This window comes from Chryseobacterium sp. AC405b (assembly GCF_979258685.1).
Genome location: NZ_OZ409877.1, coordinates 1 through 115343 on the forward strand (window position 1 = coordinate 1; position 115343 = coordinate 115343).

The 115343-nt window shown below is 34.6% G+C and carries 108 protein-coding genes, 7 pseudogenes and 1 riboswitch (1 of these 116 running past the window's edge); of the genes and pseudogenes, 41 read left to right on the forward strand and 74 right to left on the reverse strand.

Annotation, left to right across the window (positions count from 1 at the left end; genetic code table 11):
* Window positions 1-172: 172 nt before the first annotated feature.
* The 5 genes from ACZZZA_RS00005 to namA all read right to left on the reverse strand — a co-directional run bounded on the left by ACZZZA_RS00005 (window position 173) and on the right by namA (window position 4754).
* Window positions 173-2098, reverse strand: a complete 1926-nt coding sequence (locus ACZZZA_RS00005; protein WP_463429229.1) for a type VI secretion system Vgr family protein — start codon at window positions 2096-2098, stop codon at window positions 173-175.
* Window positions 2099-2391: 293 nt separating this feature from the next.
* The gene (gene tssD / locus ACZZZA_RS00010) at window positions 2392-2796 is read right to left on the reverse strand and encodes a type VI secretion system tube protein TssD (RefSeq protein ID WP_463429230.1); all 405 of its coding nucleotides are present in this window, start codon (window positions 2794-2796) and stop codon (window positions 2392-2394) included.
* A gap of 230 nt (window positions 2797-3026) precedes the next feature.
* A complete protein-coding gene (locus ACZZZA_RS00015) occupies window positions 3027-3359 on the reverse strand; it encodes a CCC motif membrane protein (protein ID WP_463429231.1) in 333 nt (110 codons plus the stop codon).
* A 31-nt stretch (window positions 3360-3390) separates the two neighbouring features.
* Complete coding sequence (locus ACZZZA_RS00020; protein ID WP_463429232.1) at window positions 3391-3669, reverse strand: DUF2752 domain-containing protein; 279 nt, start codon at window positions 3667-3669, stop codon at window positions 3391-3393.
* 32 nt (window positions 3670-3701) lie between these two features.
* Entirely contained in the window at window positions 3702-4754 is a 1053-nt protein-coding gene (gene namA, locus ACZZZA_RS00025) for an NADPH dehydrogenase NamA (RefSeq protein WP_463429233.1), read from the reverse strand.
* A gap of 107 nt (window positions 4755-4861) precedes the next feature.
* Here namA and cdd point away from each other — a divergent pair, with 107 nt between their 5' ends.
* The 4 genes from cdd to ACZZZA_RS00045 all read left to right on the forward strand — a co-directional run bounded on the left by cdd (window position 4862) and on the right by ACZZZA_RS00045 (window position 8526).
* On the forward strand, window positions 4862-5344 hold the full coding sequence (gene cdd / locus ACZZZA_RS00030) for a cytidine deaminase (RefSeq protein WP_463429234.1): 483 nt from the start codon (window positions 4862-4864) through the stop codon (window positions 5342-5344).
* A 79-nt stretch (window positions 5345-5423) separates the two neighbouring features.
* Window positions 5424-5600: riboswitch (cobalamin riboswitch) on the forward strand.
* 32 nt (window positions 5601-5632) lie between these two features.
* Window positions 5633-7468: a TonB-dependent receptor plug domain-containing protein gene (locus tag ACZZZA_RS00035; protein ID WP_463429235.1), complete on the forward strand. Its 1836-nt coding sequence runs from the start codon at window positions 5633-5635 to the stop codon at window positions 7466-7468.
* A 13-nt stretch (window positions 7469-7481) separates the two neighbouring features.
* Window positions 7482-7928, forward strand: coding sequence for a DUF5074 domain-containing protein (locus ACZZZA_RS00040; RefSeq protein WP_463429236.1), 447 nt, complete (start codon window positions 7482-7484; stop codon window positions 7926-7928).
* A complete protein-coding gene (locus ACZZZA_RS00045; protein WP_463429237.1) occupies window positions 7888-8526 on the forward strand; it encodes a hypothetical protein in 639 nt (212 codons plus the stop codon). The genes ACZZZA_RS00040 and ACZZZA_RS00045 overlap by 41 nt, the downstream gene beginning before the upstream one ends.
* An 81-nt stretch (window positions 8527-8607) precedes the next feature.
* On the opposite strand, the gene ACZZZA_RS00050 is transcribed toward ACZZZA_RS00045, so the two are convergent.
* The 8 genes from ACZZZA_RS00050 to gldB form a co-directional block, all read right to left on the reverse strand.
* Entirely contained in the window at window positions 8608-10026 is a 1419-nt protein-coding gene (locus ACZZZA_RS00050; protein ID WP_463429238.1) for a CCA tRNA nucleotidyltransferase, read from the reverse strand.
* Between the two features lie 162 nt (window positions 10027-10188).
* Complete coding sequence (locus ACZZZA_RS00055; RefSeq protein WP_463429239.1) at window positions 10189-10737, reverse strand: L-threonylcarbamoyladenylate synthase; 549 nt, start codon at window positions 10735-10737, stop codon at window positions 10189-10191.
* Window positions 10738-10926: 189 nt separating this feature from the next.
* Window positions 10927-11085, reverse strand: a complete 159-nt coding sequence (locus tag ACZZZA_RS00060; protein WP_463429240.1) for a GIY-YIG nuclease family protein — start codon at window positions 11083-11085, stop codon at window positions 10927-10929.
* Between the two features lie 69 nt (window positions 11086-11154).
* Complete coding sequence (locus ACZZZA_RS00065) at window positions 11155-11658, reverse strand: DinB family protein (RefSeq protein WP_463429241.1); 504 nt, start codon at window positions 11656-11658, stop codon at window positions 11155-11157.
* A gap of 94 nt (window positions 11659-11752) precedes the next feature.
* Complete coding sequence (locus tag ACZZZA_RS00070) at window positions 11753-12199, reverse strand: GNAT family N-acetyltransferase (protein WP_463429242.1); 447 nt, start codon at window positions 12197-12199, stop codon at window positions 11753-11755.
* Between the two features lie 56 nt (window positions 12200-12255).
* The gene (locus ACZZZA_RS00075) at window positions 12256-13395 is read right to left on the reverse strand and encodes a cystathionine gamma-synthase (protein ID WP_463429243.1); all 1140 of its coding nucleotides are present in this window, start codon (window positions 13393-13395) and stop codon (window positions 12256-12258) included.
* Between the two features lie 131 nt (window positions 13396-13526).
* Window positions 13527-13853, reverse strand: a complete 327-nt coding sequence (gene gldC, locus ACZZZA_RS00080) for a gliding motility protein GldC (RefSeq protein WP_463429244.1) — start codon at window positions 13851-13853, stop codon at window positions 13527-13529.
* 21 nt (window positions 13854-13874) lie between these two features.
* Window positions 13875-14861, reverse strand: coding sequence for a gliding motility lipoprotein GldB (gene gldB / locus ACZZZA_RS00085; RefSeq protein ID WP_463429245.1), 987 nt, complete (start codon window positions 14859-14861; stop codon window positions 13875-13877).
* A 140-nt stretch (window positions 14862-15001) separates the two neighbouring features.
* On the opposite strand from gldB, the gene nadE reads away from it, so the two are divergent.
* From nadE to ACZZZA_RS00105, 4 genes are all read left to right on the forward strand, one after another.
* Entirely contained in the window at window positions 15002-15793 is a 792-nt protein-coding gene (gene nadE / locus ACZZZA_RS00090) for an NAD(+) synthase (RefSeq protein ID WP_463429246.1), read from the forward strand.
* Window positions 15794-15904: 111 nt separating this feature from the next.
* On the forward strand, window positions 15905-16393 hold the full coding sequence (locus ACZZZA_RS00095) for a ribonuclease domain-containing protein (RefSeq protein WP_463429247.1): 489 nt from the start codon (window positions 15905-15907) through the stop codon (window positions 16391-16393).
* A gap of 64 nt (window positions 16394-16457) precedes the next feature.
* Complete coding sequence (locus ACZZZA_RS00100; RefSeq protein ID WP_463429248.1) at window positions 16458-16766, forward strand: GIY-YIG nuclease family protein; 309 nt, start codon at window positions 16458-16460, stop codon at window positions 16764-16766.
* Window positions 16767-16863: 97 nt separating this feature from the next.
* Window positions 16864-17169, forward strand: a complete 306-nt coding sequence (locus ACZZZA_RS00105; RefSeq protein WP_463429249.1) for a barstar family protein — start codon at window positions 16864-16866, stop codon at window positions 17167-17169.
* 108 nt (window positions 17170-17277) lie between these two features.
* Here ACZZZA_RS00105 and pafA read toward each other — a convergent pair whose 3' ends face one another.
* Window positions 17278-18921 (reverse strand): alkaline phosphatase PafA, encoded by a 1644-nt coding sequence (gene pafA, locus ACZZZA_RS00110; RefSeq protein WP_463429250.1) that lies wholly within the window; start codon window positions 18919-18921, stop codon window positions 17278-17280.
* 151 nt (window positions 18922-19072) lie between these two features.
* Between pafA and ACZZZA_RS00115 the strand changes: the two genes are divergently transcribed.
* Window positions 19073-20785 carry a S41 family peptidase gene (locus tag ACZZZA_RS00115; RefSeq protein WP_463429251.1) on the forward strand — a complete coding sequence of 571 codons (1713 nt, stop codon included), beginning with the start codon at window positions 19073-19075 and terminating at the stop codon, window positions 20783-20785.
* A 20-nt stretch (window positions 20786-20805) separates the two neighbouring features.
* On the opposite strand, the gene ACZZZA_RS00120 is transcribed toward ACZZZA_RS00115, so the two are convergent.
* Window positions 20806-21180: a Fur family transcriptional regulator gene (locus ACZZZA_RS00120; RefSeq protein ID WP_463429252.1), complete on the reverse strand. Its 375-nt coding sequence runs from the start codon at window positions 21178-21180 to the stop codon at window positions 20806-20808.
* A 119-nt stretch (window positions 21181-21299) separates the two neighbouring features.
* Between ACZZZA_RS00120 and ACZZZA_RS00125 the strand changes: the two genes are divergently transcribed.
* The 5 genes from ACZZZA_RS00125 (at window position 21300) to ACZZZA_RS00145 (ending at window position 24603) form a co-directional block, all read left to right on the forward strand.
* Complete coding sequence (locus ACZZZA_RS00125) at window positions 21300-22208, forward strand: NAD(P)/FAD-dependent oxidoreductase (RefSeq protein WP_463429253.1); 909 nt, start codon at window positions 21300-21302, stop codon at window positions 22206-22208.
* 55 nt (window positions 22209-22263) lie between these two features.
* Window positions 22264-23112 carry a GLPGLI family protein gene (locus ACZZZA_RS00130; RefSeq protein ID WP_463429254.1) on the forward strand — a complete coding sequence of 283 codons (849 nt, stop codon included), beginning with the start codon at window positions 22264-22266 and terminating at the stop codon, window positions 23110-23112.
* 30 nt (window positions 23113-23142) lie between these two features.
* A complete protein-coding gene (locus ACZZZA_RS00135; protein WP_463429255.1) occupies window positions 23143-23712 on the forward strand; it encodes a Crp/Fnr family transcriptional regulator in 570 nt (189 codons plus the stop codon).
* Window positions 23713-23790: 78 nt separating this feature from the next.
* Window positions 23791-24180, forward strand: coding sequence for a RidA family protein (locus ACZZZA_RS00140; RefSeq protein WP_463429256.1), 390 nt, complete (start codon window positions 23791-23793; stop codon window positions 24178-24180).
* Window positions 24181-24288: 108 nt separating this feature from the next.
* The gene (locus ACZZZA_RS00145) at window positions 24289-24603 is read left to right on the forward strand and encodes a hypothetical protein (protein ID WP_463429257.1); all 315 of its coding nucleotides are present in this window, start codon (window positions 24289-24291) and stop codon (window positions 24601-24603) included.
* A gap of 71 nt (window positions 24604-24674) precedes the next feature.
* Here the strand turns inward: ACZZZA_RS00145 and ACZZZA_RS00150 are convergent, their stop codons facing one another.
* From ACZZZA_RS00150 to ACZZZA_RS00165, 4 genes are all read right to left on the reverse strand, one after another.
* A complete protein-coding gene (locus ACZZZA_RS00150; protein ID WP_463429258.1) occupies window positions 24675-25601 on the reverse strand; it encodes a malate dehydrogenase in 927 nt (308 codons plus the stop codon).
* A 203-nt stretch (window positions 25602-25804) separates the two neighbouring features.
* Window positions 25805-26356, reverse strand: coding sequence for a biliverdin-producing heme oxygenase (locus ACZZZA_RS00155; protein ID WP_463429259.1), 552 nt, complete (start codon window positions 26354-26356; stop codon window positions 25805-25807).
* 9 nt (window positions 26357-26365) lie between these two features.
* On the reverse strand, window positions 26366-28573 hold the full coding sequence (locus tag ACZZZA_RS00160; protein ID WP_463429260.1) for an ATP-binding protein: 2208 nt from the start codon (window positions 28571-28573) through the stop codon (window positions 26366-26368).
* A 244-nt stretch (window positions 28574-28817) separates the two neighbouring features.
* Window positions 28818-29831, reverse strand: a complete 1014-nt coding sequence (locus ACZZZA_RS00165; protein WP_463429261.1) for a nucleoid-associated protein — start codon at window positions 29829-29831, stop codon at window positions 28818-28820.
* A 312-nt stretch (window positions 29832-30143) separates the two neighbouring features.
* On the opposite strand from ACZZZA_RS00165, the gene ACZZZA_RS00170 reads away from it, so the two are divergent.
* The gene (locus ACZZZA_RS00170) at window positions 30144-30542 is read left to right on the forward strand and encodes a DUF7674 family protein (RefSeq protein WP_463429262.1); all 399 of its coding nucleotides are present in this window, start codon (window positions 30144-30146) and stop codon (window positions 30540-30542) included.
* A 114-nt stretch (window positions 30543-30656) separates the two neighbouring features.
* On the opposite strand, the gene ACZZZA_RS00175 is transcribed toward ACZZZA_RS00170, so the two are convergent.
* The gene (locus ACZZZA_RS00175; RefSeq protein WP_463429263.1) at window positions 30657-31211 is read right to left on the reverse strand and encodes an HD domain-containing protein; all 555 of its coding nucleotides are present in this window, start codon (window positions 31209-31211) and stop codon (window positions 30657-30659) included.
* A gap of 303 nt (window positions 31212-31514) precedes the next feature.
* Between ACZZZA_RS00175 and ACZZZA_RS00180 the strand changes: the two genes are divergently transcribed.
* From ACZZZA_RS00180 to ACZZZA_RS00195, 4 genes and pseudogenes are all read left to right on the forward strand, one after another.
* Window positions 31515-31880: an SPW repeat protein gene (locus ACZZZA_RS00180; RefSeq protein WP_463429264.1), complete on the forward strand. Its 366-nt coding sequence runs from the start codon at window positions 31515-31517 to the stop codon at window positions 31878-31880.
* A 258-nt stretch (window positions 31881-32138) separates the two neighbouring features.
* Window positions 32139-32510 (forward strand): annotated as a pseudogene (locus tag ACZZZA_RS00185) (alcohol dehydrogenase catalytic domain-containing protein); the annotation flags it as partial.
* Window positions 32511-32573: 63 nt separating this feature from the next.
* A complete protein-coding gene (locus ACZZZA_RS00190; protein WP_463433706.1) occupies window positions 32574-33239 on the forward strand; it encodes a zinc-binding dehydrogenase in 666 nt (221 codons plus the stop codon).
* 26 nt (window positions 33240-33265) lie between these two features.
* Window positions 33266-33793: a hypothetical protein gene (locus tag ACZZZA_RS00195; protein WP_463429265.1), complete on the forward strand. Its 528-nt coding sequence runs from the start codon at window positions 33266-33268 to the stop codon at window positions 33791-33793.
* A gap of 274 nt (window positions 33794-34067) precedes the next feature.
* On the opposite strand, the gene ACZZZA_RS00200 is transcribed toward ACZZZA_RS00195, so the two are convergent.
* The 6 genes from ACZZZA_RS00200 to ACZZZA_RS00225 form a co-directional block, all read right to left on the reverse strand.
* Entirely contained in the window at window positions 34068-35030 is a 963-nt protein-coding gene (locus ACZZZA_RS00200) for a manganese catalase family protein (RefSeq protein WP_463429266.1), read from the reverse strand.
* A gap of 223 nt (window positions 35031-35253) precedes the next feature.
* Entirely contained in the window at window positions 35254-35634 is a 381-nt protein-coding gene (locus ACZZZA_RS00205; protein ID WP_463429267.1) for a hypothetical protein, read from the reverse strand.
* Window positions 35635-35778: 144 nt separating this feature from the next.
* Window positions 35779-36192, reverse strand: coding sequence for a Crp/Fnr family transcriptional regulator (locus ACZZZA_RS00210; protein ID WP_463429268.1), 414 nt, complete (start codon window positions 36190-36192; stop codon window positions 35779-35781).
* Window positions 36193-36708: 516 nt separating this feature from the next.
* Window positions 36709-37554 (reverse strand): cyanophycinase, encoded by an 846-nt coding sequence (locus ACZZZA_RS00215; RefSeq protein WP_463429269.1) that lies wholly within the window; start codon window positions 37552-37554, stop codon window positions 36709-36711.
* A 207-nt stretch (window positions 37555-37761) separates the two neighbouring features.
* On the reverse strand, window positions 37762-40320 hold the full coding sequence (gene cphA / locus ACZZZA_RS00220) for a cyanophycin synthetase (RefSeq protein WP_463429270.1): 2559 nt from the start codon (window positions 40318-40320) through the stop codon (window positions 37762-37764).
* Window positions 40321-40376: 56 nt separating this feature from the next.
* Entirely contained in the window at window positions 40377-40802 is a 426-nt protein-coding gene (locus ACZZZA_RS00225; RefSeq protein WP_463429271.1) for a hypothetical protein, read from the reverse strand.
* Between the two features lie 528 nt (window positions 40803-41330).
* Here ACZZZA_RS00225 and ACZZZA_RS00230 point away from each other — a divergent pair.
* Window positions 41331-41564: a glutathione synthase gene (locus ACZZZA_RS00230; RefSeq protein WP_463429272.1), complete on the forward strand. Its 234-nt coding sequence runs from the start codon at window positions 41331-41333 to the stop codon at window positions 41562-41564.
* Between the two features lie 277 nt (window positions 41565-41841).
* Window positions 41842-42699 carry a cyanophycinase gene (locus tag ACZZZA_RS00235; protein ID WP_463429273.1) on the forward strand — a complete coding sequence of 286 codons (858 nt, stop codon included), beginning with the start codon at window positions 41842-41844 and terminating at the stop codon, window positions 42697-42699.
* 245 nt (window positions 42700-42944) lie between these two features.
* Here ACZZZA_RS00235 and ACZZZA_RS00240 read toward each other — a convergent pair whose 3' ends face one another.
* Window positions 42945-43757, reverse strand: coding sequence for a glycosyltransferase family 32 protein (locus tag ACZZZA_RS00240; protein ID WP_463429274.1), 813 nt, complete (start codon window positions 43755-43757; stop codon window positions 42945-42947).
* Window positions 43758-43909: 152 nt separating this feature from the next.
* Between ACZZZA_RS00240 and ACZZZA_RS00245 the strand changes: the two genes are divergently transcribed.
* A complete protein-coding gene (locus ACZZZA_RS00245; RefSeq protein WP_463429275.1) occupies window positions 43910-45241 on the forward strand; it encodes an alpha-amylase family glycosyl hydrolase in 1332 nt (443 codons plus the stop codon).
* 226 nt (window positions 45242-45467) lie between these two features.
* Here the strand turns inward: ACZZZA_RS00245 and dnaK are convergent, their stop codons facing one another.
* The gene (gene dnaK, locus ACZZZA_RS00250) at window positions 45468-47363 is read right to left on the reverse strand and encodes a molecular chaperone DnaK (protein WP_463429276.1); all 1896 of its coding nucleotides are present in this window, start codon (window positions 47361-47363) and stop codon (window positions 45468-45470) included.
* A 233-nt stretch (window positions 47364-47596) separates the two neighbouring features.
* Here dnaK and ppk1 point away from each other — a divergent pair, with 233 nt between their 5' ends.
* From ppk1 to ACZZZA_RS00270, 4 genes are all read left to right on the forward strand, one after another.
* A complete protein-coding gene (gene ppk1, locus ACZZZA_RS00255; protein ID WP_463429277.1) occupies window positions 47597-49669 on the forward strand; it encodes a polyphosphate kinase 1 in 2073 nt (690 codons plus the stop codon).
* Window positions 49670-49792: 123 nt separating this feature from the next.
* Complete coding sequence (locus ACZZZA_RS00260; RefSeq protein ID WP_463429278.1) at window positions 49793-50674, forward strand: Ppx/GppA phosphatase family protein; 882 nt, start codon at window positions 49793-49795, stop codon at window positions 50672-50674.
* A 409-nt stretch (window positions 50675-51083) separates the two neighbouring features.
* Window positions 51084-51698: an NAD-dependent epimerase/dehydratase family protein gene (locus ACZZZA_RS00265; protein ID WP_463429279.1), complete on the forward strand. Its 615-nt coding sequence runs from the start codon at window positions 51084-51086 to the stop codon at window positions 51696-51698.
* Between the two features lie 130 nt (window positions 51699-51828).
* Window positions 51829-54894: a choice-of-anchor I family protein gene (locus ACZZZA_RS00270; RefSeq protein WP_463429280.1), complete on the forward strand. Its 3066-nt coding sequence runs from the start codon at window positions 51829-51831 to the stop codon at window positions 54892-54894.
* 160 nt (window positions 54895-55054) lie between these two features.
* Here ACZZZA_RS00270 and ACZZZA_RS00275 read toward each other — a convergent pair whose 3' ends face one another.
* Both ACZZZA_RS00275 and ACZZZA_RS00280 read right to left on the reverse strand, forming a co-directional pair.
* On the reverse strand, window positions 55055-55303 hold the full coding sequence (locus tag ACZZZA_RS00275; RefSeq protein ID WP_463429281.1) for a NifU family protein: 249 nt from the start codon (window positions 55301-55303) through the stop codon (window positions 55055-55057).
* A gap of 41 nt (window positions 55304-55344) precedes the next feature.
* Window positions 55345-56449, reverse strand: a pseudogene (locus ACZZZA_RS00280) (Mrp/NBP35 family ATP-binding protein).
* A 127-nt stretch (window positions 56450-56576) separates the two neighbouring features.
* Between ACZZZA_RS00280 and ACZZZA_RS00285 the strand changes: the two are divergent.
* Window positions 56577-59390, forward strand: a complete 2814-nt coding sequence (locus ACZZZA_RS00285; protein WP_463429282.1) for a GH92 family glycosyl hydrolase — start codon at window positions 56577-56579, stop codon at window positions 59388-59390.
* A gap of 149 nt (window positions 59391-59539) precedes the next feature.
* Here the strand turns inward: ACZZZA_RS00285 and ACZZZA_RS00290 are convergent, their stop codons facing one another.
* Both ACZZZA_RS00290 and ACZZZA_RS00295 read right to left on the reverse strand, forming a co-directional pair.
* A complete protein-coding gene (locus ACZZZA_RS00290; RefSeq protein WP_463429283.1) occupies window positions 59540-60253 on the reverse strand; it encodes a phytanoyl-CoA dioxygenase family protein in 714 nt (237 codons plus the stop codon).
* Between the two features lie 174 nt (window positions 60254-60427).
* Complete coding sequence (locus ACZZZA_RS00295; protein WP_463429284.1) at window positions 60428-61678, reverse strand: dicarboxylate/amino acid:cation symporter; 1251 nt, start codon at window positions 61676-61678, stop codon at window positions 60428-60430.
* Window positions 61679-61889: 211 nt separating this feature from the next.
* Here ACZZZA_RS00295 and ACZZZA_RS00300 point away from each other — a divergent pair, with 211 nt between their 5' ends.
* The 3 genes and pseudogenes from ACZZZA_RS00300 to ACZZZA_RS00310 all read left to right on the forward strand — a co-directional run bounded on the left by ACZZZA_RS00300 (window position 61890) and on the right by ACZZZA_RS00310 (window position 64781).
* Window positions 61890-62381 (forward strand): BON domain-containing protein, encoded by a 492-nt coding sequence (locus ACZZZA_RS00300; RefSeq protein WP_463429285.1) that lies wholly within the window; start codon window positions 61890-61892, stop codon window positions 62379-62381.
* Window positions 62382-62387: 6 nt separating this feature from the next.
* Window positions 62388-62807: an SH3 domain-containing protein gene (locus ACZZZA_RS00305; RefSeq protein WP_463429286.1), complete on the forward strand. Its 420-nt coding sequence runs from the start codon at window positions 62388-62390 to the stop codon at window positions 62805-62807.
* A 113-nt stretch (window positions 62808-62920) separates the two neighbouring features.
* Window positions 62921-64781: pseudogene (locus ACZZZA_RS00310) on the forward strand (CocE/NonD family hydrolase).
* 71 nt (window positions 64782-64852) lie between these two features.
* On the opposite strand, the gene ACZZZA_RS00315 reads toward ACZZZA_RS00310, so the two are convergent.
* The 3 genes from ACZZZA_RS00315 to speB all read right to left on the reverse strand — a co-directional run bounded on the left by ACZZZA_RS00315 (window position 64853) and on the right by speB (window position 67364).
* Entirely contained in the window at window positions 64853-65464 is a 612-nt protein-coding gene (locus tag ACZZZA_RS00315; RefSeq protein WP_463429287.1) for an alpha-ketoglutarate-dependent dioxygenase AlkB family protein, read from the reverse strand.
* Window positions 65465-65590: 126 nt separating this feature from the next.
* On the reverse strand, window positions 65591-66445 hold the full coding sequence (locus tag ACZZZA_RS00320) for a bifunctional helix-turn-helix domain-containing protein/methylated-DNA--[protein]-cysteine S-methyltransferase (protein ID WP_463429288.1): 855 nt from the start codon (window positions 66443-66445) through the stop codon (window positions 65591-65593).
* A 67-nt stretch (window positions 66446-66512) separates the two neighbouring features.
* A complete protein-coding gene (gene speB, locus ACZZZA_RS00325) occupies window positions 66513-67364 on the reverse strand; it encodes an agmatinase (RefSeq protein ID WP_463429289.1) in 852 nt (283 codons plus the stop codon).
* A gap of 290 nt (window positions 67365-67654) precedes the next feature.
* Here speB and ACZZZA_RS00330 point away from each other — a divergent pair, with 290 nt between their 5' ends.
* The 3 genes from ACZZZA_RS00330 (at window position 67655) to ACZZZA_RS00340 (ending at window position 70138) form a co-directional block, all read left to right on the forward strand.
* Window positions 67655-68548 (forward strand): nucleotidyltransferase domain-containing protein, encoded by an 894-nt coding sequence (locus ACZZZA_RS00330; RefSeq protein WP_463429290.1) that lies wholly within the window; start codon window positions 67655-67657, stop codon window positions 68546-68548.
* An 11-nt stretch (window positions 68549-68559) separates the two neighbouring features.
* Window positions 68560-69201: a Cap15 family cyclic dinucleotide receptor domain-containing protein gene (locus tag ACZZZA_RS00335; protein ID WP_463429291.1), complete on the forward strand. Its 642-nt coding sequence runs from the start codon at window positions 68560-68562 to the stop codon at window positions 69199-69201.
* Window positions 69202-69478: 277 nt separating this feature from the next.
* A complete protein-coding gene (locus tag ACZZZA_RS00340; RefSeq protein ID WP_463429292.1) occupies window positions 69479-70138 on the forward strand; it encodes an HAD family hydrolase in 660 nt (219 codons plus the stop codon).
* 106 nt (window positions 70139-70244) lie between these two features.
* Here the strand turns inward: ACZZZA_RS00340 and ACZZZA_RS00345 are convergent, their stop codons facing one another.
* From ACZZZA_RS00345 to ACZZZA_RS00360, 4 genes are all read right to left on the reverse strand, one after another.
* The gene (locus tag ACZZZA_RS00345) at window positions 70245-71636 is read right to left on the reverse strand and encodes a type III PLP-dependent enzyme domain-containing protein (protein WP_463429293.1); all 1392 of its coding nucleotides are present in this window, start codon (window positions 71634-71636) and stop codon (window positions 70245-70247) included.
* Between the two features lie 119 nt (window positions 71637-71755).
* Entirely contained in the window at window positions 71756-72382 is a 627-nt protein-coding gene (locus ACZZZA_RS00350) for a thiamine diphosphokinase (RefSeq protein WP_463429294.1), read from the reverse strand.
* A 165-nt stretch (window positions 72383-72547) separates the two neighbouring features.
* Window positions 72548-73048: a hypothetical protein gene (locus ACZZZA_RS00355; protein WP_463429295.1), complete on the reverse strand. Its 501-nt coding sequence runs from the start codon at window positions 73046-73048 to the stop codon at window positions 72548-72550.
* A 115-nt stretch (window positions 73049-73163) separates the two neighbouring features.
* Window positions 73164-73733, reverse strand: coding sequence for a cob(I)yrinic acid a,c-diamide adenosyltransferase (locus ACZZZA_RS00360; protein WP_463429296.1), 570 nt, complete (start codon window positions 73731-73733; stop codon window positions 73164-73166).
* A 300-nt stretch (window positions 73734-74033) separates the two neighbouring features.
* Here ACZZZA_RS00360 and ACZZZA_RS00365 point away from each other — a divergent pair.
* Window positions 74034-74526: pseudogene (locus tag ACZZZA_RS00365) on the forward strand (DinB family protein).
* A gap of 141 nt (window positions 74527-74667) precedes the next feature.
* Here the strand turns inward: ACZZZA_RS00365 and ACZZZA_RS00370 are convergent.
* The 3 genes and pseudogenes from ACZZZA_RS00370 to lptB form a co-directional block, all read right to left on the reverse strand.
* A complete protein-coding gene (locus tag ACZZZA_RS00370) occupies window positions 74668-75624 on the reverse strand; it encodes a helix-turn-helix transcriptional regulator (RefSeq protein ID WP_463429297.1) in 957 nt (318 codons plus the stop codon).
* A gap of 37 nt (window positions 75625-75661) precedes the next feature.
* Entirely contained in the window at window positions 75662-77389 is a 1728-nt protein-coding gene (locus tag ACZZZA_RS00375; RefSeq protein WP_463433708.1) for an ABC transporter ATP-binding protein, read from the reverse strand.
* A 505-nt stretch (window positions 77390-77894) separates the two neighbouring features.
* Window positions 77895-78620, reverse strand: a pseudogene (gene lptB / locus ACZZZA_RS00380) (LPS export ABC transporter ATP-binding protein); the annotation flags it as partial.
* 107 nt (window positions 78621-78727) lie between these two features.
* On the opposite strand from lptB, the gene ACZZZA_RS00385 reads away from it, so the two are divergent.
* Both ACZZZA_RS00385 and ACZZZA_RS00390 read left to right on the forward strand, forming a co-directional pair.
* Complete coding sequence (locus ACZZZA_RS00385; protein ID WP_463429298.1) at window positions 78728-79018, forward strand: TM2 domain-containing protein; 291 nt, start codon at window positions 78728-78730, stop codon at window positions 79016-79018.
* Window positions 79019-79091: 73 nt separating this feature from the next.
* Entirely contained in the window at window positions 79092-79820 is a 729-nt protein-coding gene (locus ACZZZA_RS00390) for a hypothetical protein (protein WP_463429299.1), read from the forward strand.
* Between the two features lie 99 nt (window positions 79821-79919).
* On the opposite strand, the gene hemB is transcribed toward ACZZZA_RS00390, so the two are convergent.
* Entirely contained in the window at window positions 79920-80909 is a 990-nt protein-coding gene (gene hemB / locus ACZZZA_RS00395) for a porphobilinogen synthase (RefSeq protein WP_463429300.1), read from the reverse strand.
* Between the two features lie 119 nt (window positions 80910-81028).
* Between hemB and ACZZZA_RS00400 the strand changes: the two genes are divergently transcribed.
* The 3 genes from ACZZZA_RS00400 to ACZZZA_RS00410 all read left to right on the forward strand — a co-directional run bounded on the left by ACZZZA_RS00400 (window position 81029) and on the right by ACZZZA_RS00410 (window position 83710).
* Window positions 81029-81379, forward strand: a complete 351-nt coding sequence (locus ACZZZA_RS00400; RefSeq protein ID WP_463429301.1) for a T9SS type A sorting domain-containing protein — start codon at window positions 81029-81031, stop codon at window positions 81377-81379.
* 104 nt (window positions 81380-81483) lie between these two features.
* Window positions 81484-82395, forward strand: a complete 912-nt coding sequence (locus ACZZZA_RS00405; protein WP_463429302.1) for an ABC transporter ATP-binding protein — start codon at window positions 81484-81486, stop codon at window positions 82393-82395.
* Between the two features lie 4 nt (window positions 82396-82399).
* Entirely contained in the window at window positions 82400-83710 is a 1311-nt protein-coding gene (locus ACZZZA_RS00410) for an ABC transporter permease (RefSeq protein ID WP_463429303.1), read from the forward strand.
* A 72-nt stretch (window positions 83711-83782) separates the two neighbouring features.
* On the opposite strand, the gene ACZZZA_RS00415 is transcribed toward ACZZZA_RS00410, so the two are convergent.
* From ACZZZA_RS00415 to ACZZZA_RS00450, 8 genes are all read right to left on the reverse strand, one after another.
* Entirely contained in the window at window positions 83783-84427 is a 645-nt protein-coding gene (locus ACZZZA_RS00415; RefSeq protein WP_463429304.1) for a porin family protein, read from the reverse strand.
* A 101-nt stretch (window positions 84428-84528) separates the two neighbouring features.
* Window positions 84529-85401: a succinate--CoA ligase subunit alpha gene (gene sucD, locus ACZZZA_RS00420; protein WP_463429305.1), complete on the reverse strand. Its 873-nt coding sequence runs from the start codon at window positions 85399-85401 to the stop codon at window positions 84529-84531.
* Between the two features lie 84 nt (window positions 85402-85485).
* Window positions 85486-86388 (reverse strand): LpxD N-terminal domain-containing protein, encoded by a 903-nt coding sequence (locus tag ACZZZA_RS00425; RefSeq protein WP_463429306.1) that lies wholly within the window; start codon window positions 86386-86388, stop codon window positions 85486-85488.
* A gap of 238 nt (window positions 86389-86626) precedes the next feature.
* A complete protein-coding gene (gene efp, locus ACZZZA_RS00430; protein ID WP_463433710.1) occupies window positions 86627-87190 on the reverse strand; it encodes an elongation factor P in 564 nt (187 codons plus the stop codon).
* Window positions 87191-87285: 95 nt separating this feature from the next.
* On the reverse strand, window positions 87286-88074 hold the full coding sequence (gene lpxA, locus ACZZZA_RS00435; RefSeq protein ID WP_463429307.1) for an acyl-ACP--UDP-N-acetylglucosamine O-acyltransferase: 789 nt from the start codon (window positions 88072-88074) through the stop codon (window positions 87286-87288).
* Entirely contained in the window at window positions 88075-89472 is a 1398-nt protein-coding gene (locus ACZZZA_RS00440) for a bifunctional UDP-3-O-[3-hydroxymyristoyl] N-acetylglucosamine deacetylase/3-hydroxyacyl-ACP dehydratase (protein ID WP_463429308.1), read from the reverse strand.
* A complete protein-coding gene (lpxD, locus tag ACZZZA_RS00445) occupies window positions 89465-90496 on the reverse strand; it encodes a UDP-3-O-(3-hydroxymyristoyl)glucosamine N-acyltransferase (protein WP_463429309.1) in 1032 nt (343 codons plus the stop codon). Before lpxD ends, ACZZZA_RS00440 begins: the two co-directional genes overlap by 8 nt.
* 89 nt (window positions 90497-90585) lie before the next feature.
* Window positions 90586-91791 (reverse strand): HD domain-containing protein, encoded by a 1206-nt coding sequence (locus tag ACZZZA_RS00450; RefSeq protein WP_463429310.1) that lies wholly within the window; start codon window positions 91789-91791, stop codon window positions 90586-90588.
* A 254-nt stretch (window positions 91792-92045) separates the two neighbouring features.
* Between ACZZZA_RS00450 and porX the strand changes: the two genes are divergently transcribed.
* Together porX and ACZZZA_RS00460 are read left to right on the forward strand one after the other, a co-directional pair.
* Window positions 92046-93590: a T9SS response regulator signal transducer PorX gene (porX, locus tag ACZZZA_RS00455; protein WP_463429311.1), complete on the forward strand. Its 1545-nt coding sequence runs from the start codon at window positions 92046-92048 to the stop codon at window positions 93588-93590.
* A gap of 79 nt (window positions 93591-93669) precedes the next feature.
* Complete coding sequence (locus ACZZZA_RS00460; RefSeq protein WP_463429312.1) at window positions 93670-94434, forward strand: exodeoxyribonuclease III; 765 nt, start codon at window positions 93670-93672, stop codon at window positions 94432-94434.
* Between the two features lie 57 nt (window positions 94435-94491).
* Here ACZZZA_RS00460 and ACZZZA_RS00465 read toward each other — a convergent pair whose 3' ends face one another.
* From ACZZZA_RS00465 to ACZZZA_RS00575, 23 genes and pseudogenes are all read right to left on the reverse strand, one after another.
* Window positions 94492-94863, reverse strand: coding sequence for a septal ring lytic transglycosylase RlpA family protein (locus tag ACZZZA_RS00465; RefSeq protein ID WP_463429313.1), 372 nt, complete (start codon window positions 94861-94863; stop codon window positions 94492-94494).
* 510 nt (window positions 94864-95373) lie between these two features.
* Complete coding sequence (gene rimO / locus ACZZZA_RS00470) at window positions 95374-96675, reverse strand: 30S ribosomal protein S12 methylthiotransferase RimO (RefSeq protein ID WP_463429314.1); 1302 nt, start codon at window positions 96673-96675, stop codon at window positions 95374-95376.
* 91 nt (window positions 96676-96766) lie between these two features.
* Window positions 96767-97312, reverse strand: a complete 546-nt coding sequence (gene rfbC, locus ACZZZA_RS00475) for a dTDP-4-dehydrorhamnose 3,5-epimerase (RefSeq protein ID WP_463429315.1) — start codon at window positions 97310-97312, stop codon at window positions 96767-96769.
* Window positions 97313-97328: 16 nt separating this feature from the next.
* Entirely contained in the window at window positions 97329-98510 is a 1182-nt protein-coding gene (locus ACZZZA_RS00480) for a hypothetical protein (RefSeq protein WP_463429316.1), read from the reverse strand.
* Window positions 98510-99499 carry a sugar transferase gene (locus ACZZZA_RS00485; RefSeq protein WP_463429317.1) on the reverse strand — a complete coding sequence of 330 codons (990 nt, stop codon included), beginning with the start codon at window positions 99497-99499 and terminating at the stop codon, window positions 98510-98512. Before ACZZZA_RS00485 ends, ACZZZA_RS00480 begins: the two co-directional genes overlap by 1 nt.
* A gap of 240 nt (window positions 99500-99739) precedes the next feature.
* Window positions 99740-100774: a glycosyltransferase gene (locus tag ACZZZA_RS00490; protein WP_463429318.1), complete on the reverse strand. Its 1035-nt coding sequence runs from the start codon at window positions 100772-100774 to the stop codon at window positions 99740-99742.
* A gap of 55 nt (window positions 100775-100829) precedes the next feature.
* Window positions 100830-101846, reverse strand: coding sequence for a glycosyltransferase (locus tag ACZZZA_RS00495; RefSeq protein WP_463429319.1), 1017 nt, complete (start codon window positions 101844-101846; stop codon window positions 100830-100832).
* Window positions 101843-102718: a glycosyltransferase gene (locus ACZZZA_RS00500; protein WP_463429320.1), complete on the reverse strand. Its 876-nt coding sequence runs from the start codon at window positions 102716-102718 to the stop codon at window positions 101843-101845. Before ACZZZA_RS00500 ends, ACZZZA_RS00495 begins: the two co-directional genes overlap by 4 nt.
* Window positions 102718-103818: an EpsG family protein gene (locus ACZZZA_RS00505; protein WP_463429321.1), complete on the reverse strand. Its 1101-nt coding sequence runs from the start codon at window positions 103816-103818 to the stop codon at window positions 102718-102720. The genes ACZZZA_RS00500 and ACZZZA_RS00505 overlap by 1 nt, the downstream gene beginning before the upstream one ends.
* 11 nt (window positions 103819-103829) lie before the next feature.
* On the reverse strand, window positions 103830-104468 hold the full coding sequence (locus ACZZZA_RS00510; RefSeq protein ID WP_463429322.1) for a CatB-related O-acetyltransferase: 639 nt from the start codon (window positions 104466-104468) through the stop codon (window positions 103830-103832).
* A pseudogene (locus tag ACZZZA_RS00515) lies at window positions 104465-105885 on the reverse strand (lipopolysaccharide biosynthesis protein). The gene ACZZZA_RS00510 and the pseudogene ACZZZA_RS00515 overlap by 4 nt, the downstream one beginning before the upstream one ends.
* On the reverse strand, window positions 105882-108227 hold the full coding sequence (locus tag ACZZZA_RS00520; protein WP_463429323.1) for a GumC family protein: 2346 nt from the start codon (window positions 108225-108227) through the stop codon (window positions 105882-105884). Before ACZZZA_RS00520 ends, ACZZZA_RS00515 begins: the two are co-directional and overlap by 4 nt.
* A gap of 103 nt (window positions 108228-108330) precedes the next feature.
* Window positions 108331-108966, reverse strand: coding sequence for a DUF3575 domain-containing protein (locus tag ACZZZA_RS00525; RefSeq protein ID WP_463429324.1), 636 nt, complete (start codon window positions 108964-108966; stop codon window positions 108331-108333).
* Window positions 108967-108985: 19 nt separating this feature from the next.
* A complete protein-coding gene (locus ACZZZA_RS00530) occupies window positions 108986-109555 on the reverse strand; it encodes a sugar transferase (protein WP_463429325.1) in 570 nt (189 codons plus the stop codon).
* Between the two features lie 339 nt (window positions 109556-109894).
* Window positions 109895-111035, reverse strand: a pseudogene (locus ACZZZA_RS00535) (aminotransferase class I/II-fold pyridoxal phosphate-dependent enzyme).
* Between the two features lie 87 nt (window positions 111036-111122).
* Complete coding sequence (locus ACZZZA_RS00540; RefSeq protein ID WP_463429326.1) at window positions 111123-111551, reverse strand: DapH/DapD/GlmU-related protein; 429 nt, start codon at window positions 111549-111551, stop codon at window positions 111123-111125.
* The gene (locus tag ACZZZA_RS00545; RefSeq protein WP_463429327.1) at window positions 111532-111774 is read right to left on the reverse strand and encodes a hypothetical protein; all 243 of its coding nucleotides are present in this window, start codon (window positions 111772-111774) and stop codon (window positions 111532-111534) included. Before ACZZZA_RS00545 ends, ACZZZA_RS00540 begins: the two co-directional genes overlap by 20 nt.
* Complete coding sequence (locus ACZZZA_RS00550) at window positions 111752-112495, reverse strand: SDR family NAD(P)-dependent oxidoreductase (protein WP_463429328.1); 744 nt, start codon at window positions 112493-112495, stop codon at window positions 111752-111754. Before ACZZZA_RS00550 ends, ACZZZA_RS00545 begins: the two co-directional genes overlap by 23 nt.
* A gap of 1 nt (window position 112496) precedes the next feature.
* On the reverse strand, window positions 112497-113549 hold the full coding sequence (locus tag ACZZZA_RS00555; protein ID WP_463429329.1) for a 3-oxoacyl-ACP synthase III family protein: 1053 nt from the start codon (window positions 113547-113549) through the stop codon (window positions 112497-112499).
* A 3-nt stretch (window positions 113550-113552) separates the two neighbouring features.
* Window positions 113553-113783 (reverse strand): acyl carrier protein, encoded by a 231-nt coding sequence (locus ACZZZA_RS00560; RefSeq protein WP_463429330.1) that lies wholly within the window; start codon window positions 113781-113783, stop codon window positions 113553-113555.
* 13 nt (window positions 113784-113796) lie between these two features.
* Entirely contained in the window at window positions 113797-114060 is a 264-nt protein-coding gene (locus ACZZZA_RS00565; protein ID WP_463429331.1) for a 3-oxoacyl-[acyl-carrier-protein] synthase III C-terminal domain-containing protein, read from the reverse strand.
* A 61-nt stretch (window positions 114061-114121) separates the two neighbouring features.
* On the reverse strand, window positions 114122-114808 hold the full coding sequence (locus ACZZZA_RS00570; protein WP_463429332.1) for a 3-oxoacyl-ACP synthase III family protein: 687 nt from the start codon (window positions 114806-114808) through the stop codon (window positions 114122-114124).
* A 9-nt stretch (window positions 114809-114817) separates the two neighbouring features.
* On the reverse strand, window positions 114818-115343 hold the 3' portion of the coding sequence (locus tag ACZZZA_RS00575; protein WP_463429333.1) for a sugar transferase. 80 nt of this gene lie beyond the right edge of the window; only the last 526 of its 606 coding nucleotides appear in the window; its start codon lies off the right edge, out of view; it ends in the stop codon at window positions 114818-114820.

Below are 115343 nucleotides of genomic sequence, written 5' to 3' on the forward strand. Positions count from 1 at the left end.
TTCACATCATGATTTACCCCTCCACCGGAACCATTCTGCATCTGTCGTCCTCCTGCAACATTCTTTGTAAATCTGCTTTCCTCTAGAATTCCTCCGTTGGCGTTACCTCTGATGTTTTTTGCAAAAATTTGTATCCTGCCTTTCGTTTTCTGATCTTCCATCGCCTTTCGATTTATGCATTATGACCCTTCTCTCCTGACAGATTATGAATCGTCTGCTCGCTGTTTTGTACATAATCTTTTGCAGCCGCTACTTCAATACCCTCTGAAGCATTTTTGTGGATGTCTGTAGCATCATAAGTGAAATTTTCTGACGCCATATTCATGATATTGGTCGCATTCAGATTATAATTTAAACTCGCATTCTGCCAGATATTGGCTCCCGCTGTTTCCGTTATATTCAGTCCGACAGAATTGCTTTTATTCATTCCTACATTCGTATTCATGTTCTCCAGAACATCAATATTAAAATTCCTGCATTTAATATTGATCGTTTCAGGCGCTGTAATATTGATATTGCTTCCCGTGGTATCCAGATGAATCTTATTGCCGGATTTATCGGTAATGATAATGCTTTCATCTTCTGTGAAAACCACTCGGTGACCGCTCCGCGTCTGGATCGATTTTACACGGTTATCCATCCCGCCACCCAATCCGATGCCTCCGTGGAACATTCCGCCCATGACAAAAGGACGGTCCGGATGATTATGTACGAAGTTGACCATCACCTGATCGCCTACTTCGGGAATCGCAACATAGCCCCTGTTTTGGGTGATCTGGTCTGTACCTCCCGCATCAGGACTCATCATTCTGATAAAATGCGTCGTATCGTTCGTCTGCCAGTCGAACCTCACCTGAACCCTGCCCTGTCCTTCCGGATCGGTGTTCGAGATCACCGTGGCGATCTGTGGTTCGGCTTTCGGGGTTGAAAAGTCAGGCTTCGGGAGAAAGCCCGTGTCTGAAGCAATCCCGTGGAAGCTTCCCGTGTAGTGACCGATTGCATCAATCTCATGCGTGGTTTCCGTCACCATGATTCTCGTGAAGTAAGAGGTTTCATTCGTATCCGGTTTCCGCATTTCGATGTCGACTGCGCATCCCGGATGTAAAAAAGGAACCGTTGTAGAACCTGAAAGATTAAAAACATTCACGCCCTCACTTCCCGATGTGCTTTTCTGCGAATATTCTACATCCAAATGGGTCGTAGCTTTAATGGGGGCAACACGCAGTGAAGGAGTTTTATAAATACTATCGTTGTGCTGATACGCTGTTTTGGCCAGATCTCCGACATGGCGGATCGGGGTCTCTCCTGAAGTCAGCTTCTCGTTCTTGCTGCTGTTGTAACCGTAGAACTGAGGTTTGGTGTGTACCGCTTTCAGCTCTACTTTGATGTCGTTGGCGCTGCTTCCGTACGTGAGTCTGATCGGTGTGTTCTGAGCAGGAAGTTTCCCGAAGTGAAGCACTTCCCCGTCGTAGTAGAACTGTTCGCCATACGCTTCTGCCATTCTCGCCAGGTAATTGTAATGCGTCTCATCGTACTGGCTGCTGTAGACAATCTGTGAATAATCGTGGGTATCGATCCGGATATCGAAGCGGCTTTTATCTAAACCCTGTTTGATGACTTCTTCGGCGATGATTCCCATATTCACAGGCTGGCTGCCTCCGAAGCTTTGGATGTGCGGTGCTCCGTCGAGTAAAATGGTCGGACTGTAACCGGATAAAACAATATTCCCCAGACTCATTTTTTCCTGACTGAAACCTACCCCCGTAATAACGCCCACAAAGGTACGTTCCGGACTCCTGTCGATGTCTTTGTAGGAAATAACGGCGGTCAAGCGTTTGCCTAAAAACTTGTTGGCTTCTTCTAAAGTATGGGTCTGACGGTCTCCCAAAGTGTCGTGAGCCAGGGTAAGGGTAAACTCATGATGGCGGCGTGCGCTCTGGGTGAGCTTAAAATGTTTGTAATATCTGATCACCTTACCTTCTATCACCAAAGATAATTTTACCAGACGGTTGATCCCCGTATGATGGCTCTCTGAGATTCCTTCTGCATTCTGAGAAGGGCGGAAGGATGAACCTCGGCTTTGTTCTGCGGTATTCATATTGTTGTGATTGTGTGGTGGTTTAAAGTTATTAAATTTTATCTGTTCTTACCGTTTTTAAAGATTAAATTTTGGATTTTTAACTTTTAAATTCGTCAATACTTATGAAAAATAATCCTTTCGCTGACAGGTATTTCTAAAACCTGCTTCCAGAAGACCGGAGGGAAATCCTTCAACTTCACTCAGGATAAACTACAGACGGAAATTGATGCAAAAAACATTTCAGGCAAAAAAGACCGTCCTGCAGGACGATCTTTGCTTTGTATACAATAATACTGAAAAGTGAAAAATTTTTAGCTTGAAGGCCAAAGACCTTCATAAGCTGCGTTTCCGTAATTGATCTTCTCGGCACTCACTACAAAGCTGATGAGCATTGAGTTTTCGTCTACCGCATCGAAGTCTACCTCATGCTGGATCACGTAGCCGTTTTCCCAGTTCAGGGTGATCAGTGTGCCCTCTTCATGAGATTTGTTGAACGTGATCTCGCCCGAAGTCGGCTTGTATTTTCCGTTCAGTAAAGACTCCAGAATGTCTGACTTTTCTGTAGCCTCGATCGTTAATTTGATGATTGCATTCGACGGATCTGAAGCCACTCTCCCAGAAACATCCGTGGAGCGCGATACGCTGTAATTAAGCTTTAATAACTTCTGACCCTCGCTCCCGTTGAATTTTAAGATTCCTCTTGAATTTGATGCCATGTGCCGTAAATTTTAATCGTTAATATATGTTGATTTGTATTTTGTTTACCAAAGATAATTCCTATCAAACTCACTCTGAAAATTTTAAAGCACTATTTCAAAATTTGTAGTAATTCTACGATTTTAATACAGTAAATTACAATCTAAGGAAGTGGAAATCGATTGATTTCCAAAGAATTATTCCATAAAAAAAACCGCATTGCTGCGGTTAGTTATTATATAAATAATGTTTACTGATTCTGCAGATCTTTGATTCTCTCCTGCATTAATTCCTGGTCTGTCAAAGCATCCCAACCGAAAGCGAAACCAAATATCAAAATCGTAATGATATAAAGTAAGCTTATCACAAGCCCAATTATAGAAAGAATTCTACCTGTATTTAAATTGCTGTAATTTGAATATTGTTCAGGATTTTGAAGATATAACGCTTTATCTTTACCGTACAGATAAAGACCGATGGCACCGGCAATGATTCCGGGTACACCATAACAACAACATCCTACTATAGACACAATACCAAGAACAAGTACCGCTGTAGCGTTGGGCAAATTTTGTTGATTCATAATTTGATTTTTTAAAGTTTATTTATGTGATTTAAAAATGTTTATAAAAATAAGAAAATACCATGATTAGCGAGTTAAGAATTGCTAAAAATATTAACACCTGTCCGTAATTTCTTTTTTTATCAATAAAATTGACTGCTACAAAACCAAAAAATAAGAGTAAAGTGTATACTGCAGGGAACATGTGAAAGGCTTCAGCGAATTTCCCTTGAAATACCAGAACAATTGCCCTTTGAGTACCGCAACCGAAACACTCTATTCCTAAGAATTTTTTGCTCGGACACGACAGCATAAAATCTTCAATCTTCATATTTTAATTTTGTGATTTTGATGAGGCTAAAATTAAGAAGAAATTTTCGCTCTTAAGTATTGGTGCGGAAAAAAATTATCTTCCTTCATCTCAAAAGATCCCTGAACAGCAATGTAAGGGTTTCTTAAAATTTCTCTTGCTACAAAAATTAGATCTGCCTCGCCTTTCTGTAAAATTTCTTCAGCCTGAGAAATAGATGTAATTAAACCAACCGCTCCTGTTTTTACCTCTGATTTATTTTTAACTTCTGATGACAGGGGAACTTGGTATCCTGAAAAAACCGAGATTTTTGCACCGTGAATATTACCGCCACTTGAGACGTCAACCAAATCTACAGAATGCTTTTTGAGAATCTCAGATAATTTTATACTATCATTAACATCCCAACCATTTTCAGCATATTCTGTTCCTGAAATTCTTACAAAAAGAGCAACATTTTGGTTGAGTTCTGAGTTGACAGCATCAACAATTTCCAATAGAAAACGAATTCTGTTTTCGAAACTTCCACCATATTCATCAGTTCGAACGTTTGAAAGTGGTGACAGAAACTGATGAATCAAATATCCGTGTGCGCCGTGAATTTCAATAACATCAAAACCTGCATCTACTGCTCTTTTGGCAGCATCTTTAAAATTTTGAACCAACTCTTTTATTTCGTCAACTGACAACACATGGGGAACTCTTTCGGTCGGATGATAAGGAATCGGGCTTGGAGCAATGGTTTCCCATCCTTCTTCTACAGAAATCTGCTTATTTTCCCAAGTAGAACCTTTTCTACCTGCGTGGCCGATTTGAATTCCAATTTTTGAATCAGAATTTTCATGCACAAATTTCACAATTTTCTGAAGTTCAGCGGCTTGCTCATCATTCCAGATTCCCATGCAGTGATTGGTTATTCTGCCACGAGGTTCTACACCGGTTGCTTCAACGATGATTAAACCCGTTCCTCCTTGAGCCCGGCTTCCGTAATGCACATAATGAAAATCATTGGCTAATCCTTCTTGACAAGAATACATACACATTGGCGACATTACCCAACGGTTTTTCAGTTCTACATTTCTAAATTGAATGGGAGTATATAACATTGAATTCTTTTTTTTAAAAGTTTAAAATTACAAATTTAGTATCGTAACAAAGATATTGCCAGCTTGCCTAAAAAGAGGTACATTTATCGCCCTTTTTACGGAACAAAATGAAAAAAAACATACAAATAGGTTACGATCATTTCAAAAGCTCTGGCGAACTGAATGAAACAGAAAAAAAACTATTCGAAAAAGCAAAACAAGCTCGTGAAAACGCTTATGCTCCCTACTCCAACTTTTTAGTAGGATGCTCTGTTTTATTAGAAAACGGGGAAATATATACAGGAAACAATCAGGAAAATGCAGCGTTCCCGTCCGGACTTTGTGCAGAAAGAACAGCTATCTTCTGGATTGGTGCCAATTTCCCAAATGAAAAGATCAAAAAAATATTTATCATTGGCGGACCTAAAGAATTTTCAGCAAAAACACCACCAATTCCACCTTGTGGAGCCTGCAGACAAAGCTTAATGGAATATGAAACAAAGCAGGATGAAAATATAGATGTCTATTTTTCAAATCCAGGCGGGGAAGTTTTCAAGGTAAATTCTATCAAAGATTTGCTTCCATTTTATTTTGATGCGACGTTTATGTAATTTTTTAAAATGTCTTTGCTTCAACTATCTAAGCACACTGAATTTTATTAATTTAAACTTATATTTCTTTTTAAAAGTATATATTTGCAAAAATTTTGGTTTCCAAGGTATTGGAATTAATAGGGAATTGGGTGGAAATCCCAAGCTGTCCCCGCAACTGTAAATCGCGTTAAAATTTTCTACAAAAAGCCACTGCCAAAGCGGGAAGGTGTAGAAAAGCGAAAGTCAGGAGACCTGCCAAACTTTTAACATAAAAATTGATTGCTTTCGGAGGAAAAGCAAAATGATATGAGTATAAAAAGTTCTTTAGTCTTCGTTTTCGCCGTATGCAATTTTTCTCTTTACCTTGGTCAGGAGAAAAACATCGACACCGTGTATATTTTTGACAATCAAATGAATAAGGTTAAACTTTTTCATAAAGTTACCACTTTGACTCCGGCTGATATTCAAAAAAACTCTTCTAATCTTTCTGAAGTTTTACGCTTTCAATCTTCTGTTTACATTAAAGAAAATGGTCGTGGTGCGGTTTCTTCACCTTCTTTTAGGGGAACTACAGCACAACAAACCGCTTTTGTATGGAACGGAATCAACATCAATTCTCAGTTTTTGGGACAGGGAGACGTCAACAATATTGCGCTTTTCGGATATGACCAAATGGAGGTGAAATCTGGTGGCGGAAGTGTGATATACGGAAGCGGAGCGATTGGCGGAAGCATTCATTTGAATAATGATTTAAGTTTCAATCAAGGTTTTAAGGGATTGTTCAATTCTGAAGTTGCATCATTTGGAACGTTTAATAATTTTCTAAAAGCTTCTTTCAGCAATGAAAAATTCAGCTTTAAAGTTTCAGGAAATTATGTAATCAGTGAAAATGATTATGAAGTTGCGGAATCCCAAAATTATATCAACAGAAACGGAAAATTCTACAATACGACATACAATGTTGGAGTTTCCTATAAAATAGCTGACAAACAGACCATTTCATGGCAAAGTCAGTTTTATGATGCGACACAAAACTATCCGATATTCACGGAAAACGGAAATAAAAGTAAATACGAAGCGCAAACTGTAAGAAGTCTGCTTGCGTGGGATATTAATAAGAGTACATTTTCAAACAGTTTAAAAGCTGCATATACGGAAGATAATTTTCAGTATTTCGGGGTTTACGATGCTCCGAGCACCAGTGGCGGAATCAATAAAAACTATATCGTCAAAAACGACTTCAATTATTTTATAAGCCCGAAATGGAATGTGAATGTGATTGGAGAATTTCAACAAAACAAAGGTGAAGGAACAGGAACTTCAGGAATTCGAAAAGTAAGAAGAAATGTTGGTTCAGTCGCAGGTTTACTGAGATATTTTGCTACAGCAAATCTACGTTTTGAAGCGGGTGTAAAGAAAGATTTTGTGCAAGATTTCAGTTCTCCGGTTCTGTATTCATTTTCAGGAAAATGGAAAGCTGCAGATTGGTATCAATTTAATTTAAATCTATCAAAAAACTTCAGGTTTCCGTCTTTCAACGATTTGTACTGGTCGCCGGGTGGAAATTTGAATCTTAAACCTGAAACTTCCAATCAGGCCGATATGAATCATGAATTTAAGGTAAAAGATTTTAAATTGAGCATCACGCCTTACTATATGCGAATTACCGATATGATACGCTGGCTGGATACCGGTTTGGGATATTGGTCGCCATTTAACACCAATAAGGTTGAATCTTATGGTTTAGAATCTCAATTAACCTACGAAAAACTATTTGGCGAACATTTTATTAAACTCAATGCAGGGTATGTTTTCACGAAATCTATCAATTTAGAAACACAAAAACAACTGACTTATGTTCCGTTGCATAAAGTTTTTATGAATGGTGATTATCAGTATAAATTTCTTAAAGTTTACGCCCAGGGAATGTTTAACGGTTTAACCTACACCACTACAGACGAGAGCAGGCCACAAGCTTTGCAGCCCTATTTTGTAATGAATGCAGGAGTTTCAGGAACATTATTGAAAAAATACACTTTAGGATTTAAGGTCAACAATATCACAGATACAATCTATGAAACGGTTGCCTATTATCCTTTACCCAAAAGAAATTACAGTTTAACAGCAACAATAAATTTTTAAAATTTAATATATTATGAAAATAACTAGATTTTTACAACTTATCTTCGGACTGGTTTTATTATTCAACATCTCATGTTCGTCTGAGTATGAGGAAACTTTAACACAAATAAGCTACCAAAACGGATATTTAATTACCAATGAAGGTAATTACGGAGTACCAAATGCTGATGTAAGTTTCATCACAAAAGATCTGAACGTAATGCAAAATGACATCTATAAAGCGAACAACAATAATGAAAACTTAGGAGATGTACTTCAGACAATCGCTTACAACGGAGATCAGGCTTATCTTTTACTGAATAATTCAAATAAAATTCAGGTGGTAAACCGTTATACATTTAAAAAAACAGGTGAGATTACGAGCGAACTCAACAATCCACGTTATATGGCTGTAGCCAATAATATGCTTTATGTTTCTAATGATAAGTACAACGGAACCAAAATCTGTGAATATTTATAAAACTTCAGATTTATCTTTAGTGAAAAAAATTAATTTTACAGATACTGTTGAAACAGTTGTGGTTGCAGGTGGAAATATTTTCGTTCAAAATGCTACTTACGGTTTTGGAAATACTATCACAAAGATCAATACAACTACCAACCAAATTGAAGGATCACCAATTCCACTTCCAAACGGAAACATCAATAAAACAATTGCCTTCAACAATAATGTGTACGCAATTGCAGAAGGAACAAACGATTCTTACATTTACCAGATTTCTCCGGCAGGAACTATCACAAGCACAAAAACGCTTACGGGTATTGCAAAAGCAACAAACCTTCAGATTGATAACGGAAGATATTTTTTCAGCTCTGCGAATAAGATCTATTCTATGGATATGACTGCTACAGCTACACCTACAGCGCCTATTATTACGGCAGTTGATGGCGGACAATACTATACTTTATATGGATTTACTGTAATTGACGGCAGAATTTTCACTTCTGATGTTAAAAACTTTACCCAGGCAAGCGAAATGAGTGTATACACTACTTCCGGAAATCTGATTAAAAAATTCACAACAGGAATGGGAGCAACAAACGTTTATCCAAACTAATTGATTTAGATTAAATTATTGATATAAAAATTCGGGCGGTTTCTACGAAACCGCCCGAATTTTTTGTTTTATTGAGAAAATTTATAATGACAACCCAAGCTTTTCAGCTTCTGTAATAACAAATTTTTTAGCTTCTTCTTTTTCGTTAGGAATTTCTCCTTCAAGAATTGCTTCCTTTACTTTTTCTTTTAAGATTCCTATTTCTCTGCCGGGTTTTAAACTAAACATTTCCATAATTTCTTCCCCTGAAATTGGTGGCTGAAAATTTCTTACCTGATCTTTCTCTTCAACTTCTTTTATTTTATTGGCTACATATTGAAAATTCTTTTTGAACTTCTCCTGTTTTTTAGAATTTTTAGTGGTGATATCTGCCTTGCAAAGCGTAAACAGATCTTCCATATCTTCTCCTGCATCAAACAAAAGTCTTCTTAATGCAGAATCTGAAGCATCATCGGTAATTAAAGCAATCGGACGTGAAGAAAGCTTTACCATCTTCTGAACATATTTCATATCAGTATTGAGCGGTAACTTCAGCTTCTGAAACAATGTTTTCACCATTTTTGAACCCAAAAATTCATGACCATGAAATGTCCAGCCTGTTCCTTCAACAAATTTTTTTGTGGGTGCTTTTCCGATGTCATGGAGTAAAGCTGCCCAACGAAGCCATACATTATCTGTATTTTCAGAAATATTATCAACGACTTCTAAAGTGTGGTAAAAATTATCTTTATGAGTTTGTCCTTCTACTTCTTCAACACCTTTTAAATCAATTAATTCAGGAATGATTAATTTCATCAGGCCTGTTTCTTCCATTAATTTCAACCCAATTGAGGGCTTCTTTGAAAGCATGATTTTATTAAACTCAACCATGATTCTTTCCATCGAAACAATTTTAATTCTTTCAACTTCTTGCCTGATTGCATTTAATGATTTTTCTTCAATCGTAAAATTTAAAGTCGAAGCAAAACGAATCGCTCTCATCATTCTCAACGGGTCATCAGAATATGTTTGTGCAGGTTCTAAAGGTGTTCTTAAAATTCCTTTTTGTAAATCTCCAATTCCGTCAAAAGGATCAATCAGTTCTCCGAAATTATCTTTATTTAAAGAAATAGCCATCGCATTGATGGTAAAATCTCGTCTTTTTTGATCATCTTCAATTGTTCCGCCTTCCACTTCGGGTTTTCGGCTGTTTTCGGTATAACTTTCTTTTCTTGCACCTACAAATTCCAACTCAAGATCTTTGTATCTAATCATCGCCGTTCCGTACGTTTTAAAAACCGAAACTTTCATTTTAGGATCAATCTCTTTACCTACATTTTGCGCAAGCTCGATTCCGCTTTGCTCAGTCACAAAATCAATATCTGTAGAGGCTTTTCTTTTCATTAAAAGATCACGCACAAAACCACCAACGATGTATACCGACTGGTTATTTGCCGCTGCAACTTCGGAAATAATTTTGAAAAGTTTTAAATTTTGATTTTGACTGAGGTTGATGAACATTTTATTTAATAGATGTTAGATATTAGATGTTAGACTCAAGCTACTGATTTAACTGTAACTTATATCTAACTTAAAACCACTAAGAAATCAAATTTTAGCTTTGAGCTAATTTTCAAAATTCTTAATGGTTGTACATTTTGCAAAGATAATAATTCTAGACTTTTATTCTCTAAGAACTTTTATTCTGTTGTCGCTCCAGATTTTTATTACCGAAGAACCTGAATACTGCGAAACTTTTTCCCGGTCTTCTTCCACCGCAAAATCGACCAGATCAATAATTTCTTTTGAAATATCAGAAAATTTTAACGGACTTTTGTCACCACTGAAATTGGCGGAAGTTGAAACCAAAGGTTTATTTAATTTAGTAATCAGCTTCTTGCAAAAATCATTTTTCACCATCCGAATTCCGATGCTTCCGTCTTCTGCAAGCAATTCTTCTGGCAGACCTTTGGGATTCTGATAAACCAATGTGACCGGTTTTTCGCTCAGATCCATAATTTCCCAAGCCATTTCCGGAACATCTACCAAATCCTGCAATCTTTTTTCATTTTCCACCAAAATGATCATCGATTTGTTTTTATCGCGTTTTTTGATCTCGAAAATTTTGTTGATGGCGTCGATATTTGTTGCGTCACAACCAATTCCCCAAATGGTATCGGTTGGGTATAATATTGTGCCGCCGGATTTTAATATTTGTATGATGTTTTCCATTGTATTTGTCATTGCGAGAAGCGAAGCGACGAAGCAATCTCAAAAAGGATTCATAATATCCTTAATGTCTTCAGTCAAATCTCTCCATTCGGGATTAATTGAGTTTATTAAATCTATTTTTTTCTGTCTTGAACCTGCCTTAATTTGTTTTTCTCTAAAAATCGCATCGCCGATTTCTTGAAAAGATTCTCAATAGATAAGTTTACATACATTATATTTTGATGTAAAGCTTAATTCAAAAAACTTTTCTTTATGCTGCTGAATTCTTTTTGGAAGATTAGAGGTCACACCAGTATAAAGAACAGTATTGTTTTTATTGGTCATGATGTAGATAAATCCGACTTTCATATGTGTATTTTAAAATTATGAGATTGCTTCGTCGCTGCGCTCCTCGCAATGACAATAAAATTAAAAAAATTACAACTTCGGTAAATATCTTTCCTCGACTACATTCAAATGATGAATATTATGCCCCACAATCAATTTCCCAATTGTTTCTACTGAGATCTCGTTTCCGTTGGCTTTACCAACAATATTTAAAACTGACGGATTCAATGTTTTCAATAAAATCTGAGAAGATTTTCTGACGAGTTGATATTCTTCCAACAAAGATTCTAAAGTTCTTTCATTGGCAAAAGAATTGGCTGCATAATTCTCTTCATCAAAACCCGGCAATTCAGATTTTTCGCCTCTTGCAAAAGCTAAAATTCTATACTGAAAAATTCTTTCGGTATCTGTTAAGTGAAGAAGCACTTCTTTTAAAGTCCATTTTCCTTCTGCATAAGCGAACTTTGATTGTTCTTCAGTTAAATAAGAATACAAAGAAGTGGTTTTTTCACCAACCCGTCTTAATTCTTCCAGCCAGTTTTCTGATGGAATCAAATCTAAATATCGCTGAATATATTTTTGAAAATCTGACATATTAATATGAGTAATATTTTAATGTAACAATGGATCAGTTTAGCAATGTAACAATTATAAAATTGGTAAACTATTACATTGGTAAATTGTTAAATTATCTATTCGTCCATTCGTAGAAATTAACCTCATCGTACAATTCAAATCCACAACTTGGATACAGTTTGTTTCCGATGTCATTTGATTTTCCGGTTTCGAGAAGAATTCCGCAAGCGTCGCTAGATTTTGCCAATTCTTTTGCTTCTTCAATTAATTCTTTTGAAAAACCTTTACCGCGATAATTTTCGTTGACAAACAAATCATTCAGCAACCAATACTTTTTCATTCTTGTGGATGAAAACAAAGGATATAACTGAACAAAACCAACCAATTTCCTCCCATTTTCTGCTACATAAATTTCAGAATCTTTTTTTCCAATTCTTTCTTTTAAAAAACTTTCAGCCGAGCAAATATCAGAATCCTTATGATAAAAAACTCTGTATTGATCAAACAATTCAGCCAATTGATTCAAATCTTTAATCGTTGCTTTTCTTGTATTTTTCATTTTAAAAACTACAAAATAAGCATCCACTATAAAAATGGATGCTCATGATTTATTATTTAAGAAAATGCTTTTTCCAAATCTGCAATCAGATCTTCCGCATCCTCAATCCCGACACTTAGACGAACTAAATCATCTGTAATTCCCAATTCTGCACGTTTTTCCGCAGGAATTGAAGCATGCGTCATCAAAGCAGGATGGTTGGCTAAAGATTCTACTCCGCCCAAAGATTCTGCCAAAGTGAACACTCTGACTTTCTCTAAAAACTTAATCGCATCTTCTTTCTTTCCAGATTTGAAAGTGAAAGAAACCATTCCTCCGAAATCTTTCATTTGAGATTTTGCCAATTCGTATTGCGGATGAGATTCTAATCCCGGATAAATCACTTGCTCAACGGCAGGATGAGATTCCAGATATTTTGCTACAGCCATTCCGTTTTCAGAATGTCTCTGCACTCTTAATGCTAAAGTTTTAATCCCTCTCAACACCAAATAAGAATCGTGAGGTCCTAAAATTCCGCCACTTGCAAATTGAATAAAATGAAGTTTTTCTCCCAACTCGGCATCCTTTGCAATCAAAGCTCCGGCGATAACATCAGAGTGACCTCCTAAATATTTTGTTGCAGAGTGCATCACAATATCGGCTCCCAGATCGATTGGTCTTTGTAGATAAGGTGTTGCAAACGTATTGTCTACTGCAACCAGAATATCTTTTCCTTTTGCAATCTCTACAACCGCTTTGATATCAACCAATTTCATGAGCGGATTCGTTGGTGTTTCAATCCAGATCAGTTTTGTTTTGTCAGTAATTACGTCGTTTATTTTTGAAGCATCATCAAAATTTACGAAAATAAATTTCAACTGATATTTTTCAAAAAGTCTGGTAAACATTCTGTACGTTCCGCCGTATAAATCATCTACAGCAACGACCTCATCTCCAGGATTTAATAATTTTAAAACACAGTCTATCGCAGCCAAACCAGAACCGAAAGCTAAACCTCTCGCTCCGTTCTCAATGCTTGCCAAAGAATCTTCCAAAGCCTGTCTTGTAGGATTTGCCGCTCTCGAATATTCGTAACCGGAATGTACTCCCGGACTTTTCTGTGCGAAAGTTGATGTTAAAAAAACAGGCACATTCACAGAACCTGTTGCAGACTCGTGATGCTGTCCTCCGTGTATTACTTTTGTATTGAAATTCATATGTTTTTTGCTTTTAGCTTATTGCTTTTGGCATTTAGCTTTACCACTAACTGCTACAAATCTATTTATATTTTACCTTGATCTCTCAACAACAAGCCAACTTGCTAATTGCCAAAAGCTAAGGGCTTTTTTTACATCTTAATTGCCGATTTCACTGCAAATTCTTCTGCAATCTGCTCAATCCACGCTGCAACATCTTCTTCACCTGTTGCTCTCTGATACGTACTTCCCAAGGATACTAAAATCTGGTGGATAAACATTTTCATCTGATCAACAGGCATTTCTTTAGTCCAAAGATCAATTCTCAGCGCTTCCATTGTTTTGTCATCCCACACTGAAATCATTGTTGCTTTGGTTTCTTCTTTTTCCACTCCGCCATCTTCTGCATTCCAGGTGATCAGTTCGGGGATGTGGTTTTCATCCAATTCTACATCTATCGTTATTTGAGTCTTTCTCATTTTATATTTTTTCTAACTTTATTATTCTTCTAATTTCGGTTTATAACCCGCCTGATTAAAAATTTCTGTTGCATCCATTTTCAGAAAATCCATCAATTTTGTTTCAGGTTTCTTTTTAAAATATTCTCTGCAAATCTGCCATCCTGTGAAGATTCCTACCATCGGCGACGAATTGTTATCAATTTCTGTATAAAACTTTGAAAACGGTCCCGGAGCGATGAAACGTTCTGCCAATCGGTGGTCATCCCCAAAAATCAGATTGTTTTCTACAAAATAATTATAAATATTGGCCTCGTTTGCTTTTGCCCAATCGTACTGCTCTTTCGTATAATCCATTTTCAGGTAATCCGGAGTTTCCGGTAAAAATGCATCCTGCAAAGTCATTATTTTTCCGTTGTACACCATCAAATCAATAAATTTCTGACTGTTACCTGTATACGGAACAATGTTTTCGGCAAACATTCTTGATACTTTAGGAATAATATTACTCGGATTCATTGATTTTTGGAAATACAATTCTAAACCTTTGTAATTAGCATTTTTATCTCCCATAAATCCTGAAATATCAATGAAAAGGAAATTCGTTTTATCATCATATAAAAGTGGATCCTGAATCATCTGCAAAGCCGAGGAAAAAAGGAAAACTTTCGGACTTTTAAACTGCGGAAAGTAAAATTTGATGTGCGAAAACAAATCCTGAAGTTCGTTCTGCAATTTGTTCTGATCAATTTTACTAATCGCTTCTTTATAGATTTTTATTTCCTGTGTATCAGCTCTTCTTTTTTTGAAATCTTCATCCGGAACGGTTCCCTGAAACCAAGGGAATTTTGCAGTAAATTGCTCTAACGGAACATTCTGATCATAAAATTCTTTTGATATATCGGTCATCTCTACCTTTTCGGCAGGATTTTTTATTTCGACTTTCCATTCAGTTTCCTGTTCTTTTTTACAAGAATTTAAACTTAAAACTAAAAGGCATGAAAGTGCTGCAGTTCTAAAAATCTTCATTATTTTTACATGAAATTTAAGAGACAAAAATAAGGAAAATTAATGGCAAAAATATTCATCAAGACGGAAAGACTTGTTTTTTGAAAATATTTGTGCTTTTAAAAACATAGAAAAACTTCCGCCCAATAAATAAAAATAATATGCAGACCCAAAAAGTAATTGATCATATCGTACAATGGCTAAAAGATTATGCCGAAAAATCAGGAGTTAAAGGTTACGTACTCGGAGTTTCCGGGGGTGTAGATTCGGGAGTGGTTTCTACTTTAGCTGCGATGACAGGTTTAAAAACACTGTTGATCGAAATGCCTATACGTCAGAAAGAAGATCAGGTAAACCGTGCATGGGAACACATGAACGATCTGAAATCAAAATTTCCTAATGTTGAAGCAATGTCTGTTAATCTGACACCAGCTTTTGAAGAACTATACAAAACTTTTGATGTTCATGATGATGAATTTCCAAACGAAAAACTGGCTTTTGCCAATACAAGATCCCGTTTGAGAATGCTTACTTTATATTATTACGGACAAATCAACGGACTTTTGGTTTGCGGAACAGGAAATAAAGTAGAAGATTTCGGGATTGGATTCTACACAAAATATGGTGATGGCGGCGTAGACCTCTCTCCTATTGCAGATTTATACAAAACTGAAGTATATCAATTGGCGAGAGCTTTAAATTTAGTTAAAAATATTCAGGAAGCTATCCCTACTGACGGACTTTGGGATGCTGAAAGAACCGACGAAATGCAGATTGGTGCAACATATCCCGAGCTGGAAAAAATACAAAAAGAATGGGGAAATAAAACTGAAGCAGACTATAGTGGAAGAGATTTGGAAGTTTTTAAAATTTTCAGTAGAATGAACAGAGCTGCACAACATAAAATCAATCCGATTCCGGTGTGTGATATTCCTGAGGAGTGGAGAGAATAAAGTAAATTTTGCATTGTAAGTGAGTTGTCAATCATGAATTTTTGCAATTCTATTTATAATTTTAAATCGACAATTCGCTAACGAAGTTACATTAACGATTGACCTAAAAACATGAATCCTAAAATCCGCTCACTACTTTTCGCCTGCATGGGACTTCTTTTCGGAATGTCGGTGATGTATGTCTACAATCATTTTATTGTGGATAAAGGCGAAACTGTCACTACTTACGGTAGATTAGATTTAAAAAACGCCTTCGAGCGATCTGGCAGACAATCAATTGATGAACTTACCAAAGAGAATACTGTAATTAATTACATAAAGCAAAACCATAAACTTCCTGATTACTACGTCACAAAAAATGAAGCCAAAAAGCAAGGCTGGAATCCATCGCAGGGAAATCTTTGTGATGTTCTACCCGGAAAAGCAATTGGTGGAGACTCTTTTGGAAATCGTGAAGGAAAGCTGCCTAAAAGTGAAAAATATTTTGAAGCTGATGTGAATTACAATTGCGGAAACAGAAATAGCGACCGAATTGTTTTCACGAAAAACGGAGACGTATATTTAACTAAAAATCATTATAAGAGTTTTGAGAGGCAGTAACCTGTCATTGCGAGGAGCGAAAGCGACGAAGCAATCTTTATAAATAATATTAAAAACAACACAAATGAAATCCGGTTTCATCTACATGATTACCAATAAAAACAATACCGTTTTATATACAGGCGTTACTTCAAATCTTCCGAAAAGAGTTCAGGAACATAAAGAAAAGTTTCACGAGCAGAGTTTCAGTGCAAAATACAATGTTAATAAGCTGGTATATTGGGAAGCATTTCAGGAAATTGGAGATGCAATCTTTCGGGAAAAACAGATAAAAGCTGGTTCAAGACAGAAGAAATTAGAATTAATAAATTCGATGAATCCAGAATGGAAAGATTTGACGGATGATATTCAAAATATTATGAATCGTTTCTGAGATTAAAAAATGTCTCAAGATTCGCTACGAGATTGCTTCGTTCCTCGCAATGACAATAAAACGCTTACATTTGAACAGTAAAAATTTAAATAAAACTATGAACACAACATACATCGATTTCGCAGACCTGGGAGATTACGAAGATTTTTATACACAACTGAAAGAAAAAATCAAACTCCCGGAATATTTTGGAGATAATCTGGATGCACTTTCTGACGTAATTTCCGGAGAATTGGAAATGCCTCTTCATTTAGAATTTGTTAATATGAGCGTAGATCAGCTTGAAATTTTTGAAGATCTTCTCACCACATTGGAAGATACAGAAGATGAAGTGGAAGATTTTTCTTTCGCATATTATCTGGAACAATATGACGATGAGGAAGAAGAAGAAACGCCTGAGTAAAACTTTTTAAATTTTAAAGGTTTAAAATTTATCAAGTAAAATGATCATACAAATAGTTTCGGGGCGCAGCAAAGCTGCGCCCCGAAACTATTACCAAGTTCAAAGATGTTATTTCCCTAAAACTTCCATCAAAGGTTGTCCTATATTTCCACTTGGATTTTCTATTCTCAAAAACTGGGCGATCGTAGGTGCAATATCAGTCATAAAATGGGAAGCATTGCTTTCCCCATGAGGAACTTTCCAACCCATAAATATTAAAGGAATGTGCGCATCATAGGAATTCCAAACGCTGTGTGTGGTTCCTTTTTTGGCATAGTTCGGAAGCATCCCATCATGAGAAACAATCTGAATATCTCCGCTTCGTTGCCAGTTATAACCATTAATCACACGAGTTTTAATGGGTTCCGGAATTGGTGCGTTCCCAACTTCTTTAAGATCTATTGCATACAATACACGCGGATCTTTATTTAAGTTTTCAATAATACTTTTTTTGATTGCTGCTTCATCAAGCTTTTTCTCTTTGATCAATTGATGATCAAGATAAATTTGGTAATTATCGATCCCTAAAATCAATTTACTGGCTGCATATTTTGTTTCAAGTTCGGTACCTAGGTTTTTTTCTAGACCGTCATCAAAAAATCCTGTCAGCATTTTGTTCTCTTTCATATACCCTTCAGCATGCGCTCCGCCATGATCTGCAGAAAGAAAAACAAGATAATTTCCTTCACCTACTTTTTTATCAAGAATTTTAAAGAAATTGGCTAATTCAATATCCAATCTCAGATATGTATCTTCCACTTCTATCGCATTGGGACCATAAGAATGCCCTACATAATCTGTAGAAGCAATATTTATGGCAAGAAAATCCGTAACCTGATCTTCTCCGAGTTGGTAACCGTCAATAGCAGCTTCAGCAAATTTTAAAGTATACGTGTTTCCAAAAGGTGTTGTTCTTAAAACTCCTTTATTTACAGCGTAATCTGCCGCAAGATTGCTGTAAGGAAAAGTAGGATTCTTAGCTGTTCCCACAGGTTTCTCCCAAGGCACATCATCTCTTGTGCTTTCGGTATACTGATTGATTGGCAATAAAGTATTCCAACCGTTGGCAACCAGTTTTTCGGCTAATTTCTGATCATTAAATTGATTCACCCAATTCGGCAGACTGTTCATATAATAAGAACTCGTCACAAAATTTCCTGTATTTTCATCAAACCAGAAAGCGCCATTCGGATTGTGACCTGCAGGTAAAATAGAAGCCCTGTCTTTTAATGAAACTCCAACCACTTTAGATTGAAAGTTGCTTGCAATTCTCAACTGATCAGTGATCGTGGTACTCCAAAGATTTTTTGGCGAGTGACCACCAATTTTATCATTGGTACCGACACCTTTTACTTCGCTATCTTCGGTGCAGTATACATTTTTACCGGTTGCTTTATCAGTCCAGTCATTTCCTGCGATCCCGTGAATCGAGGGTACCGAACCGGTGTAAATTGTAGTATGACCAATTGCAGTAACCGTAGGAACATAAGGAATCATCACATTATTGAATGAAAAACCTTGATTCAGCATTCTTTTAAAACCATCCTGACTGTATTTGTCATAAAATCTGTAAAGATAATCCCATCTCATCTGATCTATTACCAGACCTACGACCAATTTTGGTTTTTCTAATTGTGATTTTTTATTTTTCTGAGCATTAACAGTCATTAAAGAGACAAAAGTGACTGCTGCAATCGTAATTTTCCTTAACATTGAATAACTTTTTTGTAGTGGTAAATTTACAGGTTTTAAAAGTTTTGGTGTGTGAAATTTTCTTTAAATTTGGGAGTTAGTCTTTAGCAAAATCTCAAAATTTCTTTCTGATAATAATTTCTACATTTCTTAGCCAAATCTAAACTTCACCATGAAAAAAATCACATTATTTTTTATACTTATCTTTTGTCAGCAAAACCTTTCTGCACAGAAAGAACAACAATATATGTTTTTCAAAACATGGAATTTTATTAAATATTACCATCCCGATGTTGCAAGCGGAAAAGTAAATGCCAACAGTTTATTTTTAACTACTCTAAAAAATATCAGCTCAAAAGATGATTTTAATTCGGTAATTGGAAAATTATCACAAAATTTAAATAAAAACCTTACAATACCTGCTCCGATTGAAACATCAAAAGACATTCTTACAAAGAACCAGGATTCCAGCTGGTATCAGAAAAACAATAAAATAAGCATAGGAAATAAAGATTTGCTCAATGGGATTTACACACACCGATATAATTTTGAGAATCTTCCGAAAGAAAGATTGGTTAGCGATGAAAAAGAATATATATTTCCTAAAACTGAAAACCTTCCGCTAGAATATCGTTTGCTTACTTTGGCAAAAATACAGGGAATTGTAGATTATCTTTTCCCCCACAAATATATTATGGATCGAGGTTTTGATGATTTTCTTGAAAACTGTTTGGATGAAAACTCAAAGGTCAATTCAAGAAAGGATTTTGAAATCATATTGGCAAAACTGGTTTCAAAATTTAAAGACAGTCATGCATTCAGCTTTTATAAACAGTTGAATTACAGAAAAGATATTTTTCATGGAAATTATCTTGCACCTTTTGATTTTCAGATTGTTGAAGATCATATTCTGGTGACCCATCTTATTTTTCCGGAAATTTGCTCTACTGCACAAATCAATGTTGGAGACAGAATAATATCCATCGGCGGAACAAGTATTCCTAAAATCATCAAAGAAAAAGAAGAATTATTATCTACTTCAAATCGTGAGAAACTGGTTTATCTTCTTTCAAAATATGAAAATAACCTGATTTGGAATGATGATCTTCAACAAAAGTCTTTTGAAGTAGAATCTGCTAAAAGCAAAAAAAAATTTACTACAAAGGTTGACATGATCAGCCCCTCAGATAAAGAAAAATATGATGTCATCGTTAATTATCTTCAAGATAAAATTAAGAAAATAGAAAGTCGTGAGATGGTGCATAATGATGTTGCTTACTTTAAAGCTAATGAGACATTAAAGTTTATCAATAATGTTGCTGATGACAAAATAGATGCTAAAATAGATAGTATTCTGAGCAATGCATCACAGAAAAAAGCGATTGTTTTTGATATGAGAGCTTATCCTGATTGGGGTGGCTTTTTCTATCATTATGTTTACAAATACTTCTCACCTGCCGAAAATTATTTCGGAAAATATTACAAACTCAATGTAAAAAACATCGGAACTTTTGCTTATAAAGATGATGATTATTTTCCATCAATCGCCGGCAAAACAACTCACCATTACAAAGGCAAGGTTTTCATTCTCGTTAATCCTGATACCCGAAGTGCGAGCGAATGGTATTCGATGAGTTTGCAGAAAATATTTCCGCAATCTTTGACGATTGGTCACCAAACGTCTGGTGCAGACGGAGATCTTGTGAAAGTAAATCTACCGGGAGGATACCTTTTAGAGTTTACAGGAAACGGAATTTTTTATCCTGACAATTCTCAAACCCAACAAAAAGGCATCAGAATCAATGAACTCATTCAATACAGAGATCAGGATATTTTAGATAAAAAAGATCTGGAGTTTGAAAGAATTCTCGAGTTAATCAAATAAACATTAACTGCTTTCAAAATTTACACACAATCTTTACAAACCCCTGTCAAAATACAATTCACACTTTCCACATGATACCCTTTTGGTAAGGAAAACTGAACAGGAACCGGCAGACACTCGATAGTCTGACAATGGGTACATCTGAAATGAAAATGATGATCTGCCAATTTCTTTTCTTCACATTTGATACAGACTGCAAAATACTGTTTACCATCTTCGGCAACAATTCTGTGGAGAATTCCGTCTTCGCAGAAGCGATTCAGGACACGATAAATCGTTGCCCGATCCATATTTAATTCAATATTTTTTTCGATAGCATCCTGGCTCATTGCTTTTCCGGTACTGGAGAGCAGTGATAATACGGCTTCTTTTGCGGGGGTACTTCTTCTCTTCATTATTATTAATGCGATTATGTTGCAATAATAGAAATTTGTATTAACTTTGGCAAATAATTTAAAACAATTCTTCTTTAAATCGATTTTAATCTACCTGTTAAATAACAAAACTTAAAATTATGAATGAAAATAAGCTGTTCGATGTCATTATTATTGGCGGAAGTTATGCCGGATTATCTGCGGCAATGGCGTTGGGAAGATCTTTACGAAAAACTTTGGTGATAGACCATGGAAAGCCATGCAATATTCAAACGCCGCATTCTCACAATTTTCTGACTCAGGATGGAAGTTCTCCTGCCGAGATTTCAAATTTAGCTAAAAATCAGGTTGAAGAATATGAAACGATAGAATTCTATAGTGGTAAAGCAACCTCAGCTCAAAAAACTGATAACAGATTTGAAATAACTGTTGAAAACGGAGAAATATTTAGTGCAAAAAAACTGATTATTGCCACAGGAATTGCAGATGAAATTCCTGATATAAAAGGTTTTAAAGAATCTTGGGGAATATCACTGATCCATTGTCCGTACTGTCATGGTTACGAATATCGAGATAAAAAGACTGCAATTATCGCCATTGGTGACAGAGCAGTGCATATTGCATCGCTTGTTAAAAATTTAACTCAAGATGTCACCATTCTGACGAGAGGAAAAGCAGAATTTACAGATGAACAGTTTGAAAAGCTTAAAAATAATCAGATTGAAATTATTGAAAATGAAATTTCAGAACTAAAGCATGAAAATGGTTATGTAAAAAGTCTGGTGTTTAATGACGGAAAAGAAATCAATTTTGAAGCTGTTTACGGAGCTTTTCCTTTTCAGCAACATTCTGATATTCCGAAAGACTTGGGCTGTGAATTTACAGAATTTGGTCATATCAAAACCGACCAGTTTCAAAAAACCAATATTCCCGGTCTTTTTGTTTGCGGTGATAATGCTTCGATGATGCGCTCGGTTTCTAATGCAGTGATGACCGGAAATGTAGCCGGAGCGATGGTGAATATGGAATTGGTGACGGATTGTTTTTAAAAAAAGACAGGGTATTCAATCAATTTTGTAGATTTGATTAATATATCAAATCTGCATGAATAAAATTTTCACGATGCTACTTCTCGTTATTCTTTTAAAATTGAATGCGCAGAATCATAGATTTATCTATGAATACAAATATGTTCCTGATTCTACAAAAGTTGACAGCGTTTTAGCCGAAAATATGCGTCTCACAATTTTTAAAGATCATTCTGAATTTCTGAGTGAAATGAAAGCTAAAAGAGATTCTGCAGTTGTAAAATCTTCGCAGAAAAACAATGGAAAAGTGGGTACAGACCTTTCACCCGGAAATATCAAAATGTTCGTGTGGAAAAATAAAAATAATATCAAAAATTATTCTACCGAATTCATTGAAATGGAATCTTACAAAGTAACCGATGAAACAGATTTAAACTGGAAACTCATCAATGAAACTCAAAAAATACAAAATTACAATTGTCAGAAAGCAGTATTACAGTTTGGAAAACGAGAATGGACAGCTTGGTTTACAACAGAATTACCATTTCAGGACGGTCCGCATTTATTCCGGAAACTTCCGGGTTTAATCGTGGCTATTGAAGATTCCAGAAAGCATCACTCATTTAAACTCATTGCCAATTATAAAACTACTGATGACACTTCCGTTATCAAACCCATTCATCTACTGAAAAATTATGAGGTAAACAGGAAGCAGTTTAATAAAAAATGGAATGACTTCAGGAAAAATCCGATTAGCACAAACGAACAGTTTTTATTGATGAATCCACAGATTACTCAATTTAAATCCTACGACGAAAACGGGAATGAAATAGATGCAAATAAATTCAGAAAATCAGGAACAGAAAAGGCAAAGAAAAATTTAATTAAAAACAATAACTTTCTTGATCTTGAATTGTACCGATAATGAGTACAAATGATTATTAAAACAAACCAAATGAATGTCCTCAAAGACCATATTAACAGAACAATTTCATTAACAGATGAAGAATTTTCGGTTGTTGAATCATTTTTCACGGAAGAACGTTTTAAAAAACGTGAAATGATTATTAATGAAAATGATCAGGTTGAGCATGTGTATTTTATTGTTTCCGGACTTTTAAAACTTTTTTACACAGACCGGGAGGCCAAAGAGCATATCATTTCATTTTCTATGGAAGATTGGTGGGAAAGCGATTATGCAGCATTTTACACGCAAAGTAAAGCTACCCAATCCTTACAATGTCTGGAAAATACTGTTGTTTTAAAACTTTCATTTGACGGATATCAAAAACTACTGAATGAAGTTCCAAAAATGACCGATTTCTTTCTTAAAAAAGCAGTTGGCGGACATATCTCGAGCCAAAGAAGAATATTATCATTAATGACAATGAATGCAAAAGAACGGTATGAACAATTCATTAAGTTCTATCCCGTTTTGTTACAACGCATTCCTAAAACTGTATTAGCATTATATCTTGGCGTTTCCCGAGAAACTCTGAGCCGCCTTTTTCTTGACTCAAAGTAAATCTGTGACACACATCACACAATACAATCATCTCATCTGCCGAACTTTGCTCCATTAATTAAATTAAAATATTTCAACATGGAAAAAAGAATCATCAATCCTTGGAAATGGCAGGACGATAGAAATTACGCACAGGCTGTGCAAGTTACCAATGTTCAGAGTACGCTTTATGTTTCCGGGCAAACTGCTATTGACGATGACGGAGTTACAAGTGATGCCGATATGAGAACGCAGATGATAAAGACATTTGAAAATCTGGAGAAAGTGATTACTCAGGCAGATTTTGAGCTTAAAAATATTGTGAGACTCAATGTTTATACAACAGATCATCCCGCATTTTTCGAAAATTTCGACATCTGGCAAAACTGGATGTCCAAAAACGGTATTCAACAGGCAAGCAATGTAATTGAAGTCAAAACATTGTTTGAAACGTTGAAAGTGGAAATGGAAGCGACGGTTGTGAAGTAATTTTTCATGTGAATCGTCTAAAGCAAGACAATGTAAAATTTAGTTCGACAGATAATGATAAAGTTTATTAAAATTTTCTCCTTAATATCGTATTCGTTAATTATGTTAATGGGATCAATGATACCTATTCCATTTATTTTTTGGTTAGGTTTTACTGTTTTTGACTTTGGAAATGTCGATCAGCTATTTGCATTTTTAGGAATTACTGGTATTGTTCTTAATATAATGAAATTCAAATATGATGTAGCAATTTCGATATTGAGTATTATTTTGATGATTGCTGCAGTAGCAAGTCGATTGATGTATGTTTCAGTTGAAACTTTAAATTATCCTGCATTTACAATTCCTTTTTACACTTTTATTACAACTCAGACTTTATCAATATTCTTAAAACTAAGAATTAAAGCCAATCATATCTCATAAAAAAAGGTTTAAACATAAAAAACCGTCTCGAAATTTCGGGACGGTTTTCATTTATATAAAGTTTAATAAAATTAAAACTTCAAATCACCATTTACGTCTCTTACTGCTTTTGCAGCTTCAGCAAATTTAGCTTTCTCTTCTTCAGTTAAAGAAATGTTGACGATGCTTTCAACACCATTTTTGCCAATGATTGCAGGAACGCCTAAACAGATATCGCTTTCGCCATATTCTCCGTCCAGCATCAATGAACAAGGGATCATTTTTTTCTGGTCACAAGCAATTGCCTGAACCATTACAGAAACTGCTGCACCCGGTGCATACCAAGCTGAAGTACCCAATAATTTAGTTAGAGTAGCACCACCAACTTTAGTTTCTTCGATGACATAGCTTTGCTTAGCCTCATCAAGAAATTCAGTTACAGGAACTCCGTTTCTTGTAGCTTTGCTCAACAATGGTAGCATTCCTGTATCACTGTGAGCAGCGATTACCATTCCGTCTACGTCTGAGATTGGAGCTTCTAGAGCTTCAGCCAATCTGTATTTGAATCTTGCAGAATCTAAAGCACCACCCATACCGATGATTTTATGCTTAGGAAGACCAGAAGTTTTGTGTACCAAATAGGTCATTGTATCCATTGGATTAGCAACAACGATGATGATTACTTCAGGAGAATTTTTTACTAAGTTTTCAGTAACTTCTTTTACGATTCCTGCGTTGATACCTATTAATTCTTCTCTTGTCATCCCCGGTTTTCTTGGGATACCTGAAGTAATTACTGCTACATGAGAACCTGCTGTTTTGCTGTAATCTCCTGTTGTTCCTGTAATTTTTGTATCAAATCCGTTCAAAGATGCAGTCTGCATCAAATCCATTGCTTTTCCTTCAGCAAAACCTTCTTTGATATCTACTAAAACTACTTCTGAACAGAAATCTTTCATTGCGATGTATTCTGCACAACTTGCTCCTACAGCACCTGCACCAACTACGGTTACTTTCATAATATATTTATTTATTGTTTATTATTTGTATTATGGAACTTTACAGATTCATAATATATTTATTTATTGTTTTTAATGGTATTATGGAACTTTATAGTTTCATAATGTTACTTTTTAAATTATAATTTTTTTTTGCCTCCCAAATGTACAAATTCCCGAAAAATTGCGCAATCTTTCGGGAATTTAATTATTATTTAAGAAAATTAATTGACGTTCAATAAAAACGTATACAATTTTTTGGCTCCCGATAACACTTCATCATAGTTTTTCTCTTTAACTTCATTATCTAAAAACTGTTTAAAGTTTTTCCACATTGATCCTGTATTTTCCTGATAACACCCAAAGAAATTGAAAGTCACATCTTCAAAACCTTCTGTTTTTGAAAGCTGTTTTGCAATTACATTTCCTCCCAAAGTAGAACCTTCAATAACGTACATAGCTCCCAAAGCTTCGTATGTATTATCAAATTCTAGTGGATGGGAAACTGTTTGATTTTTCAGTTTCAGACTTGCCAAATCTTTTTCGATTAACGGAAGTTTTACTCTTTGGTCTAAATGAAGTTTTCCTGAAAAACTCTCTGAAAGTCTGTTGAATATTTTGTCTTCGCTGTGAAGAAGCATCAAATAGTTGGTATTGATGATTTTTTTGTAATCTGCAAGAGTAAATGTTTTGTTGAAAATTTTATCAGAACTAAATAGTTTTTCTGCTGCATCATGAAACTCAGCCGTATTTTGTTTTAGATACTCAGATACCATTATTTATATTTAAATTTTCACAAATTTAGGGTTTTGAAACGTTAAAATAAAACAAGTTCCTTCATTATTGCTTTCATACGCTACATTTCCTCCAATTCTGATCATGATTCGGTGAACGATTGAAAGACCGATTCCGTTTCCTTTGAATTGTCTGGCGTTATCCATCCTGCTGAAAATTTTAAACATTCTGTGTTTTTCAGATTCAGGAATTCCGATACCATTGTCTGTGATTCTGTATATCACTTTGTCTTCTTTTTCGATTCCTTCAATAATTACTTTAGGCTCTTCATGCTTTGAAGAATATTTCACCGCATTGTTGATAATGTTTAGAAATACCTGATGCAGCAAGGTTTTATCAGCCAAAACACTCGGACAATCTTTGATTATAACATTACTGTCCGGGCTGTTGAAAGTCATTTTGGAATTTTCAGTAATTTTCTCAATGGTTTGGCGGGTTTCTATACTTTCAAGTTCAATTTCGATGTGCTTGGCACGGCTCAGCTGAAGTACGTCCTGCATCATCTCAGCCATACCGTCAATTTCATCAATGATAGAGCTCAATTTATGTTTATTTTTATCTGAAGTATCAGAAAGACTTCTCAGCAACATCTGAGCATTCAGTTTCATTACCGTGAGCGGAGTTCCCAAATCATGAGAAATGGTGTAAGAAAAGCTATCTAGCTCTTCATTCACTTTTTTTAGCTGCTCATTCAGACTTTTTATAGTGATATATTGCTTGTGAGAGGTTTCTAAAATTACGTCACGAATTGTCTGCACCGCAATTTCATTTCTGGAATTCCATCTTGTAGAATTTCCTTTTATATTTTCTTTAAAAACTTCAAATGAAGTTCTTGGAGAAACCATGTTTTTTTCTTCACCATTCTGAGAAAAAACTTCGATTTTCTTTTCGGGGTTTCCTGCCCAGTTGATATGTTCATTAAATTCTTTTCTGAACCAAATCAGCAACTCTCTTTTACTTCTTTCAACAAAATAAATAATCACTCCGCCGGCTGTTTCGTCAAGACCCAGCTCATCACCAAAATCTTTAAGGAAACTACGGCTGATGAAAACTGCTTCTTCCGTGTTCTGATATGCCCAATCTACAATTTTTTGTACAACATGGCGCTGCGGTGTAACTCCTTCTGTTACCACATAATTTTCAGATATCACAGCTATACCATCTGCTTCAGGAAGATTTCTGATTTCAGATTTATTTTCTACCAGTGATTCAAATAAAGTATTGTGTTTTAAAAATTCGGTCTTAAGATGCGAAGCTTTTATATTTAAGTCTAAACGATATTCTAATTCTTTTTTCGACTTAAAAGATGAATACGCATTGGATGCCAATACGGTAAAAATACCTGCCTGTACACGGTCTTCCAGGTCAATATGTTTCGGCACAGAATTCTGACAAGCTACCAAGCCCCACAATTTATCATCAATAATAATAGATACACTGAAGCTTGAAGCAGCACCGGAGTTTTTGATGTATTGCCCATGAATAGGCGACATTGCTCTCGATGACAAATAGGTAAGATCAATAGTATCCAGTGTTTTACTGAGTATTTTTACAGGCTCCGAATACACATTGCTGAAAATTCTTTTTCTTTTCTTTTTGTAAAGTTCGCGCGCCTGTACAGGAATATCAGATTCCGGGTAATGCAAACCCAGATAACTTTCTAAATTATTGTTTGTTTTTTCTGAAATCACCTTACCGGAACCGTCTTCCATGAATTTATAAACAATGACACGGTCGTAATTGATGATACTGAAAAGGCTATTCAGAAGCAGATCCCAAATTTCCTGCTCGTTATCGATGATGTAGAAATTATCGTATTTATTGGTAATTCTTTTGTGAGGATTTTCTAAAAGTTCTTCAAACTCAAGAAAAATATGATTCTGACTGCGATAAACAGAAAAGTGATATTCTTTATCTTCAATTAAGATTTTATCAAAATACGTTTCATTTTCCCTTCTGGTTAAGGTATCTACAGACTGAAAAATATCTGAACTTAATACTCCCTGAAATAATTCTGGGAAATCTGTGATTTTTTTTCCGAAAAAAAGATCCGGATTTTCAGTTTTAAAAAGATCGGTAATATTTTCACCGAAAAAAGTAATGTTACGAGTTTCTGCGTCTATGCCAATCAGATATCCGAAACTTTGTATGTAGCCCGGTATATGAATGGGCTCTTCATGACATTCAACAAAATTCATAAATAACACTTAAAGAATCAAAGTTAATCAAATTTTATATCCGAATAATACTTTGTGGTATCAGTTGTGGAATTTCTATTAATAATTAATAAAAATTACAATTATTTAATATTAAATTAACTTTTTAAACAGGAGATTATGAAATAATTGCTAAATTTTGATGATAATGTTTACGATTTCGACAAGTATTTTATGCAAATCTAAATCAGCTATAATTCATCTAAGATTTTTTGTTTAAAGAAAATTACACTTCTTTATCAAAATACAGCATATAGAATTTGCCTTTTTCATCCTGACCCTGCTCAAGCATTTTTCGGTCACCGTGAATATAGATATGAAAATTTTTATCTAATTTAATGATGCTTTTAAAATGTCTCTGCGTTTTTTTTACTGCAGCTTCACTGATCGGAAATTCTTCTGAAATATTGATCTGCATTTCCTGCTCATAATCTGTTTTAAAATTATTAAAACTTTCAATCACATGTTCGTCTTTCAAAACCTCAGCCGCAAACTCATCCAGCTTAAATTCTTCTTTTTCTTTGAAAAAATTGATAGACTGATTCAGAAAATCTGCTTGATCTGCCTTCGAAACTTCAAATTCCTGTGGTAATTGTTTCGTAATGTAATCTTTATAGACCATTAAAGCTTCCTGAGTGTGGAAATATTCGTCATCTCGCTGTTTCACTTTCAAGAAATCTTCAAACCAATAGTACATATCGCCGTTTTTATTGTTATCAACGACCGAAAGTACGTACCCGCTTTCTTTACTGCTATTGTAGATCAGTGCTGCTTTATCGATTTTTGAAAGACTGATTCCCTGATCTTTATCGATCTCAAATGATTCATTTTTAGGGAAAATCTTCAGGAAAGATTCTCTTTTTTCGGTTTTAAAAATTCCGATTTTATCCACTTTTTCATCACCTTCTCTATCGTCCTCAAAATATACAATGAACAATTCGCCACCCTGCACTCTCGGATTTTCGGCAGCTTCAAAAAGATGCCTGGCGAGATTTTCAGATTCAAAGAAAAATTTAGCTTTGTCTTCAAAAATTTCAGATACAGAACTGTACACCGGATTATTCACCAAGTAAGAGTCGCTGTAAAACTGGTAGGTTTCTTCGGTTTTAAATGATCCTAGAAAATAATTCTCCAGCAATTCAACAGTTCCTTCATCCAACTCAAGCTCTTCCTGAGAAAGTAAAAGAGATTCTCCGTTGATTTTATTTCCGACTCTGTGTACTACAATTTTTGAAAACATCTTTGATTTTTTGTGGACTGCAAATATATTTAATCTCCGCATTAAAAAAGTAAAAATAAATTTTTCTTTTAAACACAAAAAATAAATTGACTTGAGAATAATTAATTTATCACCAATAAATGATTTAAAATAACTAATCAAAATAAAACAATTCTATAATAAAGCCTTAAAACTCCCATTAATAAAGAATTATTCCGCTATCAACAATTTCATTTTTAAATTATTTACTTTAAGTATTATTTAACATTCTCTCTTTTGTTTTGGTACACTTTTGGTTATCATTTTCTGGATTTAAGAAAAATATTTAAAATAATGAAAAATTTTGAAGCGCAAACGATTAATGAAGTACAGGCAATCGAACATTTAAAAATATTTTATCCATCTATTCAGAACGAAATAGCGCAGTTATCTGCTCAGAATAATTTCCCGGGAATCATACAGTCAACGGTTGATTATTTAAAAGTTCTTTTGCAGGAATCTAAAATCAATATTGTCAATCGTAATATCAAAATGATGGAATGGCTTTATAAAAACGGAACTTTCAATGTAAAACATATCATCGAAAATCTTTTTATCAGATCATTTGGAAGCCTTAAAAAGCATACTGACATCCAACAATGGAATCTTTTGTATCAGTATATGCCCATTGAATTTCAACAAATTTATCTCAACCAAACCAAGCTTGATGAGATGATGTTTAAGAAGAATTAATTTTTATATTTGTATAAACGATCGATGCCCGAACATTCAGTTCGGGCATCGTTTATTATTGGCCATTGATTTTAAACTTAATATAGTTGAATTTTACAAGCACGTAGATGTATCTTAATTATACTTTTTCGTTGCAGTAACTACTTTCAGGGCGATCGTTCGAAGCTCTTGATTTCCTTTTGTTAATGAAGATACTATATCATAGCACTCCTGCAAATACCTTTCGGCAAAATCCGGGTCACTTTGCGAAATCTCAGTTGCATTATCAATGATATCAGCATATTTTATAGTTTGAGCTTCCGGACTAATCCCTTTAAGGCGATCGAGCTCCTTTTTCTTTCTTTGGAAACGGTTTAAAGCAGGAAAACTTTTTTTGATATATACATCGGTAAGTTCTTTTACCAGCTGCACGGTAAAATACTGCTCTTCCTCACTCATATAGTTTTTCAAAAATACTGACAGGTCATTTTGTGTATAAGGAGTGTCTTCCAGCACATCGTGAAGTACGGCCGCCGCCAGAACAGGAAGGCTGTCGGTATACTGACTGCATGTTCTCATCACCCTTACAGGATGAACGATGTACCGGTCTGGAGTGTACTTTCTCATCTGATCACCGTGTGCATGATCTGCAAATTCAATAATTTTATCTAATTTCTCTAAATCGGTCATATTAATTTATTGTATTAAATCATTTGCTGTATGGGAATTCCAGTTTATTCTTTTTCCAGCTTAGAAAGTACTCTTCATACTGCACAATGGATTCCTGATTACGTATTTATTAAGCCTCTCAAATAAAAGCATTACTTTTTTAATGGTATAGGATTTAGATCATAAAAAGCGACATTCCTAATCTTTTTTTTCTATCAAAACACAATTACAAAACATTAAAAATCAATTACTTGTATCTTATTTTTTCTCCCAGTGGTACAAAAATTGGATTTAATATTGTATACAAAATTAAAAATATTAGTTATGATTTCATCAAAAATTCACGCTGCTTTAGATTATATTGTAGGGATCCTACTCATTGCAGCACCTTGGCTTTTGGGATTTGCTGACAAAACTGCAGCAACGTTAATTCCAGTTATTTTAGGGGCTTCAACAATAATATACAGCCTCTTTACCAACTACGAATACAGTTTAGTCCGCCTTATTCCCTACAAAATTCATCTTACAATCGATTTCATTGCAGGGTTGCTTTTATTAGTATCACCTTGGCTTTTTGGCTTCAGCGACAGAGTTTATCTGCCACACGCCATTTTAGGAGCATTTGAAATTATAGCGGTGATGCTTTCCAGAAAAGCAACTGATAGTATTCAGAGAACTAGGCAGATTTAAGGATCATCTCATGATTATTTAATAATAAGGTTATCCTAAAGTCAGGGAATCCATTTTATGTTCCTTTGAAAATACATGAAATTATAGTTATAAGCCAAAAACACGACAGCACTTCTTTTAAAACGGTCAGATACAATAAAACATGATCAAGAAATTATGACAGTATTTATCTTTTCTTAAACTCCAATACAATAAAAATAAACATCTATGTTAGCAATGAATTTCCGCGGACCTTTTCGCGTACGCGCAGACCGCAATATGCCGGAACCAAAAATAGAACATCCTGAAGACGCAATTGTGCGGGTATTAAGATCCTGTATCTGCGGCTCAGATCTGCATCTTTATCATGGCCTTGTTCCCGATACTCGTGTGGGAACCACGTTTGGACACGAGTTTATCGGATAAGTAGTTGAAATTGGCTCCTCTGTACAAAAACTGAAAGTAGGCGACAAGGTAATGGTGCCATTTAATATTGCCTGCGGAAAATGTGCTTTTTGTAAACAGGAACTTTATGGTAATTGCCATGAATCAAATCCAATGGCCACTGCAGTAGGAGGTATTTTTGGCTACTCTCACACGGCAGGCGGTTTTCAAGGCGGGCAGGCCGAATATGCCCGTGTTCCTTACGCAGATGTGGGACCAACAGTAATTCCTGACTGGATGGATCCGGACGATGCAGTGCTGCTTACTGATGTGGTTCCTACCGGCTATCAGGCCGCAGAAATGGCAGGTATTCAAAGAGGTGATACCGTAGTGATTTTTGGCTCCGGACCCATTGGTATTATGGCAGCTAAATCTGCGTGGCTGTTTGGTGCAGGAAGAGTTATCGTGATCGACCATCTAGAATACCGGCTCGATTTCGTAGCAAAATATGCGCAATGTGAAGCTTATAATTTTAATAGCATTGGCGATCCCGTGGTCTTCATCAAAGCCCAAACTGATTCTTTGGGTGCAGATGTCTGTATAGATGCCGTAGGATGCGAAGCAAAAGGGAATTTGACGAATACGATTCTGGGAACGAAGTTGCTTTTACAGGGTGGTTCTACCACGGCACTTCACTGGGCAATTAATTCTGTAAAGAAAGGCGGAATTGTTTCGATTGTGGGTGTTTACGGCCCTACAGATGCATTAGTACCGATAGGAAACGTTGTGAATAAAGGGATTACGATCCGAGCCAATCAGGCAGCCGTAAAACGCAACTTGCCTAAGCTTATTGAACACATAAAAAACGGGAACCTTGACCCCAAACAAATCATCACTCACCGGGTGCCACTGGAAGAAGTAGCCGACGCTTATCATATATTTTCACGCAAGCTGGACGGCTGCATAAAGACAGTGCTTATTCCGCCAACCACTTAAAAGTTTTTAACTAAAAATATTACGACATGCTTACAGACGAAACAAAACCCTCCGATTTTAAAAAGAGTGAAGAAACAGATTACAGCCAGATAAAAGGTTGGGGAATAGATGCCGATCCGCAAAACGACCCTGTTTATCCAATGAAAAAACGTACTAACGAAGAACATGAAGGCTACACATGGGAACGACCGGAACAGCAACCTGAAAATGCTGAAATTCTGAAGTCCGTTGAGCGACCCAATTTAACCGCTGTTTTTGGTACTGCCTCGCCGCCGGAAGGTATAAACGGAGCCATCAGAAAATTGGCATTCCGTTATAGTGAATCCAGCTATGGAAGATGGCTTCCACTTGTTCTCGCAGACCGTGTGGGCGCAGTTGAAGGAATTATTGACGATTTAAAAAATGGTTATTTGCCCAACATCTTTGCCGAGCGCGGATGGGGAGCAGAATGGAAGTACAATAAAAAGAGTTTTCTTCTGAAATTTGCAGTAGCAGCGGCCGTGACTGCCGTCGCCGTAAGTGTTCTATCTTCAAAAAAGAAAAACAACGATTAATCAACTCACGGTCGGAAGAAATTCCGGCCGTTTTTATGTTTTACTTAGTCCCTGTTTGTTATACTTTTCATACCGAGCATTAATGATGACCACTTTGCGATCAGTATCTGTAGATTCCTATTCTCGGAATTTTCTTAATGCCGTACTATAGTAGGTCTTTTCTCAATTGCTGGAATTGTGAAACAGTCTGATCACTTGGTTAATGACTAGGCTATTTTTTATAATTCAAAAAAGGTCTGTAAAGAATTACTTTACAGACCTTTAAAATCAAATATCAAAAAGAATCATTTTTTTCATCTCCCCTAATAAAAACATTGTTTTTAATTTTTCCTCCTGATTCTTTAAATTCAGTGAAAGCATCTGCCAATGCCTGCAATTCTTCATCGAGACCCGGAGCAAATTCTTCCGGTCGTTCAGGCGCTTGCGGGCTCGGAAACGATTCACGAGGTTCTTTAAGTGTTGTCAGTTGTGTCCCATCATTAAATGGCGATGGTTCGCTGAAAATCTGTTCCATTAATGACCCGTCCATACGGAACGTGTATTGTTCTCGATGCAGGCCTAAATCCATCAGTCTCTTTACTTCAGGAAACTGTGAAGAATCAAATTTTGGCACAGGTAAAGCCTTGCTCCAATCTACTCCCAAAGTTTCCAGGGCTTTTGCGAAAGCTGCCTGATGAGCCTCATCCCGAACGATAAGAAATGCGACGGTTGCCCGTAAGGTCTTGTTACTGCTCATCTGGTAGATTCTGCATTTTTGAATCCTCCCGGTAGCCTCTAGCACTAAATTGTCCATCAGATCGAGAACTAAATTCCCATGATTGTGTACATAACTTCCACTCCATGGATTCCCGGCAGCATCCACTGGTAGCGCAGCTTGGGCACCTATGATGTAATGATGTGGATTTTGTTGTTCTTTAGCCATATCCAATGCGACACCTCCGTCTTTACTTGGTGCTTCATATTGGTCTCCCTGATATCTTGGAGATCCATCTAATAACTGAGAAATAGTTTTGGTGATTAGCTCTACGTGAGAAATCTCCTCAATACCTACTCCCTGAATTAGATCCATGTAGGGCGTAGCGTTGCCACGGAAGTTAAAACTCTGGAAAAGATACTGCATCATGGTACGCATTTCGCCGAACTGACCACCTAATCCTTCCTGCAAGGCATTAGCCGCAGATGGATCCGGTTCATCAAGCACAATTGGATTAATAAGATTTTGTGAATGGTAAAACATATTTTTATTTTTTGGTGTTAGACTTAAAATCTGCTAACTTTATGCCAACCACTGTTATTGTGGTATATAAACACCTAAAAACCAAACACTTATGACTATAGTCATATAAAGTTTTCAAATAATGTCCAAAATTTTATTCATATGGGTGACTATTCATTTTCAAGTATAACTGAGATCTTAATTGCTTACCTTCCAAATCGAAAGATTTGTTAGATATACCTTGTTACCCTCTAGAAGAATAGGAGCGTTTTTTCAAAATAATATGTAAGATCCAATAGCTCATAAATACTAACTGCAGTCCTCCGTCAATACAATAGACCCATTTGATTACGCCTCTAAAGTAATAGTAGAGTTCAATTACCGCTAAAGATAGACAGCAAAGAATGATTGCAATTGCCATGATAAAATTCTTTTTGTCGCTGAATGCAAGATAAAGTAAAATCAGACAGTAAGGCAATAGCAATACACCAACAGTTTTAACAAGCCATACTTCCCTTTTATATCCGGTAACTGCTAAAAAACCCGTTATATCTATAAGTGGCCATACAGCGGTGACAAAAAAATAAGCCGCCTGGATAAGAGGGAAAATTTTAACTTTTTGCATCTATTTCAATATTAATACAGCACAAACGGTTTTTAGTCCGTAATATCTTATTGCTATTTATTGTAAGTTTTAGCAGTTCTATTTTCAGACGGATTAATCTGTAAACGGCATCTTCCAAAATACCCATTTTAGAAAAGGTTCATGTCAGCAATCTTTTGAAGAGTTTACTGCGGAATATTGATGGAGCATGGTAAGAGTATAACAAACTCTGTGTGACATTGCAAGACATAGATTTTGATATAGTTTCGGATAAACATCAAGCATTGCGAAGAAATTTTGTTTACAGACTCTCATTATTTTACATGTAGTCAGCGCAACTGCATTCATTGGATATGGTTGTTTAAGAAACAATACCATGTCCCCGAAACACTGTCCTTCAGAGAGAATGTTATGAATAAACTCCTTACTGTCTTCATTAATATTATTGAGTTTAATCTTTCCTTCAATTATCTGGTAATAATATGAAGATGAATTTCCTTCACGGAAGATAAATTCCTGAGGCATATATTCTATAATTTCAGCTCCTGCAGAAACTAAATAATGTTCTTCTATAACCATAGTTTTTGTTTATTGAATATTAGCACTTGTTATTTCATAATATACTGCCCAACCGATAAATACAATCAGCTCATAATATGAGGTAGCTTCTGAAATGAAGGCAGTACAGTGATTACTAACTGTTTTTGATAGAATCTACATCGTAAGCAGTACTAGTGATCGCCGGAATTAGGGTTAGTAATGCGAATAATTTCATAGTTTTTGTATTTTGCGGTGTATTTCAAAGATAAATAGTCAAAACCTTTGCATTTTATGATGTAAGTCATTATCAACACTATGTTTTTCAAATAAATATTAATAATTCAAGCTTTAATTTGTCGTAAAAAATTCACTACAATTAATATGTCAAAGTGGTAATACTGCTTGATTTTGAAATGCTTTCAATGTATTTGATGTAAAGAAAATGCTCATAATAATTTTATGAGCATTTTAAACAATTAGACATTAAGGTTTGGGAATAATGTAATAGGTTATCTTAGTTTCAGTATAAAAATTGCATTATTTTTAAAATGAATCTTAGCTGCTCATATTCGCACCTTTCATCTGTCCTGTGTTGAGGTCTATAATGCAGCTTTCCGTTAAGAGGTGAACTGTGAGGTTTTCAACATATATCGGAGATCCTTTTTCAGCAGTGTCTATGTTGGTTTGACCCATATTTTTGGCACTGATCACGATCACCATACCTGATCCTTTACACACTGCTTTGGAACCGTCCTCTATAAGTAGAGCTGTATCTTCTCCCAGACCGATGCCATTAAGATCTTGATGAAGTAAAATAGCATGGGCAAGTCTTCCAAATCTTCCTCGATGTACGAAATGAGTATCAACAACTAGATTATTAAGAACGCCTAGTCCTGAATTAAGCTCTATATCATCTGCTAATATAGCCTCACCATTTTCTGCGTCGCTGATAATAATCTCTGGTATGCACATTGCTCCTGCACTGGTGCCGGCAAGAACGAAGCCTTTCTCATTCTGATATTTCTCCCGAAGTAAGCTTTGAATGTCCGAATTTTTCAGATGTTCGCAAATCCTGCTTTGATCACCGCCTGTAAAGAATACCGTTTTTGAATTAGATATTCTGTCTAAATATACATCAAGTGGCGTATTGTCGTCAATAACGTGTAAGAAACCAAAATTGGTATACCCTATCTCCTCAAATGTTTTTTGATAGGTGTCGCGCATACTTTCAGGTTCCGAACTTGCTGCTGTGATCACTTCTATTCTGTCATCTTTGGATTCCGCGAGAAGTTTAAGAATTTCATTGGGTGAAAACTTATGGTTATTTTCCTTAATTTCAACTTTGTTATCGGCTCTATCCTCATGTCCACCAATAATTAATAATTTTCCTTTTGGAATCATAAAATCAAACTATTTTTAAATATTAAACGGTAATTTCCACAACAAATCATGTTGTCATTTCAAAATTATACCGAAAAAATGAGAGTAGTATATGAGACGAATCATATATAAAAAACTTCAATGAAAATATTTTCATTGAAGTTTTAATCGGTTTGCTATTGCCATTAAGATTATTAAAATATCTTTTCAGTATAACTATGATGGAGATTAATGTTGATACAGCTGAGCGACATTCTGTGTGATCTTGAGTGTCTCTATGGCATCGTCTGCGCTAATAACAACATAGCTTCCTGTTTCTGCATTATCAATAGCAAAGTGAATAGCAGATTGGGTATCTGCAATAACCTTATATTCTAAATACGGCTTTATATCTTGAATCCCCTGTGCTAAAAGCTCGACAATAGATTCCTCACTTCTCCCCCTTGTATCACGGTCAAACCTAATAATAATATCATCATACATTGATGCAGCAATCTGCCCGAACTCTATGATATCATTATCGCGGCGGTCACCCGGTACAGTAATAATCCCGGTTTTTTTCTCCGAAATATGTTTAAGATATCCGGCGAGCGCCTGAAGACCGTGAGGATTGTGGGCGTAGTCCACGATGACATTTAAGCCGTTGATTTCAAACTCATTGATGCGACCGGGAGTTTGTTCTGCAGTAGGAATAAAACTCTTTAATGCAAGAGTGATCTGTTCAATTCGGATTCCTGAGAAATATCCTGCTAAAATTACAGGCAGTAAGTTCTCAATCATAAATTCTGCTTTTCCATCACGAGTAATGGGTGCTTCGGTTACGTTAAAAACGAAAATTTTATCAGCGCCATTGTAAAGGATTATATCATGTTGATGATCTGCATATATTGCACATCCGCCATTCTTCATATGTTCCTGAAGGCGAATATTGTTTTCATCAGAACAAAAGAGAGCAACATTACAACTCACGCTGTCTTTCATTCCATATACAAGTTCATCTGCTGCATTCAAAATTGCCCAGCCTTCTTTCTTTACCGCACACGGAACCACTGCTTTTACATTGGCAAGATCCTCTACCGTATAAATATCTTTTAATCCCAAATGATCAGCTGCAACATTGGTGACAATTGCAATATCGCACTGGTCGAAACCGAGACCTGATCTGATAATTCCGCCGCGGGCACATTCAAGCACTGTAAAATCAACGGTCGCATCCTGTAATATCGTATGCGCACTTTGGGGACCGGAACAATCCCCTATTTTAATCCTTTCACCTCCAACATAAATACCGTCTGTTGAGCTAAATCCCACAGTATATCCTGCAAATGACGCTACGTGCGCCATCAGTCTGGTCGTTGTGGTTTTACCATTTGTCCCGGTAATCGCAACGATAGGGATTCTGCCCTCATCTCCCTGCGAAAACATTAAATCTACTATCGCATCCCCGACTTCACGTGGTTTTCCTTTTGTAGGATATTTATGCATTCTTAGTCCAGGAGCTGCATTCACTTCTATAATCGCACCGCCATTTTCCAAAAGAGGCTTGGTAATATCCGGGCTTATAATATCGATTCCGCAAATATCAAGGCCAATAACTTTGGATACTTTTTCTGACAATAATATATTAGATGGATGTACGATTTCTGTAACATCTTCCGCAGTACCACCTGTGCTTAAATTGGCTGTAGACCTTAAAAATATCTGCTGTCCTGTTGCAGGAACAGAATGCAGTTGCAGTCCTTGCTTTTGAAGATGCAGTTCTGCAGCAGAATCCAGATTGATTTTTGTCAGGACATTTTCATGGCCATCACCTCGCAAAGGACTGTTATTTTCGGTTTCTACCAGTTCTGAAATGGTTGAAAAACCATCTCCGACTACAGAAGCAGGCTGTCGTAATGAGGCTGCAATAAATTTATTTCCGATTACTAACATTCGGTAATCATAACCTATAATTTCTTTTTCAACAATCACAGATTTTGATATTTGTGCCGCAGAACGAAATCCATTAATAAGTTCTTCAAAGTTTTTAATGCCGCAAGTCACATTTTTTCCCTGATTACCATTAAAGGGCTTGGTGACCAATGGATATCCCAAATTTTCAGCAATCAGTGAGAGTTCACTTTCATCTTGCGTCAATCTTCCATCAGGCACCGGTAAATAGGCACTTTTTAAGAATTTCTTAGTGTAATCTTTATCACAGGCAATATCTACGGAAATACAGGATGTGTAATTAGAAATCGCAGCGCTGATTCTTTTCTGGTTTTTTCCATATCCCAAAATGGTAAATCCAGCAGGTCCTGTATGCACAGGAATATTCCGTTTTCTGGCAGCCTCAATGATCATAGAAGTTGTGGGTCCTTCGCTGTACTTACAGTGAACAGTCATAACCTGCTTCTGAACTTCAGTGAATGTTGCAGGAATTCCATTATCAGAGATTGACTGTATAATTTCTGACGCAAGTTTTAATGATTCCAGACCGGTCTCTTCAACCTCATATTCTATTACTCCGTAAAATATCCCCGGTGAGAATGAAACGATATTATGATAAATAGATGGCCCTTGTAATTTCGAAGCCAGTTGTAAAATATAGCTTAGTATACAGAGCCCAAACTCATCATGTTGACAATCAAATTGATAGTTTGAACGGAAATAATCTCTGATCAGCTGCTGTTTTTCAGAGTCTGTTTCCGAAATTGTAAAAGGATCATATTTAATAACAATTAGACGGTGGTGAGTGCGGGACCACATGTTTGGGCCCCGCATAATTCTGATTTCACTCGTAATCATAAACAATGGCAGTTATTTAACTTAACTTTTATGGCGAAACTGTAATAGGTTTTCTATTACCTTCTTGTACCTGCTGGCAAATCGCCTTGAGAGTTTTGTTGTGAACCGCTTTGATTGTTTTGTGATGATCCGCTCTGATTGTTTTGTGTCGAACCATTCTGATTGTTCCGTGTTGAACCGTTTTGATTATTTTGTGTTGAACCGTTTTGATTGTTCTGTGTGGAACCGTTTTGATTGTTTTGTGATGAATTGTTTCGAGTATTTTGTGCTGAATCTATCCTGGACGGATCTGGTATAGCCGCGTTCTGAGATTCTGTACTCAAACTGTCTGTTGACATTGCTGAAGAGTTGTTGGTCGGCATGCTGTTATTATCATAGGCAGAAGCCGAATCTTCATTGTTTGAAGTGTCTGTTGATGAATTTTTTTTGCAGCTGCTGATTGCAAACGCTAAAACAAGTACTGATGTGATAATCGATTTCATAAATTTTATTTTTTGGTTTACTCAAAGGTAAAACTGTCATCACAACTAAATTATGACTTAGAGCATAACAATAAAATGTTTAATAATTCTTCGGAATTTATCTCAATCATCCACGATAAAACTAACATTGGATGGCGGAATTCTATACCGGATTAATTTGTTCTTTCATTTACAGAGCAGACTTTTCGATACCATGTGGACAAATATTCTTAGTCTTGGCAAGAAATTAGCTGAATAAATTATGAAAGCTAAATCATTTTATTATGGAACCAAAAAGACAAAATAAGAATAAACCCAACTTATTTATTATCATCTTATTTTCATTAATACCCCTCATGGTGATAATATATGTTATACTGCACATGATTTTCCCTTCATTGTTTGAAAGCTTGCCTACCGGAGAAATTCAGTCAGTGCGACCAGATCAATAACACATTGATAAGTTGAATAGAAATGATTAATCGCAACGTAAGGTACTTCTGTTGAATATAGATAAGTAATAGCCAGATAACATTTAACAAAAATAATATGAATAATTACAATTTTAAAAAAGAAGATTTTGTCTTAACTGACGATGGAAGATACCGTGTAGAATTTGACAAAAACAAGATCGGTATCGGAGCTGATTTAACTGTAGAAGAGTTACTGCCCGATGGAAAGTATAGCCCGCTTCAGGCAGAAATTATAAGATTTAATGAACAAATATTTATCTATTGGAGTACTCCTTTTGATGGCAGGATTTCTACTGATATAAAATACTAGGGAGTTCAATAGTTTTATTAAGTTACAGCATCAATAATTGATCAATTGAATGAAGAATTAAGCGGTTAGAATACAAATTGACAAATTTTATTTGAAAATTGAAACTACAGTCAATATGATTATGGCAAAGTCAGCAGAATCAAAGACTAATGAAAAATGTTCACTGATGCGATGATTAACTTAGATGAGACTATAATTAAGACATTGTGACTTACATCATAATTTTTTACAACCCTGTGCGGTAATTTTAGGATCAATATAGTTAGAAATAAATGTTATGAGCCCAAAAGGAAAATTATTGATTATTGGCGGAAATGAGGATCGAGCCTATAATGAGGTTGAAATAGAGGATAACAACAACGAATTTTCAACTGATGAAATTCTTAAATTATTGGTAAAATCCAAAGATGACAGAATAGAAGTGATCACCATAGCCAGTTCAGAACCGGAAAGCATGCGCGAAACTTATCAAAAAACATTTGACGACATCGGTTATACCAATTTTGGATTTTTACATGACGTAGACAATTCTATGCCCATTGACTTATATTTAAAAAGGATATCAAATTCAAAAACAGTATTCTTCACAGGTGGTGATCAGACAAGAATTTGTAAGCATCTGAAGAATTCACCCATTCAACGTTTACTTAAAGAAAAATATCTGAATGAGGATGGCTTTATTGCTGCAGGTACCAGTGCAGGAGCGATGTGTCTGGCTGAGATTGTTATCTGCGAAGCAGAAAATGGTGAGGCAATATTAGCCGATGATATTAAGCTTGAATATGGGCTGAATTTAATTGATAACCTTATTGTTGATACACATTTTGTGCGCCGTGGAAGATTCGGCAGGCTTGCCCATGCTATTTTGCTACATCAGAAACTTCAGGGTATTGGCTTGGGAGAAGATATTGCTTTGCTTATAAAAGATGGTAATAAAGCAGTCTGCAAAGGCTCCGGAATGATTATTATCATCAACGCCAAGAATATAGGACAAACCAATATAAATTCGGCAGAAGGAGGATGCCCGGTATATGTTGAAAATCTCTCCGCTCACCTCTTAACAGAAAACTGCATTATTGATTTAAATACAGGAAAAGTTGAAGGTCCTGATATTAATAATGAGATTAAATCTTAGTAATAATTTTTTAACAATGTATTCTTACTAATTTGATTCAAATACTTCTCACTGCTCAATTTTATCTCCATACATTATCTTTTTATAGCTAAAAAAATCCCTAAGCTTACGCTTGGGGATTTAAATACTTATAAGTTCTTTAAGTTGAACTCTAGAATTAACTTGTTATGTATTGAGAAACTTAAATTATAAAATCCTTTGGAATGAGCATTTATAATATAGGTAACCCGGATTTAATTAGTGTATCAGTCTTTCAGATAGGCTTTGATCTTATCTTTGGGAATCAGATCCAGAATATCATTCACATTAATAATTTTGTGTTTGTTGATGATGCTTTCCACCGCTTTGTCAGCGCCAGAATAATTGATCAGCTGCTCGAGAAGTCCATAGACATTCACCATCTTTTTGTGCGTGTCTTCTTCATCACCGCCAAACCAGGAGCCGCTGAAATGATGGCTGACATAATTCTTCGGTAAGTGCTGAGAAAAATACACTGACGGATAAAGCGTGACATCGTGCTTGAGTTTCTGAATGGTGTCGCTGTAGCGGTCTGCGCCATATTCGTTTTCCAGCATTTCAGAAAAAATATCGGTGTTGATGCGCTCTACAAAACCATCTTGCTGATCGTAATAGGTTACAAAATCTTTCGACAGCTGGTGTTTTGGCTCAGCCATCCAAAACGCTGAGTAAGGCACACCTTTCACTTCGAAACCGCAAATAGCTTTCTTATTCAGGAACTCATCCAATGGCAGATTCAATTCCATATCGGTATCCATATAAATGCCTCCGTGCTCGTACATCACTTTGCACCGAACATAATCTGAAACAAAAGCCCATTTCTTCTGAGCATACGCTTCTTTCACACAGTTGTTGTCGTTTAATGGCGAGTTGTCTTCGTTCCACTCCACAATTTCATAGTCGGGATGAATCTTTTTCCAGGTATTGATGCAGTGATTTGCCAATTCGGTTTTCGGCTGTCTGCCAAACCAACAGTAATGTATTTTTTTAGGGATCATATTTATATATTTTGAATTAATTACAAGAAATTCTGGTGTCACTTTTTTCTTGCAAACATCAAACCTAAACTCAGAATTGGATCAGTTTTTTTTACAATAATCCATAAAAGTCAAAAACTTGAGGGATCAATACTCAGAATAATCATGGTAGGCATGATATTCGTTCTGGTTTTTTCTTAGCATCTTTAAAACTTATGGATCAATCAACTGACAACCGATATTTACCTAAGCAGTATGTAGAAATCACTACGCCGGATTGGGTCAAGAATGCCACACTTTATGAGCTCAATATCCGTCAATTTTCGGAGGAAGGTTCCTTCAAAGCTGTAGAAAGTCAGCTGCCGCGACTTAAGAAAATGGGCATAGATATCATTTGGCTCATGCCGGTTCAGCCTATCGGGGAATTGCACAGAAAAGGAAGTCAGGGGAGTTATTATTCGGTAAAAGATTATTTAAAAATCAATCCCGAGTTTGGTACAGGAGAAGATTTCAGAAGTCTGGTCAAAGCTATCCATGATCAGGAAATGTACGTGATTCTGGATTGGGTTGCCAATCATACCAGCTGGGACAATGAGTTGGTGACACGGCATCCCGACTGGTACATGAAATCAAGAAAAGGTACTTTCCAGTCCACACGATGGCGGGATTATGATGACATCATAGAGCTGGATTACAGACATCCCGATCTTCGGAAATATATGACTGATGCTATGAAGTTTTGGATCAATGAATATCAGATTGACGGGTACCGTTGCGACATTGCGAGTTTTGTCCCGATCGATTTCTGGGAAAATGTGAGAGCAGAACTTGACTGTATAAAAGCTGTCTTTATGCTGGCAGAAGCCGAAGACAAAGAACTACACCGCAAAGCTTTTGATTCCACCTACAACTGGACACTCTGGAATATACTCCACCAGATTGCAATAAATAACGTGAGTGTAAAAAACCTGACAGAGGCTTATCTTGCAGAGCACGTCTCGATTTTCCCAAAAGCCGGCATCCGCATGAATTTCATAGATAATCACGACAAGAATTCATGGGAAGGAAACCAAAATAGTAATTTTGGAGAGGCACTAAAAGCCGTAACCGTTTTTACCTTTTTGATGGATGGAATACCGCTTGTTTACAGCGGTCAGGAAGCGGGACTGGATCGTTCATTGGCATTTTTCGAGAAAGATCCGATTGAATGGAAATCCCACGAGAACGAAGCACTCTACACTACGCTTTTTGAACTGAAACATAAAAACCGGGCACTCTGGAATGGCAATTACGGCGGAGAAATGATCAGAATTATGAATGACAGAATGGATCAGGTGATCTCTTTTGTAAGGGAAAAGAATGGTGACAAAGTACTGGTGTTTATTAATCTCAGTAAAGAATCTTTCATTGTTCAGTTTGATACGTCGTTTGATACGGGAATTTACACCAATCTTTTTACAGTTGAGAAAAAAGCAGTTTCAGGAACTTTGATTATGACGATGGAACCTTGGGAATATATAGTTTTGCACAATTCCAAAGAGATTTGAATGAAAAATAATCTGTAAATTTTGAATTGTAAATGTTTTCAGAAGATCAGGACAATCAAATATTTTATCATATCAAGTAATTTAATTATTTAATCATTTTTGAGGAAATGGAATTGTTGAAAAAATCTTCGAGTTATTGATACCTTTCTTTATTAGTATCATATTCACTACAAAAAATCCCCAGGCTTTCGCTTGGGGATTTCATATTTAATCAGTCTGAGACCACTTATTTCACTTCTTCAAAATCTGCATCCTGAACATCTTCTGCTCCGTTTGCATTTCCTTGATTTTGAGCTCCTGCATCTGCTCCCTGTCCTTGTTGACCTGCTGCATACATTTCTTCTGTAGCTGCCATCCAAGCTGCATCAAGAGTTTCAGTTTTAGCTTTTACATCGTCTCCGTTTTTAGTTTCAAAAGCGGTTTTCAATTCTGCGTGAGCAGTTTCGATCGCTGCTTTTTTGTCAGCAGACAATTTATCACCAAATTCTTTCAATTGCTTTTCAGTCTGGAAAATCAATCCGTCAGCTTTATTGAAAACTTCAACCTCTTCTTTTCTCTTCGCATCGTCTGCAGAGTTTTCCTGAGCTTCTCTTTTCATTCTTTCGATTTCTTCTTCAGAAAGACCAGAAGATGCCTGAATTTTGATAGACTGTTCTTTACCAGTTCCTTTATCTTTTGCAGAAACACTTAAGATTCCGTTGGCATCGATGTCGAAAGTTACTTCAATCTGAGGAACTCCTCTTTGTGCCGGTGGAATATCTGTAAGGTCAAATCTACCAATCTCTTTGTTATCGTTGAACATTGGTCTTTCCCCTTGTCCTACTCTGATGCTTACGGCAGGCTGGTTGTCAGAAGCCGTAGAGAATACTTCAGATTTTTTAGTTGGGATCGTCGTGTTTGATTCAATTAATTTAGTAAAAACAGAACCCATTGTTTCGATACCTAAAGAAAGTGGTGTAACGTCTAATAAAAGAACGTCTGTCACATCTCCGGTTAAAACTCCACCCTGGATCGCTGCACCAATAGCTACAACCTCATCCGGGTTAACACCTTTTGATGGTTTTTTACCGAAGAATTTTTCAACTTCTTCCTGAATGATTGGGATTCTTGTAGAACCACCTACCAAGATTACTTCGTCGATATCTGAGATAGAAAGACCTGCATCAGAAAGCGCTTTTTTACAAGGCTCCATAGAACGTCTTACCAAATCAGCAGATAATTGCTCAAATTTAGCTTTAGTTAAAGTCTTCACTAAGTGTTTAGGACCTGTAGCTGTAGCTGTAATATATGGAAGGTTGATTTCAGTTTGAGGAGAAGAAGACAACTCAATTTTTGCTTTTTCAGCTGCCTCTTTCAATCTTTGCAATGCAATTGCGTCAGATTTAAGATCAACACCTTCTTCAGCTTTAAATTCGTCTGCCATCCAGTTGATAATAACATCATCAAAGTCATCACCCCCTAAGTGCGTATCACCATTTGTAGACAATACTTCGAAAACTCCATCTCCTAAATCTAAGATAGAAACGTCAAAAGTACCACCTCCTAAATCGTAAACTGCAATTTTCTGGTCTTTGTGAGCTTTATCCATACCATAAGCCAAAGCTGCTGCTGTAGGCTCGTTGATGATTCTTTCTACAGTAAGACCAGCGATTTCTCCAGCTTCTTTTGTAGCTTGTCTCTGAGCATCATTAAAGTAAGCAGGAACAGTAATTACCGCTCTTGTTACCTCTTGCCCAAGATAATCTTCAGCAGTTTTCTTCATTTTCTGAAGAATCATTGCAGAAATTTCCTGTGGTGTATATTCTCTGTCTTCGATTTTTACTTTTACAGTATCGTTTGGTCCGCTTACAACAGCGTAAGGTACTCTTGAAACTTCAGAAGCATCATCTTTGAAATGTGTTCCGATGAATCTTTTGATAGAATATACTGTTTTTGTCGGATTTGTTACAGCCTGTCTTTTTGCAGGATCTCCTACTTTTCTTTCACCATCTTCTGTAAATGCTACGATAGAAGGTGTTGTTCTTTTTCCTTCTGCATTAGGGATTACTACGGCATCTTTACCTTCCATCACTGCAACGCAAGAGTTGGTAGTACCTAAGTCAATTCCGATTATTTTACTCATAATATTTATATTTTTTAATTTTAGGTTTAATTTACAAACTCATATTCTCAATATCTGTACCATTAGAATTTATATGACAAATTGACACATCATTACAATAATTTCCATCAGATATAAGTCAGCAAACTGTCACAAACACGTGTACAACAAGAAAAAAATTAATTAAAGATTAATCTTGGTGGTAAATAAAGATTATTAATAATTAGTATTTTTGATAAATTTTACTAATATCTATGTCAGTACACTTTAATCCCAGAGATATTACCTGGTTGGCGTTTAATGAAAGAGTTTTGCAGGAAGCAATGGACGAAAATGTGCCTTTGCATCTAAGAATCAGATTTCTTGGGATTTTCTCTAATAATTTAGATGAATTTTTCAGAGTACGTGTTGCTGGTCTGAAGCGTGCCATGGATTTTAAGGAAAAAGTAATTGCAGAATCTTTTTATCAGCCCCCATCAAAAATTCTTCAGAGAATTAATGAAATTGTGATTACTCAACAGGCAGATTTCGACAAAACCTGGAAAAAAATTCAGGTTGAGATGGCAGAGCAGAAAGTTTTTATTAAAACGTCAAAAAATCTTACGGCAAAACAGAAAGAATTTGTAAGACAATATTTTGATGAAGTGGTAGAATCTAATGTAATTCCTATCCTTCTTCACGAAAATACGCCAATGCCTTACATGAGAGACAAAAGTCTTTATTTAGGAGTTGCAATGCGAAAAAAAGACTGGCATTATCACAGTAATTACGCTATTATTGAAATCCCATCCCGTTTTGTAGGAAGATTTGTGCTTTTACCTACAGAAAATTTAGAAGAAAAAAATGTCATGCTATTAGAGGATGTCATTACATTCAATCTTCCCCACATTTTTTCTTATTTCGGATATGACGAATTTTCTGCTAATGCTTTTAAGGTAACGAAAGATGCAGAAATGGATATTGATAATGACATCAGAACCAATTTTGCCGAAAAAATAGAAAAAGGTCTTAAAAACAGACGAAAAGGAAAGCCTACCCGATTCGTGTTTGATAAAGATATGGATAAGGCAATGCTAGAGTTGCTTATCAGAAAGTTAAATTTAAGCAAAAAAGACAGCATCATACCCGGTGGAAAAATTCATAATTTCAAACATTTCATGGATTTTCCGGATGTATTTGAATATTACAAAAAACCTTTAGAGAGAACATCTTTTACCCATCATGCTTTCGAACATGGTGAAAGAGTGACAGATGTCATTCTGAAGCAAGATGTTTTGCTGAGTTTTCCGTATCATACTTACACTCCTGTGATCGATCTTTTACGTGAAGCCGCAATGGATCCCGATGTAAAATCTATACAAATTACTGCATACCGTCTTGCAAGCAACTCAAAAATAAGCAATGCCTTAATTTATGCTGCCAGAAATGGTAAAGAAGTGACGGTAATGCTCGAGCTTCAGGCAAGATTTGATGAAGAATCTAATTTGATGTGGAAAGAAATGTTTGAACCGGAAGGAATTACGGTGCTCGTGGGAATTCCGGACAAAAAAGTGCATGCTAAACTGTGTGTCATAAAAAAACGAATCAACAACAAAACTCTGCAATATGGCTTCGTAAGTACCGGAAATTTTAACGAAAAAACAGCCAGAATTTACGGTGATCATCTGATCATGACCTCAGACAGAGGCATTATGGCAGACATCAACAAAGTTTTCACAGCCCTAAGAAAGCCAAAGGAAGATTATACGTCAGTTTTGAAAACGTGTAAAAACTTATTGGTCTGTCCTGTTTTTATGCGTGAAAAAATTGTTTCCCACATCGATAAGGAAATTGAAGAGGCAAAAGCTGGTCGAAAAGCAGAAATGATCATTAAAGCCAATTCTGTAAGTGACCGTGCGCTGATTTTAAAATTATATGAAGCTGCAAAAGCCGGTGTAGTGATCAGAATTATTGTGAGAGGTATTTACTGTGCAATCAATCAGAAAGATTTTAAACAAAAAATAAAGGCAATAAGCATCGTCGACGAATATCTGGAGCATGCGAGAGTCATGTATTTCTACAACAGAGGTGCTGAAGATCTGTATATTTCTTCTGCCGACTGGATGAACAGAAATCTGGATTACAGAATAGAAGCCGCCGCAAAAATTACTGATAAAAATCTTAAAAACGAATTGAAAGATATTTTGGATATTCAATTGAGAGATAATGTAAAAGCCCGAATTTTAGATAAAAAATTGAGTAACGAATATATCAGCAATGATGAAGAAGAATGTCGCTCACAGATTGCAACCTACAATTATCTGAAAGCTAAAACTACCGTAAAATAGCTGCTGTAAAAGACTCATTTTCGGATTTTGATGAATAATAAACAAATTATTTTTGTACATTCGATTTATAAAAGGCATAACATTTTAATAAATAACTGAAATTCAATAAAATACATTTAACTAATGATCATTGCAGCGATAGATATAGGTAGTAATGCAGCCCGACTTTTAATCAATGAGGTAAAAATTCAAAACGGAAAACCAGAATTTATTAAATTAAATCTCCTGCGAATTCCTCTGCGATTGGGAATGGATGTTTTTACTCTTGGGAAGATAGGTGAAGAGCGAGAAAAAATGGTCTTAGATTCAATGAAAATTTTCAGTGATCTGATGAAAGTCTACAAAGTCGAACATTACAGAGCCTGCGCAACCAGTGCGATGCGCGATGCGGATAATGGAAAAGACATTATTGAAAAAGTAAAAAATTCTTCAGATCTCAATATAGAAATTATTTCCGGAGACGAAGAAGCAACTTTGGTATACGAAAACCATGTTGCAGAAGGTCTTGACAAAGATTTCGCCTATCTTTATGTAGATGTTGGCGGTGGTTCTACCGAGTTAACATTCTATGAAGATGGCAAAATGATTTACGAAAAATCTTTCAATATCGGAACGATTCGTCTTCTCAATAATCTCGTGACAGAAGACAACTGGAAAGAGATGAAGGAAGAAATAAAGGCAAACATCAGCAGCAAAAAACAAATTGTTGCCATCGGTTCCGGCGGAAATATCAACAAAGTTTTTTCGATGAGCAAAACCAAAGACGGCAAACCGATGTCGATCGCTTATCTGAAAAAAGCCTACAAGGAATTTAATGATCTTACAGTTGAAGAAAGAATGACAAAATATGGTTTCAGAGAAGACAGAGCCGACGTTTTGGTGCATGCTTTAAAAATCTACAATTTTGTGATGCATTGGGCAGAGATCAACAAGATTTTCGTTCCTAAAATTTCTGTGGCGGATGGTTTGATTCACAATATTTATGAGAGGGTTTCAGGTAAATAACAAAGTTTTCCAATTCAAAAAATACATTTTTCCGATTGCATTTTGTGACCTGATTTTTTTAGAAGCTAATTCCTGCTTTCCACTGTATCTTTTTTCCATCCTTCTTTTTCCAGCGCAAAAAAAAGGATACCGTTTCAATCACGGCTAAAAAAAACTGACCTTCAATTCATTTCCCGTCAGTTCGAGTGAAATTCTGAAAGAATTTTGTATCGAGAACCGATGAACTGCAGGCGAACCATAAATCAAAAAATTCTCAAACCATTTTTCAAAATCTACTCAAAGCGATGTCATTTCTTCACTAATGCTACCCAACCTTTGTGAGTTTATATTTCTTATCATAATAATCAAATTATTAAAGTAAATCCAAATTAACAAACGTCATTCAAAACAGCATAAAATAAACTGTAAAATGAAAGTAATTCTAACGGGAGCAACAGGAATGGTGGGTGAAGGTGTTTTAATGGAATGTCTTGAAAATCCAAATGTTTCTGAAATTCTAAGTGTCAGCAGAAAACCTTCCGGAAAAAAACACGCAAAGCTGAAAGAATATCTCGTTCCCGATTTCTTACAAATAAATCTCACCGACGAAAATTTAAAAGGATATGACGCCTGCTTCTTCTGCGCCGGAATCAGCAGTATGGGAATGAACGAAGAAGAGTATACCAAAATTACTTATGCCACTACTCTACACTTTGCTCAGTCAGTTTTAAATCAAAATCCCGAAAGTACTTTCAATTTCATCTCAGGCCTGTACACAGACAGTTCCGAAAACGGAAAATTCATGTGGGCAAGAGTAAAAGGAAAAACCGAAAATGATTTGCAGAAACTTGGTTTTAAAGCTGTTTACAATTTTCGCCCTGGTTTTATGAAACCTTTTGAAGGACAGAAAAACGTCAAAACTCTTTTCAAACCTTTCGTCTGGTTTTTTCCGATGATCTCGCCCTCCAAAACATTATCGATGCATCAGCTTGGGGAAGCGATGATCAATATTGTCAATAGTGGTTATCCACAATCTGTTTTGTAAATTGAGGATATTAAAAATATGGCAAACTAATTATTGATTTGATACACATAATTAATTATTTGTTAAAGTTTAATTAAAAACAAAACAGAGATTAATCTTCATTTTTGCACAAATCTATATATAAGTAAAAATGAAGAACAAATACTTTTTCAGAAGTTTGTTACCAATCGCAGCATTATTTCATGGTGCAGTTTCAGGACAAACTTTGGTTCACTACTGGAATTTTAACAACAATGCTTCCGTTGCAGCTATTACAGCTCCGACCTCAACACTCTTAAACGGCTCTATTGCTGCAGTTTCTACAGGAACCGGAAGTGCAGATACTTTTGTTGATTTTGCCGGCGGAACAGCACAGAATTTTAATATTGACAATTTGAATGCAAGAAACGGAGATGCTTCCGGAACGCATTTGAGATACAATTATCCTATCAACGGAAACCTACAATTTTCTCTTCCTACAACAGGTTATAATAATGTTGTGGTAAAATTTACTACAAGAAGATCGGGTTCAGGAGCAGGAACGCAAACCTGGTCTTATTCTTTAGACGGAACTACATTTACGCAATACCAAACTGTTGCACCAATGGATGGAAATCCGCAATTGATTACATTTGATTTTTCAGCGGTTGCGGGAGTTGCAAACAATCCAAACTTCAAATTGAAAGTTGAGTTCGCAACAGGTTCTGGAGGAAATGTAGGAAACAACAGATTTGATAACTTCACAGTGGATGCTACTCCGACTGGCGGAGTTGACACTACTCCACCTACAGTAACTTACTTGCCTGCGAACAATGCCAACAACGCTTCTACAACAGTAAATCCTACAGTTACTTTCAACGAAAACGTAAGGCTTCTTGATAATTCTGCCATTACCGCTGCAAATGCTCAGAGTTTGGTTGAATTGAGATTAAACAATGCTACAGGAGCAGTAGTTCCTTTCACAACGACGTTCAGTAACAATAAAATTACAGTCATTCCTACTGCAGGTTTAGTCCCGAATCAGGCATATTATCTGGCTTTAAAACCAAATATGATTGAAGATACGAGCGATAATGCTGTAACTGCGACAACATCTACTACTTTCACTACGGCAGGAACTACAATTTCTTTAGACAAGACATTCGTTAAAGTCAACGAAAATGCAGGAACATTAGCATTTAAAATCAATGTCAATAATCCTTCAAATGCAACGGTAAATCTTGTAGTAAAACCGGCACCTTTCAGTACGGCAAACAACAGTGATTTCACACTGACCAATCAAACCATCAATATTACTCCAGCCACCACAAGTGTTACGATTAATATTCCTGTTAATGATGATATTTTAGAAGAACAACAGGCAGAATATTTTGTTTTGAGTCTTGAAAATCCTGTCGGAGCAACAATCACAGGTGATGCATCATCTACAGTTTATATCGTAGACAATGACAAAGCAGCACCGACAGCATCTAACCAAATCCAGTTAAATTATATCGGAAGCTTTGATCCTTCAGGAACCAATAACAGTTCTACAGAAATTGTTGTGCATGATCCTGCAACCCAAAGACTTTTCACGATCAGTGCACTTACAGATGTTTTTGATATCATCAACTTTGCAAATCCGCTTGCTCCAACGGTTATCAGTACAGTAAATATGTTGCCATACGGCGGAATTACCAGTATTGCTGTAAGAAACGGAATCATCGCAGTGGCTTCTCCAAACGGAACCAATGCACAAGCAAACGGATCGGTTGTATTCTTTGACATCAACGGAACCTTTTTGAAACAAGTAAATGTTGGAGTTTTACCAGACATGATTACTTTCACCCCAGACGGAACCAAAGTGATGACTGCCAATGAAGGAGAGCCAAACGATGCTTACACGGTAGATCCGGAAGGTTCGATCAGCATTATCGATATTCCTTCTTTGACGGTTGCCGGAATTCAGGCTTTAACGCAATCTAATGTGACTACACTTGCGTTCACCCAATTTAATGGTCAGGAAGCCACTTTATCTTTAACGGGAGGAAGAAAAGTAAAATCTACAAGCACTCTTGCTCAGGATCTGGAACCGGAATACATTGCAATCAGTCCGGACAGCCAGAAAGCATGGGTTTCTTGTCAGGAAAGCAATTCAATCATTGAAGTTAATTTAGCTACAAAAACATTAGGAAGCATTTGGGGATTAGGTAAAAAAGACATGAGCCTCCCAGGAAATGGTTTTGACGCTTCTGATAATAACGGAGAAGTTTTGATCGCCAATTGGCCGGTAAAAGCATATTACAATCCGGATGCCATGGCATCATACAAAATAGGAAGCACAAATTACATTGTCACTGCCAATGAAGGTGACGAAAAAGATCTTGGAGGATTTAGTGAAAGAACAACAGTAGGAGCTGCAACTTACGGTTTAGATTCAACAGTATTCCCGAACGTCTCTGTATTGAAAGCTTCACACAATTTAGGAAGATTCAGAACGACCAGCGTGAACGGAAATACCGACGGAGATGCAGAATATGAAGAAATCCATTCTTTAGGCGCAAGATCATTCTCTATTTTCAATGCAGATACCAAGCAAATCGTTTACGACAGCGGAGATCAGTTTGAAAGATATACTTCAGCTAACTTTCCATTAATCTTTAATGCAGATAACGAAGCGAATGGAGCCAAAAACAGAAGCCGTGCAAAAGGTCCTGAACCGGAAGGAGTAACGTTAGGAACCATCAACGGACAGACTTTCGCATTCATTACATTAGAAAGAATCGGAGGTGTGATGGTTTATAATGTGACAGATCCCAATAATGTAACCCTTACAGATTACAAGCATTCCAGAATGACTTCGGCATTTGGCGGAGACAACGGTCCTGAAGGCATCACATACATCGCTCCGGCGAATACCACAACAGGAAAAGGATATGTGATTGTTGCAAACGAGATCAGCGGAACATTATCCATGTATGAAGTTCTTCTTTCTCCAACTTTAGCAACAGGTGAAGTGAAACCACAAAAAGCAAGCTTCAACATCTTCCCGAATCCTGTGAATAAAGGAAGTATGTTGTATTTCAACAAAGCTCAGGGATATGAATTGTACGATATGTCCGGAAAATTACTTGGAAAAGATAAAAATGCCTTGACAATAGATACTTCAAAACTGAATACCGGAGTTTATTTAATCAAAACTTCTGAAGGTGATGTGAAAAGAGTTATTGTAAAGTAATTTTTATTCATATTTGATTTTAATGTAGCCCCGGTTTTTCCGGGGCTTTTTTGTGTGCGTACATCTTTTGCAAAACGTTTTCTATATTTTATTTTTAAATTAAAAACCATAAAAAAGACAGACTAAAAAGCCTGTCTTCAAAAAATATATTATGTATTTTTTACTCTACGTTCACCACTTTTGAAATCTCAGGAGCGTGTTGTTTAATAGTATTTTCAACGCCCAGTTTCAGAGTTGAAAAGTTCAGAGAACAGCCGGAGCAGTTTCCTAAAAGCTTTACATAAACGGTATCTTCTTTTACATCAATCAACTCAATATCTCCCCCGTCTTTATTCAAAAACGGACGAATACTCTCAAGAGCTTCCATTACTCTGGTTACTATGCTTTCGTGTGCTATATTTGTCTCCATATTTTGAATTTGGTTTTTCAAAAATTAATTTGAAATCATTATTATTTCTTTGGCGAGCAACCTGCCATCGTTGTGATTTTCACGGCTTCTGTAGGCGGAAGAAACTTATTTCTTTCTACCAAACTCTCTACCATTTTTCTGGCAGTATCTGTATAGATCTCTGCAATTTTAGAATTTTCCTGAAGTGCAGCAGGTCTTCCTACATCTCCCGCTTCTCTGATGCTCTGAATCAAAGGAATTTCACCTAAAATAGGAATTCCCAAATCTTCAGCCAAATACTGTGCTCCCTGATTTCCAAAGATATAATATTTATTGTCAGGCAATTCTTCCGGCGTAAAATAAGCCATATTTTCAATCAATCCAAGTACCGGAATATTGATACTTTCCATATTAAACATGGCAATTCCTTTTCTCACATCTGCCAAAGCAACGTGTTGAGGTGTACTTACAATTACTGCTCCCGTTACCGGAACTTCCTGAATGATTGATAAATGAATATCACCCGTTCCCGGAGGCAGATCGATTAACAAGAAATCTAATTCTCCCCAAGCTGCATCTCTGATCATTTGGTTCAAAGCTTTTGAAGCCATTGCGACCTCTCCAGACTACTGCTTGGTTTGCTCCTGAAAAATATCCGATGGAAAGCATTTTCACACCGTAATTTTCTATAGGTTTCATTAAACTTTTTCCGTTGACATCTACAGAAATCGGCTTCTGACCTTCTGTATCAAACATAGTAGGAACAGATGGTCCGTAAATATCAGCATCTAAAATCCCTACTTTGAAACCCATTTTTGCTAAAGTTACCGCAAGATTGGCAGCAACGGTAGACTTACCAACACCACCCTTTCCGGATGCGATGGCGATAATATTTTGAATTCCAGGGATTTGTTTTCCTTTGATCTGACTGAGCTGAACTTCGCTTGGCTCGGGAGAAACTATTTTTAATTTTAAATTAATTTCTTCTCCGAATTCACTTGCGAAAGCCTGTTTCATGGCTGCCTCAAGTTTCTTTTTTTCGTGCATCGCAGGCGAATGAGCGGTCATATCAATGTACACATCGCTTCCCATCACCTGAAAGTTACTCACCAAATCATCTACTTCTATTTCTTTAAGGAAATCCTGAACTTTTTCTTTAGTTAACATAAAAATATAAATTGACTACAAATTTACGGAAATTTTAGCTATTTAGAATCAGTAAACGGTGTGATAGACAAATTCTTTTGTACACGGAAATTTTGTAGTATTTTAGAACGTTTTTAATTTTAAACTCATGCAAAAAATATTCTTCATTCTTTTGGGATTAATCAGCCATAATTTAATATCGCAAAATTATTCGCAATACGTAAATCCTTTCATCGGAACAGGTGGCCACGGTCATACTTTTCCCGGAGCAATCGTACCTTTCGGGATGGTACAGCTTTCTCCTGATACGAGAATCGACGGAAGCTGGGACGGCTGTAGCGGTTATCACTACTCAGATTCGGTGATTTATGGTTTTTCGCATACGCATTTGAACGGAACCGGTGTTTCAGATTACGGAGATATTATGCTGATGCCTACGATGGGAAATCCGGGACTGACTCCGAAAGAATATTCTTCAAAATTTTCTCATAAAAACGAAAAAGCAATGGCTGGGTTTTATTCTGTTAAATTAGACAAACATAACATTGATGTTCGTTTAACGACAACAAAAAGAGTGGGTTATCACGAATACACCTTCAACAAAGCCGGAAACGCCAATATTATTTTAGATTTAAATCACAGAGATAAATTGCTGGAAGGCGAGGTTAAAATTATTGACAGCAAAACAATTGAAGTTTTCAGAAGAAGTGAAGCCTGGGCGACCAACCAACAGATTTATGCGAGAATTGAGTTTTCAAAACCGATGTTTGAAACCAAAGGACATGAAGAGAGTGAATCAAAAATTGGTACAATTAAAAAAGGATATTCAGGAACAAAAATTCAAGTTGCATTCTCTAATAAGGTAAAAAAAGGAGAGAAGATTCTTGTAAAAGTGGCAATTTCTCCGACAGGTTACGAAGGTGCAGGAAAAAATATGCTGGCTGAAGGAAAATCAAATAACTTCAACGAAATTCAAAATCAGGCGGTCGCAGACTGGAATAAAGAACTTTCAAAAATTGAAGTGAAGTCTGCCGATAAAGACAAATTAACGGTTTTCTATACCGCATTATATCATGTTTTCACACAACCGAACATCAATATGGACGCTGACGGAAAATACCGTGGCAGAGACAACAAGTTTTACATGGCAAAAGATTTTGGATACTACTCCGTTTTCTCGCTTTGGGATACATTCAGAGGAGCGCATCCTTTGATGTCATTGATTGACCGAAAAAGAACGGCAGATTTTGTCAATACTTTCATCAAACAATACGAACAGGGCGGAAAACTTCCCGTTTGGGAACTCGCTTCTAATGAAACGGAATGTATGATCGGCTATCATTCGGTTTCGGTAATTGCAGATGCAATGGCAAAAGGAATCACAGGCTTTGATTATGAGAAAGCTTTTCAGGCTTCAAAAAATTCGGCAATGCTGGATATTTTTGGTTTAAATGCTTACAAACAAAACAATTACATCAGCATTGATGATGAACACGAAAGCGTCTCAAAAACGTTGGAATACGCATATGACGACTGGTGTATCGCTCAGATGGCAAAAATTTTAAACAAAAAAGAAGATTACGAATACTTCATGAAACGTTCTCAGAACTGGAAAAATCTTTACAATCCGAACAACGGTTTTATGCAGGCAAGAAAAAACGGAAACTGGTACCAACCATTTGACCCTAGTGAAGTGAATAACAATTACACGGAAGGAAATTCGTGGCACTATTCCTATTCTGTTCCGCAGAATATTCCGGAGTTGATTGAAGCTCATGGCGGAAAGGAAAAATTTGAACAATTCATTGATGCTATTTTTGCTGCTTCCGATAAAACGACAGGTAGAGAACAAGTGGATATTACAGGTTTGATGGGACAATATGCACAAGGAAACGAACCGAGTCATCACATTGCCTATCTTTATAACTTCGTTGATAAACCCCAGAAAACGGAAGAAAAAATCAAGTACATTCTTGATAATTTCTATAAAAATTCTCCCGATGGTTTGATCGGAAACGAAGATTGTGGACAAATGAGTGCATGGTTTATCTTAAGTTCGATGGGAATTTATGCTGTAACTCCCGGAAAACCTGAGTGGGAAACCGTGACGCCCTATTTTGATGAAATAAAACTGCATTTAGAAGACGGAACTACGAGAATTATTACCAAAAACACTCCGAAATCTGAGCTTAAACATTTAGGTTTTGAAAATATAAAAGTTACTAAAGATTTAAAATATCCTGAACAAACAGCTTCGCCTGTAATTGCTGCAGATCGACTATTTGATTTTACCACTCAGGTAAAAATCACCCCTTTGAATGAAAAAGATAAGGTATATTACATGACGATGGATGAAAATGATGCTAACGTCAGAAAGACTTTTAAAGCCTACAAAGAACCTTTTACCATCAGCAAAACCACACAGGTTTCTACCTATGCTGAAAGAAATGGTGAAAAAAGCGGAATTACAACTGCCAACTTTAACAGACGACCGAATCATTGGGATATTACAATCAATTCAAACATGCATCCACAATATACAGCGGGTGGAAAATTTGCATTAATTGACGGCATCAACGGTGATGTAAATTGGAGAAAAGGCGAATGGCAAGGTTATCAGGGACAAACTTTGGAAGCAATTATTGATTTTAAATCGCCTCAGCAGATTAATCATATCTCTTCAAACTATCTTCAAGACAGCAGAGCCTGGATTTTAATGCCTAAAAAAGTGGAATATTATGCTTCAATGGATGGAAAAACATTCATTCTTCTGAAAACCTTGGAAAATAACATTGATGCTAAAGATGAAAACGTTCAGATGAAAGATTTCTCAACGGAAGTTCTTCCTACTGAAGCTCGTTATCTAAAAGTGAAAGCCTATCACTTCGGAAAGCTTCCGGAATGGCATCAAGGGGCAGGTGGTGATGCTTATATTTTTGTGGATGAGATTTCTGTGAAATAGTAAGTCAAAAAATTTTAATTTATAAAACCTCTTTCGATTGGGAAGAGGTTTTTTGTTTTAATCAACAGGAACGGGCTTTAGCCCGTTTAATAAATATAGCAACTGATCGGCTTTAGCCAAAGCTTATTCTGTTCAATTCAGGGAATAATTTAATTCATTCTTTCCGACCACTGTAATTCTTCCGGCAATTCTCGATCAGAAAATTCAATATGAATGACTCTTCTTTTCTTTCCGTTAGTTGTTCGGTTTGAACCATGAAGAAGTAAAGGTTTCATCATCATTATCCCACCTTGTTCTACATTGCAGATATGTTCTGTTTCTACATTCCAATCAATGGTTTCGGGTCTGTAGATTCCTTTTGCGTGCGATTTTGGAACTACTTTCAAAGCGCCGTTATGTTCATCGGTATCATCTAAATGAATTCTTACTGTAAAAATATTTTCAAGAATATCTAAAGGCGGTTGTACAGCAAACTGATTTTGTTTGGTCGTCCACGATCCGAAATTATCCAGTTCAACTTTTTTATCTACAGAAATCGTTAAATCTTGATGATAAGCAACGTACCAGTTTGATTTTTCTGGTTTATCGAAGTAAATGCTTTTAACAACAAAATAATTTTCGCCAAAAATTTCTTTGATAATTGTTTTTAGATTTTCATTAAAAATCAAATCTCTTACTTCAGGAATTTCCTTTAAAAACTGTCGGATCGCAAAAAGATCTTCGGATTTTCTAAAGGTTTCTTTTGAGGTATCAATATTTTGAATGACTTCCTTTATTTTTTCAATTTCTTCCGTAGAAAAAACATTGCTGATAACGGAAAAACCTTTATCAGCAATTTGATTTTTATGATTTTGTAAGTTCATTTAATTATAGGTTTTAATCTATTTTTAACGCAAAGTTCGCAAAGCTTTTATTTAAATGATTGAAAATATTTTTCGTTCGCAAAGGCGCTTCACTCAACAAAGTAATACAAATTTCATAAAAAATGGTGAACAGAAAAAATTCTCTGTTGACCATTTATTAAGTTAAATTAATATCTACAGATCTCCACCATGGTTATCCAGCTGCCCTTCCCATTTTGAAACAGCAGACGTCGCTAAGGCGTTACCTAAAACATTGGTCATGCTTCTCGCCATATCACAGAAGTGATCGATAGGAAGAATCAAAGCAATTCCTTCCGGCGGAATTCCGAACATCGAACAGGTTGCTACAATAATAACCAGAGAAGCTCTCGGAACTCCGGCAATTCCTTTTGAAGTCAGCATTAAAACCAAAAGCATGGTAATTTGTTGTCCGACAGACATTTCAATTCCGTAGATCTGTGCTATGAAAATTGATGCAAACGTCATATACATCATACTTCCATCGAGATTAAATGAATATCCTAATGGTAAAATAAATGACACCACTCTATTGTTACATCCGAATCTCTCCAGTTCTTCAACCAATTTTGGAAAAACAGCTTCCGAACTTGTAGTGGAGAAAGCGATTAATAAAGGTGATTTTATCCTTCTTAATAATTCAAAAAGACGGTTTCCTAAAATTAAATAGCCAACAATCAATAAAACCGCCCACAAAACAGCTATTGCAAAGAAAAAATCTCTCAGATAAATAGCGTACACTTTAAAAATTTCAAAACCATTGGTTGCCACTACGGCTGCAATTGCTCCTAAAACTCCAAGCGGTGCAAACCACATGATATAGGCTACCATTTTTAGAATTGCGTGTGCGATCACATCAAACAATTTAATAACCGGCTGTGCATATTCGTCACCCAAATTAGCCAAAGCGACTCCAAACATAATGGAAAAAACAACAATCTGAAGCACTTCATTAGTAGCAAAAGCTTCAAAAATACTTTTAGGAATGATATGTTTCACAAAATCTTCCAGTGAAAAACCTTTACTTGACTTTAACAGTTCTTCAGCAGACGCTGTGTCCTGAATAGGAAGTTTTGTTACATGACCGGGCTCCAACCAATTTACCAAAACCAAACCAATGAACAGAGATATAAGAGAAGCCGAGATAAACCAAAGCATCGCTTTTGAGCCTACTCTTCCAATCATTTTAAGATCACTCATTTTTGCAATTCCCACAACCAATGTGGTGAAAACCAACGGTGCGATAATCATTTGCACCAGTCTGATAAAGACCGTGCCGAGAAGCTTGATATTGTCTGAGAATGGTTTCGCACTTTCGGGATACTGAATATGTACAAATCCGCCAATTACTACACCCACGATCAATGCAACTATAATCGCAATAAATAATTTATTTTGTCCTTTCATATCTTTAGTTCAATAATCGCAAATATAATGGTTTTATTGGTGATGCCTAAAACTTTATGAAAACTGTTTGAAATCAGTAATTTTAAAAATTAACTTGCAGATTATGATGCCATTAAAATAAAAGCTTGAGATATTTATTTATTTTTTAGATAATTGGTATAGATTTTATTATTACATTTGAGTGTAATTAAAACATTAAATAAAATCAATTATGAAAAAAACAATCGCAATGTCTGCCTTAGCTTTGGCAGTATCATTCGGATCTATTTCGTGCAAAAAGAAAGTATCAGATGCTGATCTTCAGACTCAGGCAACTACCATTGTAACTGCTAATCCGGCTGCAACTGTAGAAGTAAAAGAAGGTGTAGCTCATTTAGGCGGAACGTTCGCCTCACAAGCTGAAAAAGACGCAGCTATCAAATCTCTTAAAGAAATTAAAGGTGTAAAAGACGTACATGATATGGCAACTGTTGCACCCGTAGTAGCTGCTCCTGAACCAGTGCAAACAACGACAGCAGTTGATCCTATGGTACAGCAAAAAGTACAGGATGCATTGAAAGATTTCCCATCTGTAAAAGTAGAAGTTGTTAACGGAGAGTTGACTCTTACAGGAACTGCATCTTCTGCACAGGCAAGAAAAATCAAAGAATCTGTTGACGCTTTGAAAGTAGGAAAAGTAAATTATAACTATACTGTAAAATAATTAGAGATGAGCACATTACAGGATAAATACTCAAGCGTAGTTTCTGCAGCTCAGTCTGCGGGAGTTTCTAATCTTCAGGTTCAGGAACAGGACGGAATTCTTTATGTTTCCGGAAATGCATCTAACACTGCAGCGAAAGACGCAGTTTGGAATGCTTTAGGAGCAATCGATTCTACATATTCTGCTTCAGATATCAATATCGATGTACAAGTTGCAGGTCTTGCTGCGGGAGCATCGCTTACTATTGCTACTGAAGATTCTAACCTGAACATCAGACAAGAGCCTTCTACGGATGCTGCTGTTGTTGGTAAAGCAGCAAAAGGCTCATCAGTTACTTTAGTTGAACAAACTTCTGACGATTGGTGGAAAGTAAAAACTGCTGACGGACAGGAAGGATATGCATACTCAAGATACTTGAAAGCATAATCATATCATAATTTCTATTCTAATCCCTGAATTTATCAGGGATTTTTTTTGTTTTAACATCAAGATATAAAAGATTCATCATTTTATTAATAAATTAGCTGCAAATTTCAATTATGAAGATTCCTTTTTCTTTTTTATTTATGCTCTTTTTTATTTTCGGAAAATCGCAAAATACAGCTGCAACAGACAGTTTTGTTAAGGATAATTTTACCAAAAAAGAATTCTATATTACGATGCGTGATGGTATTAAACTTTTCACGGCGGTTTATATTCCAAAAGACATTTCAAAAAAACAAAAGTATCCGTTTTTAATGCAGAGAACCTGTTACAGCATTTCTCCGTATGGGGAAAGTGAATATAAGAAGAAATTAGGCCCCAACAAATATCTGATGAATGACAAATATATTTTTGTATTTCAGGATGTGCGTGGAAGATATATGAGCGAAGGAACTTTCACTAATATGACGCCACAGGTTGATCATAAAACCAAGAAAGATGTTGACGAAAGCACCGATACCTACGACACAATTGATTGGCTGATTAAAAACATTAAAGACAACAACGGAAAAGTAGGACAATATGGAACTTCATATCCCGGATTTTACACTGCTGTAGGAACTTTGGCGCAACATCCGGCTTTAGTAGCATCATCACCTCAAGCTCCGATTTCAGATTTCTGGAATGACGATTTTCTTCACAACGGAAAATTTATGTTGGGATATTTCAGAACATTTCCTGTTTTTGGAGTTCAGAAAACCAAACCTGAAAATAAAGCATGGTATTCAGATTCTATGATTAAATCTACTTCAGAAGACGGCTTAAAATTCTACAGAGAACTAGGAACGTTAAAGGATGCTTATAACAAGTATTACAAAGATAATTTCTTCATGACCGAAATTATGAATCATCCGAATTATGATGAATACTGGCAAAAAAGAAACCTTCTGCCTCATCTTAAAAACATCAGTCATGCAGTGATGACCGTTGGTGGATGGTTTGACGCAGAAGATTTATCAGGACCTTTGAATATTTATAAAACAATAGAAAAAACAAGCCCAAAAGCCAAAAATACCATCGTAATGGGGACCTTTTTCTCATGGAGCCTGGGCACAGGAACAGGGGAAACATTTCCACAATGAAATTTATTTTGGAGACAGCATCGCAACCTATTACCAAAAAAATCTGGAGACTAAATTTTTTAATCATTATTTGAAAGGAAACACAAAACAAGATGCAGGTTTACCGGAAGCTGTAATGTATGACACAGGAGCAAAAGTATGGAAAGAATTTGCTCAATATCCACCAAAAAACACTCAGAAAATCAACTTTTATTTAGCCAGTGGAACTTTAAAAAATACTGCCGGACAAGGTTTTTCAGAATATTACAGTGATCCGAATAATCCGGTTTTGAGTTCGGATAATCTGAAAGATTTTAATGGTTTTACCCCAAGAAATTATATGTCTGAAGACCAAAGATTTGCCGTGGGAAGACCAGATGTTTTGACTTTCACAACAGATGTTCTTACAGAAGATATAACTTTTGCAGGGGAAATTTTAGCTCAGTTAAATATTGCTTCTACCTCTACCGATGCAGACTTTGCTATGAAACTCATTGACGTTTATCCTGAAGATTTTAAACCGGCAGAAAAGAAAGAGGGTGTTATTTATGGGAACTATCATCAAATGGTACGAAGCGAAATTATGCCTGCAAGATTTAGAAATTCAAGAGAAAAACCTGAAGCTTTGGCAGCCAATCAGAAAACTGCAGTTAATTTCAGATTGCAGGATGTGGTTCATACGTTCAAAAAAGGTCACAAAATTCAGATTCAGATTTCTTCGACTTGGTTTCCGCTTTTTTCGGTTAATCCCCAGAAGTTTTTAGATAATCCGAATATGGCCACAAAAGAAGATTACACAAAAGCATTCATTAAAGTTTTTGAAGATTCTGCGATTGAGGTTGAGGTTTTGAAATAAGTTAGAGGTTAGAGGTTAGACATTAGACGAAATTAAGTTTATAAAGAATAGCGGTGTATTGCCGTTATTTTTTATTCTTCAATAGTTCTGAATGTCAGATTCACTCTGGGAGTTGTCACTTTTTTAGTGGGTGGAATTCTATGCAGCCAGTTTTCCTGAGTTGTTCCTTTCATTACCAATAAACTTCCGTTTTCTAAAAAAACATCAATACGCTCCTTAGATTGTTTATGTTTAAAAGAAAACTTACGTTCAGCACCGAAAGTAAGTGAAGCAATTGCTCCGTGTTTTTTCAAATCTTTTTCACTGTCACTATGATACGCCATTCCCTCGCTTCCGTCATGGTATAAATTAAGAAGGCAGGAATTGTAGGTTTCTCCGGAAATTTCTTCACACTTTTGTTTTAAAGCTAACAATTCCGGAGTCCAGAGTTTTGCATATTTTGTTCGATTGGAATAAGTATATTCAAATTCTTTTTCGCCAAACCATGCGACTTTTCGCTTAGTAAAAATCAGTTTTCCGAAAATTACTGCTTCATCATTTTCCCAAGGAATTTTGCTGAACAAATATTGATAATACTTTTCACATTCTTGACCTGAAAATATTCTGCCGTAATATTGTGCGATGCCGTCTTTGGGAAGAATGTTGACAGGGAAATCTTGTATTGTTTCAAACAAGTTATTCATGATTCTATAATTTAACTAGAAATTGATTAATTTTTATAAACACAGTTTGTTATTTCATAGAAATCTCGACAGTTGAAGAAAATAATAATACTGAGATTCCTACAGAATGATAAAATGCTGAATATTTTAAGTAAAATCATCTGAATACATTTTCGAACTTTCCCAGCCAATCATTAACTGTTTTCTATCGCTTCCCCACATATAGCCTCCAATTTTTCCAGATGACTGGATTACCCGATGACAGGGAATTAAAAACGCAACCGGATTACTACCAATTGCCGTTCCTACAGCTCTGGAAGCTTTCGCGTTTCCTATTTTATCGGCTAAATTTCCGTAGGTTGATAATTTCCCCATCGGAATCGTCAGTAAACTTTCCCAGACTTTGAGCTGAAAATCTGTTCCTTTTAAATGCAATTTAATGGTGTTGAGTTTTGTCCAGTCTTTATTAAAAATAGATAATGCATTTTGTTGAAACTGATCCTCTTTTTGAAAAAAACATGCATTGGGAAATTTATTGACTAAATCTCTCAATGCATTCTCTTTATTTTCTTCGAAAGCCATATAACAGATTCCTTTTTCGGTAGAAGCTGTAATAATTTCTCCAAACGGACTTTCAAAAAAACTGTAATTGATGTTTAAATTTTTACCCCCGTTTTTATATTCTGCAGGTGTCATTCCTTCAATATTCACAAACAAATCGTGTAATCTGCTCGTACTTGAAAGTCCGGTCTCTAATGTTGCATCAAACAGCGTGGCTTTTTCTTCTTTTAATAAACTTTTTGCGTGCTCAATGCTGATGAACTGTAAAAATTTTTTCGGACTAGTTCCTGCCCAATCTGTAAATATTTTCTGAAAATGTGCCGGACTTAGATTTACTTTTTCAGCAACCTCATCCAAATTCGGCTGAAGCTTAAAATTGCTCTGAATAAATTCGATAGCTTTGGCAATTCTCTGATAATCTATCTCTTCTTGTATGGACATTTCCGTTTATTTTATATCACAAATTTCCAAAGAAAAACCGAACCTAAAAATCCGATTCCTGCGGAATTTAATCTTTGCTGATGTGATAATACGCCAACATTTTATAGTATAATTTTGCCGCTAAAAATGCACTTGGTTTAGAATAAGCAGAATCCATCAATTCAACAATATCAAACGCAACAACATTACATTTTTCGAAAACTTTTTTCAACAATTCTAAAGTTGGATACCATTGTAATCCACCTGGTTCCGGAGTTCCTGTAGATGGTGCGATAGACGGATCAAACGCATCTAAATCGATGGTGATGTAAACATTTCCTGAAACTTTTTCCAGAACATCATTCACCCAGTTTTCGTTATTAGCAATTTCGTGAGCAAAAAACACTCTTCCTTCCGGTAAATATTCAACTTCCTCAACATCCATAGAACGGATTCCCACCTGAACCAAATTATGTTTCTGATTGGCTTCGAAAACTGCACAAGCATGATTAGAAGTAGAACCATGAAACTCCGGACGAAGATCTGTATGAGCATCCAATTGCAAAACCGTCAAGTTTTCAAATTTTTCTCCAACCGCACGAATAGAACCGATAGAAACTGAATGTTCTCCACCGAAAAGGGTAAACAATTTATCTGTTGCTAAAAGTTCTTTTGTCTTTTGGTATACAGCTTCTGTCATCGCTTCAGGAGTAGAATTTTCCGAAATCTCTCCCGCTAAATAAACTCCTTCCAGATAAGGTTCTGTTCCTGTTTCGATGTCGTACAGTTCCATGTTTTCAGAAGCATCAAGGAATAATTCCGGACCCTTGTCGGCTCCTTTTCCCCAAGTTGAAGTTCCGTCGTAAGGAACCGTTACCAAAACTACTTTTGAATTTTCTAATGAAGCATTTTCTTCAGGAATCCCTGCGTATGTTTTCATAATTTATGATTAAAAAATTTCGCCAAAGATACAAAGAAGTTGGGAGATTAGCAGAGGTTGAAGGATGGGAGAAACAACTTAAAACAAGACAATAATCAGTATTTAATTACAAAGGTTTGTAGAAAATAATTTAGTTGTAACTGAGGCATAACAATTTGACTTATAAAATTAAATTTCTCAATTATGAGAAACCGTAATCGTTGTTGGGTTTGTTTTTTTATATTTGAATTATAATTGGGATCGGCGCAATGCGTCAATCCAAAAGTTAGCTGCAATCATATCAACAAACTATGCCAAAATTTACTGAAGAACAATTAAATATTTTCAGGTATCCCCCAAGTGATACTGAAGAGCAAAAACTTGCTAATTCTGAATATCAAGTAAAGGAAGCTATTAGAAATTCAGAAAAACTAAAGAGTAAGACAATTAAGGTATTTGGACAAGGTTCATATGCAAATGACACTAATGTTAAAAACAATAGCGATATTGACATTAATGTACGGCTTGATGACACTGTTTATGTACAGGTTCCAAATAACAAAGAAAAAAATGATTTTGGTTATTCAGATAGTGATTATACGTTTGCTCAATATAGAAAAGATGTTTATGACGCTTTAGTCGAATATTTTGGTTATGAATATATAGTAGATAAAAATAAGTGTATAACAGTCTTAGCGAATACTAATAGAGTTGAAACAGATGTCGTTCCAACTTTTCGTTTGGATAGATACGACAACGAAAGTAAGACATCAAAAATAGAGGGCGTCAGATTTATTGCGAAAGATTATTCTGTAATATCAAACTATCCATTACAACATATTGACAGTGGAAAATTAAAAAATTCAAATACTCAAAAAAGATTTAAAAGATTAACCAGAATATATCGACGAATTCGTTACAAGATGATTGAAGATAATGTCGCTGTTAGTGATAACATTACTTCATTTTTATTAGAATGTTTAGTTTGGAATGTTCCAAATCATATATTTAACAATTATGACGCTTGGACTGATAGACTTAAACAATCTATAATTTACATCTACAATGCAACTAAAGAAGGAGAAGAAACTTGTGATGAATGGGGTGAGGTTTCTGAACTCTTGTATTTATTCAAAGCAAGAAAGTGGAGCATTAAAGATGTTAATCAGTTTATGGTTCAAATGTGGAGCTATTTACAATACTAAAATAACTTGAAATGAATTTTAAATATTTTAAAATTGGTGTATTAATTCCATTAATATTAATATTGACATTATTGATTACACCGATTTCTAATTGGATTGAATCTGAAATTTCAAAAATTGAAAATTTAAAAGATATTTATTCATATATAGGTATATTCTCTACTATTTCAATATTAACACTAATACTTTATTTTATAAATAATATTTTGTGGAAATATCGAATTTTTAAAGCTTTAATAGATTTACCAAATTTGAATGGTAGATATGAGGGAACGCTGAATTCAACCTATATTGATCCTTCTTCACAGCAACCAACACAAAAAAAATGTGTATTAGAAATTAAACAAACAGCATCATACATAAAAATCCATTCGTATTATGGTGATTTAAACTCTAACAATCAAACTTCTTGCTCAACAAGTGTTAGCGAAGAGATAATCAAATCCTCTAATGATATATTTGAAGTATTTTATATTTATACTAATGACGCAAATTCTTTAGAAACACAACTACACAATCATAAAGGAACTTGTAGTTTAAAATATTACCCTGACATTAAGACGTTAGAAGGAGAATATTATAATCAGAGAGGATACAAAGGAACAATTAATGTGTCATTTACACAGAAAAAAACTTTAGGTAGATTAAGTTAGATTATGACTACAGCAAACAAGGGTTTTGAAACAGTGGGGGGGGGACTGCAAATTTCAACGGTATTTCTTCGATTGAGCTTTTGTGCAAGATTGAAGATTTGTGCTTCGATTGCCCACCATCGCCAAGTTCCAAACCGTTAGAAAACCGAATTTAAAGATTGTAAATCCTCAACATCTTTTAATCATTTCAACTTCATAAGCATAAATAAAAAATTCCATTTCACAAGTCATTCAATTTTTAAATATTAAAACATTATTTTTGCACAAAATAAAATTTATGTCCTTAAAAGCTGTGCTGTTCGATATGGATGGCGTTATTGTAGATACAGAACCTTTGCACAGAAAAGCTTATTTCAGAACGTTCGATCAATTGGAAGTTGCTGTTTCAGAAGAACTTTACACTTCTTTCACCGGTGCTTCTACAAAAAGAGTTTGTGAGACTTTAATCAGCCAATTTAATCTTCCTCAAACTCATGAAGATATTGCCGCTATCAAAAGAGCTCATTTCAAAGATTATTTCTATCATGATGAAGAGTTTGATCTGATTCCGGGAGTGAGAAAATTGATTCAGCATTATTATGAAAACGGAATTACATTAGTTTTGGCTTCGTCGGCAACGATGACAACCATCAATATGGTTTTTGAAAAATTCGGCTTGGAAAAATATTTCAGCGGCAAAATCAGTGGTGCAGATTTAAAAGAATCAAAACCTCATCCTGAAATTTTCATCAAAGCAGCCGAAATGGCGAATGAAACCATCGAAAATTGTATGGTGATTGAAGATTCTACCAACGGAATTTTGGCAGCACACAGAGCGAATATTTTCTGTGCAGCTTATAAGAGTTTCCACACGCATAATCAGGATTATAGTTTGGCTAATATTATTGTTTCAGATTATTCTGAATTGGAAATTGACAAGATTTCGAAATTCTTTTAAACATAAAAAGCTCTCATATTTGAGAGCTTTGTTATTTAATTTTGGCTAAAGCCAATCTGTATTTCTTTTTATGAAAACGGGCTAAAGCCCGTTCCTGTTGAATAAGTTAATACCCTAAAATTTTCAAAATATCTTCGGGTCCCTGTCTTTCTCTGAAAATTTCGTATTGGAATTCTCCATTTTCATCTTTCTGAATCAAAATATGTCTGGGTTGCGGCATCAGACAGTGATGAACTCCGCCGTAACCACCGATGGTTTCCTGATACGCTCCTGTGTGAAAGAAACCGATGTACAAAGGTTTTGTATCACTAAAAACAGGCAAGTAAATGGCATTCGTATGTTGTTCTGAATTGTAATAATCATCTGAATCACACGTTAATCCACCTAAGAAAACTCTTTCATACGAATCTTCCCAACGGTTCAAAGGAAGCATGATAAAGTGTCTGGAAATTGCCCAAGTATCTGGAAGCGTCGTCATGAAAGATGAATCAATCATATTCCATTTTTCTCTGTCGTTCTGGCGTTTCTGAGAAATGATTTTATATAAGTTTGCACCGCTTTCACCAACGGTAAAGCTTCCAAATTCCGTATAAATATTTGGCTCCTCTACTCCTTCTTCTTCACAGAATTTTTTAATCTGAGAAACGATTTCTTCTACCATATATTGATAATCGTAATCGAAATTCAAAGAAGTTTTAATAGGAAAACCGCCACCAATATTCAGTGAGTTTACTTCAGGAGCGATTTTCTTTAAACGTGCATAGACACGAAGACATTTGTACAATTCATTCCAGTAATATGCGGTGTCTTTGATTCCTGTATTGATGAAAAAGTGGAGCATTTTCAGCCTTGCATTCGGATGTTCAGCAATTTTCTGGCTGTAATAGGGAATGATGTCTTTATATCCGATTCCTAATCTTGAAGTATAGAATTCAAATTTTGGCTCTTCTTCGGAAGCAATTCTGATTCCGATATCGAAAGTCGTGTCGATACTTTCGGTTAACTTATCCAACTCACGGTAATTATCTAAAATCGGGGTAATGTTTTCAAAACCGCTGTTAATCATATCTGAAATTTTCGCCAGATAATCATCAGTTTTGAAACCGTTGCAGATTACTTCAATATCTTTAGTAACTTTCCCCTCATTATAAAGTGATTTCACAATATCCATGTCATACGCTGAAGAGGTTTCAATAGAAATATCGTTCTTCAAAGCTTCTTCAATGACAAATTTGAAATGGCTGGATTTTGTACAATAGCAATATCTGTAATTTTTTTTGTAATCGATTTTCTCAAAAGCTTCTTTGAACCAACTTTTTGCTTTCTGAATATTCTGAGAAATCTTCGGGAGGTAACTGACCTTTAAAGGTGTTCCAAACTTCTCAACGACTTCCATCAAAGGAATATCATGAAAAGACAAATTGTTCTCAGAAACATTGAATTCTTCCGTTGGAAAATACAATGTCTGATCAATAAGTTCCGAGTATTTTATTTTCATTTTCTGACAAGTGAATTAAGAATGCAAAATTGCTAAAAAAGTTTGATTTTTTAGTTTTAAATTTCATTAAAGTTTTCGCAGATTTAAAATGACTGAAATCGTTTTTTTCTATGCAAAAATCAACGATTATTCTTTCCTACAAATAGCAACAAATCTCCTTTTTCATATTCGATAAAAATTTCATCTTCAACGGCAAAATTTCTTGTTCCTATTCTTGACTTAATATTCAGATTTTCATTGGCTAAAGCCCAATTCAGACCTTTAGTAGTCACATTTTCAACCGATGGAAAAGGATATAATGAAATCAATTTATCTTTGACATTCGTTAAAACAAAAGTTTTGGGGATAAAAAAATATTCAGAAAATTCGTCATAGAATTTGATGTTTAAATTTTCTTTAAAGTTGTAAGCAACGGTGAGATTTCCTAAAAAATGATCCTGTTCTCCTCCACTTCCTCCAAAAACATCGATATTTTTAAAGCCTCTTTCTGCAATAATCTCTAAAGCTTTATGAAAATCAGTTTTTTCCTGATCAGGAGTATAAATGAATTTATCTTCATATACATTTTCATCAGCACCAGAATGCGAATCAAAATCACCGGAAATAAAATCTAATTTTTCTAAAGGAAAATTTAATTGTTTTAAATAATGAAAAGCACCATCTGTACACGCAATCAGATCATAATTTTCAGGATCAGGAAATGATTTCGGAGCGTCGCCGTTGATGAAAAGTAGTGTATTTTTCAATTAAAAATGCTTCTATAAAATTGTAAATATTCTTTCCATTCATTATTTGAATAGACATATAAATAACCGTTTCTATTACAGCAATCTTGATAAAAAATTACTGCAAAATCTTTATTTAAAGAGAATAGAGGAATCGAAATTCGATAAAAATCCTGATTTTCTTTTCTAATTCTTTCTTCTTTCAAATGCTAGTTTCTTATTAAATTTAATTCTCTTTTTCTTAATGCTAAGTTTGGAATTACCTTTTAAAATTATTTGATTAAACTTTTTGTTAGAAATTATACTATCATAAGTTCTTATATCAGTATTTCTATCAACAAAAATATATTCATAAAAAGCGCTATTAAATTTTGGAATTTTTTCGTAGGAATTTACTTTTGCTTTTTCTAAGTTATAATCATTCCAATCAATATTATTTTTTATCGCAGTAAAATCTCCTTCTTTAAAAAATGATATTTCTCTCTCAAGTCCTGCATCTTTAATTGATTCGTTTAAATAAAAAACATCAAACTTAGGATTAAAACTTTTATCTACCAAGTTGTAATATTCAAAATCCTCAGGAATAAACTCTTTAGAGAAACTGTTTACAAGATTTTCAATTTGCGATTTTTGGCAAAATAGTGTGATTGAATTTAATGAAAATATTAAAAGCAAAATTTTTCTCATATCGGTAATTTTGATGATTAATCCTTCTTCATATTATTTTTAATTAATTCTTCAACATTTTGCTCTTTTGTGATGATCCATTTTCCTACATTTTTGCCGGGTCTTTTTCCCATTTTTATCTTTCATTCGGATTCCAGTATTCTTCTGGTTCTTCATTAATTTTTGAAATATATCTAGCCAAAACAAAAAGATAATCTGAAAGCCGGTTTAAATATTTAATCAATTCAGGACGCACTTCTTCAGATTCATTTAAAAAAACTAAAGAACGTTCAGCTCTTCTGCAAATCGTTCTCGCAGCATGTAAAAAAGTAGCTGATTTTCCGCCACCGGGAAGAATAAAGTATTGCAACGGCTCCAGTTTTTCTTCAAAAGCATCCATCCAGTTTTCCAGTTCTTCAATTTCAGTATCAGAAATAATTAACGAAAGACGGGATTTCCCATTGGCTAACATTAATTTATCTACCGGAGTTGCTGCTTCAGAACCTACAGTAAATAAATCAAACTGAATTTTCTTCAGCTGTTCTAAAACTTCATCAACTTCAATATGACTTTTTGCTATCCCAATAAATGAATTGAGCTCATCAATATTTCCGTAACTTTCTACTCTTGCACTGGCTTTGGAAACTCTGGTTCCGCCGTACAAAGCAGTCTGTCCTTTGTCTCCTGTTTTGGTGTAAATTTTCATACCACTAAAATAACTTTTTTTGTACAATTTGAAAGGTAAAATCTAATGATTACTGAAAGAAAAAACTCCTATCTATCAAAAAAGTCCGGTTAAAAAAACCAGACTTATTCAAAATTATTTACCTAACCCTTACATAGATATTAAAACATTTGTGTAGAGGATATCCATCTAACGTGAAAACATATTTAGTTATTTTAAAAAAATTAAAATAATATTTAAAATACTAAAATCCTACTGACAAACTGTTGTCATCAACCCATACTATCTTTGTCATAACATTAACAATTTAAAACAAAAATTATGACAGCCACAGCAACAACAACCAAACAATTTATCGGTTCAGCGCAATTATTAGAACATTGGCAAGGACACAGAAATCTGACAAGAAGAGTCATTGAAATGTTCCCTGAAAAAGAACTTTTTGAATTTTCTGTGGGCGGGATGAGACCGTTTGCGAAATTAGCAGTCGAGTTGATCAGCATTGCTGGTTACTGGTTTGAAAGGAATCGTAGAAACACAAATGGAGGAATTTTCAGAAGAAGCTTTTAAGCCAAAAACGAAAGAAGAAATTCTTGCAAAATGGGATGAAGAAACGGTAGTGATTAATCAGTATTTTAATCAAATTTCTGAGGAACGTTTTCAGGAAACCTTCAATTTATTTGGTCAGTACGAATTTCCGGTATACCAAAACATCCTTTATTTTATCGATAATGAAGTACATCATCGTGCACAGGGTTTTGTCTATTTGAGAGCTTTGGGAATTGATCCCCCTTTCTTTTGGGAGAGATTTTAATTTATTTCCCACAAATTGCACAGATTTGCACAGACAATTGAATAAATCTTTGTAAAACATTTTCTCTTGCAGATTTAGAAGATTAGACAGATCATATAAAAAGATCTGTGTAAATCTTTGAAAATCTGTGGGAGAATTTTGCTAAATATTATAATGTTCCGTAATTTTTTGAATTAAATTTTTCATTTTCAACTTTAATAATTCGGGTTCCAGAATTTCCGCATAATCTGCAAAAGTGATCAGCCAGCGCGGAAACCCTTCATCAATCCATTCTGTTTCGAAAGTCATTTCGATGCCTTTATCCGTTTCTTTCTCTTCAATCAATCCGTAATAGCTTTTAGAATTAATTAAATATCCCATAATTTTTTTATCCACCAACAATTTTACTTTTGTAGTTTTAGCAGATAAAATTCTCCTGTGATCATTGATTTTCCCATATTCCTGTGAAAAAGAAATCTCTGTTTTAGAGATTTTCAAAATTCTGTCTACTCTGAACTGCCTGAAATCTTTCCTGAGCGTACAAAAAGCCATAATGTACCAGTAATTAAACTCGTAAAAAATCCCAACAGCTTCAATTGTTCGGTTAGAAAATCTCTCATCAACACTTTGGTATTCAATGGAAAGCTGTTTTTTCTCTGCAATACTTTCCAAGATAATCGGAATAATATTTTTAACAGAATCATTGGATTTCGGACTATAATCAAATATATCGATCTGACTTTCAATATTCTGAATTAAGTTTTTATCTGAATTTTTTAAAACAGAACGCAGTTTTGCCATCGCTGTCTGATAATGATTTCCCAGACTTTGGTGAGAAAATTTCTGCATCAGCTTTTCTGCGGTGATAAAACTTAAAACCTCTTCTTTGGTAAACATTACAGGCGGAAGTTTGTATCCTTCCATCAAAGAATAACCACTTCCCGCTTCACCAATTATTGGAATACCGGCATTTTCTAATGTTTTTATGTCACGATAAATCGTTCTCACACTTACTTCAAATTTCCCGGCCAAATCCTGTGCTCTCACAATGGGTTTTGATTGTAATTGGGTAAGAATTGCGGTGACACGATCTATCTTTTTTAAATATTGATCTTCCATTTCTTAGTGAAAAACTAAAATATTATATTTATTTTCATCAATTCTCACGATATGAACTCATTAACTTGTCTAAATTTAAGCTTCTCGCCGAAGCATCAAAAATTTCTTTATACGTCCCCTCCATCTGCATAAGTTCCTGATGGGTTCCGCTTTCTACAACACAACCTTTTTTCATTACATAAATTGTATCCGAATCTAAAATCTGGGATAGCGAATGCGAAATTATTATGACTGTTCTGCCCTCTTTGATCGCATCAAGAGAATTTTTAATCTGTTCTGTAGCAATCGCATCCAGACTTGCGGTAGGCTCATCTAAAAAAATAATGGGCGGGTTTTTGAGAAACAATCTTGCGATTGCAATCCTTTGTTGCTGTCCGCCGGAAAGTTGTGTGGCATCATGTTTATAATTTTCGGGAAGTTCCATGATTTGCTCATGAAGATATGCTTTTCGGGCGGCTTCCTGTACTTGTTCAAAACCTGCATCCATTTGTCCGTATCGTATGTTGTCTTCAATACTTCCCTGGAAAATATGATTTTTTTGCAAAACCAAGCCTATATCGTCACGTAGATATGCGTTATCATATTCATTTAAATTAAATCCGTCCAATAAAATCTCACCGGAATCCGGAAGATAAAATTTGCACAAAAGATTAATAATCGTTGATTTTCCTGCACCACTTAAGCCAACCAAAGCGGTGGTTTTTCCGTTTTCTATGGTCATAGAAACGTTGTGTAAAGCCTGAGTTCCGTTTGGATAAGAAAAATTGACGTTCTTCAATTCAAAATTTCCTGAAGTTTTGTTTTCTCTTAAAGTTCCGTTGGGTTCGGCTTCTTCATCAGCATTTAAAATATCAAAATAACCTTCGGCATAAATCATTGCATCGTTCATATCATCATAAATCCTGTGAAGCTGACGAATGGGTGAAGAAACATTGTTGAATAACATAATATGCAGCATGATCGCACCAATTGTCATCTGTTGATTCAGCACCAGATAAACAGTAAGCAGAATAATAAGAACCACACCAATCTGCTCGATAAATGTTTTCAGGCCTTCATAGATAAAACTGGTTTTTCTAGTGTACATCTGGCTTTCCATCAACTGCATCTGAAGATCAAACTGTTTTTTTCCTTCAAATTTTTCTCTCACAAAACTTTTAATCACTAAAATAGAATTGATTAAATTTAATAATCCTGAAGTTTTTTGTTCACGCTGGTTACGTAATTGCCTTCTTACTCCGCCCAGTTTCTTGGCCTGCATAGAGGTTACATAAAAGTAAATCGGGACAATAATTGTGGAAACAAGACCGACATACACGTTCTGCATATACATAATGACCAATGCAATAATGGCGTTGGAAAACATCGGTAAAATATCAATAAAAAAGTTTTGAACAAGTTTTGTTAAGCTTTCAATTCCACGGTCGATGCGGGTTTGCAATTTTCCGGAAGCGTGGTTTTCGTCACTGAAGTAAGCCACTTTGTAAGTTAAAATCTTATCGATTGCTGATTGTGCTAAAACTGAACTTACACTAATTCTGATTTTTTCACCATAAAATTTCTGCCCGAAACTGATGAATATATTGGCAATTTCTTTTCCTAAAAGTATGGCAGAAATCACGATCAGAATGTGAATGCCTTCCGACATCGGACTCGGGAGTTTTGTGAGTTTTTCAACTTCATCAACTGTATATTTCAGCACTACCGCATTTACCTGAGCAGTAATGGCTCCTAAAAAAGTAAGAAACAAAGTTCCGTAAATCATCAAACGATATGGTTTAATGAAAGGCTTCAGTTGTCTGTAAATCCCAAAAATACTGAGTGCTCTGGTAAAAGGTTTTGCCATGGATTGCTTTTAACGAAAAACGTACCGTTTCTGAGAGAAAAGGTACGTGTAATTATATTTTTCAGCAAATAAAAATTGCTTTTAAATTTTATCCTTCATAAACATACGTTGTAAGATAATGCAGTTCAGATGTACTCGCAGCTTTCGATTCAGCTTCTGCCTGCTCCAGAGAATATTGTGAATTGATTTCTTTACGCTGGAAAACAAAAGAATTATTAGCATTTTTATCAACAACCTGAGAGAATATATGCTCAATTTCTGAATTGGCCAGGGTTGCAAAACCAATATCTTCAAAACCATACATCAATCTCAAATCATCAAACTGAGCAAAATTTTCATCCACAAAACCCTGCAGTTGAGGTCTGGATTCAAAATTACCTGCCCAAATATTGTAAGCGTAGGTTTTCTTGCTTGGCTTGTCGAAAATGCTTTGATACACAAAGTTTTCACCCAAATAGGCTTCTCTTACCTGCGGATCATTTGCCAGTTCTTCCGGAAGACCTTCTTTTAAGATCTTTCCTTCAAACATGATGTATGTTTTGTTGGTAATTGCCAAAGTCTGCTGTACGTTGTGGTCGGTAATCAAAATTCCGATATTTTTATCAGTCAGGCTTCTTACAATCTTCTGAATATCTTCTACGGCAATCGGGTCAACTCCTGCGAAAGGCTCATCCAGCAAAATAAAACTCGGGCTCGTTGCCAAACATCTTGCAATCTCCGTTCTGCGTCTTTCACCACCGGAAAGTAAATCTCCACGGTTTTTTCTGACGTGCTGTAATGAAAACTCTTCAATCAGTTCGTCACATTTGATTTGTTGTTCACGTTTTGAAAGTTTCGTCAATTGCAAAACTCCCATAATATTATCTTCTACAGACAATTTTCTGAAAACCGAAGCTTCCTGCGCAAGATAACCGATTCCTTTTTGGGCTCTCCGGTACATTGCATCAGTAGTAATTTCCTGTTTGTCGAGAAATATCTTTCCTGAAGTGGGCTTTACCAAACCTACGATCATATAAAACGAAGTGGTCTTGCCCGCTCCGTTCGGACCCAGCAATCCTACAATTTCTCCCTGCTGAACCTGTACAGAAACGCCTTTTACTACTTTTTTGGGACCGTATTCTTTGATTAAGTTTTCTCCTCGTAAAATCATAGAGCAAATATATCAAAAATATAAATGTCAGCTGTAAATTTAAGCTCTTGTAACTTTTAAGATGTTAAAAAGACTTATTGAAAACAACCATATCAACAATTATTACAATGGAAAATTACGGTTATACAAAAACAGAAAACAACCAAAATCAAAACAATCTACCTTATCGTTCTGAAAAGAAAATCCCTGCAGCGTTGTTGGGCATTTTAGTAGGTTGGCTTGCTTTAAACAAATTTTACTTAGGCTATACAAGAGAAGGCATTATTCAGTTAGTTTTAAATGTTTGCACTTGTGGAATTGCTTCAGTTATTCCGTTTATAGAAGGGATTTTATATCTCTTTATGAGTGATGAGCAATTTGACAATACTTATGTTCACAATAAAAAAGGATGGCTGTAATTTTAATGTAAATTTCATCTTGCAAAATGATTTTTTTCTTACATTTAAATCACCAATCACAATTTGAATTTTTATGGAAAATAACCAACAGCTGACCGATTTACTGGCTTTGGATCTCGGAATTAATCTGATCAACCGAAGACCTTACGCAAAAGAAGTGTTCAAGTGGCAGGATATTGACCTTCTTCCTCATTCTTCTGCAGACACTTTGCTTTGCGAAATTTACGAATGGAATGGCAGAAACTGGAGGACAACCAATAATAATCTCATCGGATTTTTATTCTCTGACGAACAGTTAAAAAACGTGAAAGATCAACTTTTGAAAATCCCGAAACATCCGGCTTTAATTCCTGATTTTGAGTTTACAAAAGAAAGCATGGTTGAATATGGTTTAGCCTTGCCTTCTTTATTTAATATTGGAATCAATGGAAATATCAACAGTGCCAAAAGTTTTTCTGTACGTGTAAATGGCGTCACAAAATCCCGAATTACCAATATCGATTCGCCGGGAATTGAAATTCTAAGAAAGTACTCTGAATTCACAGATTCGGAATCAAAAACCTATCGGAAGAATATTAAATTTAATTATTTGAGCACTTCGCTGTTTTATGCTGAAAGCGTAGAAATTTTCCTCGAAAAAGAATCCGGAGTTGGCTTAGATGTCAGTTTTCAGACACAGAATGTAGAAGTTGAAGCTAAAGTTGATACCGATACCAAAAAACATTTTGTTTTAAAATATTTGGGAAACCAGGCTCCTTTCGCAGCAAAATTTACAAAAGGGAAAGATTTTGACTTCAAATAATTTTTTGAAAGTTATAAGTGAAAAGTTATGAATTATGAGTCAAGAATGTTTTCTTACAACTTATAATTCATAACTAATAACTTAAAACTAATTAACTAATTACCTGTTTAAAATCATTGCGGCTTCTTTGGCAGCATACGTGAAAATCATGTCTGCTCCTGCTCTTTTGAAACACGTTAAACTTTCGATAATTGCTTTATCATTATCCAGCCAGCCATTTTGTGCAGCGGCTTTCAACATTGCATATTCACCGCTTACGTTATAAACTGCTATCGGCAAATCGATTGCTTCACGCACTTTTGCAACAATATCCAAATAAGGTAAACCCGGTTTGATCATGATAATATCTGCACCCTCTTCCACATCTTTGAAAACTTCGTTTAACGCTTCACGCGAGTTGTGAAAATCCATCTGATACGTTTTTTTATCTTTAGGAATTTCCAAATTATCTTTCGGCGCACTGTCTAATGCACTTCTGAATGGCCCGTAGAAAGAACTCGCATATTTTGCAGCATAGCTTAAAATTCCTACATCATGGAAACCACTTTCTTCTAAAGCCTCACGAATTGCCAGAACTCGGCCATCCATCATATCACTTGGCGCCACAATATCTGCACCAGCTTCCGCATGGGAAACGGACATTCTTGCCAAAGCATCATTGGTAGCATCATTTACAATTTTCCCGTTTTCTATAATTCCGTCGTGACCGTAAATTGAGTAAGGATCTAATGCAACATCAGGCATAATAATCATTTCCGGTACAGCATCTTTTATTGCTTTGATGGTATTCTGCATTAGTCCGTCTTTATTCCACGCTTCTTTTCCGGTATTGTCTTTAAGATGTTCTGAGACTTTCATGTAGAGATTAACCGCTTTTACCCCTAAAGAGAATAATTCTTTACACTCTTTCACGGTCAAATCAATACTGCGTCTGAAAATTCCTGGCATTGATGAGATTGCCTCTTCTTTATTTTCACCTTCCATGACGAAGATCGGCATTACAAAATCGTCTGTAGAAAGGCTGCATTCTCTTACCAATCCTCTCATCGATTCATTTACTCTCAATCTTCTGTTTCTTGAATATATCATTTTGGAATACTTTTTGAATAATTTATTGCAAATTTAATATAAGTTCTATAAAAAACTATTGCAGTTGATTGTAGAATTTATTACTTTTGTTTGTAATAATTATGCAAATTATCCGTTAGATGAAAAAACTTTTACTTTTAATTATATTTATGGGCGCTTTTGTTGGTTTTTCCGACAATATTAAAGCACAGACTAAAGAACCATCTTCCACATCACAGAAGTCTGATGATGGTGTTCTTACGGCATACCCTAATCCTGCGAAAGATTTTTTGATGGTAAAAGCGAAAGATTCTTCGTTAAAAATAAAATCTGTGATCTTTTACTCTATTTTGGGAACACAGGTTGCCAATTATAATGTAAATGCCAATAAAGCTGAAATCAACATTGAAAGATTAAAACCCGGAAAGTATCTTATCCGATATATTCTAAGCGACAATACTCAAAAGGTTACTCAAATAGTAAAACAATAAATATTAAATCCTGATAATCATCAGGATTTTTCGTTTTATACCATTCTGTTGCAGACATTATGTAACTTTCTTATTATTTTTATACTCATTATAAAAAAAAATTAATGCTACAAGCTGATCATATTACTAAAACTTACAATGCAGGAAAGAAAACAGCCTTGGAAGATTTTAGCATCCATGTACCAAAAGGAAGCATCTATGGTCTTCTCGGACCTAATGGTGCAGGGAAAACCTCATTCATCCGAATCATCAATCAGATTACACAGGCTGATTCCGGTGAGGTTTTCATCAATGGTGAAAAACTAAATCCGAGTCATATCAAAGATATCGGATATATGCCTGAAGAAAGAGGTTTGTATAAAAACATGAGTGTCGGAGATCAGATTCTCTATTTCGGTGAACTAAAAGGAATGAAAAAAAACGATGCACTGAATGAAGCCAAAAAATGGTTTGAAAAACTGCACATCGACCAGTGGTGGAAAAAAAAGCTATCCGAACTATCTAAAGGGATGGCTCAGAAAATACAGTTTGTAGTGACCGTCCTTCACAGACCGCATTTATTGATTCTGGATGAGCCATTCTCAGGTTTTGATCCTGTAAATGCCAATCTGATTAAAGATCAGATCATCGAGCTTAAAAATAACGGAACCACCATTATTCTCTCAACCCACAGAATGGAAAGTGTGGAAGAAATGTGTGATTATGTTGCATTGATCGACAATTCTAAAAAAATAATTGACGGAAGAGTTTTTGATGTCAGAGAAAAATTTAAGAAAAATATTTTCGGAATTACACTTTCTGATGTGAATAACGAACAGCTTCAAAACTTTCAAAATAAGTATGAAGTTTTCAATTTATTTGAACAAAACAATCTCGTTTCTTTTGACCTGAAAAATACTGTCAATCAAAACGACATTTTGCTGGATCTTGTGCAGACAGGAAAAGTAAGATCATTCGAGGAAAAAATCCCGAGTATGAATGAAGTGTTTATTAACGCCGTAGGCAATCATTCTTAAATCTATGAACAATATATATTTAATTACAAAAAGAGAATTTCTTACGCAGGTAAAGAAAAAATCTTTCATTCTCCTGACTTTATTGGCTCCATTAATGATCATCGGATTTGGTGCAGTGATCGGATTGATGTTTAAAGCCAACGAATCACACAACATTATTGAAGTGGTTGACAACAGCGGACTTTTCAAAGGTCACCTAAAATCTAATGATCAACTGGAATATGTTTTCGTTCCGGTAGCTGATGAAAAATCGAAAATTAAAAACCTCAAAGGCAATGAATCTTTAGATGGAATTTTAATTCTGCCGCCCATCTCAAGTCAAAATTTTGATGATGTAGAAAAAAACACAAGACTGGTCGTTAATACTAAAATCGGTCTCGATACAAAGCAGCAAATTATTTCTGACATCAGTAATGTCATTAAGAAAGAAAAAATCAAACAATTAGGTATCGCCGAATCTCAACTTAACAATCTTGATAAAAATTTCGAACTGAAAACCATCAATGTATCTGAAGACAATAAAGAAGATTCTGACCTTGCTTTTGGGGTTAAAACCGCACTAAGCATGGGATTAATGTATGTTACATTCATGTTTATCATCATTTACGGAGTGCGTGTAATGCGAAGCGTTCTGGAAGAGAAAAACAATCGTGTCGTAGAAATCATCATCTCCTCTGTAAAGCCATTTGAACTGATGATGGGGAAGATTCTAGGTGTGACAATGGTTGCTTTAACTCAGTTTATCGTCTGGATATCTATGTCCGTAATTGGGGCATTAGTTTTGAACACCGGTTTTTCTGCGGTACAAAAAAATATTCCCGGCGGAAATGAAGAATTATCTGAAAAATTTGATATTGCACAGATTGCTACACAGGTTTCTCACAGTTTATTAGATTTAAATTTTCCTTTAATCATCTTTGTATTTATTGTGTTTTTTCTTTTGGGATACATCTTTTACAGTTCGATTTATGCTGCAATTGGTTCTGCTGTAGATAACGAAACGGAAACACAACAATTTACATTATTTGCGATTTTACCATTAACTCTAGGAATGTATGGAAGCTTTTCTCTGATGAATAATCCTGACGGACCATTAGGATTCTGGTTATCAATTATTCCTTTCACTTCGCCTGTTGCGATGATTGCGAGAATACCTTACGGTGTTCCTGCCTGGGAAATTGCCCTTTCAATATTTTTATTACTCATCACCACTATTTTTATGATTTTCTTAGCTGGAAAAATTTACAGAGTGGGAATTTTGATGTATGGAAATAAGGCAACGCTGAAAGAGCTTTGGAAATGGATAAGAAGCTAAAAGTTACTTCATACTAAAACAAAATCCCGAGATAAACATCCCGGGATTTATTATGTCTTGACTGAAAAATTTTTATTCGAAGATATAGCTTAAGCTTAAACTAAGAACATGCTCAGATTTCTTCTTTGCTGAATTTGGATCTAATTTACTCTCATCCAAGTCTGGATATGTATTAGAAACACCAAAATCATACTTTAAAGCCAATTCAAGCTGTCTTTTGTAGCTGTAGCCTATTCCTGCACCTATTGCGAGGTTAAAAGAAGCTGCCTTACCCAACTGATCTGTTCTATAGATTTCTCGTGATTCATTTTTAACCTTCTGATCAATTAAAAAATTGAATCTCGGACCAATCAAACCAAAGAATTCTGATTCTGCTTCAGAAAAATATCCTTTGAAAGAAACAGGAACGCTGATATAATTGTTGGCATAAACCGCATCATAACCTTTTATTCCTTTTGCATCTTTATCTTTACCAGATTCTCCTGCACCGTAATAAACTACTTCCGGCTGAAGATAAAACTGATTAGAACGTCCCATCGGGATCAGTGCCAAAACACCACCCTGAAAAGCAAATCTTGCTCCGGAAGGGTTATGAGCATTTTTAACTCTCGAATAGTTTCCACCAACAGTAACACCAAATCTTGTACTGCTTAAATCGATCTGTGCGAAAGATAAAGCAGAAAGTGCTAAAGCAGATGTTAATAAAAATTTTTTCATATGTATGTTGTATTTTTTTAAACGTCATATATTATCGCCTACCTCATTAGTGTTTATATTTCTAATCAGTTAAAGCGATTGTATATCATTTTGTGGTTTAATTATCCTAAAACTTTTGCTACGGTAACACCAATATCAGCAGGGGAATCTACTACATTGATACCGTTTTCTCTCATGATTTCCATTTTAGCCTGAGCTGTGTCTTCGTCACCTCCAACAATAGCGCCTGCATGACCCATTGTTCTGCCTTTAGGAGCAGTTTGTCCTGCGATGAAACCTACAACCGGTTTTGTAGAACCGCTGGCTTTATACCATCTTGCAGCCTCAGCTTCAAGACCACCACCGATCTCACCGATCATTACAACAGCTTCAGTTTCAGGGTCATTGATGAATAATTCTAAAGCTTCTCTGGTAGTAGTTCCGATAATTGGGTCACCACCTATTCCGATTGCTGTAGAAACACCATAACCAGCTTTTACAACCTGATCTGCAGCTTCATAAGTAAGAGTTCCAGATTTTGAAACGATCCCTACTTTACCTTTTTTGAAAACAAAACCTGGCATAATACCAATTTTAGCTTCATCAGAAGTGATGATTCCAGGACAGTTTGGTCCGATCAATCTGCATTCTTTATCAGAGATGTAAGATTTTACTTTTACCATATCTGCAACAGGAATACCTTCTGTAATACATACGATTACTTTAATACCCGCTTCTGCAGCTTCCATAATAGCATCTGCAGCAAATGCAGGTGGTACAAAAATGATACTTACGTTAGCTCCTGCAGTTGCAACAGCATCAGCAACAGTATTAAATACGGGCTTACCAAGATGTTCGCTTCCTCCTTTTCCTGGAGTAACCCCACCTACTACGTTGGTTCCGTATTCGATCATCTGACCTGCATGAAAAGTACCTTCGTTACCTGTAAATCCTTGTACAATTACTTTAGAATCTTTGTTTACTAAAATTGACATTTTATTGTTGTTTTAATTTATTTTTCTTAATGCTCACAAATTTACTTAATTTTCTTTAATTTCAGATATAACCAAGCAAATTGTTTATTCGAGATTTCTCAACTTCACCTCTTTTTTCAGGTACGTTTTAAAATCTTCAGCAAACATCCCGATGTATGTACCTTTTTTGAGATCTCTGTTGACTCCGGTTTTACCCAATAAAACAGAACCACTTTCTATATTGTTTCCTGAAGCAATACCAACCTGTCCCCACAGAGTAACCTCATCACCGATGATACAGCAGCCTGCAATACCGACCTGGGAGGCAATTAAACACTTCTTACCAATCACAGTATCATGACCAATCTGAATCTGATTATCTAAAACCGACCCTTCGCCTATAATGGTAGAATCTGTGACTCCTCTATCAATGGTACAACCGTTTCCAATTTCTACATTGTTTTCGATGATTACATTTCCTACAGAGATTAATCGGTCAAAATTCCCGTCTAGTTTTCTGTAATAAAATGCATCTCCACCCAAAACTGTATTGGATTGAATGATTACATTATCGCCAATGACCGTGCGATCACCAATCACAACATTCGGGAAAATGACTGTGTTTCTTCCGATGGTGATATTGTTCCCAAGAACTGCGGATAGGTGAATTTTCGTACCCTCTCCTATCTCCACATCATGAAGTGTTTCTGTGAAATTATAGATTTTGGTAAAATGGGTGTTGATTTTATTGAAGTCTCCGAAAGGATCATCAGAAATCAAAAGAGCTTTTCCTTCCGGGCAATTTACTTCTTTATCAATTAAGATAATGGTTGCAGCGGAGTTTAAAGCTTTATCATAATATTTTGGATGATTAACGAAAACAATTTCACCAGATTTTACTCTGTGAATTTCGTTGGTGCCTAAAACCTGAAAATCTTCGGAACCCACAAATTTTGCTCCGATAAGATCTGCAATTGTTTTTAGTTTCTGTGGCTGATGAAATTTCATTTAAAAATATTTTTACAAAAAAGAATGAACTAAACAGCTCATTCTTTTGATTAATTAACTTCTACTAAATAGATGTTGTAAATAAGTAGTAATATACAGATCATAAATATGATCAATAAATTTTTTCTGATATTCTTGGTGTATTCTTTATCAATAAAGTAGAGTAAAATCCAGCCCAAAAAACAAATAACAGCCGTAAAATCTCTTATATATTGAAAAGTCTGCACAATTTCTACAATTATTTTACTCTTTCTAAGTAAGAACCGTCTTCTGTGTTTACTTTAATCTTGTCTCCCGGCTCGATAAACAGAGGAACCATCACTCTCGCTCCAGTTTCAACGATTGAATTTTTCAGAGCGTTGGTAGCGGTATTTCCTTTAACCCCCGGATCTGCTTCAATAACTTCTAAATAAACTGACTGCGGTAATTCTGCCGAAAGCGGAGTTTCGTCAGCTTCTTTTAAAATGATGGTTACTTCCTCACCAGCTTTCATCAGCTGAGAATTTTCGATCATTTCTTTACCTAAATATAATTGAGAAAAATCTTCGTTATTCATGAAGTGGAAACCATTCTCATCATCATAAAGATACTGGAATTTTCTGGTAATTACTTTTACCTCATCAATTTTGTGACCTGCAGAAAAAGTATTGTCAAGAACTTTTCCGTTGGTTACAGACTTCATTTTTGTTCTTACGAAAGCAGGACCTTTACCCGGTTTCACGTGCATAAATTCAATTACTTTAAAGATATCATTGCTGAATTCTATACAAAGTCCTTTTCTTATATCGTTACTTGTTGCCATTAAATTTTGGTTTAAAGTTTCGGGTTCAAACGTTAAATCTAAACCCATTTTTATTGTTAATTATTTTATTTTCTAAACTTAAGATTTTACATCTCTTATTCTCTGCCCGTTCCGTATCCTTTTACAATACCTCTTGGAGAGTTTTGGATAAACTGAAGAATTTCGTCTCTTTCAGCTGTAGGAAGCATTTCTTTTTCGATGTGAGAAACAGCCTGTGAGACATTCATTTTCATTTGAAAAATCGCTCTGTAAATCTTCTGAATCTCGAAAATTTTCTCGTTGGTAAAGCCTCTTCTCCTTAAACCTACAGAATTAATTCCTGCGTAAGACATCGGCTCACGAGCTACTTTCACATAAGGTGGAATATCTTTTCTTACCAAAGTACCCCCGGAAATCATCACATGCTTACCAATTTTTCCAAATTGATGAACGGCACTTAAGCCACCCATTACCGTAAAATCACCGATTTCTACATGACCTGCAATACCGCAGCCGTTTACGATAATCACATGATCACCAATTACACAGTCGTGTGCTATATGAGACGTTGCCATGATGAGGCAGTTATTCCCAATCTTAGTAAATCCCAAAGCTTTTGTTCCCCTATTAACGGTAACACATTCTCTGATTGTTGTTTCATCACCAATAATCGTATGAGTATCTTCACCGTCAAATTTCAGATCCTGAGGAATGGCTGAAATTACAGTACCGGGGAAAATTCTGCAGTTTTTTCCGATTCTTGCGCCATCCATAATGGTAACGTTAGAACCAATCCAGGTACCTTCACCTATTTCGACATCACCGGCAATGGTTGTAAATGGCTCTACAATTACATTTTTACTGATTTTTGCACGTTTATCAACGGCGGCTAATTGATGAATCATTTACTCAACTTTATTTTTTGCAACCTGAGCCATCAGCTCAGCTTCTACAGCTATTGTATCACCTACGTAACCATAACCCTGCATATGTACGATACCTCTTCTGATAGGCTCAATCAATTCGATTTTGAAAATCATTGTATCACCGGGAACTACTTTTCTCTTGAATTTTACTTTATCCATTTTAATGAAATAAGTAGAATAATTTTCAGGATCCGGTACGCTTGCTAAAACCAAAATACCACCTGTCTGCGCCATAGCTTCAACTTGTAAAACGCCGGGCATTACAGGTTCTTTCGGAAAGTGACCCACAAAGAAAGGCTCGTTCATTGTCACGTTTTTTAACCCGACAACATGAGAATCTGATAACTCAAGAATTTTGTCAATCAATAAAAACGGTGGTCTGTGAGGCATTAGTCTCATGATTCCGTTGATATCGAAAACAGGTTCTTTCGTTAAATCAAAATCTGGAACATTTTTCTTTTTCTGTAATTTCCAATGACGGTTCAGTTTTTTAGCAAACTGAGTATTTACAAAATGTCCTGGTTTGTTGGCAATAATTTTCCCTTTAATTTTAACTCCGCATAAAGCTAAATCGCCGATTACATCCAGTAATTTGTGTCTTGCAGCTTCATTGGGGTAGTTTAAAGTTAAATTATCAAGAATACCGTTGGGTCTGATCGCAACGTGATCTTTACCAAACGCTTTCTTTAATTTTTCTGTTGTTTCAGCAGTAAGATCTTTATCAACATATACAATGGCATTAGAAATATCTCCTCCTTTGATCAAACCGTGATCAAGAAGCATTTCTAACTCATGTAAAAAGCTGAACGTTCTTGCAGAAGAGATTTCTTCTTTAAACTCTGAAATATTTTTAAGTGTAGCATTCTGAGTACCTAAAACTTTAGTCCCAAAATCTACCATCGTTGTAATTTCGTAATTATCTGACGGAATAATGGTAATTTCTGAACCGGTTGCAGGATCGCTGTAGCTCAGAACTTCTTTCACCACCAAATATTCTCTGGCGATTTTCTGTTCTACAATTCCTCCACTTTCGATAGCTTCAACAAAAAACTTAGAGGAACCATCTAAAATTGGCGGTTCTGATGCATCCATCTCTAAATAAGCATTATCGATATCGCAACCTACTAAGGCAGCCAAAAGATGCTCACAAGTATTGATTTTTACACCAAGCTTCTCCAGAGTGGTTCCTCTTTCTGTAGCTACAACATAGTTTACATCGGCTTCAACTTGTGGGTGGCCCTCCAAATCTGTTCTTACAAAGATGAAACCTGTATTTTCTTTGGCAGGTTTGATGGTCAGTTTTACTTCTTTACCAGTATGAAGGCCAATTCCGGACAGAGTAACCTCTTCCTGAAGTGTTTTTTGCATATCACTCATTAGTATGATCTTTTGAGTTATTCTCAAGATTATTTATTTTGTTTACAATTCCGGGAAGATTTCTGAAATGTACATAGCTTCTAAGATAGTCATTGTAACTGATTGCAGGTGAACCATAAAGAGTTTCTTTATCATTCACGTGAGAAGTCACGCCACTCTGAGCCTGAATCTTCACCTGGTTTCCTATTTTGATGTGTCCTACGATACCAACCTGACCTCCAATTTGGTTCCAGTCGCCAACAATTGTAGAACCTGCAATACCTGTCTGTGAAGCAATAACATTGTTCTGACCAATTTTCACATTATGGGCAATCTGGATCAGGTTATCAATTTTAGTTCCTCTGCCAATGACAGTAGAACCAATTGTTGCTCTGTCGATACTGCAATTCGAGCCAATTTCAACATCATCTTCAATGATAACATTTCCTAACTGAGGAATTTTTTTGAAACCTTCAGCAGTTGGCTGAAAACCAAAACCATCACCACCAATCACCGTATTAGAATGAACAATGCAGTTATCACCGATTATGCAATAATCATAGATTCTGGCTCCGCTGTCAATTTTACAGTTTTTACCAATCTTTACTCCTTTTCCAATATAAACCTGCGGATAAATCTGTGAACCATCACCTATTTTAGCTTTTTCGGATACGTAAGTAAAAGCGCCAACATAAACTTTCTCGCCAATCACAGCAGTCTCATGTATGGAAGAGCCACTTTCCAAACCTTCTTTTTTGCCTTGCATCTCATGATAGAGATTCATTAGAACCTGAAAAGAAAGGTAAGCGTCTTTAACAGCAATTATGGTCTGATTGTAACTGTCTTTGGTTAAAATATTTTCCGAAACAATAAGAACGGAGCAATTTGAAGTATCTAAATAGTGTGAAAAACGTTCCTGGGCAATAAAAGAAAGATGCCCTGTTTCCCCACTCTCAATAGGTGAAACTCCTGTTATAAGTGCGTTTTCATCACCTATAATTTTTCCGTCAATAAAACTCGCAATTTGCGAAGCTGTGAATTCCATATCCTGCAAAGATAAGAAAATCTATTATTCACCAACATTTTTTACTTTGACGAATAAAGATTTTATTAATATTTAAAAAAATACGTTTCCTATTGCCGAGGAAAGGTAAGAATATAACGTGTTGTTTTATTGGATATCAAGCCAGACAAAAGTTGGTCTTCAGATTCGTCAAGCCTTAAAATTTTACCGTTTTTTTGCAGTAAATAAATAGGCTGTTTATCTGTATTATAAGGTAATAAGCTACGTTCAATCTCGTATACAAGTTCCTGAGCATTGTCTATCCCTAGAAATTCGTTGGTACTTCTTATTTTTTCCTGAATAAATTCCGGATCAAATGGCTGAGAAGAAATGATTGTTTTAGGGAGGTTTCGCTGGATTACACATTGACACCAATAGGAAAGAAGAAAGTCATCAGCATTCTGCCACAATTTCATTGCATGAATAATATCATTATCATCCATTTGGGTAAATCTTTGCACATCTTCATCGGTTTCTTCACTTTTTTCACGGTTTAGAAAGTATTTCAAGTTCTCCGTTGCAGGCAAATCTACGCCTTGCAAGGCCAGATATTTTGCTCTTTCAAGAATTTTAACCAAAATAAACTCTGCCAATGCTGATGTTTTATGATAATAAACCTGCCAATACATAAACATTCTTGCAGTAAGAAAATTTTCAATAGAATAAACACCTTTCGCATCAATCACCAGCTCGTCTTTGCAGACATTCATCATCGAAATAATTCTCTGTGTATTTACATTTCCTTCTGAAACTCCGGTGAAAAAGCTGTCTCTTTTCAAATAATCTAACCGATCAACATCTAGTTGTGAACTGATCAATTGATTAAAAAATTTTCTGTGGTATTTACCCTGGAACATTTCTATTGCGACAGATAACTTGCCATCAAACTCATCATTTAATCTGTTCATCAACAATAATGAAAGATTTTCGTGATGCCAATCGTCCATGAGCATATTTTCTAATGCGTGAGAAAACTGACCGTGACCGATATCGTGCATCAAAATCGCCAACATTGCTCCTTTTTCCTCTTCCTCTGAAATCTGAATTCCTTTTTGCTTTAACGTTTCCAAAGCAGTAAACATGAGGTGCATCGCACCCAAAGCATGATGAAATCTTGTATGCGTAGCTCCGGGGAAAATTAAATTTAAAAGTCCGGTCTGCGAAATTCTTCTTAGTCTCTGAAAGTAAGGATGTTCTATTATATCGAATACAATTTCGTGAGGAATTTTTATAAAACCGTGAACTGGATCGTTGATAATTTTTAGCTTATTCTGCATAGAAATATACTGTGATATGCAAAATTAAGGTATTAAACTTAATTCAAAGGAAATTGTAAATTTTATTGAATGAAATTTTCTTCATAATCCTGTAAATACTCAATTTTTTAGCCTATCTTCATACCACATATTTAAGTTATAGAAGGTCAAATTTCTTTAACTAAGATTTAACTTATAACAGCTTCAATTTGGCTTTTGTTAAAGGCTTTTGGTCGCAGTTTTGATACAATAATCATAGAAAAAATTAAACTTTTATGTCAGAAAAGATATTATGGATCGATGATGAAATAGATTTACTCAAACCTCATATCGTATTTTTAGAAAAAAAGGGGTATCATGTAACTCCTGTCAATAATGTAAATGAGGCTTTGGAACTGATGGATTCAGAAAAATTTGCTTTGATACTTATTGATGAAAATATGCCGGGGATTTCCGGTCTTGAAGCCATTCCTATGATTAAAGACAAAGACAGTTCTTTAAAAATCGTAATGGTGACAAAAAGTGAAGAAGAGCATATCATGGAAGAGGCTATCGGTTCTCAGATTGCTGATTATATTCTCAAGCCTGTAAATCCTAATCAAATTTTATTGTCGTTAAAGAAAAATCTTCAGGAAGATAATCTTGTTGAGCAAAAGACAATTCTTCAGTACCAGCAAGAGTTCAGAAGCCTTTCGATGGAACTCTCTTATCTTAGAACATATCAGGATTGGGCAGAATATTATAAAAAAATCGTTAATTGGGAAATTAAATTCGATAAAGTTGCAGATAATGAGTTTGCAGATTTACTACAGTCTCAGAAAGAAGAAGCCAATATTCAGTTTGCAAAATTCATTGAAAACAATTACGAAGAATGGCTGAATGGAAATGACAAACCGTTGATGAGTCATACTCTATTCAGAGATAAGGTAAAACCTGAGGTTGAAAAAGACAAAGTTCTTTTGCTGATGGTTGATAATCTGAGATATGATCAGTGGAAAGTAATTGAGCCTTTATTCACAAAATATTACAATAAAGTGTCTGAAGATTATTACTACAGCATTCTTCCGACAGCGACTCAATATGCAAGAAATTCGTTTTTTGCAGGAATGCTCCCTTCAGAAATTGAAAAACGTTTTCCTGATAAATGGTTTAATGATAATGAAGACGGAAACAAAAATGAATATGAGCGTGACTTTTTAGAAGATCAGATGAAGAGAATTGGTTTAAATTCTAAATCAATGAAATATCTAAAGGTTTTGAATGCTGATTTTGAAAAGAAAATTTATGAAGATTTTAATCAACATAAAAACAATGATCTTTTAGTGATCGTTTATAATTTCATCGATATTCTTTCTCACGCAAAAACCGACAATCATATTGTTGACCAATTGATCAGAGATGACAAAACTTTCCGTTCGCTCACATCGAATTGGTTTGAAAATTCGTCTTTACTTAAAATTATCAAACTGGCAGCTGAAAGTGGGTATAAATTGGTCATCACAACCGATCACGGAACTGTTTACGTTAAGAAACCAAGCCGTGTTGTAGGAGACAGAGAAACTTCTACCAATATTCGTTATAAAACAGGAAAGAGCTTAACGTATGATGACAAAGATGTCTGGGCAGTAACCAATCCTGAAAAAATATTTTTACCAAAAGGAAATTTAAGTTCGAAATATATTTTTGCTAAGAACAATATATTTTTGGCATATCCGAAAAATTACAATCATTTTGTAAACTACTATAAGGAAACTTACCAACATGGCGGAATTTCTCTGGAAGAATGTATTATCCCGATCAGTATTTTAGAACCAAAATAGTTTTTTCATAGTTTATTATTTGGGCTCGGGCGGAAAAAATATTCGATTTTTTCCGCCCGATTTTTTATATTTTTGAATCATGAAATTAATCACCTACAACGTCAACGGAATCAGAGCTGCTTTTACAAAAGATTTTCTGGGTTGGCTTAAAACTGCAGATCCTGATATTATCTGCATTCAGGAAAGCAAAGCCGGAAACGACCAAATAGACATCGAAAGTCTCGAAAGAATCGGCTATCAAAGTTATTGGCATTCTGCAGTAAAAAAAGGCTACAGCGGAGTCGGAATTGCTTCTAAAGTAAAACCTCATCATGTTGAATACGGCTGTGGAATTGAAAGCTATGATAATGAAGGAAGAATTATTCGTGCCGATTTTGATGGATATTCCGTGATCTCTGTGTATGTTCCATCGGCTTCTAATATCGAAAGACTGGAATTCAAAATGCAGTTCTGTCACGATTTTTTAGAATACATTAAAAATTTAAAGAAAGAAATTCCGAATCTTATTATTTCCGGAGACTTTAATATCTGTCATGAAGCGATTGATATTCACAATCCGACAGGCTTAAAAAACACTTCAGGATTTCTGCCAATGGAAAGAGAATGGATGACGAATTTCATCAACGAATGCGAATTGATAGACAGTTTTAGATTCTTCAACGATCAACCAAATAATTATACATGGTGGAGCTACAGACAAAATGCAAGAGCCAATAATAAAGGATGGAGACTGGATTATAATTTTGCCTCCTATTCTTTAAAAGATAAACTCACCAGAGCCGTTATTTTGAAGGAAGCAGTGCATTCTGATCATTGCCCTGCGATGATTGAAGTGAATGTATAAAAACTATAAAGCCAGCTGAATCAGCTGGCTTTATTTAATTTAAGAATCGTATTAAATTTAATCGACAATTTCGTACTCTACTGGGATAATACCTTTTTTGACTCCCCCAATTTCATCGAACGCTGCTTTAGACATGTCTAATGCTCTTGATGAATGAAAAGGCCCTCTATCATTAATCGTTACAATTACCTCTTCTCCATTGTTTAGATTGGTTACCTTTAACTCGGTTCCAAAAGGAAGCGTTCTGTGCGCTGCGGTAAGTTTAGAGTTATCAAAAACCTCTCCGCTTGCTGTTTTTCTACCATTAAACTTGTCGTGGTAGTACGACGCATAACTTGTTTTCTTCGCATCTTCGGCATTATTCTTGAAAGAATAAACACCTAGTGTTGAAATCATCATTATGATTACGAGAATGAATCTTTTCATCATTTTGAATTATTTTTATTGTTTGACAGGGCAAAAGTATACTGAAACTTTGTACTCACCTATTTTAGATGTTAACAAACCTTAATAAAATGTTAAAAATATCTTAAAAAGCATTCTAACAGCCTATTTTTAGGGGATTTATAGCGCTATGTTAAAATGTGTTAAATATTGACTCTAAAAGTTAATATAATTAACTGCTTACAGGGCATTAGATGCAACATCAAACTCTTAATACATTGATAATCATCAATTTAAAATTTTGTGATTTTGCTAAAATCTCCTTGTAATAATCAAATACATGTTTCGAAAAGATAAAATATCTACCATTAAAAAAGACAAAACATCACTTATATTTCGATTGTATTACCTGGCTTAATAAATTGAATTTGCAGTGCAATTCTTAAAAATGCCGGTTGATTTAGCATCCATTTAATGAATATAATTTATTCTAATGTTCATTAAAACAAAAAAACCAATGACTAAGCCATTGGTTTTTTAATTCTTCTTTTATTTTTAAACAAGCTCTCCGTACAAATCAAACTCCTCTGCGGAAGTGATTTTTACATGAGCAAACTCGCCAATTGATATATAAACATTGTCTGCAGCAACTAAAACAGTATTATCTACATCGGGAGAATCATATTCAGTTCTTCCCACAAAATAATTTCCTTCTTTCCTGTCAAAAATACATTTGTAAACTTCACCAATTTTTGTCTGATTCTTCTCCCAAGAAATCTGTGACTGCAATTCCATAATCTCTTCAACTCTGGCTTCTTTCACTTCCTGCGGAATATCGTCTTCTAAAACGTAAGCACCTGTATTTTCTTCATGAGAATAGGTGAAACATCCTAATCTGTCAAATTTTTGCTCTCTTACCCAGTTTTTCAACTCTCGAAATCTTTCTTCTGTTTCACCAGGATAACCAACAATTAGAGTAGTTCTGATTGCCATATCAGGAACTTTCACTCGGAATTTTTCTAATAAAGCATTTGTTTTTTCGTGTGTTGTACCACGTTTCATAGATTTCAACAAATCTGAATTGATATGCTGAAGCGGGATATCTATATAATTACACACTTTCGGTTCTTCTCTGATAATATCTAAAACATCTTCCGGAAAACCACTTGGGAAAGCATAATGAAGTCGAATCCATTCAATACCTTCTACTTTTACCAGTTCTTTTAAAAGTTCACCTAAAGCTCTTCTCTTATATATATCTAAACCATAATAAGTTAAATCCTGTGCAATCAGAATCAGTTCTTTCACACCTACTTTAGCCAATTTCTGCGATTCTTTTACCAACTTTTCAATCGGTGTGGAAACATGACCACCTCTCATTAAAGGAATTGCGCAAAACGAACAAGGTCTGTCGCAGCCCTCAGAAATTTTAAGGTATGCGTAATGCTTTGGCGTAGTAGTTAATCGCTCACCCACTAATTCATGCTTGTAATCTGCACCTAAATGTTTCAATAAAATCGGAAGATCTCTGGTCCCAAAATATTGGTCAACATCCGGGATTTCTTTAATTAAATCCGGCTTGTATCTCTCAGAAAGACAACCTGTAACAAAAACCTTTTCTACTTCACCTCTATTTTTAGCATCAACATATTCCAGGATGGTATTTATTGATTCTTCTTTTGCGTTATCGATAAATCCGCAAGTATTGATGACAACAATATCTCCTCTATCTTCATGTACCACCTCTTTACCATTGGCTTTAAGCTGGCTCATCAAAACTTCTGAATCGTAAACATTCTTGGAACAACCAAGCGTTACAATATTAATTTTCTTCTTTCCTACAGATTTTGTACGCATCTTTCTATTTTGAGTCTGCGAAGATACGAAATATTACAATGTAAGTTTATTATAAAAAAAACCACTTATAATTAAGTGGTTATAGATTATATTAATAATTTTTTTTCTTAAGAGCGGGTGAGTTTTTATCCTTTTCAGATAGTATCATCTCTTCTTTTTTTAGTTTCCAGTCTATCTTCAAGTCTTCGTCGTCAAATTTCACACTTCCTTCAGAATCTCTATTATAAAAATTATCACATTTATAAGAAAAAACAGCGGTCTCACTAATTACAGAAAAACCATGTCCAAAGCCTCGGGGAATATACATCTGAAGTTTGTTTTCGGCGTTAAGTTCTATACCAAACCATTTTCCGAATGTGGGAGAATCTTCACGTAGATCTACAGCAACATCCCAGACTCTACCCTCTAAACATGAAACCAATTTTGCCTGAGCATGTTCTCCTTTTTGTAAATGCAAACCTCTAAGAACTCCAAAAGATGACTTTGAAATATTGTCTTGTACAAAATGACCATTCATACCTGTAAGCTCTTCAAATTTTTTTTCATTAAATTTTTCAAAGAAATACCCTCTTTCATCTTCAAAGATGGTGGGTTCTATAATGTAACAGTCTTTAAGCTGAGTTTCTTTGATTTTCATATATTATTAAAATTACTTAATTTTTAAAGATAAATATGTCACCAGGTAAAATAGTAGTTTTATATTTTTTAGATGCAAAAAGATTTTTTTCTTTCCCTGAAGAATTATCTATCATTTTCATCTGTTTTTCTAATTTATAGTCAAGCTTGAGATCGCTGATTAATGATTTATTTTGAATAATAACAAATTTGCTTTTGCCATTTGACATCAATGAAATCAATGCATTTTCGCCATCCGTTGAAAAATACGTGAATCCTTTTGGTGCAGTCATTAGTTTTTTTGTTCCTTGTGGAATTTCACTTCCTGTGTGAAAAATCTGATTAGCTTTAGCACCTTTAAATACCCAAGCTAACCTTTGAATTTGTTGATTAACTGTCTTAACCATATCGTAGGTTGGTGTGGGATTACCTTTGTCATCAACAATGGCATATAAATAATTATTATCTTTCCAATGCTGATTATTTACTGTCCAGTATGTGTAATATTGTATAGCTTGTGCTCCATATAATAGATTTGAAAACTGCTGTAATTTTAAGGATTGCAATGTTGGTTCCTTGTATGAGAAATGAATAGCTGTACAAGCAAATGCCCAGAAAGGAACGCTATATTTGTATGCATTTGATCGGATAATTTCAAGATTTTCATAAAAATCTTTACGTACTATATTATTAACTACAGGATAGTGATCAAAGGATAAAATATTGGGATTAACTACGGTTAAGAACTGTTTGACATAAGCATCATAATTAACAGCTGCATATGCTGAATTCTCTGCATAAGTAGGCATTAAATTAATATAAATTAGCTTTTTATTATCTATTCTTTTTATCCTTTTGACAATATCGGATAATTCCAGAAATCTGCTGGTGGATGGCTCATCTTCAATGTAATATGCTAAAAAAGCGGAATGATCTTTAAATCTTCGTGCAATTATTTCCGGATTAATTTTTATGTCTGGAACTGAAGCTATAATTTTCACATTCATTTTCTCAGCAACACTTAACGCTTTCTCGACATCATCAATATTATCATACATATTCAGATTGATCGTAAATCCTGCGTTTTTAAGGATTTGATAATTTCTATCATTTGTATGAGAAGAAGGAATACCTTGAAAAGCTATTATAGGGAAAGAAATTTTCTGTGCTGAAGATATTCCAAACAGAAAAAAACTAAAAAAGATAAATTGTTTAATCATTAATTACTATTTAAGGTAAAAATTATTTTTAAAGTTTTAAAAACAATCATGATATCAAATAGTACAGAATAATTTTTTATATAAAACAAATCATATTCCAGCTTTTCGAGGTTATCTTTAGGTGTTGCTTTGGGTAAATTTACCTGTGCCCAACCCGTAACGCCTGGTTTGACTAGATGTCTAAGGTCAAACATTGGATTTTCGTCATTGCTGATCTTCACAAAATGAGGTCGCTCAGGACGCGGCCCTATTAGGCTCATATCACCTTTAAGAATATTCCAAATCTGAGGAAGTTCATCAATTTTTGTAAGTCTCAAAAATTTCCCCACTCCGTTGATTCGCAAATCATTTTTGGTTGTATAATCACCGCTGTGTTTTGACACCATTGTTCTGATCTTATAAATCGTAAAATTTTGCGAATGCTTGCCAACACGGTCTTGTGAAAAAAGAACACTTCCGTGTGAAGTTAGTTTTACTAAAACAAAGCCGAAAATTATTAAAGGGACGATAAAAGGCAAAAGCAACAAACTCACAAAAATATCAATGAATCTTTTTAAATTAAATTTTTCTTGCTTTTGACCAATCGTAAAGATATCATCAACTAAATATTCATTCGTCTCTAATCTAATTAGTGGAATTCGTTTGTTTACATGTTCGTAAAACTCATGGGCATCATATACGACAATACCTTTGTTTCTTGCCACTACAATTTCATTTGCAACATCCTTGTATAAATGAGTAATATTTGATGTTTCTAAAACAATGCATTTAATATCAAATTTTTTAATATACTCAGTTACACTAATTCTTGACTCATTAGAATCATATAAAATTGCTTTATATTTTTTCCTAAACTTTTTATCACTAAAAAGTTTTAATGAAATATCGCTAACGTTTATAAAAAGGCATACCTTGATAGGCGCGGTTATCTTGAAAACCTGCTTATTTTCTTTCATCGTTGTAAAAGCTTTTGTCAAACTTCTTTCCATTATTATTACAAATTTGCTTTACAATACTAATCCCTAAATCAAATTTAAATTTCTATTCTCTTAACTTATTAAAACTTATACTTTTATATGTATAAACTTAAAATATTACTTAAATTTTATTATTCTGATATGTAAAAACTTATAGAAAAACTGTCTTTGTGTTTAATCGCAGTAAATTTATTCTTTTTTTTAACTAAATACTAAACTTTTATAATACAAATGAAAATAAGAAACATTAAATTATATCTCTGATTGATAAATTTGAGTATATTGTTTAACCATTTCATCAATAGTTAAACTTTTCCTGAATATTTCTTTTGACTTTTGCGAAAATTGCCTGTAAACATTTTTATTTTCTAAGATGTACTTAATTTTTTCAGCAAAAATTTCTTCAATATTATCTACAACATAACCATTCTGATCATTGAGTACAATCTCAGAAATCCCTCCTACATCAGAAGATACAACAGGTTTTCCATAACTGAGTGCATCAATACAGACAATTGGCACGCCTTCATAATTACTAGGCAGTACAAATATATCTGCTAACTGGATGTATTTTTTCGCATTCGGGATACTGGGCAAACAGAATAAATTATTTGGAAGATTATCATAAATCTTGTCTGCTCCAATCCATACGAATGCATATTGAGGAAGTAATTTAGAAATAGCAATATAAGTGTCAAATCTTTTTTGTGGAGATATGCGGGCAATACACATAACTACCCGTTCGAACTTTTCCAATCCATCTAACGAAAGTTCAGTAATATTTTCCGGGAGATGTACACCATTATAAACTACATAAAGATTTTTTACAATTCCCTCTTTTATAATATTCTGTCTGTCATAATCACTTGCTAAAACAATTGCTTTACATCTATTTTTAAGCAATTTTTCTAGGGGTAAAAATTTTCTATATGCAAGCCTTATAGAATCAAAACCATGAACAGAGTATATTATTTTTTTTCTGGGAAACACTAATCTTCCCAAAAAACCGATTTTTGAGGAATGAAGATGAATAATATCGGGATTAATAGATGTATATATTTTTTTTAACTTAAATAATGCAATAAAATCATTATAAAAAGAAATCTCTCTTACGATTTCTTTCATTTTAATTTTGTTTATTTTAGAATTTAGCGCATCCCACATCGGCCCATCTTCTCCTGCAACAACAGTGATCTCATGCTTTTCACTCATCGCATTTGCAAGATTAATGACCACAGATTGCGCTCCTCCCAAATCGGATCTCGTTATGACGTGTAAAATTTTCATCTTAAAATCAATTTTAATACAAGCATTCTTTATCTTTTTACTGAAATATTTTTTTTTATTTTATAATGAGGTTAATAATCTGAATAATTTCGTTATTAACTTTTGCATAGCTGTCTTGTATATTTTGATCCAAAACAGCCATTTCGAACGCTTTGCATATATCATTCACATTTTCGGGATCAAAAACATAAGAAGGCTCACAAACTTGTGTAACATAATCATAATTTGATGCTATAATCTTACACTTGAATTCCACAGCTTCAATAAGTGGTAAGCCAAAGCTTTCTTGTAGTGAAGGAAATACCAAAAATTCAGATTTTGCGTACTCTGCTGCCATTTGTTTTTTATCAACGATATATCCCAAGTTAAATATCGGATATGCTTGAGATTTTTTCAGCTCAATGTATTTAAATATTTCATCAAATCTTTCTTCTACTGTCAAATATATACTACCTGTTTTAAAAACATCATAAAAATCACAAAATCCATCAATAAGTCGTTTATGATTTTTGTGTGTTTCTGCAGTTCCGGGATAAAAAAATCTATTCTTAGTTTTTATTGGTACAGTATCATGTAGTCCAATAGTTTTAAAAAAAGGCAAAACTTTTATATAATCAGAAGATACTCTACTTACTTTTTGAAGTGATTTTTGCATCAAATTGGTCTGAACAACCCACATATCTGAATTGCAGATAAGCATTCCAAATATTCTTTTTTTCAGATGTTGAATTATCTTTTCCTTTAATGATAATTGTGCGATCTGGTTCAAATATGTGGCAGAATGTAAATAGGTAATAACATGGGTATTTGGAAGATGAACGGGAGGAGGAAGATTACCAATACAAAAAACTTTAGTAAATCTATTTTTATTTTTGATATAAAAAAGATAACGATTATAAAAGCCCTCGGTAAAATTTACTTCGCCAGAGATCTCAGCTGAAATTTTAGGTTGGTAGCGGCTGTCTAAAAGATAAACAACTTTTACCTGCGTTTTGCCAAGTTCAGATACGAGATAATCTACTATAGACTTCCCCCCACCTGTGTGTACAAAAACTGCATCAACTAAAATCATAAAGTTTTTGATTTTAGAGTCATTAGCTTTTGTAATTTTTTAAAAAAATACAGACTTTTTTTTCTATTTAATGTTATTCTATATACATAAAGCATAACTTTTGCATAGAAGATCCTTTGTGATAAAAATGTCTTAAAATCAAACGAGTATTTATTCATATAATATTTCGTAGATTTCATTTCTTCATCAAAGGAAAAATCACTCGTCTCATTTCTATCGTCAATTAAATGCCTGTAAGTAAGTTTTTTTTCAAAGTGACATTGATATTTTTTTTCAAGAAATCTTTTTTGAATATCTGATTCTTCTCTATATAAAAATATATTTTCATCAAATAATCCTATCTCATCAAACTTTTTATTATCTAAAAAAAGCAATGCTCCCGATAAAAAAAAATAATCTTCTTTATATAAATTAAGAGCATTCAATAACAACATTAATGGTGTTGTTATTAAGAAAAATTCGTATTCAGGACGAATCCAAAAAGAGAGATTAATACCTCCCGACTGTTTACCTCCAATGACTGCTAAATCAGAATTATCTTCAAACTTTTTTATGACAAAAGAAAACATTTTACTCGTTAATACTACATCAGGATTAATTACACAAATAATTTCAGCCTGGCAAGATTTGATGCCAATATTATTCCCCTGACCATATCCTCTGTTTTTCTCGTTGTGAATGAATTTAATATCAGAATATTTTTCAGACACATTGGCTTTCATTTCTAAAAAAACTTCATAACTGCTATTATCAACGATTACTATTTCAAACATCTCCGACGGGATATCATTATACTTATAAATGCTATAAATACAGTTATTGATATCAGCCAACGAGTTATAGGTAACGATAATTACAGAAAGTTTTTTCATTATTCCAAAAAGTTTTTTAGTAAATCAGATGATTTTACCATATCTCGAAACTCTTCAGAAAAATGGCTGTCACCTAAAATATAATATGGAAGAACGTAAATAAAAAGACTACTTACAAAAACAATCCCTGTAATACAGGTAAACCTTATTAGTTTTCGTCTTGGCTCTTGTCCTTCTATAAAATAAATATAATAATAAAGTAACCAGAAAACGCTTAACGTCATTACATATCGATGTCCTATAATCTGAATAATAATTGCTCCCGGGATAAATATCATTCCGAAAAAAGAAATTTTATAGAGAAATTCAAATTTGGGGTCATCTATAATTTCTGGTTTGTCCCGAATAAGAGCACTAGTCTGAATATAAAGAAATACTGTAAAAATAATATAGGGAATACCGTTATACAATCCACCTAAAAAACTACTCCTATTTCCTTTCTGAAAATAATCGCCAAAATGATTTAAAATTGCTCCTAAAGAAGAATTAAAAATAATCAATGCGATAATAAATATTCCTATTGACAAAAATGTACTGTATAAATAAAATTTCTTTACAGGTATAAAATAATAAATAGGTATGAATATCAACAGAAATGAAAGCCCAGAATGGCATAAAAGAGAAAGGGTAATGAAAATTAATGATACGATATACTTTTTGCGGTAAAAAAGAAGATAAAAACCATACATCAGAATAGGAAATCCTAAATAATATCTAATCTGATTAACAAGATGCACATTATCAAGAATAAGGTACGCTAAAAAAATAAAGAAAATATTTTTGGTAAATCGGGAAATCAATAAGTAATAAATACTTATGATAAGCACAATATGGAATTGATAGAGATCTACATAATTTAGATGTAATTTTTTGAAAAAGAGGGTGAGTATATAAAAAACCGGGTCTGTCTTATTCTCTTCATGTTTAAAAAAATAATAATACATATCCCAATCTGCAGTGTATTTATAATCCAGAAAACAATACATCAATGCAACAAATAAAATACTATTAAATAGATAAGCAAGAAATCTTGAAGGCAGCTGCTCAATAAGCTGACCTACATAAAACAAAATGACACATAAAATTATTAGAATAATCAAAACTTATGTTTTTATATATTTTTCAATTTTTGAAGAACAGAATTAATATCTTTATTATAAAAAAAATCCATATTTTCTTCTATAAAATCTTTATCAAAACTATCATAGTCTAACTGCAGTAAATTTTTAATAGTAACTTCATCAAATCTTTTTTTAATCATTTTGGCAGGATTACCCCCAATAATAGAATAAGGAGGAAACGATTTTACCACGACAGAACCTGCTGCAACAACGCATCCCTGCTCCAATGTAACGCCAGATAAGATTAAACAGTCAGTTCCAATCCATACATCATCTTTCAAGACAATACTTCCTTTTGCAAAAGCTTCTTCTTCATTTGCAAAAAAAAATTTAAACGGATAAGTTGATACAAACTCATGATGATGATTTCCACCTAGTATAAATTTAACACCTTTTGCAATTGAACAAAAAGAACCAATACTCAAAAACTCATCCTCTTTTTTGGTATAACTATAGATTTCTAAAGGACCATAAGTATATCTTCCAACGCTCACCTTTTCCACCGGAAAAGTAATAACCGGATATGTAAAGTTATGTTTATTTTTAATTTTCCAACGATAGAAATGCATTCCTAAAACAATAGGATCATAAAAAGACTTGAAAAAAAATTTTATAATATAAAAAATCATTTTTTAAAAAATTTATGATAAACGGATGATATTTCATTTTTACAAATAAAATTTATAAAAAAACTATAACAAATAATAATTACAAGTCCCGGCAAAATTCCAGATAACCACGGGGCTTTAAACTCACTTAAATAATAAAAAACACAAAATAAAAGTACGACTCCAAAAATTAAATATAAAATGATATTCCAACTTTTTGAAAATTTTTGTCCCGTACTTCTCGCAACAAAAAATGACGTTATAATATACTGTAACAAAAACTGTATAAAAATCGCTGTACAAATTCCATTGATTCCGTATGGATATAATAATACGAGAATAATAATTCCACAAATTTTATTACCTATCTCAACTTTCAGATAATCATATGTTTTACCAAGTATCTGAAAAACGTTCATATTTAATACGATGAGGGGGTAAAACAATGTGGACGCAAGCAATATCTGAAACGGCAACACCATATTCTGCCAAGATTTGGAAAGCATAAAGATAATAATTTGAGGTGCGTATAAGATAATAATACTGACAACAGGTAATATGAGGATAAATATTATTTTATTATAAAACAATGTACTTTTATAAAGTTTAGCTTTATCCATTTGTAATTGTGAATAATAGGGAAATAATACTCTCTGGACTACATTTGTAAAAACCGAAGCAGGAAATATGGTAAACTGATAGCTTTTAGTATAATATCCCAATTGTTTTGTCGGAAAAAATTTTCCTAAAAGCAATGAATTTAGATTAATATAAACAGCATTGAAAATACCGGCATAAAGCAGTTTGGAACTATACTTAAATAATTCTTTAAAATTTTTAATTGAAAATCTTTTTTTGGGATGCCATTTTATGTTGACAATTAAAAAAACAAGTGTTAAAAAACTAAATAATACATTTTGTACAATTAAAGACCAGATTCCAAATTTATTGACTGCCATGGCAATCCCCACTAATCCGGAAAGAGAAACAGCCATGAAAGAAAATTTTGCCTGAGATTTAAAATCCAAATCAATATTAAGTTTAGTTTTATAAATAACAGAAATACTGCTAATTATGATTGTAAGAGAGATTATTCTTATGTAAGCAGTTATATCAGTTTTAAAAAACTCAGTGATAAATGGGGCTGAAATAAAAACAAGTAAATACGTAAAAAAACCTATAGCCATGGATGCATAAAAAGCTGTAGAAAAATCAGATTCAGAGCGGTCCTTTTAAATATTAAAGCATTCCCTAAGCCATTATCCACAATTACTTGTGATAATGAAATGATTACCAAAAGCATTCCCATTACTCCATATTCTTTTGGACTCACAAATCTAGCCAATACAATTTCAATCAGAATCTGTACTCCTACAATGATAAACTTATCTACCGTACTCCAGATTAATCCTTTATACAGTCTGTTTTGAGAAATCATTTCTTATTAAATTGCCACCATTTTTTCTTTTCACTATGGTAACCATATCCATATTGATTAGAGTATCCTAGATTATTTTTGCTGACATCATTTAAAACAAAAGCTACATTTTTGATATTATTGTTATCAATTTGGGTATTAGCAAAATTAACAAAATCTTTTTTACTTAATTCTGATCTCACAACATAAAGAGTTGCATCTGCATACTCTGCAATCAGGAAGGAATCAGTAACCAAAAGAAGAGGTGCTGTATCTATAACAATATAGTCATACTTAGATTTAAGATCTTCTAATAAATCTACATATCTCGAGCTTTGTAACAAATCTACAGGATTTGGTGGTATGCTGCCTGAAAAAATAAAATCACAATTATCATTAAATCCACTCTTAAAAATTATTTCTTCAGATTTATTTACATCTCCAAACAAATACTCTGTTAAACCTTTTACATTTTTAGAATCTGGATGATATCTTTGTAATTGAGGATTTCTAATATCACTTCCTATAACAACCACTTTTTTAAGGGATGAAGATAGCGCTAAAGCAAAATTGATACTTATAAAAGTTTTACCTTCTCCCTTTACAGAAGATGTCACCATTATAACCGGAGTGTTACCATTTTTCTGAAGCATAAATTTCAAATTGGTAACTAAAATTCTAAAGGCTTCTGCAATAGGTGTTACATCATTAAGTTTGATAATTTCAGATTTCTTATTGATAATGTGTGGAATTTCAGAGACAATAGGTCTTGCAGAAAGTTTTTCGATATCTTTTCTGGTAGAGATTTTATTATTAAATATTATTTTTAAATATACGATAGAAAAAGCCAAAAGAAACCCACCGAATAATGCTGTCGCAAGTGCGTATAATTTTTTAGGTGCTACCTTTTTTTTATTTACATAAGCTTTATCAATAACACGTGCTTTTTCGGCAGTGATTGCCATTGTTATTGCAGCTTCTTCTCTTTTCTGCAACAACAATAAATAAAGATTTTCTTTAATTTGCTGCTGTCTTTCAATATTTCTAAATAACTTTTCTTGAAAAGGTATCTGACTTATCTTTTGTTGAGAAGTACCCATCTCTGATAGTACACTATTTTTCCCAATTTGTAAAGCTATTTTATTTTTCTCTAACCCTTCACTCAAGGCACCTTTCAGATCTGTTATCTGTTTGTCAAGTTCTTTTACCAAAGAATTATTCTCTGTAGCATTTTCCAAGAGTTTGTTTCTTTTCATAACAAGAAGATTATACTCCTGAATATTTTTTGCTGCTGCTTCATTATCTAGTCCAATATTCGCCGGTAAAACATCAGTTACATTTTTACGATTAAGAAAATTTTGTAAAATTTTATTTAACTCTAACTGGGTGTCAAACTCTAATGTTTTAGCTCTTGTTTGTTCCTTTATTTGAAGATTGATTCTAGCTTCACCACCAAGATCAACAATATTATTCGTTGATTTAAATTTTTGTTTTTCAGTTTCTACATCTCCCAATTCCTTAGAGATTAAAACAATTCTTTCATCAATAAATTCTTTGGTCTTTTTAGACTCTAAACTTTTATCATTGATTGCATAAATATTATATTGCCTCACCAAAGCATTCGTAAAATCCAGCGCTTTATCTTTGTTTGGAAAATCAATTGAAAGACCAATTACCGTTGCATCTTTATCTAAAAGCTCCACTTTCAAAGATTCTTGAAAATTAATTACCGTTTCATCAAATTCACTGTATGAAAAAAATAATTTATCCATATCTATTTTTTTATTATATAGATAATTGGGATTTTTACTGATAATAATATTCGCAAAAGGAAGACTTATCACTCTGTTAAAAGCACCTTTAACATCATCATTCCAATTTTCAGAAGATAATATAATTTCGTTATTCTTTGTCTTTATATTAATCGGTTTTATAGAAAGCTCTTGATCACTTTTTTCGTTAATCACATTAAAAATGTATGGATTTGTATTTCCATAAATTTCTAAATTATAATACTTTTGCTCGGCAAAAACAGATATTTGAAAGTTACGTTGCTTTAGAACATCCTCTACGATAGTTTTTGATTTAAATATTTCCAGCTCATTTTCAATACTATTGGTTCCCATGTTTGAAAAAGCACCTAGACTTTGCAAAACTCCAAAATCTCCCGAAGCTGAAGACATTTTTTTCGCATCTTTAATGAGTACTGAAGTTTGAATTTTATAAACTGGAGCTGTAGATTTGATGTAATAAATAGCAAATAGAAGCATTATCAGAATAATTGCTACAAAATATTTCCATCTGTATAAATATGGATATATTAATTCTTTTAGATCAGTTTCTTTATTGTAGTTTTTATCCATTTTTAGGATTAGATTTGAAAATTAAATTTTATTTTTCAGATTTGATTAAACTTTGCAAATATATCTATATTTTGTAGAAAGCGGGAGTAATTCCTTATTTTAATTAATTTAATTTATAAGTCAACATCAACCCGCCTCTGGTTGGGATAAATTCTCCACTTTTATTAAATTTTTCAACACCGTCATAACGCTCATTTGTATCTTTATAATATCCTCTATAGAAAGACTGGCTGGTTCCTATCCCTGCGTATACGTCTAATCCTAATTTATTATTGATCGTAAAATGATAACCACCACTAATGCCGACAATAAAAGCGAGGCCTTTCTGATATCGCTCCGTTATTCTCGTACTTCCGTCAGGTAAAAGCTGTGGAGTTCCATCTTGATTCAAAACTACTGTTGCTTTTATATAATTCCATTTCTGCAGATTATAGGCGGCAACAGAACCATAAATTCCTATATGCCAACCTTCCATCATTTCTTTAAAATAATATCTCCCTTCTAAAGTTCCCATGTAGATCTGAAGATTTTTGCCGCCAAAAGATTTCCAAGGCGAAACGAAGGCTTCTGCCTGCAAAGAAAAATTTTTATTTAAAGACTTTTCTGCAGCGATATTGATCATTCCTAGCGGAAGAAACAGTGTGTTAACTTTTAGTTCTGTTTGAGCATTCAGTTTTAGTAAAAATAAAGAGAAAATAAGGACTGTAATTTTTGGAGCCAGCTTCATTATATGTTTCATATTTTTTTTGATAATCATTTTATTTACTTAAGATAAAGAAAGTCTTTAGCAAAATCTGTGCATCTTTTTTAAATGAGAGCTGATGATAGTAGTTGAGATTCATTTGTACTTTTTCCGGGAACAATATTTCGTCGTTATATTTCAGCGGGTCTTCTTGTTGACTTAAAATTACTGCTTCATTACGAAATTGCATTCCTGCTTCACTTGTCAATCCTGGTTTCAATTGTAAAACCAAACGATCCTCTCCTTTCAGTTTGTCGTAATATCCCGGAATATCGGGACGTGGACCAACCAGTGACATATCGCCCTTTAAAATATTGAAAAGCTGAGGAAGCTCATCTAATTTTGTTTTTCTGAGCCAAATTCCGATTTTTGATTTTTTACATGTGACTGGATGATAAGTTCTCAATTTATAAATAATGAAAATATTTCCTTGAAGCCCTACTCTTTTTTGTTTAAAAATACCCGGAAAACCTGTATCAAATGATGCAGTAATCATTAAAATAAAAAAAACAGGAAGTAAAAAGATAATTGCTACGAAACTGATTCCGTAGTCCATTAACGCTTTCCACCAAGGGTATTTCTTCACTTATGCTAAATTGATTTGCAAATATAAGGTTTACGGTTTGAAGTCTTAGAATTTGGAGTCAGGTTTATGATGACTATAAATTGAATAAGAATAAGATCAAATGTTGAGACCGCATGAAACATTTAAAATCATTTTCAATTAAACATCTATAAATCATTTTTTTGAACGTATTATTAAAATTACATTTATTATGTTATAGGATATTTTTATAATAAAAAAGTACCTGTTTATCAATACAGGTACTTTATCTTTTATTAAATTTAATTAATGTTGATTATCTTCTTTTAAAATTCCAAAAAAAAACATTTTCTATATAACATTCATTAAAGGATTGAAAGGTTAGTTTGAAAAAACCTCTTGAATTACTTTTTCAATTCTCATTCTGTCATCATCTGACAAATTAGATCCTGAAGGCAAACAAAGACCGTTATCAAATAGTTTTTCAGCAACGTCTGTTCCATAATATGGAGCATCTGCAAATACCGGCTGCATGTGCATCGGTTTCCAAAGTGGTCTGGATTCAATGTTATCTTCAAGAAAAGCCATTCTTAAATCTTCACGAGATTTCCCGGTTTTTAATTCGTCAACTATAATTGCAGACAACCAGTGATTCGAATAAAAATCATCATTCAATTCAGAAAAAACCTCAACTCCGTCAATATCTTTAAAGATTTGAACATAAAAATCATGCATACTTCTACGTGCATTTACTCTGTCGCTTAAAACTTCCATTTGTCCGCGTCCTATTCCTGCAACGATGTTGCTCATTCGGTAATTGTAACCGATGTGTGAATGCTGATAATGAGGAGCATTATCTCTTGCCTGAGTTGAAAGAAAAACCGTTTTATCTTTATCTTCCTGAGTATGGCAAACCAATGCGCCCCCTCCTGAAGTGGTAATGATTTTATTTCCGTTGAAAGACAATATTCCGAAACGTCCAAAAGTTCCGCAAGCCCTTCCTTTATAAGTTGAACCTAGAGCTTCTGCAGCATCTTCGATCACATGAATGTCATATTTTTCTGCAATTGCTAAAATCTCATCCATCTTAGCGGGCATTCCGTACAAATGAACCACAATGATTGCTTTAGGCTTTTTACCTTTTGAGATTCTGTCTTGAATGGCTTCTTCCAATGCAATCGGACACATATTCCATGTCTCTTTCTCCGAGTCTATAAAAACAGGGATTGCACCGCAATATGCGATTGGATTTGCTGAGGCAGAAAACGTCATTGACTGGCAAATTACCTCATCTCCATACTCTACCCCACATTGAATCAATGCTAAATGTAAAGCCGCTGTACCTGCAGAAAGCACCGCTACTTTCACATCTGAGTTTAAAAATGTTTCTATATCTTTTTCAAAACCATCAACGTTTGGTCCGTAAAGGAGCTACCCAGTTTGCATCGAATGCCTCGTGCACGTATTTTAGTTCGGTTCCTCCCATATGTGGTGAGGAAAGCCAGATTTTTGAATTGTTCATTATAGAAAGTGAAATCTTAAAGATTAATATTTAAAACTATAAAAATTCTGTAGCAGATCAATAGTTTATTCTTTTTTATTATTGTAATTAAAAAATTGCTTTTGCCGGATTACCAAAATAAGTACCTGCTTTTTTAATAGATCGTAAAACCACGGATCCTGCGCCTATTCTTGTTCCGTCAGGAATTTTTACGCCTGGTAAAATTGTTGCATTCGAACCAATGAAGACACTATTTCCAATAACAGCTCCACCACCAATATCAACATTTGCCATAATACTTGTAAAATCCCCTATTGTTACATCATGGCCGATTTGAGTTCCTAAATTAACCATTACACCTTTCCCGATTTTAACATTGCATGAGACGGCAGCAAATGGACACAATATAAATCCTATTCCAACTTCAGTATTATTTCCAATTAATGAAAATTTATGATTAAAAGATAAAATTTTGCATTTTTCTTCTTCTAAAATATCAAAAATTTCACTTTTAATTTCACAAGCTGCAATTCCCATCAATACATTTTGTCCTTTCCAGATATTTCCAGAAAAGAAGCTGCTCTAAAACCTTATAATCAGATTTAATTCCATTTAAAGCATCCAAATTATCGTCGACAAAACCTTCAAGCTTATATTGTTTGCTGAATTCTGAATCAACAATCCAAGATTCAAGCTCTCTCGACAATCCACCGGCACCTAATAAATAGAAACCTTTTTTATTGAATTGAATATCCTCCATCAATTACTATATTTTGTCCTGTTATCCAATCAGAATCATCTGAAAGTAAAAAGGCCGTTATTTTTGCTACATCTAGACATTTTCCTAAGCCCAATGGATGATTTTTTTCAATAACATTTACGGCTTCTTCGGAAAGATACTGTTCTTTATTTTGTGACATTTCCGAATCTGATACGTGACCAGGTGAAACTGCATTAACTCTTATTTTTTTTGAAGAAAGTTCCAACGCCATTGATCTTACCATTGAAATAATTGCTCCTTTGGTTGCTGAATAAGAAGTAAGTCCTTTGTTGCCAACCACTCCCATCACCGAAGAAAGGAGAACAAAGCTTTGCTTGTCGAGCTTGTATTTTTTCTTGCTGATAATTTTTATAAATTCTATTGCTGAAAAAACATTTATATTGAAGATTTCATTAAGGTTTCCGATTTTAATCTGTGGTAATAACAAAGTCTGCTCAATTCCAGCAGAATGAACAAATCCATATATTGGACCAAATTCATCAAAAACCTTTTGTACAATTTCTTCGTAATTTTCAAAATTATATAGATCAGTTGAAATCACTAATGAAGGTGAAATACATTCTGATTTTACTTTAGCAAGCCGTTCGTGATTTCTACCAATTAACACACAATTTGCTCCCAATTTACTTAAATGAATTGCGATTTCTCTGCCTATACCAGATGATGCACCTGTTATAATTATTGTCTTATCTTTAATCATTTTATATTTCAACAATTTCAGTTATTTTTATAGAAGAATTTTTCAATAGGCAGTTCCCCCAATTTAATCCTACTCCATAACCACTAAATAAGAGATTTTTTCGATTAACTATATTATTTGCAGAACTTGATAATAATAATGGTATTGAAACTCCACTTGTGTTTCCAAACTTGTCAATATTAAACAATATTTTGTCTTTAGGAATATTTAATCTTGTAGCAATTTGATTGATTATAAATTTGTTTGATTGATGTAATAGAAAAAAATCAACATCTTCTGTTTTATTTTGTGAAGATTGAAGTAAAGCTTCAATGCTAGGAGATACCTCTCTTAATGTAAAATCAAAAACGCTTGCTCCATCCATAAAAAGTTGTAACGCATTCCTCATATTACCATTTCCATCATCTTTTGCTTTAAAGCTGTCTATTGTGACTTTATTTCTAAATCCTCCATCAGGAATTTTTATAGCATCCGCATATTCACCGTCTGAAAAAACATTAAAATAGGACTCAACAGTTTCGTCACCAGTATTTTCTATTATTATAGCTGAAGCACCATCACCAAATAGCATTGATGTGCCACGATCTTGATGTGACAAGATCTTTGACATTGTTTCTGCAATTATTAATAAAACTTTTGTTTTGGGTTTACTAGCCGCTATTGAGAACGCAGTACTCAAACCCTGAATAAAACCTGAGCAACCTGCATTAATATCTAAACACAAAATATTTTTATCAAGTTCAAGACGTGCTTGCAGAATATTAGATGAAAAAGGGATTTTATAATCAGGTGTTTGGCTCAAAAAAATTAAACAGCCAATATCATCTTTAAAATCAGGTATAGTTTCAAACAATTTTGTAGCGGCTGCAAAACCCAAATCTGAAGCTGTGACAGCTTCTGAAGCCCATCTTCTCTCAATAATCCCGACAGTTTTCTCAAACAATCTTATTTCTTTTGGACTTAGTAATGATTCAAAAAAATCATTTTTGATTATATTTTTAGGGACGCAGCTAGATACGGCTCTAATTTCTATTCCCTTAAACTCTAGATTCATTTACTATTCAAATTTGTCCATTCCTATTTTTTCTAATAGAGAATTTACTGTTGTAATTTCTTTTAAATCATCTGATGTAATAGTAACACCTGTCTCGTTTGAAACATATCCGATAAGCAACATTGAAGCCATAGAATCCCATTCCTCCATGCTTTTTAAATCAGTATCTTCTGTCAAATTTTTACTAAGTTCTAATTCTTCTCCTAATCCTATAATGAATTCACTCTTTTTCATAATGATATATATTTTAAAGTTTATTATTTATTTTAATTATTCCTCCTGACCAAGATAGACCAACTCCAAATCCCACGATTGCAACCATAAGATCATTATCATTTTCAATATTCTGACAATATTTCTTTAATGCAATAGGAATAGTATTTGAAACTGTATTCCCTCCATCAAACAAGTTGTTAAAGAAATTTTCTTTACTGATTTTTATTCTTTTCCGAAGAAAATCTAGCATGAATGAATTAGCTTGATGAAATACAAATTGGTCTAAATCTTCCACCTTGAGATTATTTGCTTCCAAAATCTCATTTACAAAAGATGGGATAACTTTTGTTGTAAAATTAAAAACCTCCGGTCCGATTCATATATAAATGGTTATCAGTATAAATATTATCAGTACCATAGATGATTTGCTCAGCATCCGGATCCAAAGGAAATTTACTACATCCATTTTTGACAATTAATTTATCATAACCTGAACCGTCTGTTCCGAACTTAAATTTTAAAATATTATCTCCTTCTGTCTTCGAAATAAGTGTTGCAGCAGCAGCATCTCCAAAGATTGACCTATTCGTCCTGTCTTTTGGATGTATAAATTTTGAATAAGTTTCTGCAGTTACTAACAACACATTTTCTACTTGTCCGGAAGAAATAAGTGAGTTTGCAAGATTTACACCATATGTAAATCCTGAGCAGCCCAAATTAAAATCTAAAGCACCTATATCAGTTCTTAAACCCAATCTATCTTGAAGAATACAAGCTGTAGTAGGTAAATAGTATTCTGGGCTTTGAGTGCAGTATAATATATAATCCACTTTATCCTTATCGTAACTCTCAAATAATTTATTACATGCTTTTTCAGCAAGATCTAAACCGGTTTCGTTTTCAGAGACAATATATCTAGCTTTTATACCTACTTTTTCTTCAAACCTTTCAAAATCATACTCAGGAAATTCTTTTTTTAAATCCTCGTTTGTGATTTTATTTTCAGGAAAAACATACTCTATTTTCTTTATTTGTGCTCCCATATTTTATATTTAGTTAAAGCCATTAAATGCATCCGTTGTAGCCTGACCTTCGGAAGAAATCCCTTCTCTCACAAACACTTTTTTAATCGTTTTAAAGAAAATTTTAGAATCCAAAGTTAATGATAAATGATCGACGTACCAAACGTCTAATTCAAACTTCTTTGTCCACGAAATGGCATTTCTACCGTTAATTTGTGCCCAACCTGTAATTCCAGGACGAACAATATGTCGGCGTTTTTGATTTTCGTTATATAAAGACAGATACTGAGGTAACAAAGGACGAGGTCCTATTATAGCCATATCACCTTTCAGAACATTGATCAATTGCGGCAATTCATCTAAAGAAGTTTTGCGAACGAAAGCTCCAATAGAAGTCAGTCTTTCAGAATCAGGAAGCAGATTCCCATTGGTGTCTTTTTTATCATTCATCGTTTTAAACTTGATGATGTTGAAAATCTTTTCTTTTAAACCAGGACGTGCCTGAAAAAAGAAAGGTTTTCCATCATTAGCAAAATATAATCCAATAGTTACAATA

What these genes read in the sequence shown, in the direction of transcription:
- ACZZZA_RS00005 (WP_463429229.1), bottom strand. Translation starts at nt 2,098, where the DNA reads ATGAATACCGCAGAACAAAGCCGAGGTTCATCCTTCCGCCCTTCTCAG.
- tssD (WP_463429230.1), bottom strand. Translation starts at nt 2,796, where the DNA reads ATGGCATCAAATTCAAGAGGAATCTTAAAATTCAACGGGAGCGAGGGT.
- ACZZZA_RS00015 (WP_463429231.1), bottom strand. Translation starts at nt 3,359, where the DNA reads ATGAATCAACAAAATTTGCCCAACGCTACAGCGGTACTTGTTCTTGGT.
- ACZZZA_RS00020 (WP_463429232.1), bottom strand. Translation starts at nt 3,669, where the DNA reads ATGAAGATTGAAGATTTTATGCTGTCGTGTCCGAGCAAAAAATTCTTA.
- namA (WP_463429233.1), bottom strand. Translation starts at nt 4,754, where the DNA reads ATGTTATATACTCCCATTCAATTTAGAAATGTAGAACTGAAAAACCGT.
- cdd (WP_463429234.1), top strand. Translation starts at nt 4,862, where the DNA reads ATGAAAAAAAACATACAAATAGGTTACGATCATTTCAAAAGCTCTGGC.
- ACZZZA_RS00035 (WP_463429235.1), top strand. Translation starts at nt 5,633, where the DNA reads ATGAGTATAAAAAGTTCTTTAGTCTTCGTTTTCGCCGTATGCAATTTT.
- ACZZZA_RS00040 (WP_463429236.1), top strand. Translation starts at nt 7,482, where the DNA reads ATGAAAATAACTAGATTTTTACAACTTATCTTCGGACTGGTTTTATTA.
- ACZZZA_RS00045 (WP_463429237.1), top strand. Translation starts at nt 7,888, where the DNA reads ATGATAAGTACAACGGAACCAAAATCTGTGAATATTTATAAAACTTCA.
- ACZZZA_RS00050 (WP_463429238.1), bottom strand. Translation starts at nt 10,026, where the DNA reads ATGTTCATCAACCTCAGTCAAAATCAAAATTTAAAACTTTTCAAAATT.
- ACZZZA_RS00055 (WP_463429239.1), bottom strand. Translation starts at nt 10,737, where the DNA reads ATGGAAAACATCATACAAATATTAAAATCCGGCGGCACAATATTATAC.
- ACZZZA_RS00060 (WP_463429240.1), bottom strand. Translation starts at nt 11,085, where the DNA reads ATGAAAGTCGGATTTATCTACATCATGACCAATAAAAACAATACTGTT.
- ACZZZA_RS00065 (WP_463429241.1), bottom strand. Translation starts at nt 11,658, where the DNA reads ATGTCAGATTTTCAAAAATATATTCAGCGATATTTAGATTTGATTCCA.
- ACZZZA_RS00070 (WP_463429242.1), bottom strand. Translation starts at nt 12,199, where the DNA reads ATGAAAAATACAAGAAAAGCAACGATTAAAGATTTGAATCAATTGGCT.
- ACZZZA_RS00075 (WP_463429243.1), bottom strand. Translation starts at nt 13,395, where the DNA reads ATGAATTTCAATACAAAAGTAATACACGGAGGACAGCATCACGAGTCT.
- gldC (WP_463429244.1), bottom strand. Translation starts at nt 13,853, where the DNA reads ATGAGAAAGACTCAAATAACGATAGATGTAGAATTGGATGAAAACCAC.
- gldB (WP_463429245.1), bottom strand. Translation starts at nt 14,861, where the DNA reads ATGAAGATTTTTAGAACTGCAGCACTTTCATGCCTTTTAGTTTTAAGT.
- nadE (WP_463429246.1), top strand. Translation starts at nt 15,002, where the DNA reads ATGCAGACCCAAAAAGTAATTGATCATATCGTACAATGGCTAAAAGAT.
- ACZZZA_RS00095 (WP_463429247.1), top strand. Translation starts at nt 15,905, where the DNA reads ATGAATCCTAAAATCCGCTCACTACTTTTCGCCTGCATGGGACTTCTT.
- ACZZZA_RS00100 (WP_463429248.1), top strand. Translation starts at nt 16,458, where the DNA reads ATGAAATCCGGTTTCATCTACATGATTACCAATAAAAACAATACCGTT.
- ACZZZA_RS00105 (WP_463429249.1), top strand. Translation starts at nt 16,864, where the DNA reads ATGAACACAACATACATCGATTTCGCAGACCTGGGAGATTACGAAGAT.
- pafA (WP_463429250.1), bottom strand. Translation starts at nt 18,921, where the DNA reads ATGTTAAGGAAAATTACGATTGCAGCAGTCACTTTTGTCTCTTTAATG.
- ACZZZA_RS00115 (WP_463429251.1), top strand. Translation starts at nt 19,073, where the DNA reads ATGAAAAAAATCACATTATTTTTTATACTTATCTTTTGTCAGCAAAAC.
- ACZZZA_RS00120 (WP_463429252.1), bottom strand. Translation starts at nt 21,180, where the DNA reads ATGAAGAGAAGAAGTACCCCCGCAAAAGAAGCCGTATTATCACTGCTC.
- ACZZZA_RS00125 (WP_463429253.1), top strand. Translation starts at nt 21,300, where the DNA reads ATGAATGAAAATAAGCTGTTCGATGTCATTATTATTGGCGGAAGTTAT.
- ACZZZA_RS00130 (WP_463429254.1), top strand. Translation starts at nt 22,264, where the DNA reads ATGAATAAAATTTTCACGATGCTACTTCTCGTTATTCTTTTAAAATTG.
- ACZZZA_RS00135 (WP_463429255.1), top strand. Translation starts at nt 23,143, where the DNA reads ATGAATGTCCTCAAAGACCATATTAACAGAACAATTTCATTAACAGAT.
- ACZZZA_RS00140 (WP_463429256.1), top strand. Translation starts at nt 23,791, where the DNA reads ATGGAAAAAAGAATCATCAATCCTTGGAAATGGCAGGACGATAGAAAT.
- ACZZZA_RS00145 (WP_463429257.1), top strand. Translation starts at nt 24,289, where the DNA reads ATGGGATCAATGATACCTATTCCATTTATTTTTTGGTTAGGTTTTACT.
- ACZZZA_RS00150 (WP_463429258.1), bottom strand. Translation starts at nt 25,601, where the DNA reads ATGAAAGTAACCGTAGTTGGTGCAGGTGCTGTAGGAGCAAGTTGTGCA.
- ACZZZA_RS00155 (WP_463429259.1), bottom strand. Translation starts at nt 26,356, where the DNA reads ATGGTATCTGAGTATCTAAAACAAAATACGGCTGAGTTTCATGATGCA.
- ACZZZA_RS00160 (WP_463429260.1), bottom strand. Translation starts at nt 28,573, where the DNA reads ATGAATTTTGTTGAATGTCATGAAGAGCCCATTCATATACCGGGCTAC.
- ACZZZA_RS00165 (WP_463429261.1), bottom strand. Translation starts at nt 29,831, where the DNA reads ATGTTTTCAAAAATTGTAGTACACAGAGTCGGAAATAAAATCAACGGA.
- ACZZZA_RS00170 (WP_463429262.1), top strand. Translation starts at nt 30,144, where the DNA reads ATGAAAAATTTTGAAGCGCAAACGATTAATGAAGTACAGGCAATCGAA.
- ACZZZA_RS00175 (WP_463429263.1), bottom strand. Translation starts at nt 31,211, where the DNA reads ATGACCGATTTAGAGAAATTAGATAAAATTATTGAATTTGCAGATCAT.
- ACZZZA_RS00180 (WP_463429264.1), top strand. Translation starts at nt 31,515, where the DNA reads ATGATTTCATCAAAAATTCACGCTGCTTTAGATTATATTGTAGGGATC.
- ACZZZA_RS00195 (WP_463429265.1), top strand. Translation starts at nt 33,266, where the DNA reads ATGCTTACAGACGAAACAAAACCCTCCGATTTTAAAAAGAGTGAAGAA.
- ACZZZA_RS00200 (WP_463429266.1), bottom strand. Translation starts at nt 35,030, where the DNA reads ATGTTTTACCATTCACAAAATCTTATTAATCCAATTGTGCTTGATGAA.
- ACZZZA_RS00205 (WP_463429267.1), bottom strand. Translation starts at nt 35,634, where the DNA reads ATGCAAAAAGTTAAAATTTTCCCTCTTATCCAGGCGGCTTATTTTTTT.
- ACZZZA_RS00210 (WP_463429268.1), bottom strand. Translation starts at nt 36,192, where the DNA reads ATGGTTATAGAAGAACATTATTTAGTTTCTGCAGGAGCTGAAATTATA.
- ACZZZA_RS00215 (WP_463429269.1), bottom strand. Translation starts at nt 37,554, where the DNA reads ATGATTCCAAAAGGAAAATTATTAATTATTGGTGGACATGAGGATAGA.
- cphA (WP_463429270.1), bottom strand. Translation starts at nt 40,320, where the DNA reads ATGATTACGAGTGAAATCAGAATTATGCGGGGCCCAAACATGTGGTCC.
- ACZZZA_RS00225 (WP_463429271.1), bottom strand. Translation starts at nt 40,802, where the DNA reads ATGAAATCGATTATCACATCAGTACTTGTTTTAGCGTTTGCAATCAGC.
- ACZZZA_RS00230 (WP_463429272.1), top strand. Translation starts at nt 41,331, where the DNA reads ATGAATAATTACAATTTTAAAAAAGAAGATTTTGTCTTAACTGACGAT.
- ACZZZA_RS00235 (WP_463429273.1), top strand. Translation starts at nt 41,842, where the DNA reads ATGAGCCCAAAAGGAAAATTATTGATTATTGGCGGAAATGAGGATCGA.
- ACZZZA_RS00245 (WP_463429275.1), top strand. Translation starts at nt 43,910, where the DNA reads ATGGATCAATCAACTGACAACCGATATTTACCTAAGCAGTATGTAGAA.
- dnaK (WP_463429276.1), bottom strand. Translation starts at nt 47,363, where the DNA reads ATGAGTAAAATAATCGGAATTGACTTAGGTACTACCAACTCTTGCGTT.
- ppk1 (WP_463429277.1), top strand. Translation starts at nt 47,597, where the DNA reads ATGTCAGTACACTTTAATCCCAGAGATATTACCTGGTTGGCGTTTAAT.
- ACZZZA_RS00260 (WP_463429278.1), top strand. Translation starts at nt 49,793, where the DNA reads ATGATCATTGCAGCGATAGATATAGGTAGTAATGCAGCCCGACTTTTA.
- ACZZZA_RS00265 (WP_463429279.1), top strand. Translation starts at nt 51,084, where the DNA reads ATGAAAGTAATTCTAACGGGAGCAACAGGAATGGTGGGTGAAGGTGTT.
- ACZZZA_RS00270 (WP_463429280.1), top strand. Translation starts at nt 51,829, where the DNA reads ATGAAGAACAAATACTTTTTCAGAAGTTTGTTACCAATCGCAGCATTA.
- ACZZZA_RS00275 (WP_463429281.1), bottom strand. Translation starts at nt 55,303, where the DNA reads ATGGAGACAAATATAGCACACGAAAGCATAGTAACCAGAGTAATGGAA.
- ACZZZA_RS00285 (WP_463429282.1), top strand. Translation starts at nt 56,577, where the DNA reads ATGCAAAAAATATTCTTCATTCTTTTGGGATTAATCAGCCATAATTTA.
- ACZZZA_RS00290 (WP_463429283.1), bottom strand. Translation starts at nt 60,253, where the DNA reads ATGAACTTACAAAATCATAAAAATCAAATTGCTGATAAAGGTTTTTCC.
- ACZZZA_RS00295 (WP_463429284.1), bottom strand. Translation starts at nt 61,678, where the DNA reads ATGAAAGGACAAAATAAATTATTTATTGCGATTATAGTTGCATTGATC.
- ACZZZA_RS00300 (WP_463429285.1), top strand. Translation starts at nt 61,890, where the DNA reads ATGAAAAAAACAATCGCAATGTCTGCCTTAGCTTTGGCAGTATCATTC.
- ACZZZA_RS00305 (WP_463429286.1), top strand. Translation starts at nt 62,388, where the DNA reads ATGAGCACATTACAGGATAAATACTCAAGCGTAGTTTCTGCAGCTCAG.
- ACZZZA_RS00315 (WP_463429287.1), bottom strand. Translation starts at nt 65,464, where the DNA reads ATGAATAACTTGTTTGAAACAATACAAGATTTCCCTGTCAACATTCTT.
- ACZZZA_RS00320 (WP_463429288.1), bottom strand. Translation starts at nt 66,445, where the DNA reads ATGTCCATACAAGAAGAGATAGATTATCAGAGAATTGCCAAAGCTATC.
- speB (WP_463429289.1), bottom strand. Translation starts at nt 67,364, where the DNA reads ATGAAAACATACGCAGGGATTCCTGAAGAAAATGCTTCATTAGAAAAT.
- ACZZZA_RS00330 (WP_463429290.1), top strand. Translation starts at nt 67,655, where the DNA reads ATGCCAAAATTTACTGAAGAACAATTAAATATTTTCAGGTATCCCCCA.
- ACZZZA_RS00335 (WP_463429291.1), top strand. Translation starts at nt 68,560, where the DNA reads ATGAATTTTAAATATTTTAAAATTGGTGTATTAATTCCATTAATATTA.
- ACZZZA_RS00340 (WP_463429292.1), top strand. Translation starts at nt 69,479, where the DNA reads ATGTCCTTAAAAGCTGTGCTGTTCGATATGGATGGCGTTATTGTAGAT.
- ACZZZA_RS00345 (WP_463429293.1), bottom strand. Translation starts at nt 71,636, where the DNA reads ATGAAAATAAAATACTCGGAACTTATTGATCAGACATTGTATTTTCCA.
- ACZZZA_RS00355 (WP_463429295.1), bottom strand. Translation starts at nt 73,048, where the DNA reads ATGAGAAAAATTTTGCTTTTAATATTTTCATTAAATTCAATCACACTA.
- ACZZZA_RS00360 (WP_463429296.1), bottom strand. Translation starts at nt 73,733, where the DNA reads ATGAAAATTTACACCAAAACAGGAGACAAAGGACAGACTGCTTTGTAC.
- ACZZZA_RS00370 (WP_463429297.1), bottom strand. Translation starts at nt 75,624, where the DNA reads ATGGAAGATCAATATTTAAAAAAGATAGATCGTGTCACCGCAATTCTT.
- ACZZZA_RS00375 (WP_463433708.1), bottom strand. Translation starts at nt 77,389, where the DNA reads ATGATTTACGGAACTTTGTTTCTTACTTTTTTAGGAGCCATTACTGCT.
- ACZZZA_RS00385 (WP_463429298.1), top strand. Translation starts at nt 78,728, where the DNA reads ATGGAAAATTACGGTTATACAAAAACAGAAAACAACCAAAATCAAAAC.
- ACZZZA_RS00390 (WP_463429299.1), top strand. Translation starts at nt 79,092, where the DNA reads ATGGAAAATAACCAACAGCTGACCGATTTACTGGCTTTGGATCTCGGA.
- hemB (WP_463429300.1), bottom strand. Translation starts at nt 80,909, where the DNA reads ATGATATATTCAAGAAACAGAAGATTGAGAGTAAATGAATCGATGAGA.
- ACZZZA_RS00400 (WP_463429301.1), top strand. Translation starts at nt 81,029, where the DNA reads ATGAAAAAACTTTTACTTTTAATTATATTTATGGGCGCTTTTGTTGGT.
- ACZZZA_RS00405 (WP_463429302.1), top strand. Translation starts at nt 81,484, where the DNA reads ATGCTACAAGCTGATCATATTACTAAAACTTACAATGCAGGAAAGAAA.
- ACZZZA_RS00410 (WP_463429303.1), top strand. Translation starts at nt 82,400, where the DNA reads ATGAACAATATATATTTAATTACAAAAAGAGAATTTCTTACGCAGGTA.
- ACZZZA_RS00415 (WP_463429304.1), bottom strand. Translation starts at nt 84,427, where the DNA reads ATGAAAAAATTTTTATTAACATCTGCTTTAGCACTTTCTGCTTTATCT.
- sucD (WP_463429305.1), bottom strand. Translation starts at nt 85,401, where the DNA reads ATGTCAATTTTAGTAAACAAAGATTCTAAAGTAATTGTACAAGGATTT.
- ACZZZA_RS00425 (WP_463429306.1), bottom strand. Translation starts at nt 86,388, where the DNA reads ATGAAATTTCATCAGCCACAGAAACTAAAAACAATTGCAGATCTTATC.
- efp (WP_463433710.1), bottom strand. Translation starts at nt 87,190, where the DNA reads ATGGCAACAAGTAACGATATAAGAAAAGGACTTTGTATAGAATTCAGC.
- lpxA (WP_463429307.1), bottom strand. Translation starts at nt 88,074, where the DNA reads ATGATTCATCAATTAGCCGCCGTTGATAAACGTGCAAAAATCAGTAAA.
- ACZZZA_RS00440 (WP_463429308.1), bottom strand. Translation starts at nt 89,472, where the DNA reads ATGAGTGATATGCAAAAAACACTTCAGGAAGAGGTTACTCTGTCCGGA.
- lpxD (WP_463429309.1), bottom strand. Translation starts at nt 90,496, where the DNA reads ATGGAATTCACAGCTTCGCAAATTGCGAGTTTTATTGACGGAAAAATT.
- ACZZZA_RS00450 (WP_463429310.1), bottom strand. Translation starts at nt 91,791, where the DNA reads ATGCAGAATAAGCTAAAAATTATCAACGATCCAGTTCACGGTTTTATA.
- porX (WP_463429311.1), top strand. Translation starts at nt 92,046, where the DNA reads ATGTCAGAAAAGATATTATGGATCGATGATGAAATAGATTTACTCAAA.
- ACZZZA_RS00460 (WP_463429312.1), top strand. Translation starts at nt 93,670, where the DNA reads ATGAAATTAATCACCTACAACGTCAACGGAATCAGAGCTGCTTTTACA.
- ACZZZA_RS00465 (WP_463429313.1), bottom strand. Translation starts at nt 94,863, where the DNA reads ATGATGAAAAGATTCATTCTCGTAATCATAATGATGATTTCAACACTA.
- rimO (WP_463429314.1), bottom strand. Translation starts at nt 96,675, where the DNA reads ATGCGTACAAAATCTGTAGGAAAGAAGAAAATTAATATTGTAACGCTT.
- rfbC (WP_463429315.1), bottom strand. Translation starts at nt 97,312, where the DNA reads ATGAAAATCAAAGAAACTCAGCTTAAAGACTGTTACATTATAGAACCC.
- ACZZZA_RS00480 (WP_463429316.1), bottom strand. Translation starts at nt 98,510, where the DNA reads ATGATTAAACAATTTATCTTTTTTAGTTTTTTTCTGTTTGGAATATCT.
- ACZZZA_RS00485 (WP_463429317.1), bottom strand. Translation starts at nt 99,499, where the DNA reads ATGGAAAGAAGTTTGACAAAAGCTTTTACAACGATGAAAGAAAATAAG.
- ACZZZA_RS00490 (WP_463429318.1), bottom strand. Translation starts at nt 100,774, where the DNA reads ATGAAAATTTTACACGTCATAACGAGATCCGATTTGGGAGGAGCGCAA.
- ACZZZA_RS00495 (WP_463429319.1), bottom strand. Translation starts at nt 101,846, where the DNA reads ATGATTTTAGTTGATGCAGTTTTTGTACACACAGGTGGGGGGAAGTCT.
- ACZZZA_RS00500 (WP_463429320.1), bottom strand. Translation starts at nt 102,718, where the DNA reads ATGAAAAAACTTTCTGTAATTATCGTTACCTATAACTCGTTGGCTGAT.
- ACZZZA_RS00510 (WP_463429322.1), bottom strand. Translation starts at nt 104,468, where the DNA reads ATGATTTTTTATATTATAAAATTTTTTTTCAAGTCTTTTTATGATCCT.
- ACZZZA_RS00520 (WP_463429323.1), bottom strand. Translation starts at nt 108,227, where the DNA reads ATGGATAAAAACTACAATAAAGAAACTGATCTAAAAGAATTAATATAT.
- ACZZZA_RS00525 (WP_463429324.1), bottom strand. Translation starts at nt 108,966, where the DNA reads ATGAAACATATAATGAAGCTGGCTCCAAAAATTACAGTCCTTATTTTC.
- ACZZZA_RS00540 (WP_463429326.1), bottom strand. Translation starts at nt 111,551, where the DNA reads ATGGGAATTGCAGCTTGTGAAATTAAAAGTGAAATTTTTGATATTTTA.
- ACZZZA_RS00545 (WP_463429327.1), bottom strand. Translation starts at nt 111,774, where the DNA reads ATGGAGGATATTCAATTCAATAAAAAAGGTTTCTATTTATTAGGTGCC.
- ACZZZA_RS00550 (WP_463429328.1), bottom strand. Translation starts at nt 112,495, where the DNA reads ATGATTAAAGATAAGACAATAATTATAACAGGTGCATCATCTGGTATA.
- ACZZZA_RS00555 (WP_463429329.1), bottom strand. Translation starts at nt 113,549, where the DNA reads ATGAATCTAGAGTTTAAGGGAATAGAAATTAGAGCCGTATCTAGCTGC.
- ACZZZA_RS00560 (WP_463429330.1), bottom strand. Translation starts at nt 113,783, where the DNA reads ATGAAAAAGAGTGAATTCATTATAGGATTAGGAGAAGAATTAGAACTT.
- ACZZZA_RS00570 (WP_463429332.1), bottom strand. Translation starts at nt 114,808, where the DNA reads ATGGGAGCACAAATAAAGAAAATAGAGTATGTTTTTCCTGAAAATAAA.